A 111,808-nucleotide genomic window follows, 5' to 3' on the forward strand; every position below is an offset into this window, starting at 1 on the left:
CGGGCAGCTTCCACCTGGCGCTCGCGGTCTCCCCGCGGGTGGTCGCCCTGTCGGTCACGGACGAGGGAGGCACCGGCGCGGCCCCGAAGATCGAGCACCAGGACGAGCAGGCCGAGCACGGCCGCGGCCTGGGCATGGTCAGCGCCATCGCTCACCGGGTCGTCGTCCACGACAGCCACGGCGGCCACACCGTCACGGCGGAACTCCTCACCGAGGCCGACGCGACAGGAGGCCGCCCGTGCTGACGTCCACTCCCCCCGAAGCGCCGGCCACGGGCAGCCAGCCCCTCCCCTGCCACTGCGAGGCCGCCGCCTACCCCCTGCACGACATCCGCGCCATCCCCCTGGGATCACACGACGCCGCAAGCCCGCGCCTGGCCCTGCGCTGGTTACGAGAACGCACGCGCCACATCACGGACCAGCTCGACACCGCATACGCCCAGCCGGGCCTGTACTGGCTGACGGACGAGCCCGAGCACGAACGAGCCCTCGCCTACCTGACCGCAGGCACGGGCTACCAACTCACCCTCTACGACGACACCACCCGCTACGTCCTCGCCGCCTACCCCACCGGAGCAACCGCATGAACGGGCCCACCCGCGGCTACTGGTGCGAATGCTGGACCAAGGACACAACCACCACAGCAGGGCCGGCACTCCGGGCATCCTTCGCCGCCCACTCGGCACCCCAGGCAGACCGGTGGGTCTCCATCGCCCTGCGCACGATCTCACCAGCACTCGACTCCGACGCCTCGGACGCAGCGTGGGCATGGCTGTACGAGGAACGCATCGAGACGCGAAGAGCCCTCCTGCGCTCCGAGCCCTGCACCGTGACCATCAAGCACGCCGACGTCCACATCACATGGACGATCCGGCCCGTGATCTTCCTTCCGCTCACACACAGGGAGGGTTCTGAACCCTCTGCATGTGCGCCCGGCTTCGAGCTCTACGCCACAGGCGCCACAGACTGAGTTACAACTTTCTCTACGGGTTCAAGGCGGCTCGCTCCGCTCACCGCGCGCGGCCCGGCCCCCGGCCGGGCCTGCGCTCCTGTCTCCGCCCCGCTCCAGCCCGGCCGGCGTCCGTGCCGCGCGCACAGCAGTCAGCCGTCTGACGTCAGAGAAGGGGTACGTCGTGGCTGGGGCGGTCGGCTCCACGGCTTTAGGCAGCCACTTTGGCGCGAGCCTCGCAGCTCATGGCCCCCACGTCGTGCTTTAGCGGGCAGGTCCACAGACTGCCCGACGCGCCGAAAGCTTACGGGGCCATGATCACTCGCGCCAAAGCAGCTCCAGCCCAAAGCCGCTCCGCCGACCTCTCGCCATCATGCAACTTCCGGTCTTGCCGTAGATCGGAGAGATGTAACCTGACCACACTGTGTGCCAGCGGTATCACGCCATAGGGGGGCTCATGCACAGCTATCACCTCTCTCTCACAGACCACAACGAGGGAGCCGGTCTACGCACCCTGGCTCGATGGCTTCGTGGCGATGAAGAGGTCAGCACCGAGGCCGAGATCAACCTCGTAACAACTCCCCCACGCGAAGGGGAAATGGGGAGCGCCTTTGAGGCCATTCAAGTAGTCGTCGACAACGGGTTCCAAGTTGCCAACCTAGTCGTCGCTATTGCGGCATGGCGCCGCACGACACCGAATAAGCCTGAGGTCATCATCGAGCGCAACGGAACCAGGGTGACCATCCACAGCGACGACGCAGAAGTGATCTCTCAGATCACGCGAACGCTTAGCGAAGAGTCGTGACATTTACATCATCCGACCTGCCGAATCCGACTGAGTCAAGAGCCTTACTTATCGGATTTTCCGCCTATGAGTATGAACCCGACCTGCCGGCAGTAGCGAACAACCTGCATTCTCTCGCAGACTTTCTGACCTCCAGATCCGGATGGGGACTTCCAGCCCAGCACTGCCATGTAATTAGCAGCGCCTCCAAGGCTGCCGACATTATCTCTCCTCTCAGGCAAGCGGCATCAGCGGCAAAGGATACACTTTTTATCTACTACGCCGGGCATGGAATCCTCGATGAAGAATTGGAGTTCTTCCTCTCGCTGCCTGATTCTCGGCTCGATGAACCCTGGACGGGTGTCCCATATCTCTGGCTTCGAAAACTCCTGTCCCGGGCTCGCTCGAAACGTCGAATTGCCATACTGGACAGCTGCTTTAGCGGCAAAGCTCACGGCCTGATGGGAGATACATCAGCAGCGGTGAAAGCGCAGGCCGCGGCAGCGGGGACAGCCGTTATCACTTCAGCTAGAGACGATCGCATGGCCCTTGCTCCTGTGGGTGAGACCTATACTGCCTTCACTGGCGAACTGCTGAAGGTTCTCCGGGAGGGAATTACAGACGGGCCTCGAATAATCACGTTGGACCAGGCTTACGAATCGGTGAAAGACGCCCTGACTCGACAAGGCCGTCCAAGACCCGACAAGACGGGAAGTGACACGTCCGGGCTTACCGGCCTCGCCCTTAACGTGGCATACACAGGCGAGGAAATAGCGGAACAGCGACAAGTGTCCGTGCATAAGCGACTGAAATATTTGGCTTCACGACTCAACCTTCATGCCAGCCAGAGTGAGCGTCCTCGCAAAAATTCTTCCAAACTTTCGCTAGCAGGTGGGCGATATACGGCCGAGGCCATGATCGCCGCTGGCGGAATGGGTGAAATATACGTAGGCCAAGATACTCTCCTCAATCGCATGGTAGCAATAAAGGCCGTTCGTGAGCGCTCAGATGATTCACGGCTGCTTGGATATCTGAGGGATGAAGCGCGGGCAGCTGCGTCACTGAGCCACCCCTCGATTGCCTCAGTTTTCGATTTTGTCGACAGTGGCACTCGCAGCTTCATGGTGATGGAGTTTGTGCCGGGGATGACGATTCACCAAGCTATGGAGGAGATTGAATTTACACCCCACGAGAGTCTGGCTGTTCTGACGGAAACTCTTCAAGCTATCGAGTACTCCCATAGTCGCGGCATTATTCATTGTGACATCAAGCCGGGGAATCTGGTTATTACGCCTGAGGGGCGAATCAAAGTACTAGACTTTGGAATCTCCAGCTACAGTCAATCACTTCACGGTCAATCCGGGACCGCAATCGGCACGCTCAGATACATGCCCCCGGAGAGCTGGGAGGGGGCCGCGCCTCACGAAACGAGAGACATCTTCAGCGCTGGCGCAGTCCTGTACGAACTTCTGACGGGACAATCGGCCCTAGCACCGTCTGGATCTTATACATCTGCGCGATACGCCTCTCTCACAAAGTTGATTGCACCCTCGGAACTCAATCCCTCCCTTCGCCCTGAGATAGACAATGTTGTGTTGAGAGCGTTGGCCTTCAACCCAAGGGATCGATTTCAGGAAGCCGCAGAAATGCGGTCGGCTCTTGAGCGCCTACTTTGACCTAAGCGCTGTCCCGTAAATGATCTACGACGTGCTCGTTGACCTGCCCGCTTCTTCGTTACCCGGCGAGGGTGAGGTTGTGGAGGCGGGCGATGCCGAGCATGGCGTGGTGGACGCCGTCGCCCTTGAGGCGGCAGTCGCGGAGGATCTTCCATGTCTTCATGCGGGCGAAGGCGTGCTCGACGCGGGCGCGGACCTTGCGATGGGAAGTGTTGTGTTCCTCTTTCCAGGCCGGGAGTTCGGCTTGGCCGGGCTGGCGGCGGTGTGGGATGACCAGGCCGGTGCCCCGGTAGCCGCCGTCCGCGATCACCGTGGTCTTGCCGACGGTGGCCTTGGCGCCGGACAGTTCCCACGCCTTGCAGTCGTTTCGGTTGCCGGGCAGTGGCCGGCCGACTGCGACGACGAGCCGGGTGTCGGCGTCGATGACGACCTGGTGGTTGGTGGAGTACCGGTAGTTCTTCGACTGCTCGGCGACGGTGTGGTCGCGGGTGGGGACCAGGGTGCCGTCCACGATCAGCACGGTGTCTTTGCGGTAGCGGCGGCGCTGCTGCAGCGCCAGGCGCGGGCCGAGGTCGTTGATGATCCGGTCGGCGGCGGACTTCGAGACGCCGAACAGCAGGGCGAGCTGCCGCAGGGTCAGGTTGGTGCGCCAGTAGGCGGCGACCAGCAGGGCCCTGTCCTCAAGTGGCAGGCTCCAGGGCCGGCCGCGCCGTGCATCAGCGCCCTCGCGGCGCAGCCCTGTCACCAGCTTCTGGAACAGCCGTGGGCTCAGCCCGGTGAACGGGGCTATCCAGGAAGGCTCCGACGCCGTGATCACACCAGTCACGCCAAGAGCTTCCCACGCAGCGGTGGTTGGCCTCTGGACCGCTCACGGACGTCGATGCGCCTGCCTCCTCGCATGGTGACGGCGCGCCGCTGTCGCCAGTAGGGCGGCACCTGCAAAGCCGACCAGGAGGGTTCCCCACTCAGGCACGTGGGCTGCCCGCAGAAGGCCGGCGACACCGAAGCTTGTATCCCACCCGGCCTCCGTGATGGCGGAGCCGAACCCCTGGATGGCCAGGATGGCACCGAACAGCCAGAGCAGCCCCTCGCCTGAGCTGTTGTCCGACTTCTTGAGCTGCTTCCCCATGACAGGCTTCCTCTCCGCAGTGCGCACATTGTTCCGATGCGATCGCATCACATCGTGCAGTGCAGTCGGATATGATGCAAGTGCATCGGAAAACAGGAGGAGCTGAGCGTGCCCAGGCAGGTCGACTACGAGGACCGACGCCGCCGGATCGCCGAGGCGGTCTGCACTCTGATCGCGCGTTCCGGCATGGAAGCCGTCAGCCTGCGCGACGTCGCCGCTCAGGCGGACGTGTCCATGGGCGCCGTCCAGCGGTGTTTCCGCACCAAGGAGGACATGCTGCTCTTCGCGCTGGAGCACGTCTCCCAACACGTCAGCGAACGCGCCAACCAGCGCATCGTCACAGCCTCTGCCCCTCAGGCCGCATCCACTCTGCTGTCACACACCCTGGCCGAACTCGCCTTGCTGAATGAGGAATCGAAGACGCAGGCGCACGTCTGGCTGGCCTTCGTCGCCCACGCACCGGCCAGCGAGAAACTAGGCGCCGTCCTGCACGACACTTATGCCAAGCTCCATGACCTCATCGCGTGGCTCATCCGCTATGGCCAGGACACCCAGGAAATCCCACAGCGCCTCGACCCCACCCGCGAGGCCCACACCCTCCTCGCTTTGGCTGATGGCCTCACGGTCCACGTCCTTGCAGGCCACCACTCCCCGGAGATGGCGCTGGCCATCCTTCAACGCCACATCGACCACCTGCTGCAAAGAGCATCCAGCCACGGATGACGCGCCCAGCCCCAATGTGTTGCGCACTGCACGCTTCTGACGCCCACAGCCTGCTCGGGGCTGGTCAGCAGATACGGGACAGCCCTTAGCTACCTATATGGGGCACAGAGAAAGGGCCAGCTCAGGAGGGTTTTCCTCCCAGACTGGCCCTTCGACGTTTCAAAGGGTCGTGCCACAGGCGTGCCATTACGGGCCCGCAGCGGTCTCCTCGGAGGGCTCGGACGCCACTCCCCCACCGCCGCAGATCATGGCACCAAGCCGCTCGGCGATGGCGCGGTCCCGGTCGCTGGTCATGTGCTGATAGATCCGGCTCAGACCACCAACGGGCCCACGTTGCGTCGCGGTCTCAGCTACTGTGAGATGGCTCCAGCCTCATGACCAGGACATTAGGCAGCGCTTTTCACCAGCCAGGTGACGACGACCCCGGCGATCGCCGCAAGAGCGGCCAGGGCGCTCCAGATGACTGCAGTGCGGTGCCAGAAGGGTGCTTCCACCGGCGTCTTAGGGTCCTCCAGGGCTGCAGCTTGGCTGGTCGATCCGTGGTCGGCCTGCGCGATCGAGGCCGTCAGGCTGAACCGTGCGTCTCCTCTAACGTTGATGTTGATGACCGGTTCGCGCGAGGGGTCGTTGGCATTAGCGTGAAGGCTCACGTACTTCTCCATGTGAGGATGCGTGGTGCCGAGAGGGCAATCCGGAGAGCCGCCTCGGTAGGTCATGACACGGTGGGGCCGGTAGTTGCTGCTACTGCTCCCCCCCCCCGCGCAGAGGTGGGTCCCGACTTCGTCGGCCATGCCCTGTCACCCGAGCTCCATGCCGAGTTCCCTTGCCAGGCGCCTTCGACCAGCCAGGCGGTAGGCTCGGTACGTGCTCGGGGAGATGCCCATCAACCGGGCCACGTCGTCGGCGCTGTAGCCCAGCACGTAGCGCAACACGATGACAGCGAACTGCCGCTCCGGAAGTCGAGCAATGGCTTGATATAGGCCGATGCTGCCATCCAGATTCGCGATTCTCATCCGGGCTTGACGCATGACCTTGGCAAACGCGGGAGTGCTCGGCCGCACGTGGGGTTGCACCGTCTGTTGGAGGATTTTCCAGGCCCACGCGGACGACAGCCCTGCGCCGAGGAATTCCTGCCAGCGTCTGAGCAGAGTAAGGAAGACTTCGTGCACGACTTCCTCTGCGAGCTTGGGGGACCCAGTGCGTGCCGAGACGTACCGGAGATAGCTGTGCACGTTCTGCTGGTAGAACGCCTCGAAGCCCAAGGGCAGCGTCTGCATGGCGGCAGAGGCGGAGGCCGGCAGGGCATCACCGGTTCCCTCAAAGCGGAGCGGTGGGGACGGTTTAGCAGGTGGTCGCCCGTTCCGCAGGTTCTCCTGCAGTTCACGCACAGCGCTCCTGAGCGCCGCGTTCTCCTGGAAGAGCTTTTCGTGAAGCCGATTTGTCTGGTCAAGCTCGTGTCTAACAGCGTCCAGGACCTTGTTGACCTCGGCGATCTGCTCCCTGAGCTGCTGGTTCTGCCGCTGCAACATCCTGACTCGTTGGTCGGGCGCCATGCTGTCTGTTGGCAGTCCCCGCAAAACGTCGGTCGCCCTGTGCAGCTGGGATAGAGCCGCCGGAGGGGTGGCATACCGCCCGCCCGTGGCATGTCCTGGAAGCAAGGAGGAGGTGTCCTCGCGCAGCATCTCGGTAGCCTGTGCGATGCGTACCGCTCGGGTAGAAACGTCCGGGAAGCAGACGGCCGCCACCGCTTTCACGAAGTCCTGAGTGAGGTAACGGCCGGCCAGGCGATCGCCCACCGTAGTCCGCGAGGGCACGGGGCCACCGGAGAAGTGCTCACGGGTGAACGCCTTGTGCAGGGAGGTGACGGTCAGGCCGCCCGCGTCGTCCATCCAGCGGCGCAGGAGCTGGGCGGTGGCGTTCTGCCCGGGTGTCGCGCCGCGTAGTGGCCCCCATGGCCGAGTCCTGCGCCCCCCTGCCATACTGCACTCCTCTTCCGCTTCGTGGCGCTCAACTGTGCCGAGGCGAAGAGTGTTTGGGAAAGTTGTCCGCCGAAACCCGCGGATATCTCCCACGGAGCCAACGGGGTCGCGCCGTTCACACCAGCTTTGATGGAACGGTGAACCGTTGCCCTCACTGAACGTCTTTCATCCTGAATAGTCGCAGGTCAGCAGGGTGTGGACGGCTTGGACGATCGTTCCGATGCGGCGTGTGGAGCATCTGGCCCTGCGCAGGATCTGCCAGGTCTTGAGGTGGGCGAAGGCTCGTTCTCCGGGGGCCCGGAGTCGGGCGTGGTCGCGGTTGAACTGCTGGTAGTGCTCGGGTTGTTCGCTGTGGTGGTAGTAGGGGGTGCGGAAGGTGGCGCCGGCGCCCTGGTAGGCGCGGTCGGCGAGGACGAGGATCTGCCGGGTGAGGCAGGCTTGGACGATGCCGTGGGCGCGGGCCGCAGTGAGGTCGTGGGTGCGACCTGGAGTCGCGCGGGAGAACCAGAGCGGGGTGCCGTCCGGCCGTGCGATGACCTGGACGTTCATGCCGTGCTTGCGGTGTTTCTGGGAGTAGTACGGCTGGTCCGCGGCGACGCGGTCGATGGGGATCAACGTGCCGTCGACGATGACGAAGTCTCCCTCGCCCAGGCCGACGAGGGCCTCATGCAGGCCGGGCGCCCAGGCGGCCAGAACCTCGAGGGTCTCGTCCACGTACCGCCAGGCGGTCGCTTCGGACACGCCGAACCCGGCTCCGACCCGGGCGAAGGTCTCGTTCTTGCGCAGGTGGGCCAGCGTCAGAAGGGCCTGCTTGAAGCAGCTCAACCGTCGCCAGGGCGAACGCAGTTCACGCCTTCGGGCGTAGATGAGCCACGAGACGTGCTCGACCAGCTCGTGCGGGACGTCAAGCATGGAAGGATACGGAACCAACGAAGCCCCCCGGCGTCGGCGTGATGAGTGAGATCACCACACCAACGACGAGGGGCTTCGCCACGTCACCACCCCACCTGGCCAGGTCGTTCTACTCCTCAAGCGCCAGGATGAAAGACGTTCAGTGAGCAAAGCTTTCGGAGAAATCTACTCACACTCGCGTCGGCGCACCCTGAGATCCGCTGGCAGTTTAAACAGCAGGATGCTATTGCATAGGTAGCAGTCTCGTGCCAGCTCGGCTCATCTACGGCCGATAGAGGACACAGCCAGTAACGTGGCCGGGACCAGTGGGGTGCGGCGAGGCATACGCGTGCCTGGCCGGTCGGCGCACCCGCCGTCGTGGCTGACTGTCGTCGGCTGAGGTTCGTGCCACAACCGTGCCAGATGCAGGGGTTAGCCACGGTCAACACCGGTGCTTCGGGGTCGAGTAGCCACTCGCTACCTCGGCTGGCGAAACCGCAGATCAGCCCGCAGGCCACCCCGCCTCTCTCCTAAAGCGGGTGTCGCAGGTTCGAATCCTGCCGGGGGCACCAGGGGGTCTGTAGCGTGAACGGTGTAACTCCCCAATAAGTGGCAGCAGTTAAGGCTGCTGTGACCGATGGGAGCAGGACCGTGAAGCAGAATACGCGTTCGACCACCGAAGTGGACGAGGAGACGGCTGCGCCGTCTCTGGACAGGTCTCTGGTGGCCCAGCTGATGGCTCAGGCAAAGGCTGACGGTGTGACCCTGACCGGAGAGGGAGGACTCCTCGCCCAGCTGACGAAACTGGTGCTGGAAGGAGCCCTGGAGGGCGAGCTCACCGACCATCTCGGCCGGGAGAACGGCCAGCGGACCGAGGACGGCCGCAGCGGGAACTACCGCAACGGGCACCGGTCGAAGACGGTGACGACGGAGGTCGGGCCGGTGGAGATCGACGTCCCGCGCGACCGGAGCGGATCGTTCGAGCCAAAGTTGGTGAAGAAGCGGCAACGGCGACTGACCGGCGTCGACGAGATGGTGCTGTCGCTGTCGGCGAAGGGCCTCACTCACGGAGAAATCTCCGCGCACCTCGCCGAGGTCTACGGCGCCGAGGTGTCCAAGCAGACGATCTCCACGATCACGGACAGCGTGCTCGAGCGGATGACCGAGTGGCAGAACCGTCCGCTCGACCGCGTCTACCCGGTCGTGTTCATCGACTGCGTGAACGTCAAGATCCGCGACGGCCAGGTCGCCAACCGGCCCGTCTACATGGCGCTCGCCGTGACCGCGGAAGGAACCCGCGACATCCTCGGCCTGTGGGTCGGAGACGGCAGTGAGGGAGCCAAGTACTGGCAGCACGTCCTCACCGAGATCAAGAACCGAGGCGTCGCGGATGTCCTCATGGTCGTCTGCGACGGACTGAAGGAACTTCCCGAGTCCGTGACCCGCGTTTGGCCCCTGACCGTGGTCCAGACCTGCGTGGTTCATCTGCTGCGGAACAGCTTCCGTTACGCGGGCCGGCAGGACTGGGAGAAGCTCGCGAAGGACCTGCGGCCTGTCTACACGGCTCCGACTGAGGCCGCGGCAGCCGAGCGGTTCGGCGAGTTCCAGGAGAAGTGGGGGACGAAGTACCGGGCCGTCGTCCGGCTCTGGGAGAACGCCTGGGCGGAGTTCGTGCCCTTCCTCTCCTTCGATGCGGAGATCCGAAAGATCATCTGCACGACCAACGCGATCGAATCGGTCAACGCCAGGATCCGCAAGGCCGTCCGGGCCCGCGGCCACTTCCCGACCGACCAGGCCGCCCTCAAGTGCGTCTACCTGGCGATCATGAGCCTGGACCCGAAAGGCACCGGCACGAAGGCGTGGACCCGCCGCTGGAAGCCGGCCCTGAACGCCTTCGACATCGCGTTCGACGGCCGACTCACCCTCGGCACCGCTAACAACTGAAATCAACCAACGGAGTTACACCGTTCCGCAGACACTCCCGCACCAGGCGAAAGGCCCCGGGCCGATCATGGTCCGGGGCCTTTGGCATCCACTTCTGACATCAACGGGGGCGGTCACTGACGACCGGGACGCCGCTTCCTGAGCAACCGGTCCATGTGGCTCATGGCTTCGCGCTGCGTGTCCTGCACGACGTGTAAAGCGGTGGTCGGTGGCAGACCCATGAGGTTCGACGTACTGACCGGCGTGCGCCCGGATCGCCTGATGCCAACGGCCATGCGCCCTGCCCTACATGGGCAAGGTGCCCCAGGCTGGATGCCCGAACTCAGGGCGGACCAGTGGGAGGGGGAAGGACCGTGGGTGAGTGGAAGCAGGGCAAGTGCGGTTGGCCGACGGATCGAGGCAGCTGCCGCAACAAGACGATGAAGGGCACGTCACGTTGCTACCTCCACCAAGGTGACTGGACGAAGCGTGGCCAGGCCGAGCTAAAGAAGAGGGCGAGCAAGCGCCGCAGGAAGTGAGTCGGAGTCGCGGGGTGAGTGTCTAACTCATGACAACGCCGACGAACAACGGCGGACGAGCGCGAACGTCTGCGGATCGTCAGTGCAGGTGAGCGCCACACCAGCCCAAGGCCAGGCGCCCGCCCAAGTTGCTTCGGGACGAAGAAGTCGTGGGTTCACATCCCGCCACCCGACGCTGGTCAGAGGGCCTGGTGTGCAAGTTGCACCAGGCCCTCTGTCGTGCGTACAGCAGCGGAACACAGCAACCTCTATGACTCTTGCCGGCCGCCCGTATTCTGTTGATCTTCCTGCTCGCGCTTACTCTTCTGCTTGCTGCCGCCCAGGGCTCTCCTCGGCTTCCGGAGTGCCCGCCGGGTCTCCGATGAGGGCATCCCTACTGGTTCAAGCCCTGGCTGCGCTGACGCGCGCCCACACGTGGATAGGACCGGAGGCCATGAGTCGATCACCGCGTAGAGCAGCCAGCGGTCGAGGCCATGCCTCCGGCGGGGGATCGGTCGGCACCGGGGTGGAGGGGGCACCGTCGCCGACTGCGGGTCCGTAGGGGCGTGCGCGGGGAGCTCCCATCCCGTCCGCCGTCGACCCAGGCAGAGCCGAGCAGACGCGGCCCAGGGCGTCCAGGTCGTTCGTACAGTGGCGCGCTCCACCTGGACGCCAGGAACCACGCCCGCTCCACGGTCTGTGGGTCGGCGGTGGACGGGATGGGAGCTGGGGCGAGTGGTGGGTAAGGAGGGGGTGGTCAGGTAACCGGCTTAGCCACAGCGCCAGGAAGATCGGCCGGTACGCTCCCGGTCATGACGGCATCTCCGACGGGCTCCGAGGCAGTCCGCCCGACCGCATTGTGGGGCGTCTCCTTGGCCTCGCTGGGTGTCTTCCTCGTTACCTGGGCGCTTTGCTGGGTGAACGCGTACGTCGTGAATGACGACCTGCCGAACACCTGTGACGACTTGCGCCGGCAGAGCTTTCCGCCGGAGATGGCATGCGCGTCCGCGGACGGCACGCTCACGGGTGCGAACGCCGGCTGGGTCGAGGCCCTGTTCTTCGCCTCGCTCGTGGTGTTCGTGCTGCTCGCGAGCATGGTGTTGGCGCTCGTGTCCGTCCGCAGGAAGTGACGCGTACGGCCCAGATCCCGTGCCCCAGCCGTGCCCGGTCGAGCGGGAAACACTGGGGAGCGACGGGCACTCACGGATAGCACGCAGCACGACAGCCCCTGGCCGATCTCCCTGGTCAGAGGCCGTTCTCACTGCTCATCGCGCGAAGGCGGTGGGATTGGAACCCACGGTGACATCGCTGCCACGACGGTTTTCAAGACCGTGTACGGATCGACGTTCCCAAAGCGTCGAGTGCTCCCACGGCCGCGTGGATATGAGCCGGACCGTGACGCAACCGTTCCCCCGCGCACCACCAGAACAGTCGCTCCTGTGCATCCTCCATTGGATGCATGCCCAGGCCGTGCTCGGGGCACAGGGGCCACGCCTGCCACAAAAGCTCCATGACAGTCTCCTGTGCAGCATCGGCAACGCTCGCCAGCGCAGAGGCAAGGCTGTCCTGCGAGTTCGGGTCCAGGTGATTGCCGTGCCACTCGCCGTCGGCCATGGCGACGTAGACGTTCTCCGGCTCATCCGCATCGCAGGACGGAAGAGCCAGCAGTTGCAGAGGTTCCAGCTGGGGAAGCGTCACCGCCAAGTCCCGGTTCAGAAGGGCGAGAGCCTGGTCCCACACTGGGTACTCGCCCGGTGAGACGCGGCGAGGCTCAGGGGGGTCGAAAAGAGCGCACATGAGCACCATCCTCCGTCACGCCGGGGACAGCCCCAATCGCTCAACAGCATCGCCACCTGCAAAGACCGCGTGCGGCGGCTGACATCAGCGGCTGACACCAACAAGCGCGAACAGCAGCGCTCGGCGGCGGGCCTCAGCGGAAGATCGGCCGAGGCGCAGGCCGGGCTGACCGATGTCGACGGTCCCTGCGATCGACCTGATAAGGATGAGGCCATGCCCCAAAGCCTAAGACGCCGTTTCTAATGGCGTGATCGTTCGTTGAGCCGTACATGACGGATCTGGTCGAGCGGTTGGTGCCGGACGAGTTGTGGACGCTGTTTCGGCGGGTAGTCCCGCCGACGGAGGTCATACGCCCGCAGGGCGGCGGACGACGACGGGCCGGGGACCGTGAATGTCTGGCGGCGGTCATCTTCGTGGCCACCTCGGGTTGCACCTGGCGGCAGCTGCCGCCGGTGTTCGGGCCGGCCTGGCCCACCGTCCACCGGCGCTTCGCCCAATGGAGCCGGGAGCGGGTGTGGGCCCGGCTGCACCGGGTCATCCTCGACGAACTCGGTGCCCGGGGCGAGCTGGACTGGTCGCGGTGCGCGATCGACTCTGTCAGTCTGAGGGCGGCAAAAGGGGGCCCTTGACCGGACCGAATCCGATCGACCGCGGCAAGCCGGGATCGAAGATTCACCTGATCACCGACCGCAACGGCGTGCCGTTGTCGCTGGGGATCTCCGGCGTCAACCTGCACGACAGCCTCGGCCTGCAGCCACTCGTGCGTGGGATCCCGCCCATCCGCTCCCCCCGCGGACCCCGTCGGCGACGCCCGGCCAAGCTCCACGCCGACAAGGGCTACGACTACGACTACCTGCGGACATGGCTTCGCGAGCGTCGCATCCGCCACCGCATCGCCCGCAAGGGCATCGAGTCCTCCACCCAGCTCGGCCGACACCGCTGGGTCGTCGAGCGAACGGTGTCCTGGCTGGCCGGCTGCCGCCGCCTGCACCGCCGCTAAGAACGCAAGGCCGAGCTCTTCCTGGCCTTCGTCGGCATCGCCGCACCCCTCATCAGCTACCGCCGACTCACCAATTGAAACGACGTCCAAAGCGGGTGCCGCAGGTTCGAATCCTGCCGGGGGCACAGGGAGAAGGGCCAGCTCAGAAGGGTTTTCCTCCCGGGCTGGCCCTTCGTCGTTTCCGGGGTCGTGCCACACGCGTGCCACACGCGTGCCACTGGAGTCCACGCGGAGTCCCCGTCCCCTGGCCGAAGGCCCCTCCCCGCCGGCGCAGATCATGGCCCCGAGCCGATCGGCGGTGGCCGGGTCCCGGTCGCTGGTCATGCGCTCGGACCGTGTCCTCCACGGTTCGAAGACCCGTGGTCCTCCCCGCGGGTCAGCGGCGGGCGGCGCCACGATGTCGCCGAGCCCGCTCCTGCGCCTCAGGCCTGTTCTCAGCGCTCCGCCCCGGCACGAGCGGGCGGTCGGAGCAGGGGATCAGCCAGTCCGACGGAATGATCCGGGGGCTTGTCCCCCGTGCGAGCTACGGCCAGGTGTCCACCGTGAGGTGACGATCCGCGGCGGCCGGATACGTAGCGTCCGGTGCAGTCCGCGGCGCACCGGTCGCGGTCCGGCAGAGGGGTCCTTATGAGGTTTGTGTGGCAGTTCCTGGCCGTCACGGCGATGTACGCCCTGGGTGGCGGTGCCGTCAGCGCGGTGGAGGGGAACGACTGGCTCACGCTCGTCCTCGGCCTCACGGTCGCTGCGCTGGTCGTGCTGGTGTACGGGTGGGTGGTGCGGCGCACCGAGCACCGTCCCGCCCCGGACGTGGCCCGTGAAGGCGCCGCGGCCCGGACCGGTTGGGGCGTCCTGATCGGCGGCGGGATGTTCGCGGCCGTCGTCGTGAACCTCTTCACCGCCGGGTACTACGAAGTCGACGGTCTGGGCTCGGTGGCCGGCGCGCTGGGTCTGCTCGGCCTCATGGCCGCCGTCGCGGCGACCGAGGAGGTGGTCTACCGCGGCGTGCTGTTCCGGTTCGCCGAGGAGCGCGTCGGCACGTACACGGCCATGGCGTTGACGGGGCTCGTGTTCGGCCTCTCGCACTTGCTCAACGAGCATGCGACCCTGTGGGGCGGCCTCGCCATCGCGATCGAGGCCGGTTTCATGCTCGCTGCCGCGTACGCCGCCACCCGCAGCCTGTGGCTGACGATCGGCGTGCACTTCGGCTGGAACTTCGCCGCGGCCGGCGTCTTCAGCACCGAGGTCTCCGGCAACGGCGCCAGCCAGGGGCTCCTGGACGCCTCGACATCGGGCCCGCAGTGGCTCACCGGCGGCGGCTTCGGGCCGGAGGCCAGCGTCTACTCGGTCGGCTTCGGGGCGCTGTTGACCCTGGTGTTCCTGTGGCTCGCCCACCGGCGCGGGAACATCGTGCCCTTCGGTTCCCGGCGAGCCGTGGGCGTCGACTCCGCCGCTACACTGCCCCGGTGATGGATCGCCGACGTGTTCGGGAGCTGTGGCACCGGCTTGACGTCACGGTCCGGGACTTCCCGCTCGGGATGCTGCTCCTCGTGGTGTCGGCCGTACCGGCGTTCCACGGCAACGGCACGGAGGTCGGCGGTCTGCCGACCCGTCCCGTCGACGTGCTGACCGGTGTGGCGGCCGTCCTGCAGTGCCTTCCGCTCGCCGTGCGCCGGCGGTGGCCGCTCATCTGCCTCACCCTGGTGTCGTGCGGCTTCGCCCTCGACCAGCTGCGCGGCTACCACCTCCTGGCCGGTGCCGCGCTGCCCATCGCGCTGCTGAGCGCCGGGTCGTATCTGGAGCGGTACCGCCGCACCACCCTGGTGGCCTCCTCCGTGGCGTTCGCGGCTCTGGCGGTCGCACTCCACCAGCGCGGGCCCGGCAGACCGGTGGCCGAGTTCGTGACCTTCTACCTGGCGCTGGCCCTCGCGTGGGGCATCGGCGGGTGGATGCGCTCCGCCCGGGCCGCGGAGGCCGAACGCCGCGGCCGCGTCGCCGAGGACGCCCGTGCCGCCGAGCGCACCCGGATCGCCCGCGAGCTCCACGACGTCGTGACCCATCATGTGACGGCGATGGTCGTGCAGTCCGAGGCGGCCCGGTACCTGACCGCCTCGCCCGACCGTCTCGATCAGGCCCTGATCGCCGTCAGTGACACCGGTCGGCGGGCCATCACGGATCTGCGGCACCTGCTCGAGCTGCTCAACCCCGATCACGGCACCGGCCACGGCGGCGTGGACAGGACGCCGCCCGTCGGCCGGGTGCTCACGCTCGTCGAGCGGACGCGGCTGGCCGGGCAGCCGGTGGAATTCACCGAGGAGGGCACGCCGCCGGCCTCGACCGGCAGCGCCGACCTCGTGGCCTACCGGGTCGTGCAGGAGGCTCTGACGAACGCGCTCAAATACGACCACGGCAGCCGGACTTCGGTCCTGGTGCGCCATGGGGAAAGAGAGATCACCGTGGAGGTCGGCACGGACGGTTCCGGTTCGCGGGCCTGTTCCCCCGGCGGCAGCGGGCGGGGACTGGAGGGCCTGCGCGAACGGGTCGACGTCCTGGGCGGCGACTTCAGCGCGGGCCACCTGAGCGGCGGCGGCTTCCTCGTCCGGGCGCGGATACCCGCGGGAGGCCCGGCATGAGCGCGCCCGTCCGGGTCCTGGTCTGCGACGACCAGGCACTGATCCGCACCGGGCTGTCGACCATCATCGACGCGCAGCCCGACCTGGCGGTGGTGGGCGAGTGCGGAGACGGGCGGACCGCCGTGGAGCTGGCCGGCCGACTGCGCCCGGACGTCGTGGTGATGGACGTGCGCATGCCGGTTCTCGACGGCATCGAAGCCACCCGGCTGCTGGCCGGCGCCGGAGTCGAGCACCCCGTGAAGGTGCTCGTGGTGACCACGTTCAACCTGGACGAGTACGTCTACGAGGCACTGCGGGCCGGAGCGAGCGGGTTCCTGCTCAAGGACGCGCCACCGGACCGGCTGCTGCACGGGATCCGGACCGTGGCCATGGGCGCGGCGCTGCTGGACCCCGAGGTGACGCGTCAGCTCGTGGGCCGTTACGCCGCCCGGATCCGGCCCGCCGAAGGCGGCGCGCGGGACACCCCGCTGACACCCCGCGAGCTGGAGGTCCTCCGCCTCATCGCGGACGGACTGTCCAACAGCGAGATCGCCGCGGTGCTCGTCATCAGCCAGGAGACCGTCAAGACCTTCGTGTCCCGCATCCTCACCAAGCTCGGCCTGCGCGACCGCGTCCAGGCCGTCGTCTACGCCTACCGGCACGGCCTGGTGGCCTAGCCGGCGCGGAGCCGAGTCCTCCCCGCCGCCGGCGCGGGGCGTTCCGGTCCGGGCCGCTCGCGCAGGGGACTGGCTCCGGCGCTCTTCCCGCTGGCCGGCCTCGGCGCCGGCATCGGACATCCGGCAACGGCCGGCACGCCCTTCGCCCTCGCCCAGAACCTCAGCTCGCCCGCCGAAGTGGACGAGGCCGTGCGGCGAGCCCGCGCGGCGGGAGCGGTCGTCCTCAAAGAGCCCCGGCGGGCGGCCTTCGGCGGTTACCACGGTTACTTCGCCGACCCCGACGGCCACCGCTGGGAGGTGTGCCACAACCCTGGCTGGTCCGTCGCGGATGACGGCACCGTAACGCTGACGGTTGTCGACGCGGCGGACGCGGAGGACGCGGAGGATTGACGCCGCCGCAGCCCTCCGTACTGCCAAGCCGTGCGGGTGGTTGAACGTGTGCGCGCCCGCGGAATCGATGACGCCCGCGCCTCCTGTTCCGCGGGGAGGGCGTCTCCCTTCCACGCGTGAAGACCCGGAAGGCCTCCCGCGGCCCCGGTCACGCGGCCGGGAAGACCCGCGCCGAGCACCTTCACGACATCGTCGGCGCGAGGTCACGTCGGCGGACGGCGAGCCGACACCGTCGCCATCGGGTGTCCCCGGTCGCGTCGTCGATCTTCCCGTACAACGCGGTGGGCAGGGGGCCCGGTTCGCTTGCCGGGGAACGATCTCGGGCGCCTTGTCCGCGCTCCCGCCCGGTCCGCGTGCTCGCCGTCGGGGGCGGCCGGGGCACGAGGGGGAGACGGTCAGTGGAGGATGACCCTCCAGCGCTCGACCCACCGGTGCCGGCCGCCGCCCGGTCCCCGGAGCAGTACGCGGTCGTCCTCCAGGCGCCAGACGGTTCCGTACAGCGTCGCGTCGGGGAGATCCACCCGCACGGTGTCGTGGACCTCCAGGTCCGTTTCGACCGGGCGGGACCAGGCGTGGCCGCAGCGGTCACAGGTGTAGCCGACCGCGAGGGGCCCGGCGGCGCGGGGCGGGGTGCCCAGGCGGACCGCTTCGTCGGCACAGCGGGGGCACGGGTCCGCGGTGTGCGGACCTATCAGGCGGGACACCGAGTGATCCTGCGGTACGACAGCCGAGTACAGCGACCCGCGCGCCCGTCAGTGCCCCGATCGCCGCCCGAGCCCGTTCCGCGGCCTGGTCGACCACGCGGCCGAAAGCCCCGTCTTCTCGCGGCGGGGAGCCCGTGGGAGCGCGCGGTTCCGCAGCTACGTCCGCCATGCCACTCCCCACCGGGCAGCCCCGATCCGGTCACGGTCGTGCGGCATCGGGCGATCGGGCGGTGAGTGTCTGACCGCGTGACGACGCCGGCGGGCGGCGGCGGACGAGCACGGGCGCCCGCGGATCATCACCCCAGGCGAAAGGCGCGCCAACCGCGGGCCGAGCCTCTGCCCGAGCCGCTTCGGGACGAAGAGGCCGTGCATGCGGATCCCGCCGCCCGGGGGGTGGGGTCCCAGGTCGAGGCTCAACGTCCTTGTCCCTCCGGCCATGTGGGTCAGGACCTGGCCTACATGGCCCCTAGCGTTCCCTCTGCCCGGCGGAACACGAACCACGGAAGGCAGCCATCATGAGCGGAACCACGACCGTCGACGAACCGGCCACCCACGACCCGGCCCCCACCGGCGAGCGCGCCGACCTGCTGGAGTCCCTGGCCAAGCATCGGCACTTCCTGCGCTTCACCACCCGTGACCTCACCGACGAGCAGGCCGGGCGCCGGACCACCGCCAGCCGGCTGTGCCTGGGCGGCCTGATCAAACACGTCACTGCTGTCGAGCGGGCCTGGGCGCGGTTCATCCTGGACGGCCCGTCGGCGATGCCCGACTTCACCACCATGACCGAGGCCGACCGGGCCCGGCGGGCCGACGAGTTCCGGATGCTGCCCGGCGAGACGCTGGACGGTGTGCTCCTCGACTACGCCGACACGGCCCGCCGAACCGACGAACTGGTCGCCACCCTCCCCGACCTGAGCGCCACACAACCACTGCCGAAGGCCCCGTGGTCCGAGCCGGGCGCGCGATGGTCGGCCCGCCGGGTGCTGATGCACATCATCGCCGAGACCGCCCAGCACGCCGGCCACGCCGACATCATCCGCGAGTCCCTGGACGGCGCCAGGACCATGGGGTAGCCAGCGGCGCGGCAGGGCGTATCGCTCCCCGCATGAGGGGCGATACGCCCGGTGGCCCCGCACACGCCTTCGCCGCGTGCTTCCGCGTCGGGGGCGCCGGCGAGGCGGCCGGCATCCGGTCCCGACCTCACCGGGCGCGAACGCCGGCGCGTCGGTGCGGCTGGGGCGCACCCACGAACCACGGGACGAAGCCGCTGCGCGGGCCGGGAAGGGCCATCGGATCGGACTCCTGAAACGGGTGTCGCAGGCCCGGGTCCCGCCGGGGGCACGGGTGCGGGGTCCTCACCCATCCAAAGCCGGCGGGTGAGGCCTCCCGGTCACATCGTCTTGGACTCGTCCTCGTCCGTGTCAGGGAACATCAGTCTCGCGCTGAGGCTGACCGCTCCCAGGGATCCCAAGGCGAGACCGTGACGTACCCACCGCATGCCGCCCTCCCAATCCCTGGGGGGACCGAACACCGCCCACGCCGCGACGACGATGCCGACCGCCATGGTCACTATGCCGATGGTGCGCTTTGACCCGGGACTCATGCCCTCATGATCCCCTGTGTCCGTCACGCCCCTCAAGGGCGGCCGGACGGGGAGCGCGGCGAGGCGTGCGCGCGCCTGGCCGGCCGCGGTGGTCATGCCTCCGGCGGGCCGGGCACGGGGCGAGGGGTCTCCAGGCGCAGCACGAGTGCGCGCAGGGCGCGGAGTTCGGCGTCCAGGGCCTGCGCGCCGTCGCGGGTGAGGGCGATCCACGTTCGGGGGCGCCGGCCGGCGTAGCCCTTCTCCAGGGCGATCATTCCCGACTCCTCCAGCACCTTCAGGTGCCGGGACAGGTTTCCGTCGGTGACGGCCAGTTGCCTCTTCAGGAAGCCGAACTCGACCCGGTCGGCCTCGCGGGCGATGGCGAGGATGCCCAGCCGTACGCGCTGGTGGACGGTGTCGTCCAGCGCCTGGGTGGGATGCGGCTCCTCCTGGTCGTCCCGCGCAGCGGTCGAGTCCCCGACGCTCATGGGACGACCGTACCCGTACCGGCGGGACCGGGCGCGCCCCGGCGGCGGGTCACCGCCCACTCGCACAGGCCGGCGAGGAGCAGGAGCGCGGCGAGCAGGAGGGCCTTGGTCTGCGGTCCGTCGGTCCAGTCGGGGTCGGCGGGGTGCTGCCAGGGGAGCCATCCGCTGCCCCAGGAGGCTCCCAGGTACCCGGTGAGCAGCAGGGCGTGGGCGGTGCCGGCCGCTGCGGTGATCCAGCTGCGTTCGGCGATGCCGAGGGCGAGGAGGCCGGTGCCGACCAGGTACCACGGGGAGGCGTAGCTGTTCTCCAGCAGCCTGGCCTCCCACGGCTGGTTCCTGCTGAACAGCAGCGCCGTCAGGGCTGCCGTGATCACTGCGGTGGCCGCGGCGGTCGCCCGGATCCACACGCCGCGCCGGGGGACGACGCCCCGGTCCTCACCGCGCAGGCGGTACCAGCGGGCGACGGCGAACCAGGCGAGGGGAAGGAGCGCGAACCACACGCCCCAGGCCGCGAAGCGCAGGACGGCACCGTCGAACTCGCCCTCGAGACAAGGGGTTCCCGGTTCGTGGACGACGCACAGGCCGGTCAGCTCGGCGTGGGCGAAGAGCGGGTAGGAGGCGACGGAGCGCCCGTGTGCTCCGAAGTTGAAGGCGTACCGGGCGATCGGGACGGCCGCCAGGGCGAGGAGTCCGAAGCCGAGGAGGGGGGCCCACGCGCCGTTCGTCAGTGTGCGGGTCCTGGCCCGCAGGCCCTCCGCCACGGCCAGCAGGGCGGCCGCGTCCTCCCTCGGTTCGGGTTCCGCGCTGCTCGGTGCGGGTGCTCCCATGTGTCCCCCCGTGGTCGGCGCTTCGGCGGCGCGGGTGGGCGGACCTGCGGATGGCCGCCCGTCGAGACCTCAACTTTGCAACGCAAAGTACATGGCGGTCAAGAGTGAACGGTGTACCGGCCGGAGCGGCCGGCGCGTGGGGCGAGGGCACCTTCCGGTTCCTGCCGCCTCCGCCCGCCTCGGCCCCCTCGGCCCGCCTCCGCTCGCCTCCGCCCGCCCCTGCCCGCCTCGGTGCGAGCGTCCGCTCCACCGGGCGGCCGGCTCGTCCCCGCCGTGCGCCGAGCACGTCGGCGGTGCAGGATGGGTCGGGGCCGCTCGACTCGCGGCGGCGGCAGCAGGAGGCGGCGATGCTGCGGACGCGGCTGTGCGACGTACTCGGTATCGAGGTGCCCGTCATCGGCGCACCGTACGGACCGTACGAACAGGTCGACCTCGCCGCGGCCGTCTGCGGCGCGGGAGGCCTCGGCAGCCTGGGCACGGCCCTGCGCCCGGTCGCCGACCTGCGGCGCCAGTGGGCCCGCATGCGCGAGCTCACCGACCGCCCGTTCGCCGTCAACCACACCCTCCGGCCCCTGAACGAGGAGGCCTTCCAGGCCACGCTCGACGAGCGGCCGGCCGCGATCTCCTTCCACCTCGGGGTGCCCGGGGACCTGATCCGGCGCGCCCGCGACGCGGGCATCCTGTGGATCCAGCAGGTCATGGACGTCCGGCAGGCCGAGCAGGCGGCACGCGCGGGTGCGGACGTCATCGTCGCCCAGGGCGGCGAGGCGGGCGGTCAGGGCGGTGAGGTGTCCACCATGGTGCTGGTCCCCCAGGTCGTGGACGTGGCGGGGGACACGCCCGTCGTCGCCGCGGGCGGGATCGCCGACGGCCGGGGGCTGGCGGCGGCGCTCGCCCTGGGCGCCCAGGGAGTGGCCATCGGTACGCGGCTGCTCGCGTCGGTGGAGATGGCCGTCTCCGATGAGTGGAAGAACCGGATCGTCGCCGCCGACGCCCGCGACACGGTCAAACTGGCCCACAGCGACAGGTTCATGCCGCCGTTCTCCCGGCCCGACGCCTACGGCTCCCCCCGGTCCCTGCGCACGCCGTTCCTGGAGGACGCCGAAGCGCACCCCGAGCGGGTACGGCCGGCCGAGGCCGGCCCCCTCCTCGTGGAGGCGGTGCTCACCGGACGGGGGCACGAGTTCCTGCCGTTCACCGGCCAGTCCGCGGCCCTCGTCCACGACATCCTGCCGGCGGCCGAGATCGTACGGCGGATCGTCGACGAGGCGGAGGCGGTCCTGCGCCGGACCGCCGACGCGTGCGCGCGCGGCATGCCGCACTGATCACGCCGCTGACGACGCCGCCCGTCACGCCGCTGCCCGGCCGCGGAGCGGCGGCCCCGGAAAGCCCCTCGCCGGCCGGCGCCCCCGCGCGCACGGCGAACAGCCGGACGACGGGCGGGCGGGGTGCGCGCCGCCCGCCCGTCCGCCGTCCCGGCCGGCGGCAGCGGTCGGAGCGGGCCCGTTCAGATGCCGAGGACGGTCCTGATGGTGCGGATGACGCCGTCGTCGCTGTGGGCGGGGGCGAGGTGGCGTGCGCGGCGGATGACGTCCGGGTGGGCGTTGGCCATGGCGTACGACCAGTCGGCGGCGTCGAGCATGCCGAGGTCGTTGAGGTAGTCCCCGAACGCCATGGTCTGGGCCGGTCCGATGCCCAGGTGCCGCTGGAGGCGGCGCACGGCGGCGCCCTTGTCGGCGGCGGGGTTCATGAGGTCGATCCAGTGCTCGCTGGAGACGACCACCCGGAGGGTGTCGGCGAAGGCGGCCAGGGCCGGTGCCGTGGTGCGTTCGGCCGGGCCGAAGGTGAAGACGGCGACCTTGACGATCTCGTCGTCGACCGCGGTGGCGTCGTCGACGAGGCGGTGCGCGCGGTAGTACTTGTCCACTTCGGTGAGGAAGGCGCGGTCGCCGCGCTCGGTGTACGCCGAGCGCTTGCCGCAGACGACGACGCCCGCGTCCACGCCCCCGTCCACCAGGTCCCGGACGGACTCGACGACGCGGGCGGACACGGCGGGGTCGAGCACGTCGGAGGAGAGTTCCCGCCCGTCGCGGACGACGAAGGCCCCGTTCTCGGCGATGTGGACCATGCCGTCGTCGGCTCCGGCGAAGAGGTGGGCCAGGGTGGCGTACTGCCGGCCGCTGGCCGGGCTGAAGACGACGTCCCGGCGGCGCAGTTCGTCCAGCAGCGGCCACAGGCCCCGCGGTATGCGTCCGTCGGCGTCCAGCAGCGTGCCGTCCATGTCCGTGACGATGAGCCGGATGTCGGGGTGTGCGGGGGCCGGGGGGTTCGGGAGGTGCGGGGGGTGCGAGGGGTACGGGAGGTGCGCGGTGTGACCGGTGCTCATGGTGATCCTGGTGAGTGGGGAAGCGGGCGATCGGGGCGGAAGGGGGTGGTGGTCATCGGTGGGGCGCGGGGTGGGCCGAGCGGACGACGAGGGAGCGGAGTTCGTCGACCGCTCGGGCGCGTGCGCCGGTCAGTTCGGGCAGGGTCAGGACGGCCGCGGCGACCGGGACGGGGCGCGGCGTGCGCCGGAAGTGCTCCTCGATCGCGGCGATCATGCGGGGGTGGGAGCCCCACGCCCCGCCGACGACGACGGTCCGCGGGTCGGCCAGGGAGACGGCGGCCGACAGGACGCCGCCGACGGCGCGCGCCAGCGCCGTGCGGATCCGGTCGGCCCCGGCGCCCGGTGTTTCGAGGATCTCCAGGAGGCGGGGGACGTCGACGGCGGTGGAGGCCGGCCGGCGCAGGCCCAGCGCGGCGAACACCTCGGTGAAGGCCATGGCCCGCCCGTCCGGCCCCGCGGTGCACAGGTGGGCGATCTCCCCGACGAGCCCGCGGTGGCCGCGGCGCACGGTGCCGTCGCTCATCACGGCGCAGCCCAGTCCCTCGCCGAGGTGGAGGTAGACGAAGTCGTCGACGCCCTGCGCGCATCCGTTCTCGTACTCGGCCCGGGCGGCCCAGTTGACGTCGTTGTCCACCAGGACGGGGCCGGTCACCGTGTCCGCCAGGACGGCGGGCGGGTCGAGCGCCCCCACGAGGAAGGGGGCGTCGGGCAGCTGCACCAGCCGGCCCGACGCGCGGTCCACGGGGTCGGCCGCGCTCACCACCGCCAGGCGCAGCGGACCGCCGGTCCGGCCCTTCAGGTCCTCGGCCGCCGCGGTGAGCGCGCGCCCGGCCGCCTCCTGTCCCGCGTCCGCCTCCAGGGCCGTACGGATCCGCCCCCGTGTGCGGCCCCGGGCGTCGACGGCCTCGGCGGTGACGCCGCATGGGGTGATGCTCGCCACCAGGGCCGTGCCGAGGTGCGGGGCGAGCGCGTAATAGGAGCCGATCCGGCCGCGTCCGGTGGTGCGCTCGCCGGTGTCCACCACCAGTCCGGCCCGCTCGAGGCGCTGGACGCTGTCGGAGACGGTGGGCTTGGAGATGCCGGTCGCGGTGGCGATCTCCGCCCGGGTAAGGCGGTCGCGGGTCATGAGGGCGCGCAGCACGTTCTCGTCCGTCAGCCCCCGCAGCAGCTCCAGGGACGGCTTCGGCGGGTTCATGCCGCCATTCTAGTAAGGAGTGTTGCCAAAAGGGCCGGGAGGTGCCTACCGTCGGATTCAGCATCTGGTTAGGAGTCCTTACCAAAGGAGCTGGGATGACTCTCGCCGCCGCACCGCACCCCCTTCCCGACCTGCCGCACTGGGACCGGCCCCCCGAGGACCCCGCCGCCGCCGTCCGCGAGATCAAGTCCGCCCTGCGGGCCCGCATGGAAGCCTCCGGCCGCTCGGTCGAGGAGGTGTTCGCCGCCGTCGAGCGGCGCGTCGAGGCGCGCATCGCCGAGATCGAGGCCGAGCGCGAGCGCGGCGGGGAGGTCTGGCCCGTCCTGGACTTCGAGGCGATCGCGAGCGGAACGGTCACCCCCGCCCAGAAGGCCGAGGTCAGGAAGCGGGGCTGCCTCGTCGTCCGCGGGCACTTCCCGCGCGGGCAGGCGCTGGCGTGGGACGCCGACATCGTCGACTACGTCGAGCGCAACAGGTTCTTCGAGACCTACTCCGGCCCCGGCGACGACTTCTTCGGCAGCGTCGGCTCCAAGCCGGAGATCTACCCGATCTACTGGTCGCAGGCGCAGATGCAGGCCCGGCAGTCGCGGCGGATGGCCACCGTCCAGTCCTTCCTGAACTCGTTCTGGAAGGACACCGACGAGGACGGGACCCGGTGGTTCGACCCCGACCGCCACGCGATGTACCCCGACCGCATCCGGCGCCGCCCCCCGGGCACCGACTCCGCCGGCCTGGGCGCCCACTGCGATTCCGGCACCCTGGACCTGTGGATGACCAGGGAGTACCAGCGGGCGTTCCGCCACCTCTACAGCGGCGACGTCGAGCGGTACGACCCCTGGGACGCCGCGCACCGCACCGCCGGACCCCAGTACCCCGGCTCCACCATGTGCTCCGCCTTCCGCACCTTCCAGGGCTGGACCGCCCTGTCCGACATGGACGCCGACCAGGGCGTCCTGCACACCGTGCCGGTCCCGGAGGCCATGGCCCGCCTGCTGCTGCGGCCGCTGCTGCCGGACGTCCCCGAGGACTCCCTGTGCGGCGTGCGCACCGACCAGGTCTTCCCCGTCACCAAGCGCTGGCACCCCTCCCTCCACCGGGCCCTGACCCCCATCCCCGACATCCGGGCCGGCGACTCCGTCTGGTGGCACTGCGACATGGTCCACAGCGTCGCCCCGGTCCGGAACCAGAAGGGCTGGGGCAACGTCATGTACATCCCCGCCGCGCCCTGGTGCCCCCGCAACGAGGAGTACGCCGTCGGCGTCCGCGAGGCGTTCGCCACGGGCTCGAGCCCCGGCGACTTCCCCGGGGAGCACTACGAGCGCTCCTGGAGCGGCCGCTTCACCGCCGACCGGCTCGACGGGACGGGCCGCCGCGGGCTCGGCCTCGACCTGCGGCACCCGTGAGGCCGGGGCCCCGCGGATCCGGGAGAACCACGCGGGGCGGTCCCCCCCCTCCCCCCCGGGCCGGGTGGCCTCCTGCCGGCGCCCCGCCGCCGGCCTCCGCGTGGGTCACGGCCGGCGTGAGCCGTCGGCGCGCCTTGCCGCACGTTCTCCCCGCCCCGCTTCCGGGTCCGAACGGGCGCGGTGGCGGTGACAGCGGTTCGAGCACGCGCGGCCGCAGCCGGCGCGTCGGCGGGGCCCGGCGGGACTATTGCGCGGCGAGGCCCCGGAGTTAGGGTCGTGACCGGCCACGCGGGGTGGCCCGGGAGGGGGTTTCGAGGATGCGCGGGACAGTGACGGCGGTCAGCAGCAACGACGAGCACTCGTTCACCAAGCCGAACCGGGACAGCGTCACGCTGCTCGCCGGACTCGGCGTGGAGGGCGACGTACACGCCGGCGTGACGGTCAAGCACCGCTCGCGGGTGGCGCAGGACCCCACCCAGCCGAACCTCCGCCAGGTGCACCTCATCCACGAGGAGCTCTTCGCCGAGCTCGACGCGGAGGGGTTCGAGGTGGCGCCGGGCGACCTCGGCGAGAACATCACCACCCGCGGCATCGACCTGCTCGCCCTGCCGGTCGGCACGCTGCTGCGGTGCGGCGACGACGCGGTGCTGGAAGTGACCGGCCTGCGCAACCCGTGCCTGCAGATCGACGCCTTCCAGGCCGGGCTGCTGAAGCAGGTCGTCGGGCGCGACGAGGCCGGGAACATCGTGCGCAAGGCCGGGATCATGAGCATCGTGAAGGAGGGCGGCGTGGTGCGCCCGGGCGACGCGATCACAGTGGAGCTTCCCAGCGGGCCGCACCGGCCCTTGGAGCGGGTCTGACGTCTGCCGCCCCCGGCGGGCCGTGCCCGGACGTCGGCGACAACATGATCGGGAAAACTTTCGAAACATTCGGAACGGCCGGCCCGCCTTTCCCTTGAGGGGATCGCCGCGATCACGCGGACGATGCCGAGCCGTGCCCCGACAGGAAGAATCACTCCAGGGTGCGCACTGTCCGCGTGCACCCCACCCAACCGCATGTTTCGAAATCATTGCCGAAACTGTTGACAGTTGACGGGGTCATACCAAAACTGTTCGCCATCGGCAGGGCCCAGGCGCGTCACCCCGGGCCGCCGCCACATCCCGCTCCCCCGGCCGCCCGGTCCGCGACGGCCGGCCGAACCCCAGGTCCCGGTCGCCGAACCCGACGGCAACGGCAACAACCGGGGCGCCGCCATCCAGCACGACGGCGACCGGACCTGGCCGACGGTCACCCGCAGCACGACCTGTCCCCGCACCCCACCGACGCTGGAGGACCACTCCGCATGAGAACCAGACCGCGCCGCTCGCTGCGCTCCTTGGCCACCGGACTGGCCGCCGTCGCCATGGCAGCCGCGAGCACCCTCACCGTCAACGCCGCCCCGGCGCAGGCCGCGGCCTGCAGCGGGTACGTCGGCCTCACCTTCGACGACGGCCCGTCCGGCACCACGCAGAGCCTGCTCGACGCGCTCAAGCGGAACGGGCTGCGGGCCACGATGTTCAACCAGGGCCAGTACGCCGCCGCCAACCCCGCCCTGGTCCGCGCCCAGGTCGACGCCGGCATGTGGGTCGCCAACCACAGCTACACCCACCCGCACCTGACCCAGCTGAGCCAGTCGCAGATCGACTCGGAGATCTCCCGGACCCAGCAGGCCATCGCCGGCGCGGGCGGCGGCACCCCGAAGCTGTTCCGTCCGCCGTACGGCGAGACCAACGCAACCGTGAAGTCGGTCGCGGCCAAGTACGGCCTGACCGAGATCATCTGGGACGTCGACTCGCAGGACTGGAACGGCGCCAGCACCGACGCGATCGTGCAGGCCGCCGGCCGGCTCACCAACGGCCAGATCTTCCTCATGCACGACTGGTCCGCCAACACCCTCGCCGCGATCCCGCGCATCGCGCAGGTGCTGGCCTCCCGCGGCCTGTGCGCCGGGATGATCTCCCCGCAGACCGGCCGCGCCGTGGCTCCCGACGGCGGCGGTTCGGGCGGCGGCGGCAACGGCGGCTGCACCGCGACCCTCTCCGCCGGCCAGCAGTGGAGCGACCGCTACAACCTCAACGTCTCGGTCACCGGCTCCAGCAACTGGACCGTCACCATGAACGTCCCCTCCCCCGCCAAGGTCCTCTCCACCTGGAACGTCAGCGCCAGCTACCCCAGCTCCCAGGTCCTGGTCGCCAAACCCGGCGGCAGCGGCAACAACTGGGGCGCCACCATCCAGCACAACGGCAACCGGACCTGGCCGACGGTCACCTGCAGCACGACCTGACCCCACCCCGCACCGCAACACCCCGGGGGACGGAACGCCGCAGGCCGGCCGGGGCCGGGCCGGCGGGGCTTCCAGTCCGTGGCCACGCCCCGAGGAGCGGTGCGCGGGATCCCGCCCGGTCCCCCGAAGCGGTCCCTGGAGACGGCACCGGGGGGCACCTCGGCCGGCGCCGGCCAGCAGGTGACGGCGCGTCCGGTCAGGAGACGTCGACGCGGACCGGGTCGCCGAAGAGGCCGTCGGTGAAGGTCACGTACTTGGGGGTGAACGACCCCTTGCCGGTGACGGTGCCGGAGGCGTTCTCGCCGGCCGCCAACTTCACGGTGTCGATCTGGTTCTCGTCGACGGCGAGTTCGGCCGTGTGCTTGGTGCCGCCGGTGTCCGTGATCGTGAAGTACAACGGGTTGACGTCGACCTGCTCGCCGCCGTTGTTCGTGACGGTGACGAGGACGCTGGTGTAGTCGGTGCCGTCGGCGAGGATCGTCTTCGCGAACGCCGTCCTCCTGGCCGTGACCTCGACGGGGCCCTGGGCTTGCGCCCCTTGCGCGGGCCGGGAGTCGCCCCTCTCCCGCGCGGGCTCCTCCCGCGTCCCCTCGCCGGTCTCCTGCCGGCCGTCGGCGACGGCGGTCCCGTCCTTGCCGCCGTCGCCACCGGAGTCACCGCTGCCGGCCACGACGCCGGTGACGACGAGGAGCGCGAGGAGGCCCGCACAGCCGATCCCGACGACCTTCCCGACGCCGCGCTTCTTCGGCGGCTGCGGAGGGAGACCGTAGACGGACTGCTGCGGAGGTCCACCCCATCCGGGCTGCGGCGGATACGACTGCTGCGGGTGCGGTGGCTGCGGGTACTGCGGGTACTGCGGGTTCACGTTGCTCCCCGAGGTCCTTCCGTGCATTGCAGGTGTAGGACTCGGGAAGATGCCGCAGGGTTGCGCAAACTCGAAAAATATCTTCTATGAGCGATACGGCCCGCCATAGAGCAAAACGGTAAATTCCCCTGCGATCAGGGGCTTTCGACCCCTTCGGCATTTCCGCACCCGGCCGCACCATGGTGCTCACCCGTCGCACACACCGCCGGGAATCGCATCCGCGCTCCCTTGACCTCGATCAAACTTGAGGTCCTACCGTCGGCCTCACCGATCCGGGCCCCGCCAGCGGGCGGAGCCCGGTGGCCTACTGCGGAAGGACCAGCCATGCAGTACTCGCACAGTGACGCCGAACTGCTCCGGCAGCCCATCGGATACTGGAGTTGGGCGGCCTACAAGGCCGTCGTCACCCGTACCCGGACCGCCCTCGCCGAGATCGGCATCACCCAGCCGCAGTGGTGGGTCCTCGCCCAGGTCGCGGGCGCCGACACGGTCAAGACGCGCGACGAGGTCTCCCGTCTCCTGCGGAACTACCTGGACACCGGCCCGCAGGCCATGGAGGCGGAGATCGACGCGACCATCGCCCGGGGCTGGATCACCGAGGACGCCGGGGGGCGCCTGGACGTCACCCCCGAGGGCAGGGCGTTCTACGACAGGGCCGCCGCCCTCCAGGACGACCTGTGGGCGGAACGGCACGCGGGCATCTCCGACGAGGAGTACCTGACCACTCTCAAGGTGCTCCAGCGGTTCATCCACAACACGGGCGGGCGGGCCTGGCACCACTGAGCCGCCGCGACCGGGCAGGAGCCGCATCCGCGGGTGCCGCCCGACGCGGGGCCGGAAGGCGGCGGGCGGGCCGGTCGGTGCCGTACTCGCGGACGGCGCCCGGGGAGGCCCTCATGCGGGCGGCGCGAGCGGAGACCGGGCCGGTGGCCGGTACCGGGGACACGGGAGCGCCGAAGCACCGGGATGCCGGAGGCGCCGGAGATTCCGGAGGTTCCGGAGGGGGCGCTCCGAGGGGGTTACCATCCGCCCATGACGACCTCGGACATCACAGACGACTCCCCTCTCACCGTCGGCATCGGCGCCCTCCAGGGCGGTCCCGCCGACCTCGGCCAGTACGCCGGCCAGGTCGTGCTGATCGTGAACGTGGCCTCCAAGTGCGGGCTGACCCCGCAGTACACGGGCCTGGAGCGGCTGCACGAGCGGTACGCGGACCGCGGGTTCACCGTGCTCGGCGTGCCGTGCAACCAGTTCCTCGGGCAGGAGCCGGGCAGCGCCGAGGAGATCGCCGCGTTCTGTTCGGCGACGTACGGCGTGACCTTCCCAATGACCGAGAAGGTGGAGGTCAACGGGGAGAACCGGCATCCGCTGTACGAGCGGCTCGTCGGCTTCGCGGACGCCGAGGGGCACAGCGGCGACGTCCGCTGGAACTTCGAGAAGTTCCTGATCGGGCGGGACGGCCGGGTCGTCGCCCGGTTCGCGCCGCAGACCGATCCGGAGGCGCCCGAGCTGGTGGCCGCGATCGAGGAGCGGCTGGCCGGCTGAGTCCGCACGGGGGGCGGGGTCGGGGGTCCTGGCCGTCGGGGGCGTGCTTCGCCGGGGGCGGGGCGGCGGGAGGCGGGTGCGGGCACGGACCGAGCCCTCTCGGCTAGGACGGCGAACTGGTCGAGAGGGCTCTGGTCGTGCGGTCGGTGCGACCGCGCGGCCGGTATGGCCGGGGGGTCGGCCGCCGCTACGCCTTGACCGAGGCCACGAAGGCGTTCCACGCGTTGGCGGGGAAGGCCAGGGTGGGGCCCTCGGGGACCTTGGAGTCGCGGACGGCCAGTGCTGCCGTGGACGGGGACTTGACCTCGACGCACGCGCCGTTTCCTCCGGAATAGGAGGACTTGGTCCAGGTGTCCGTGGCGCCCTGAAGAATTGCCATGTTTGCTCCGGTGGCGAGTTGCTGAGTGCTGTCGCCGCGCCGCGGGCCCGCTGGGGGCCCGCAGTACGGATCGCGCCAATGACGTGTGATCGTTGGCGTGATCGACGCTACTCGCTGCCCCCTCTGTTCGGCGCAGCCATTCACTCGACCGGATGCCATATTCCATGTGGTTCTTCGGCCCGTCGTGGCGGCGGTGTAGCATCCCCACCCCGCCACGGCGGAGAGCCGGCGGGAGGTCAGCGGGCGTAGTCCTTCGCCATGTCCTCGATGAGCCGGCGGGACTGCTCCACGTTCAGCGCCTGGGCCCGCAGGTGCTCGTACATCACGCTGTACTTCTGCACGTCGTGCGCCTTCTCCAGGTACAGGTCGCTGGTCACGCCCTCGATGTACACGACGCTGGAGTCGGCCGCGTCGGCGAACTCCAGGATCGAGTACTGGCCGTTGATGCCGGGGTGCGCGCCGACGCCGAACGGCAGCACCTGCACGGTGATGTGCGGCAGCTGCGACATCTCGGCGACGTGCTCCAACTGTTCCCGCATGATCTGGCGGCCGCCGACGACCCGGTGCAGGGAGGCCTCGTCGAGGACCACCCACAGCCTCAGCGGGTTGGCGTCGGTGGTCACGCGCTCCTGTCGCCGTATCCGCACCTGGACACGCTTCTCGATGTCGGCGGCCGACGTCTCCGGCAGGGCCCCCTGGATGAGGGCCTCGGCGTACGGCCGGGTCTGCAGCAGACCGGTGATGATCTGGGGTTCGTAGGTCCGCAGCGACTCCGCGTCGGTCTCCAGACCGATGTAGACGCTGTACGGGATGTCGCCGAAGGCGTGCCACCAGCCTTGCTGGCGCGAGTCCTTGGCCATTTGCATCAGCGACTCCACGAGCCGCTGGTCCTCGACCTCGTACACCCCGCACAGGTCGCGGACGTCGCGCTGGCTGATGCTGCGCCGGCCGTTCTCCAGGCGGCTGATCTTCGACTGCGACACCAGCAGCCGCTCCGCCACCTCCTCGGCGGTCATGCCCTTGAGCTCGCGGAGCCGGCGCAGCTCCTGGCCCAGCCGGCGCCGCCTGACGGTGGGATTGACATTGGACGCCACGGGACGTGCACCTCCGGCTGCGTGCCTCGTACTTGCCACTTTGCGTATCTGCTGCTGAGCAGATTGCCACCAAAGGGCTCGTCGGCGCCGGGAAACCGTCGATACGCGTCGCGTACACGCCAGTTCGGGCGACCGTCCGGGAAGCCGCCGGCGGCCGACCGGGCACACCGTTCGGGCCTTCCCGGCACGAAGCCGTGCGGGGCGGTGGACCGTGCCGTCGTCCGGACGTACGGTCCCACCGCCCCGCGCGGACCGGCGGCTCCCGTGCCGGGTCTGTGGGGACGGGCCGGTGCGGCTCCGTCGCACGGCCGTGCGGTCGCGCGGCCGTGCCGCTCCCCGGTCGTGCCGTCACGCGGACCGCGCCGCCGCGCAGCCGTACCGACGCGCCGCCGTGTCAACGTGCCGCCGTGCCGCCGTGTGCCGTACCGCTGCGCCCGGCCCTGCCGATGGTGCGGGCCGGCCGGGCGTGGCCGGTCAGTGCGCCGGGACGCGTGCCATGGGTCCGCGGCGCGGCTGGGACGGGACGCCCCGGGCGTTCTCCGCCACGGGCCCGGTTCCGGCGGCCTGGCGGCCGGCCGGGGCCGGACCGCGGCGCGGCTGGGCCGCCACGCCGTTCTGGACGTCCATCACGGCGTGCGCCACGAGGCCGCCCATCGGGTCGTGCCGGATCAGGTCCCGCAGCCGGGAACGGGACGAGCGGCCCTCGTTGCCCGGGTACAGGTGCTTGCCGAGACCGACCGCGTGGGCGAGCGCGGCGAGCGCCGCCGTCCGCGGGTCCGGCGGTACGCCGGTGCGGATCGCGGTATCCAGCCGGGCCTTGATCTCCCGGCTGATCGCCGTGTCCGTCGCCTGGTAGCGCGTCGTCGGCAGCACCCCGCACATCTGGCCCTCGACGGCATGCACCATGCCGCACCGTTCCAGATGCGAGAGATAGGTCTGGCGGAGCCCGAGACGGGGCCCGCCGATCCAGTGGACGGCCCGTACCGGAGCACCGCGCCTTCGCAGCAACTCCAACGCGCAGTCCAGTGTCGGATCTCCTGTCGGCCGTGGCACCACCACGGCGATACGATCCCCGTCTGGGGCTATCCGTCCGGCCAGCGCCAGCTCCACAAGCTGAGCTCCGGCCAGACCGAGGTCGAGCGACTGCGGCTGCGCAGTGGTACCCGTGGCCGGGTCCAGTGCCAGCAGCAGAAGCTCCTCCGGAAGTGTTCTGCGGCTCCTGCCCATCCATGCCTCCCCGCGTGGATGAATGACAGGGTGACCCCTCTCACATTGGTCTGTCGAGGGTGCGTGCCCGGTTCGTGAGGGAACCGGCAGGTATGTCGTTCTCGTCTACCGCTGGGGTGCGGCCCGCGCACAGGACACTGGTACATGGTTCGGACAGCGCTGCGGAGCGGTGTCCCGGGCGGCGGTTCACGGTTCGTACGCGCACGCTGTATGCGCGGCGCATGGAGGAGGCATCGGTGGCGGGCGAGTCCCCCGACAAGTCGAAGCAGCGCGAGTCGTCGGCACGACCGGCGTCGGGGAGCTCGGGTCCGGTTCCCGAGCCCCGCGCCGAGTCGGGCGACGACCGCGGGGCGCGTGATCCGCGACCGGCGGCCTCGCGGGAGTCCGCGACGCCGTCGGCGGCCGGCCGGGACGCCGACGCGGCGACCGGGGCGGCCGGGGCGCTGCCGGCTTCCGGGCCGGAGTCGGAGGGTGCGGCGGCCGAGGACGAGGGGGCCGGCGCCGAGGACTCCGCCGCCCCCGGCGACCGCGGCGGGAAGGCCGGCGTGCCGAGCGACGCCAGGCTGCGCAAGGCCGTGGCGGCCTGGGCGGCGTCGGCGGACGGGAACGACGAGGGCGAGGACGGCGCGCGAGGCGGGACCGGCGGCCCGTCCGAGGGCCCCGAGAAGGCCGGAAAGGGCGCGGGGGGATCCGGGGAGGCCGGAAAGGCCGGGGAGGGCCTCGGGAGGGCCGAGGGCACCGAGAAGGACCCCAGGAGGGCCGGGAGCGCCGCCAGGACCAGGGAGGGCCTCGGGAAGGCCGGGGGCGCCGAGGAGGACCCCAGGAGGGCCGGGGGCGCCGAGAAGAGCCCTGAGAGGACCGGGAAGGCCGCAGAGGCCGAGGAAGGCCCCGGGAGGACCGGGGGCGCCGCCAAGGCCGGGGAGGGCCTCGGGAAGGCCGGAGAGGCCGGGAAGGGCCGCGCGGTCGGCACCGGTGCGCGAAACGGCGGCGAGGGCACCGGCGCTTCCGGGGCCGGGAACGGCCGGGCCGGCGCGAGCGCCGCGACCGGCGGCAAGGACACCGGCGCCGGCGGCACGGACGCAGGAAAGGCAGGGAAGGCCGGGAAGGCCGTCGGCGGCACGGACGCCGGGAAGACCGGGAAGGCCGTCGGCGGCACGGACGCCGGTGCCTCCGGGGCCGAGGAGGACGCCGGCGCCGGAGGCGGCGGGCGGTCCGCCGAGCCGCCCGTCGACCAGCCCACCACCGTCTTCAAGGCCGTACGGCCCTCCGGACCCGCCGTCGACCAGCCGACGACCATGCTGAGACTGGGCGACGCGGGCATAGGGCAGAGGAAAGCCGAAAAAACCGAGAACGCCGAAAGGGACGAAAAGTCCGGCACGCCCAAGCCTGCCGCGGCCGCCGGGTCCACCAAGGCCGCCAAGGCCGCCGGGTCCGCTCCCGAGTCCGACGCCGAGCGCACCAGCAAGTTCGTCGCGCTCAAGCCCCTGGACGACCCGGCGACCCGCAAGCCGCCGCGGAACGGCCCGGCGGCGCCCGCCGCCGAGGCCACCACCGCGCTGCCCCGGACGCCCGCGGACGCCACCGCGCCCGTCCCGCAGGTCGGGCCGGAGCGGACGACGCAGCAGCCGCTGCCGCCGAAGCCGCCGCTGGACCTGCTGGCGGAGCTGACCAACACCCCGCCGCCGCCCCCGACTCCGCTGCGCACGCTCGCGCGCCGGGTCAAGATCTGGACGCCGCTGGTCCTTCTGCTGGTGGTCGTCTTCGCGGTCGTGCAGGCCATGCGTCCGCTGCCGTCGCCCGAGCTGGAGCTCACGGCGAAGGACAGCTACACCTTCGGGGGCGGCAAGGCCGACATCCCGTGGCCGTCCTCCGGGCAGGCCGCGCTGGACGTCCAGGGCATCGGCACGTTCGGCTCGTCCGGCGAGCAGAAGCCCGTGCCGATCGCGAGCGTCGCCAAGGTGATGACCGCGTACATCATCCTGCGCGACCACCCGCTCGGCAGCGGTGAGGAAGGGCCGAAGATCGAGATCGACCAGGCGGCCCAGGACCAGGGCATCGCGGAGAGCGACGAGTCGAAGGTCAAGGTCTACAAGGGCGACAGGATCTCCCAGCGCGAGGCCCTGGAGGGCGTCCTCATCGCGTCCGCCAACAACGTGGCGCGGCTGCTCGCCCGCTGGGACGCGGGGTCGGAGAAGGCGTTCGTGCAGAAGATGAACGACGCCGCCGAGGACCTCGGCATGACCAACACCACGTACACCGACCCGTCGGGGCTGAACAACACGACGGTGAGCACGGCCGTGGACCAGGTGAAGCTGGCCAAGGAGGCGATGAAGTCGCCCGCGTTCCGCGAGGTCGCGGCGATGATGTCGTACGTCGACTACAAGGGCGCCACGCACCCCAACTGGAACCAGCTGGTCGGCTTCAACAACGTGGTCGGCATCAAGACCGGCACCACGAGCTCGGCGCTCGGCAACCTGGTCTTCGCGGCGAAGAAGGAGGTCGGGGGCGAGATGCGGACGATCGTCGGCGCCGTGGTGCGCCAGCCCCCGGGCGGTGCGGACAACTCGATCCTCGCGGGCGCCCTGTCGGCGGGCGACAAGCTGATCCGGGCCGCGCAGGGCGCGCTGGAGTCGCGGACGATCCTGAAGAAGGGCGAGGTCGTCGGGTACGTCGACGACGGGCTCGGCGGCCGCACGCCGGTCGTCGCGACGCAGGACGTGAAGGCGGTCGGCTGGGCGGGCCTGACGGTGCGGCTGACGTTCGCCGCCGACGACATCCCGCACACCGCGAAGGCCGGCACCGAGGTGGGCACGCTCACCGTGGGCGACGGCGGGGTCAGCGGCGCGGTGAAGGTGCCGGTCGCCCTGGAGAAGGACCTGCTCGAGCCGGGCTTCACGGACAAGCTGACCCGCATCGGCTGACGCCGGCCCGGATCCCCCGGCCCCCGGGGCCCCGGACCGCCGGTTCCCCGAACCCGCTCGCGCACCCCGTCGGCGGCGCCCCACCCGGGCGACCGCCGGCGGGGTGCGTGCTAGCGTCCCGAACCGGGGCAAGGCCGCCGGTCGCGGAGGAGCGGCCGTGAACACCATGGAACGCGAGGGCCATGGGACGGGAACGCGGCCGGGAACAGCACACGGGACACGGGGAGCGCCTTCAGGTGGCCACTGCGGAGCCGACACACGCCGACGACGCCGATCAGGGTCCGGGAACCGGCCCGCGAATACCCGGCCGCCCACCGGAGCGGCAGCCCAGTCACTCGGATCACCCCCGCCATGCGGAGCACCACGGCCCCGCCGCCCCCTCCGCTCCCTCAAGCCAACCGGCCCCCTCAGGCGCTTCCGGCATCTCCGGTTCCTCCGGCCGAGGCGGTGTCCCCGCTCCGCGCGGCGGCCGTCCGGAGTCCCCGTCCCCTCCGAGCGCCGCCGCCCTGCGCGGGCGTCCCGCCCGTCACCCCGTGCTGTTCGTCACCGGCCTCGCCGGGGTCCTCCACGTCCTCTGGTTCTTCACGTTCGCGAACAGTGGTGGTGATCTCGCGGCGCAGGACGCGTGGGCGGAGTTCGTCGGCCGGCACCCCGACTCGGCGTACAACCTCGCCTGGTACGGCGGCATGCACCCGGTGTCGTACAGCGTCGTGTCGCCGTACCTGATGTCGGTGCTCGGCGTGCGGACGACGATGATGATCGCGGGGACGCTCTCCGCCGGGCTGCTGACGCTGATCCTGGTCCGCAGCCGGGTCGTGACCCGGCCCCTGGCGCCCGCGCTGGCGGGCGCCTTCGGTCTGCTCTGCAACGCCGTGTCGGGGCGGGTGACGTTCGGGCTGGGCACGATGTTCGCGCTCGGCGCGGTCGCCGTCGTGTTCTGCTGGCCCCACCGCTGGCGTCGCAAGCGGTGGGCGAAGGCGCTGTGCGCGGCGCCGCTGGCCGCGCTCGCCACCATGGCCTCACCGGTGGCGGGCCTGTTCGTGGGGCTGGTCGCGGTGGCGCTGTTCCTGCAGAAGCGCCGCCCGGGGGCCTGGGCGCTGGGGCTGGCGCCGAGTGCGGTGGTGGCGCTCTCGGCGTGGCTGTTCCCGTTCTCCGGGACGCAGCCGATGTCGTTCGGGTCGGCGTTGCTGCCGCTGGTCTACGCGGTCCTGGTGTGCGCGCTGGTGCCGCGCGCGTGGGTGACGGTGCGGATCACGGCCGGGGTGTACGCCCTGGCCGTGCTGCTGGTGTGGCTGATCAGCTCGCAGATCGGGTCCAACATCACGCGGTTGGCGATGCTGTTCGCGGGCGCGGTGCTGGTGGCGGCGCTGCCGTTCGCGGTGCCGCGCTCGCGCAAGTGGTACGCCCTGGCGGCCGCCGTCGTCGGTTTCGTGGCCTGGATCGGCTTCAAGTCGGTCGACGACGTCGTCCACACCACTCCGGCCGCCTCCTGGGCGCGGGAGCTGGCGCCGCTCGTCAACGAGCTCCAGGAGGTGGGTGCCGAGAAGGGCCGGGTGGAGGTCGTGCCGGCCCGCTCCCACCGGGAGGCGTCGGCGCTGGCGCCGTACGTGAACCTGGCCCGGGGCTGGAACCGCCAGGCCGACATGGAGCGCAACCCGCTCTTCTACGACGGCACCCTCAACTCGGCGAACTACCGCGAGTGGCTCAAGCGGTGGGCCGTGCGCTTCGTCGTGCTGCCCAAGGGCGAGCCGGACGGCGCCGGCGGTGAGCGCGAGCGGGAGCTGGTGCAGCGGGGGCTGCCGTACCTGAGGCAGGTGTGGGGCGATGCCAACTGGCAGTTGTTCGAGGTGCTCGACCCCACCCCGCTGGCCGGGCCGCACGCCGTGGTGGAGCGGGCCGAACAGGGCGAGTGGACAATCCGGGTCGAGCGGGCGGGCCGGGTGCTGGTCCGCATCCCGTACTCGCCGTGGCTGAGCATCGTCGACGCCGAGGGCAGGCGCCTGCAGGCGCCGCAGGAGACGGTGGCGTCGAGGAACCGTCCCGAGGGGACGCCTAAGACGTACGACAACGTCAACGGCTGCCTGATGGAGACGGAGGAGGATCCCGCGGGCGACAAGTGGACGGTGCTGCTCGCGCCGAAGCCGGGGACCTACCGGCTGGCGGCGCCGTACCAGCTGCCGCGCGGGACGCCGTGCCCGCAGGAGCTGCGCTGATTCCGCGGCCGTCCGGCGGCCGTTGCCGCCCCGGCCGTCCGCGGGGCGGCCGTCCGTATGGCGAACACTCACGATCGAGTTCATATAGGTGAACTGAGGTCATTCACTCGAACATTTTACCCCCTCTTGACCTTCCGCTTCCTTGTCGCGCCCGCGCGTCCCCACCCACGATGAGCGGGCACTTCGCGGCCTTCCTCGCCCCTACCCCGTTCAGGCGAAGTGCCAACCAGCTGGGCGGAGTTCACAAGGCGGACCCTGGAAGGGGGGCACATGAACAGTCTCGACTGGGCCGTGCTCATCGGCTACTTCGCCGTGATGGTCGCCATCGGCGTCTGGTCGCACAAACGCGTGGACAACGTCAGCGACTTCTTCACGGCCGGCGGGAAGATGCCCTGGTGGCTCTCCGGCATCTCGCACCACATGTCGGGCTACAGCGCGGTGATGTTCACGGGGTACGCGGGCATCGCCTACACCTACGGCGTCACGTCCTTCGTCACCTGGTCCTTCCCCATCGCCCTCGGCATCGCCATCGGCTCGAAGCTGTTCGCGCCGCGCATCAACCGGTTGCGGTCCCGGCTCCACGTGGCCTCCCCGCTCGAGTACCTCAAGAACCGCTACAACCTGCGCACCCAGCAAGCGCTGGCCTGGTCCGGCATGCTGCTGAAGATCGTGGACGTGGGCGCCAAGTGGGCCGCGATCGCCACGCTGCTGTCGGTGTTCACCGGCATCTCGCTCAACCAGGGCATCCTCATCACCGGCGTGGTCACGGGCGTCTACTGCACGATCGGCGGCCTGTGGGCGGACGCGCTGACCGAGCTCGGCCAGTTCGTCATCCAGCTCCTGGCCGGCGTCGCGATGTTCGTGGCGGTCGTGGTGAAACTCGGCGACTACGGCGGCTTCTTCGGCGTGTGGGACGAGCCCGCCCTGGACGGCCACGAGAAGCCGCTGGTCGGCCCGTACAGCACGGTGTTCCTGCTCGCCTTCCTCTTCATCAAGCTCTTCGAGTACAACGGCGGCATGCTCAACCAGGCGCAGCGCTACATGGCGACGCCGAACGCCCGCCAGGCCGAACGGTCGGCACGGCTGTCGGCGGTGCTGTGGCTGGTGTGGCCGCTGGTGCTGTTCTTCCCGATGTGGATGTCGCCGCTGCTGGTGGAGTCGAAGACGGCGGACGGCTCCGACTCCTACGCCCTGATGACCGAACAGCTCCTCCCGCACGGTCTGCTGGGGCTGGTCATCGTCGGTTTCTTCTCCCACACCATGGCCATGTGCTCCTCCGACGCCAACGCGATCGCGGCCGTCTTCACGCGGGACGTGGCGCCGGTGCTGTCGGTGAAGGCGCGGGCCTGGAGCGAGCGCACCGGCCTGATCGCGGCACGGCTGACGACGGTGGTCTTCCTCGCCCTGTCGATGGCGGTGGCGACGCAGGTCAACTCCCCCGCCTTCAAGGACATCATCACCGTCGTCATCAAGTGGGTGGCCGGCCTGATGGGCCCGATCGCCATCCCGATGATGCTGGGCCTGCTCCGCCCCTTCCGCCGCTCCGGCCCGACGGCCGCGCTCACCAGCTGGGCCGCCGGCCTGTTCGCCTTCTGGCTGGTCAACTACCCGATCCACTGGAACATCGACGGCGGTGTGCCGCTCCAGTACCAGGTGTCGATCCCGCTGGCCGTCTCGCTGGTGCTGTACATCGTGATCGGCTTCGTCAAGCCGGAGGACACCCCGGAACGGCTCGCGATCATCGAGCGCGTGAACACGGACGGGGACGACTCCTCCGGTGCCGCGGCGGCGGTCCCGGCACCGGCGGGCGGGGCGGAGGGTGCGGCGGGCCGGACGTGGGTCAAGGACTAGGTGTTCCGTCCGGGCCGGCCTGTCCGGGGCCCCGGGGAACGGAACCGCCATGGTGCGGAACCCGCGGCGGACGAGCACGTGTCCGCCGCGCCGCGTGCGCGGTCCGTTCCCTCCTCGCGGGAAGCGGGACCGCAGGTGGCGGGGGAACGGCAGTGTTCCCCGGCGCCGTCACCGCGGGCGGCGCCGTCACCGTCGCGGACGGCGGCCGGGGAGCGGTGGCCGCTGCGGGGAGGACGCCGTCGGGGTCAGGCCCGCGGGTAGCGGGCGAGCCAGCCCGGGGACGCCCCGGCCGGGCCGTGCAGCGCCGGGCCCTGGGTCGTCTCCATCGCGAAGTCGTCGGCCAGCTCCAGGATCGTGGGGCGGCCCTCCAGTTCGGCCAGCCAGCCCGGCGGGATGGCCGTCTCGCCGTGCAGTGCGCCGATCAGCCCGCCCGTCAGGGCGCCGGCGGCGGCTGAGGGCCCGTCGTGGTTGACGGCGAGGGACAGCGCGTGCCGGGCGTCCTCGCCGACGGACGCGCAGTACACGGCGGCGGCGACCAGTTCCTCCGCCGTGCCGTCCCCGGCCAGCCCGGCCACCCGCTCGGGCGTCGGCAGCCCCTGCCGTACGGTGTCCAGCGCCTGCCGGAGCGCCTCGGACACCGGTTCGTGCCCCGGCCACGCGGCGAGCAACGCGAGCGACTGGTGCACCGCGGCCTCCGGGGCGGCCCCGCGGGCCAGCCCGTGCACGACCACGGCGTACGCGCCCGCCGCCAGGCGGGCGGCGGGGTGGCCGTGGGTCTGCGCGGCGCACTCCACGGCGAGCCGGGCGACGAGTTGCGGGTCCCACCCGATCAGCAGCCCGAACGGGGCGGAGCGCCCGGCGGCCTCCGGCCCGCGCTCACCGGGGTTCTTGGGGGTGCCCGGCGTCCCCATGACCGTGTCCCCGAGGCCGAGCAGCAGCGCCCGCGTCGGGCCGCGCCGGACGTACAGCCACTCCTGGCGGGCCAGCCAGCCGTCTTCCTCGCGCCGCTCGTCGGGGCCCCAGTCGTGCTGGGTGGCGAGCCAGCGCCGGTACGCCCGGTGCAGGTCGGTCGGCGGGTGCCAGGCGCCGGTGTCCCGGCGCACCTGGGCGCGGATCAGCCCGTCCACGGAGAACAGCGTGAGCTGGGTGAGGTGCGTGACGGCGCCGCGCCGCCCGTAGGCGGGGGCGAGGTCGGTCAGTCCCCCGGCCCCGTACGCCTGCCGTATCCCGGCGAGGTCCAGCCGGTCGACGGGCGCGCCCAGCGCGTCGCCGACGGCCACCCCCAGCAGCGTCCCGCGCACCCGGCTGCGGAAGTCCTGCTGTTCGGCCCGCCCCCAGACGACTCCGGTTGTCGCGTCCACCCAGTCCTCCTGGGGCACCGTCCGTCCCGACGTAAGACGTCGAGCACTGTAATCGAGGGATGGGCGGTGCAGAAGGGAGAACGGGGACGCGTGGGGGACGCAGTGGCCGGTGGTCACTCGCACCGGGTCGCGTCGCCCACGGGGACGCGCGGGTGACGGGTGCGGGCAGGGGCCGGCGGGGTTGCGCCCGGTCTCCCCGGCGGACGGAGCCGGTGGCCGGTTCCTCGTGCGCGGACCCGCGCGGGTCCGCGCACGCCGCCGGGACGGTGCCGGTCGCGTGACCCGCTCCCTGCGTCCCTACGCCGCCCTCTGCCCGGGGGCCGCCGTGCGGCAGTCGCGGCAGCGGCCCGGGTGCGGTGCCCGGAACGCGCGGTCGCAGCCGTCGCAGGTCTGGAGGGGGTCGGGGCGGTGTTCCGGCTCCGACGCGGGGGACGGGGCGGCGGGCGGGTGCGGGGGCAGGTCGGCGGTGAGGCGGTGGTGCAGGAGGGCCGCCGGGTGGCGGATGGGGTCCTGGGGCAGGCCGGTCGTCAGGGTGCGCAGGACGGCGGCGGCGGGCACGCCGCGCTCCAGCCAGGCGGAGACGGCCGGGGCGAGGCGGCGCACGTCGCGTTCGGTGAGGAGCAGGCGGGGGTCGTGCGCGCGCAGGCGGACCAGCAGGTCGGACGCGGTGCGGTCGGCGGGCGGGGCGAGCGGGGCGGGCGCGGCGGCGGGCGGCTCCTCGGCCCGGAGCTCGGGGGCGGCGGCGCGGACGGCGGCGCGGGGGTGGTTGTAGGAGACCGTCCGGGTCACGACCCGGCCGGATCGAAGACGCTCCTTGGTGCGTGCGAGGTACCCGTGCGCCTCCAGCTCCCGCAGGGCGGCGGCGATCCTGATCTCCCCCTCGGGGAACTTCGCGGCCAGCGTCTTGATCCCGACCGTCGTCCCGGCGGGCAGCGACTGGATGTGGACGGCGAGTCCGATCGCCGTCAGGGACAGTTCCGGGTGCTGGAGGAGGTGGTTCCCGACCACGGTGAAGTGCTCGGTGTGGACCACGTTGACGTGCTCGACACCGCCGGTGGAACGGCCGGACGCGGCGCGCGCGGGCGCGCTAGGCTGCTGCTCAGTCATCGGGAAGCCCTTATCTTCCTCGGTGATCAGGCCCTCGCAGTGGGATGGCAGTCCCGGCGGGGGCCGAATCGTGTCTGTGGTTGTCGCGGCTGACGCTGCACCACGAACGGCCCGCCGCGCCAGCCCTGTTGGTGATGTTCACCCCGGAGAGTGATCGCCGGGGACGGCAGGGGTGGGTCTGGTTCTTTCCCCGGTTCTTTGGTCTTTGGCGTCGGGGGCCGCCGGGTCACGCCGTCCCGCGACCCGGTGCCGGTTCGGCCCGGGCGGTCCCGGCGCGGGCGGGGCCTCCGCCACGCCCCGGCGCTCGGCGAACGCCGCCACGATCCGCAGCCCCGGCCCGCCTCCGCGTCCCCGGTCACGGCGTCTCCCGCTTCCGCGTCCCCGGCCACCGGGTCCGGGAGGCGCGGGATCCGGTCGCCCCGGGCGTCGGCGCCCTCGATCCGGAGGTGCCGCCGGCCGGTGGCTCCAGCCGTCTCGTGTCCGTCATTTCGGGGGCCGAATTCCGGGTCGTGTCACCCGGCGTGGTCCTCCCTCCCTACTCTGAGCAGCCACGACCCCGGCACGGAGAGTCACCGTCCGGGTGCGTTCCGGGGGCGTGCGGCTCGTACACCGGGAGGGAGAGGCGTGGAGGACGAGGAGGCCGCGGCCGTGCTCAGGGCGGTCGGACGGCAGATCAAGATGTGGCGCGAGGCCGCCGGGCTGCGGCAGGCGGAGTTCGGGGCCGCGATCGGCTACAGCGAGGAGATGGTCTCGTCGGTGGAGCGGGCGCGGAGGATCCCGAAGCCCGATTTCCTGGACAAGGCGGACGAGGTCCTCGGGGCGGGCGGGAAGCTCGCGGTGATGAAGGAGGACGTGGAGAAGGCCCGCTACCCGAAGCAGGTACGGGACTTGGCGAAGCTGGAGGACGAGGCCGTCGAGCTGGGGGCGTACGCCAACCACAACATGCACGGCCTGCTGCAGACCGAGGGGTACGCGCGGGCGCTGTTCGCGATGCGGAGTCCGTCGTACGCCGAGGACGAGATCGACCGGCACGTCGCCGCCCGCATGGCGCGTCAGCGCGTCTTCGAGCGGGTGCCGTCGCCGCTGCTCACCTTCGTCCTGGAAGAGGTGACGCTGCGGCGGCCCGTCGGCGGCAGAATGGTGCTGCGGCAGCAGCTCGAACGCCTGCTGGAACTGGGCGGGTTGAGGCACGTCGCGATCCAGGTGATGCCCACGGACCGGGAGGACCACGCGGGCATGGGCGGGCCGATGCAACTGCTGAAACTTCGGGACGGCAAGACGCTGGGGCACTCCGAGGGGCAGCTCCACAACCGTGTGATCAGCGACCCTCGGGAAGTCCAGATCCTGGAAATGCGCTATGGAATGATCCGGGCGCAGGCCCTCCCTCCCCGGGAGTCGCTGACCTTCGTCGAGAAAGTGCTGGGAGAAGAGACATGACCTCCGCGCTGGAATGGTTCAGGAGCAGCTACAGCAGCAACGACGGCCCCGAGTGCGTCGAGGTCGCCATATCCCCCGCCGCCCACCCCACCGTCCACGTCCGCGACTCCAAGGACAGGGACGGCGCCCGCCTCACCTTCACCGACGCCACCTGGAACAGGTTCCTGGCGTTCACCACGCGGGGCTGAGCGCAGTGAGGTGAACGCGCCACATCGAGTACCCGGGAGAGACATGACCTCCGCGCTGGAATGGTTCAAGAGCAGCTACAGCAGCAACGACGGCCCCGATTGCGTGGAGGTCGCCATATCCCCCGCCGCCCGCCCCATCGTCCACGTCCGCGACTCCAAGGACAGGGACGGCGCCCGCCTCACCTTCACCGACGCCACCTGGAACAGGTTCCTGGCGTTCACCACGCGGGGCTGAGCCGCCCCGCTAACGGCGCGGGCGCCACCGGCGGTGACCGTCCGGGCGGCCGCCCCTCCGCGGCCCGGGCGCGGCCCGGCGGTCCCGCGGGCGCCGGCGGCCGTCGGCCGGTACCGGCACGTCGTCGGCGGCGTGGCGCTCGCGGCGGCGTCCGCCGCGTTCCCGGCGGACGAGGACCCGACACCCGTACAGACGCCCTCCGTTGACTTCGGAACACGTTACGGGCCGGGCGGTGCCGTGCCGCGCCGCGTGGGGAAGAGTACGGGCATGGCATCCATACCGGCCTCGCGCGCCCTGCCGCTCGCCGCCACCCTGCTCACCGGAACCCTCGCCCTCTACATCACCCTCGTCGCCGTCGGGAACATCACCGACTTCGGGACGAACCAGCAGTTCGTCCGCCATGTGCTGGCCATGGACACCACGTTCAGGGACGAGGACCTGATGTGGCGGGCGATCACCACCGAGTGGATCCAGGACGCCGCCTACGTCCTGATCATCGTGTGGGAGTGCGTCGCCGCGCTCGTCCTGCTGTACGGGACCTGGCTGTGGCTGCGGCGCGACCACCCGCGCGCCCGGCGGGTCAGCACGTACGGGCTGCTCATGCTGATGCTGCTGTTCGGCGCCGGGTTCATCGCGATCGGCGGGGAGTGGTTCGCGATGTGGCAGTCGGAGCAGTGGAACGGACTGGACGCGGCGACGCGCGTCTTCCTGCTCAGCGGGGTCGTGCTGATCGTCGACCAGTTGCCCATGGGGTCCGGCGACGACGTCAGGTGACCACCCTGACCTCCGTGCCGGGGGTGGCGAAGGCCCACACGGCCGCCCCGTCGGCCTTGTGCAGGCGTATGCCGCCCGTCTTCGCCCCGGCGGCGGCCGGCGGGGGCGAGGAGCCGTCGACGGCGTTGGAGAAGCCGACGGTGATGCCGTCCTGGATGGCGAAGTAGACGATGTGCTCGACCTCCACGCCGTCCGACCCGGTCGTGGACTCGGTGCGGCCCCCGATCGTGTAGGTGCCGGGGTCCGGGCTGACCGTGCCCGGCCACACGGTGAAGCTGCGCCGGGTGGCGTCGCTGGCGTCGACCAGCCAGACCCGCTTCTGCCCGACGGAGTAGACGATGCGGCGGCCCGTGCCGGAGTCCTCCGGCACGGCGGGTGTCGCGGGCGCGGTCGGAGTGGGGTGCGCGCGCGCCGCCGGGGCGCTGGGCCGGGCGGCGGCGGCGGGGGCGGGACGCGGTGCCTGGTCCGCCTGCACGGCCAGGACGGTCACCGCCGCGATCGCCCCCACGGTCAGGCCGGTGACCCAGGCCCACGAGGGAAGTCGGGCAGGCACGGGCACGCATCTCCTCAACTACAGCACCATGGTTCGGATCATCGTACTGTGAGCGTCCCGCGTGCCCGCCCGGAGACCGCCGGGGATCAGTCCAGCACGGGCAGCAGCTCCGGCAGGTGGCCGTCCGACGCCTCGGCCGCCCGGCGCCGCTCCTCCGGCACCTCGCCGTAGAGGGTGGTGCGGGGCTTGGCGGGACGGCCGGCGGCCTCCGCGACCGCGACCAGGTCCCTGATCGACTTGTACGAGCCGTAGGAGGAGCCCGCCATGCGGGAGATCGTCTCCTCCATCAGGGTGCCGCCCAGGTCGTTGGCGCCGGAGCGGAGCATCTCGGCGGCCCCCTCCGTGCCCAGCTTCACCCAGCTCGTCTGGATGTTGGGGATGTACGGGTGGAGGAGGAGGCGGGCCATCGCCGTCACCGCGCGGTTGTCGCGGGTGGTCGGGCCGGGGCGGGCGATCCCGGCCAGGTAGACGGGGGCGTTGGTGTGGATGAAGGGGAGGGTCACGAACTCCGTGAAACCACCCGTCCGCTGCTGGATGCGGGCCAGGGTGCGCAGGTGGCCGAGCCAGTGGCGGGGCTGGTCGACGTGGCCGTACATCATCGTCGAGGACGAGCGGATGCCCAGTTCGTGGGCGGTGGTGACGACCTCGATCCAGGTGGACGTGGGCAGCTTGCCCTTGGTGAGGACCCAGCGGACCTCGTCGTCGAGGATCTCCGCCGCGGTGCCGGGGATGGAGTCCAGCCCGGCCTCCTTCGCGGCCGTGAGCCACTCGCGGACGGACAGGCCGGTGCGGGTGGCGCCGTTGACGACCTCCATCGGGGAGAAGGCGTGCACGTGCATGCCGGGGACGCGTTCCTTCACGGCGCGCGCGATGTCGAAGTACGCCGTGCCGGGCAGGTCCGGGTGGATGCCGCCCTGCATGCACACCTCCACCGCGCCGACCTCCCACGCCTGCTGGGCGCGGTCGGCGACCTGCTCCAGGGAGAGGGTGTAGGCGTCGGCGTCGGTGCGGCGCTGGGCGAAGGCGCAGAAGCGGCAGCCGGTGTAGCAGACGTTGGTGAAGTTGATGTTGCGGGTGACGATGTACGTGACGTCGTCGCCGACCGCCGACTTGCGGACGTCGTCGGCCACCTTGCACAGGGCGTCCAGCGCCGGGCCGTCGGCGTGCAGGAGGGCGAGCGCCTCGTCGTCGGTGAGCTTCGTCGGGTCGTCGGCCGCCGTCGCCAGGGCGGCGCGCACGTCGGTGTCGATGCGCTCGGGGGCCATGCCGGGGGCGGCGGCCTCGCGCAGGGCGCCCCAGTCGCCGTACACCTCGTCGAAGTCGTCGCGGCGGTCGCCGGTGCGGCCCTCGGTGTCGATGGCCGTGTGGAGGTCGGTGCGGCCGGTGGCGGTGAACACCTCGTCCGGTTCCTGCCAGGGGCGGCCCTCGACGACGGCGTCCTCGCGGGCCAGGCCCGTGGCCGGGTCGGCCAGCGCCGTCACGTGCGGGAGCAGGCGGGGGTCGAGCCAGGGCTCGCCGCGCTTGACGAACTCCGGGTAGACGCACAGGCGTTCGCGCAGCTCGAATCCGGCCGCCCGGGACCGCTCGGCGAGTTCGTCGATCTGCGGCCAGGGGCGCTCGGGGTTGACGTGGTCGATGGTGAGCGGGGAGACGCCGCCCCAGTCGTCGATGCCGGCGCCGATGAGCCGCTCGTACTCGGCGTCGACGAGGTTGGGCGGGGCCTGGAGGCAGGCGGCGGGACCCATGATGTGCCGGGCGACGGCGACCGTGGCGACCAGCTCGTCCAGTTCGGCGTCCGGCATGCCGCGCATCGCGGTGTCCGGCTTGGCGCGGAAGTTCTGGATGATCAGTTCCTGGATGCCGTGGTAGGCGCGGGAGATCCGGCGCAGCGCGAAGAGGGACTCGGCACGCTCCTCGTAGGTCTCCCCGATGCCGATGAGGAGGCCGGAGGTGAAGGGGACGGAGGAACGGCCGGCGTCCTCCAGGACGCGCAGCCGGACGGCGGGCTCCTTGTCCGGGGAGCCGTGGTGGGGGCCGCCGGGCTCGGACCACAGGCGGGTCGCCGTCGTCTCCAGCATCATGCCCATGGAGGGGGCGACGGGCTTGAGGCGCTGGAAGTCCGTCCAGGTCATGACGCCCGGGTTGAGGTGCGGCAGCAGGCCGGTCTCCTCCAGGATGCGGATGGAGACGGCGCGGACGTAGGCGATGGTGTCGTCGTAGCCGTGCGCGTCGAGCCACTCGCGCGCCTCCGGCCAGCGGTCCTCCGGCTTGTCGCCGAGGGTGATGAGGGCTTCCTTGCAGCCGAGCGCGGCGCCCTTGCGGGCGATGTCGAGGACCTCGTCCGGCGACATGAACATCCCGTGCCCGGCGCGGCGCAGCTTGCCGGGGACGGTGGCGAAGGTGCAGTAGTGGCACTTGTCCCGGCACAGCCGGGTCAGGGGGATGAAGACGCTCTTGGAGTAGGTGATGACGCCGGGGCGGCCCGCCGCGTCCAGGCCCGCGTCCCGCACCCGGGCGGCGGAGGCGGTCAGGTCCTCCAGGTGCTCGCCGCGGGCCTGGAGCAGGACCGCGGCCTCGGCGACGTCGAGGGCGACGCCGTCCCGGGCGCGTTTGAGGGCGCGACGCATGGAGTTCTCGGTGGGGCCGGTTCCGGGGGTCGCGGAAGTCGTCATCCTTCGAGGATACGAGCGGGGTGATCACGTGGGTCGGGAAGGTCCGGATGGCTCCTGGTTCGCGGCTTCCGGCCCGCCGCTTCCGGCCCGCCGCTTCCGGCTCGGAAGGCGAGGTCGTTCCACCACCGGGCGATGCCCGGCGGCCCGGCGCCCCGCTCCCTCCCGGTCCCGGACACCTGCCGGACCCCTTCCCTTGCACGGCGGTTCACGGCTCAATACCAGGGTTGCGCGCACCACCCCTGCACCACCCCTGCCATGTCGCCACGACACCTCGGGAGCAGCAGCATGTGCGAGGACCACGCCGGGATCGGCAGACGCGCCGTGTTCGTGACGGGCGCCGCCGCCGCGCTTACGTTGGGAACCGTGAACTTCGCTTCGGCCGAGGGCCGGGACCGGGAGACGAGGACGGTGCGCGGCACCCTGCCCCCGGGGTCGCCGGACTTCGTGTACGTGCCCGTGGAAGTCCCTCCGGGGGTACGGGAGATCAGGGTCGCCTACACCTACGACCGGCCGTCCGTGCCGGCCGGCACCCCGGGCAACGCGCTCGACATCGGCCTGTTCGACGAGCGCGGCACCGAGCTGGGCGGCCGGGGCTTCCGGGGCTGGTCGGGCGGGGCGCGCACGGAGTTCTTCGTCCGCGCCGACGACGCCACGCCCGGCTACCTGCCCGGACCGGTACGGCCGGGCACCTGGCACATCGTGCTCGGCCCGTACACGGTGGCCCCGCAGGGGCTGTCGTACGAGCTGACGGTCACGCTGGCGTACGGGGAGCCCGGCGAGACCCGCGCACCCGTGTACCCGCCGTCCCGCGCGAAGGGCCGGGGGCGGGCCTGGTACCGGGGCGACTGCCACCTGCACTCGTGGTACTCCGACGGCCGCCGCACCCCGGCCGAGATCGCGGCGCTCGCGCGGGCGGCGGGGCTGGACTTCATCAACTCCTCCGAGCACAACACGAACGCGGCGCACGCCCACTGGGCGGACGCGGCCGGGGACGACCTGCTGGTGATGCTGGGCGAGGAGGTGACGACCCGCAACGGGCACGTGGTGGCCCTCGGCACCGACCCGGGCACCTTCGTCGACTGGCGCTACCGGGCCCGCGACAACCGCTTCGGGCGGTTCGCCCGGCAGATCCGGCGGGCCGGGGGCCTGGTGGTGCCGGCCCACCCGCACGCCACCTGCATCGGCTGCAACTGGAAGTTCGGCTTCGGCGAGGCGGACGCGGTGGAGGTGTGGAACGGGCCGTACACGCCCGACGACGAGGTGGCGCTGGCCGACTGGGACGGCATGCTCGTGGCGTCGGTGCGCGACGGCCGGGACGACTGGATCCCGGCGATGGGCAGCAGCGACGCCCACCGCGACCCGGACGTGGTGGGGCTGCCGCAGACCGTCGTCCTCGCCGACGACCTGAGCCGGGAGGCGATCCAGGAGGGCATCCGGGCCGGGCGGTCCTACGTGGCCGAGTCGGCGAGGGTGTCGCTGTCCTTCACGGCGTCGGGCGCGCGGGGCGAGCACGCCGGGATCGGGGGGCGGCTGCGGGTGGAGCGCGACGCCCCGGTCACCGTCCGGCTGGAGGTGAGCGGCGCCCCGCGCTGCACCGTCCGCCTCGTCACCGACCAGGGCGTCCTGCACACCAGCGCCCCGCTGCCGGTCTCCGGCTCCGGCACCGTCGAGTGGCGGACCACCGCCTCCTACGCGGCCTACGTCCGGGCGGAGCTGCGGCACGAGGCGGCGGCGGGCCCGGTGCCGGGGGCGCTCGCGGCGTTCACCAACCCGATCTTCCTGGGCCGACGGTAACGGTCCGTCAGTCCTCCACGACCAGCGCGGGCGTGCCGGCCGTGAGGACCTCGCCGCGGAAGAAGGCCGGGCTGCTGCGCCGCATCACCAGCATGATCACCAGGCCGAGCAGCAGCAGCCCGACGCCGATGACGAAGACGGAGCCGACGCCGAGGACGGAGGAGCCGCTGCCGTACCCGGGGTCCCACATGTCGTACAGCGTCTTGCCGAAGACGGCGGTCAGGCTCGCGCCGCCGAGGACCGGCAGGACGCCCTTGAAGAGCGCGTCGCGCGGGGAGCGGGTCAGCTCGTCCCGGAAGAACCAGGCGCACGCGAAGGCCGTCAGCGCGTAGTAGAAGCAGATCATCAGGCCGAGCGCGTAGATCGTGTCCACCAGGACGTGCTCGCTGACGAGGGTCATGACCGTGTAGAAGGCGGCCGTGGCGACGCCGGCGGTGACGGTCGCGCGGCCCGGCGTGCGGAACCTCTCGTGCACGCGGGCGTAGGAGGCGGGCAGCGCCTCGTACGCGGCCATGGCGAGGACCGTGCGGGCCACCGGGATGAACGTCGTCTGGAGGCTGGCGGCGGCCGAGGCGAGCACGGCGACGAAGAGCAGGACGCCGAGGCCGTCGCCCATGACGGGGCCGGCGAGGGCGGCGAAGACGTTGTCGGAGGTCTCGGGGTTGGCCAGGCCCAGGCCCTCGGTGCCCGAGCCGACGGCCCTCTGGGCGGCGACGGCGGTGACCAGGTAGGACCCGACCAGCACGATCATGGAGATCAGGGCGGCGCGGCCCGGGGTCTTCTCGCTGCCGACGGTCTCCTCGTTGGCGGTCAGGCAGGCGTCCCAGCCCCAGTACATGAAGATCGACAGGGAGAGCCCGGCGCTGAAGGCGGCGAACGAGCCGACCTCGAAGGGGTTCAGCCAGGACCAGGAGAAGTCCAGGTGGCCCGGGAAGGACCCGGAGCCGGCCTTGCCGAAGGCGAGGGCGACGAAGAGGGCGAGCACCACGAGCTGGAGCGCCACCAGCGCGTACTGCACGCCCTTGGTCGCCGTCATGCCCCGGTAGCTGACCGCCGTGGCGCCGGCGATCAGCGCCAGGCAGGTCACGATGTGGACGGCCTTGTCGCCGTCCAGCTCCGCGACCGCGTCGCTGCCGGTGAGTTCACCGGCCAGCAGCCAGAAGTAGGAGGTGGCGACGCCGGCGAGGTTGGACAGGACGATCACTGTGGCGATCACCAGGCCCCAGCCGCACATCCAGCCGACGCCCGGTCCGAAGGCCTTCACCGTCCAGGTGAAGGAGGTGCCGCAGTCCGGCACCGCCTTGTTCAGCTCCCGGTAGGCGAAGGCGACCAGCAGCATCGGCAGGAAGCCGACCAGGAAGACCGCCGGGAGCCGGACGCCGACCTCGCCGGCGGTGGAGCCGAGGGTGGAGGTGAGGCAGTACACCGGGGCGACCGTGGAGACGCCGATCACCGCGCTGCCGAGGAGGCCGACGGAGTTCCCGCCGAGCCCTTTGCCCCGCACGCCGTCGGCCTCGTCGCCGACCGGGGGCCGCGTTGCCGCCTGAGTCATGGCACAGGACGCTAAATTGTGCGATTTCCATGGAAGGCGGGAGAAGTCAGAAGGCGGAAGCCCGTGAAATTCCTGGGATTCGCAAGTAGATCCGAGAAACTTCCATGGATCATACGACAGGAATTATCCAACGGTTCACACTTGCAAGGCCGCGTGACCTCCACGGGAAATGCGGGAACCGCAGCACCGCCTGGAATGCCCGATTCCATTCTTGTCGTGTGAGCTGCGTCACACCACATCGGGAGCCGTTCCGGAGGCGCGCGCGGACCGCGATCGTGGGGGCCATGCCCGACCTCACCGACCTCCGGTTCCGCGCCGCCACCGCCTTCCAGCGCCGGGTCGCCAATCCGCTGCTGCGCCGCCTCCCCCTCCAGACGGTGCTGGAGACCACCGGCCGCGTCTCCGGGCTGCCCCGCAGGACCCCGGTGGGCGGACGCCGCGTCGGGGACTCCTTCTGGCTGGTGTCGGAGTTCGGGGAGCGGTCGCAGTACGTCCGCAACATCCGCGCCGACCCGCGGGTGCGGGTGCGGATCAAGGGCCGCTGGCACACCGGCACCGCGCACCCGCTCCCCGACGACGACCCGATCGCCCGCCTGCGCGCCCTGCCCCGGTTCAACAGCGCGGCGGTCAGGGCGTTCGGCACGCACCTGATGACGGTCCGCGTGGACCTGGACCGCTGACGGCCGGCCGCGACCCCGCACCCGCCCGCGTCCGTGCGGAGAGGATGTGCAGACCTTGTGACCTCCCCCCGTCCCGCCCGCGACCGGGGGCCCGCAAGGCTGACGGAGTCACCATGAACAAGGCAAACTGACGTAGTGGTTCGGGAGGTCTAGGGAGACGGCATGGACGGTGTACCGCGCGTACCGGAGCAGCGAGGCCCCGGCTCCCCGGAGGAACCGGGGGCGGCCCTGCGCTTCGGCGTGCTCGGTCCGGTGCGCGCCTGGCGCGGCGGCGAACCGGTCGCCACCGGTTCCCCCCAGCAGCGCGCCCTGCTCGCCGCCCTGCTGCTGCGCGAGGGCCGCACGGCCACCGCGGCGGAGCTGATCGACGCCCTGTGGGGCGAGGACCCGCCGTCCCAGGCGCTGGCGGCGGTACGGACGTACGCGTCGCGGCTGCGCAAGGTGCTGGACCCGGGTGTCCTGGTGAGCGAGTCCGGCGGCTACGCCGTACGCGGACTGGACGAGGGCGCCCTGGACCTGACCGTCGCCCAGAACCTGGCCGCCGAGGCGGAGAAGGCCCGCACCGCCGACGACCTGTGCCACGCCCGGGACCTGCTGGGCCGGGCCCTGGAGTTGTGGGACGGGGAGCCGCTGGCGGGCGTGCCGGGCCCCTACGCCCAGGCCCAGCGGGCCCGGCTGGAGGAGTGGCGGCTCCAACTCCTCGAATCCCGCCTGGACATGGACCTGGAGCAGGGCTGCCACGCGGAGGCGGTCTCGGAACTGACCGCGCTCACGGCGGCGCACCCGCTGCGGGAGCGGTTCCGGGAGCTGCTCATGCTGGCGCTGTACCGCAGCGGACGCCAGGCGGAGGCCCTCGCGGTGTACGCCGACACCCGGCGTCTGCTCGCCGACGAGCTCGGCGTCGACCCGCGCCCGGAGCTGCGGGAACTCCAGCAGCGCATCCTCCGGGCGGACCCCGGCCTGGCGGAGCCGTCGGCGCCGGCCGCCGAACCGGCCGCCGAACCGGTACGCCCGGCGCAACTGCCGGCGACGGTCCCGGACTTCACCGGCCGCGCGTGCTTCGTACAGGAACTGAGCGAGGTGCTCGCCCGTGCCGACGGCCGGGTGATGGCGGTGTCCGCGCTGGCCGGCATCGGCGGCGTCGGCAAGACGACCCTCGCCGTCCACGTGGCCCACCAGGCACGGCCGTCCTTCCCCGACGGACAGCTGTACGTCGACCTCCAGGGCGCGGGCCCGAGACCGGCGGAACCGGAGACGGTGCTCGGGTCCTTCCTGCGCGCGCTCGGCACGGCGGACTCGGCGATCCCCGACTCCCTGGAGGAACGCGCCGCCCTGTACCGCTCCGTCCTCGCCGGCCGCCGCGTCCTCGTCCTGCTCGACAACGCCCGCGACGCCGCCCAGGTCCGCCCCCTGCTGCCCGGCACCGACGGCTGCGCCGCCCTCGTCACCTCCCGCGTCCGCATGGTCGGCCTGGCCGGGGCCCACCTGGTCGACCTGGACGTGATGTCCCCCGACGAGGCGCTGGCCCTCTTCACCAGGATCGTGGGCGAGGAGCGGGTGGCGAGCGAGCGCCAGGCCGCGCTGGACGTGGTCGCGGCGTGCGGCTTCCTGCCGCTGGCCATCCGCATCGCCGCCTCCCGCCTGGCGGCCCGCCGCACCTGGACGGTCTCCGTCCTCGCCGCGAAACTCGCCGACGAACGCCGCCGCCTGGACGAACTCCAGGCCGGCGACCTCGCCGTCAAGGCCACCTTCGAACTCGGCTACGGCCAGCTCGAACCGGCCCAGGCACGCGCCTTCCGGCTGCTGGGCCTGGCCGACGGCCCCGACATCTCCCTGGCCGCGGCGGCGGCCGTCCTGGACCTCCCGGAGGAGGAGACCGAGGACCTGCTGGAGTCCCTGGTCGACATGTCCCTGCTCGAATCGGCGGCGCCCGGCCGCTACCGCTACCACGACCTCGTACGGCTCTACGCGCGTGCGTGCGCCGAACGGGACGAGCAGCCGCCGAGCGAGCGCGAGGCGGCGCTGTCGCGGCTGGTGGACTTCCACCTCTCCACGGTCGCCGGGGTCTACCTGATCGAACGCCCCGGGGACCGGCTGGTGGACCACCTGGAGCGCACCGACCACCCGGGGCTGGCGTTCGCGGACCCGCACGCGGCCCGGGACTGGCTGTACGCGGAGGCGGTCTCGCTGCTGGCCTGCGCACGGCAGGCGGCCGCCCGGCCCGCGACCCTGCGGCGCGCCGTCGACGTGCTGTGGGCCGCCGTCGACCTGGCCGAGTCGGGCGCCAACTCCAAGGAGTACGAGGCCGTCGCCACGCTGCTGCGGGACGCCGCGCGCGAGGCGGGGGACCCGCGCGCGGAGGCACGCGCCCTGACGGCGCTGGCCTTCGTCCACCACATCTCCGGCAGCAGCTTCGACGTGGCCCTGCGGGAGGCCGAGCGCGCCGCCGAGCTGGCCCGCACCGCCGCCGACCCGCTCACCGGGTGCTGGGCCGCCAACATCAGCGGCGTGGTCGCGCTCTACCAGAGCCGGCACGAGGAGGGCGAGGCGCACTTCAACCGCGCCATCGAGAACTTCCGCGCCCTGGGCGACCGCCCCGGCGAGGCCAGCGCGCTGTGCAACCTGTCGCGCATCCACCTGGCCACCGGCCGCACCGAGAGCGCGGTCGCCCTGGCCCGGCAGGGCGCGGCGATGTACGACGACATGAACCACGCCCTGAAAGGGGCCAACGGGCGGTACGCGCTGGGCCTGGCGCTCACGCAGAGCGGACGTCTGACCGAGGCGACGGAGTGCCTGGAGCGGGCCCTGAGCGTGTTCCGGAGCAGCCGCCAGCGCCTGTGGGAGGGCATGACGCTGTTCCGGCTCGCCGAGCTGGAGCTGGCCGCCGGGCGCCCGGCGGGGGCCGCGGCCAACGCCGAGGCGGCGCTCGCGCTGCTGCGCGGCATCGGCGGGGACTGGCGCCACGGCAACGTCCTCACCGTCCTCGGGCGCGCCCTCAACGGCATCGGCCAGCGCGACCGGGCCCACGTCTGCTGGCGCGAGGCCCTGGATATCTTCGAATCCCTGGGCGCGCCGGAGACCGACGAGGTCAGGGAGCTGCTGGCACCGACGGTCGTCCCCTGATCCGGCGTCACCCTCCGCCTGGGAGACGGCGTTCATCGTTCGTTTATCGCCGTCCGGCATCCTCAATCGTGTCGAGTCGTCGCCTCGGGGGGCCCTGGGGGGGCAATGGGGGGCGGACGAATCGGCCGACGGCCGGGCCTCTATGGTGAACCGGCCCGACGGGGGTCCGGCCCGGCAGCCGCGGGGGTGCTGCCGGGCGGTCCCCGTCCCTCCGACGCACCGACACACAGGGGAGTGGGACCAGATGAGCGAGAACAGCACCGAGAACGTCCACGCGACGGGCGAGCCGGCCGGCGACGCCACCACCGACACCACCACCGGCAACGTGCACGCCACCGACGAGCCCTTCACGGTCAAGAACGTGCACGCCACCAGCGAGCCGCTCAAGCCCACCGCCGCGAGCACCACCGGCGACGCCACGACCGACAACGTCCACGCCACCGACGAGCCGGTCTGACGGGGACCGGCTCCACAGGGGGAACGGCCGCGGCGGCGCGGAGGGGGAGCCGCCGCGGCCGAGGCGTGCCCGGCCACCGTCCGCCGTCACCGGGTGAGTACGCCCTCGGCGCCCTGACCGAGGAGACGTCTGAACGCACAAGGCGCCCACGACTTCAAGGCTGCGACATCAGGATGAAGAACCGGAATTTTCCGGTGAAGCAGTGAAAGAAGTATTCGGGTGAAGTTCAGGGAGATTTTTTCCCGGTCGGGCTTGAGGTACTGGCTCCTCGGCCCACCAGCCGTCGACCATCACGCCATCGCTCGCGAGGCACGTCTGCGGGCCGAGGCGGCCCTTCCCATAGGGGAACAGCTGAAGGACTCCCACGTCGTGGCGATCGACGAGGGGGTGCCGGCGCCGCCGGGAGACCTGAGAGCGGACGTGTTCCCGGAGGCTGGATCGGCCACCGACCGCTGGCTGGATCGGGCGGCCAAGGCGGAGCGTTTCCTGGACCGCATGAATCCGGTGAACGCGGTGGTGGACGCGTTCGATGATCGCGGCGGAAGAGCAGAGCAGGCGCTGTCCGGGAGCTGGGAGAGCGCTGCGGGGCAGTTGGCTTGTGCACTGCAACCCCGCGCAGGAGGCAATTTCGTGTCGGTCCTCCTTCTCGGGGACCACGGTCTGCACGTGGTCCACGTCCAGAAGTCTCCGGACGGGCGCAAGGTGGGGCCGGGGACGCACTACGGGTGGGGCGCGCCTCTGAGGCGTGTGGCGTGGATCCGGAAACGGGACGGCGCGAAACACGGCACCCACGAGATCGGTTTCGACGACGGCTCCTGGGTGAGGGTTCTCTTTCCCGTTGCGGGCTGGGGGACACTGGTGGAAGCACTCGCCGGCCTCGACGACGGCTCGAGTCCGGTGCGATGAGAGCCGGCGGGCTTTCCCGGGGCCGCCACTGATCGGACGGCGACAGCGGCCTCCACGGCGCATGAGGCTCCGATGCCGTCGAGCGAGGTGCTCGGCTCGCCGGTCGCCTCCCCCGCGCGTCCGGCTCGCCGCGCGCCCCGCGGGGGCCGGTCCCCGCCGCGTCCTGCCCGGCGGCCCGCGGCCGCCGGCACCGTTCAGTTCACCGGGGCCGCCTCCGGTACGACCTCGCAGTGGTCGAGCGCGGCCGTGGAGCCGTCGAAGGGGACCTCGACCGTCCGGGTCTCCGCGGCGGACAGCGTGACGTCCCGGTACGCGGGGTCGAGGACGCGGTGGGTCTCGTCGTCCGTGAAGTCCACGCGCACGCGGAAGGTGCCCCCGCGCGCGTTGGGGTTGGTGACCTCCACGACGGCGTAGGGCTCGGCCGTCGTCGCGCAGCTCACCGGTTCCGCCTCCGCGTCCCGAAGGTGCGACCGGCTGGAGCCGCCGCCGGTGCCGCCGGTCCCGTCGCTGCCGTAGTCGTCGTCATCGTCGTGGTCCCGGTACGAGCCGCCGCCCCCGCCCGACGAGGACGACGAACCGTCGTGGTCCTGGCCGGAGCTGCTGCAGCCGCCCCCTCCCCCGCCGTCGCCCCCGTGGCCGCCGCCGTTCCCGCGCCCCGAGGAGAAGCCGGTCAGGGCGAGGACCGCCAGGGCCGACACCACCGTGAACCTGAATGCCCGCCCGCGCCTGTCCATGCGGTCACGGTATCGGCACTCTGTCACGGGCATGTCATAAAGCCGCCACGAGCCCTCCTCGAACACCGCGCGCGCCCTTCCGCGGCTGTCTGCCGTGAGCGGGGGCGCGGCCCGCGGAAGGAGCGGCATGACCGCGCAGCACACCGGACCCGGCGGACCGCCGGCTTCCCGGCCCGGGCGGCCGCCGGCCCCACGGGTGTGTGCCGGGGCCCGGCACGGTCCCGCCGGTCAGGACGTGCGGGCCGTTCCCGTCCCCTTCTCCGCGTCCAGCGCGTACACGCAGCGGTCCTTGCTGCACGCGTAGACGATGCCGTCCCTCACCACCGGGGAGCCGGTGATCTCGCCGCCCGTCGCCAGCTTCCAGCGCAGGCGGCCGTCGTCGGCCTTCAGGGTGTACAGGAGGTGGTCGGTGGAGCCGAAGTGGATGCGGCCCTCGGCCACCGCGGGCGCGCCCACGATGTCGCCGCCCGCCTGGAAGCGCCACTTGGGCGTGCCGGTGACCGCGTCCAGCGTGTACAGGCCCTTGCCGCTGCCGACGTGGACGTGGCCGGCGGCGACCAGCACCGGTTCGACACAGGCGCGGGACTCGGTGGCGATGCGCCAGCGGTCGCGGCCGTCGGCGGCGTCCAGGGCGTACACCGTGCCGAGGTAGTCGGCCAGGTAGACCCCGCCGCCGGTGACGGCCGGGCCGGGGACGAAGGCGGGCGGGGAGAGGAAGACCGCCGGGGCCTCGAAGTGCCACCTGAGGCGCCCGCTCCCCACGTCCAGGGCGACGACGCGGGTGCCGGCGGAGACGTACACGCAGCCGTCCGGGCCCGGGGCCGGGCGGACCGGCACACCGCCGCAGGAGGCGGCGTCGCCGATCGGGTACGACCAGCGCTCCTCGCCGCTGCGGGCGTCCAGGGCGCGCAGGCGGGCGTCCTGCCAGACGTACACCGTGCCGTCGTGGACGACCGGTCCGGCCTCCGGCGACTCGAAGTCGGTCTGGCAGCCGGTGAGTTCCCACAGCTTCCGGCCGGTCGCGGCCTCCCACGCCTGTACGCCGCCCCCGCGCGTGCCGGTGACGACCGTGCCCCGGTCGGCCTTGAGGGAGTACACCCAGGCGTCGGTGGGCAGGCGCCACAGGTCGGTGCCCTCGCGGGCGTCGAGCGCGAAGAGGGTCGGGCCGTCGGAGGCGTGGATGCGACCGTCCGCCACCGTCATCGACCAGGCCACGTCCCGTGTCTTGAAGCGGCGGCGGCCGGTCGCCACGTCCAGCGCGTGCACCTCGAAGGAGGTGACGTAGACCAGGTCGCCGACGACGGACGGGGTGCCCCAGAGGTCGTTGGACATGCGGAAGCGCCAGGGACGCCAGCCGGTCGCCGCCGGCTCGGGCGCGGGGGGCGCCGCCGGGACGGGCGGGGCGGCGGGTACGGCGGACACGGCGAGGTCGGCGCCGGGGCGGGGCTTGGACCAGGAGGCGGCCAGGGCGGACTCCGGCGCGGGCGCCCGGACGGCGGTGACGCGCATGTCGGCGACGCGCGGGCCGGGTCCGATGGGCACCGCCGCGCCCGCCAGCCGGACCGGCCCGGTGTCGGGCGACCCGACGGGCTGCGGCACGGGCGCGGGCGCGGGCGGCCGCGGGGGCGGGGCGGGCACGGCGGGCGCCGGGACCACCGGGTCGTGGGAGGGCGGGGGCGGCACCGGGGGCCGCGGGACCGCTCCCCCGTTGCCGGCGCCGCCGCCGCGGGTCGTCTGGGTGGCCGGGCGGCCGTTGCGGCGGGCCTCGATCAGGCCGACGGCCCGTTCGGGCAGCCACGCCGACGCCGTACCGCTGTCGTCGGTGCCGGAGCCGAACAGGTGCGGCGCGAGCTGGGCCTGGAGGTCGGCGGGGGTGGGGCGGGCCGCCGGTTCCATCTGCATGCAGGATTCGATCAGCGGGCGCAGTTCCTCGGGGAGCCCGTCCAGGTCGGGGCCCTCGCGCAGCAGCATGAAGACCGTCTCCACCGGGTTGGCGCCGTGGAAGGGGGCGTGCCCGGTGGCGGCGAAGACGAGGGTGGAGCCCAGGGAGAACACGTCGCTGGCGCCGGTGACGCTGCGGGAGTCCTTCGCCTGCTCGGGCGACATGTAGGCGGGGGTGCCGACGGCGACGTTGGTCATCGTCAGACGGGTGTTCGACACACCGGAGGCGATGCCGAAGTCGATCACCCTGGGGCCGTCCTCGACGACGAGGACGTTGGACGGCTTCAGGTCGCGGTGGACGAGTCCGGCGCCGTGGATCGACTGGAGCGCCTCCGCGATGCCCGCCGCCAGCCAGCGCACCGCCGGCGCCGGGAGCGGGCCGCACTCGTTCACTATCTCCTCGAGCGAGGGGGCGGGCACGTACGCGGTGGCCAGCCACGGCACGGCGGCGCGCGGGTCGGCGTCGACCACGGCCGCCGTGTAGAAGCCGGAGACCGCGCGGGCCGCCTCCACCTCGCGGGTGAAGCGGACCCGGAACAGCTGGTCCTCGGCGAGTTCCGTCCGCACCGTCTTGATCGCCACGCGCCGGCCGGACGCCGAGCGCGCCAGATAGACCAGCCCCATGCCGCCGGCCCCCAGCCGTCCCAGCACCTCGAACGGCCCGATCCGCCGCGGATCGTGCTGCGTCAGCTGATCCACCACTTGCCTGCCACCTCCCCGTACGAGCCGCGCACCCACATATGTAACGCGGCCGAAGTGCAGCGTCTCACCACCGCACCGCCGTGGCGGCACGCACCCTGATTCTTCCTGTCCGGACCGCTGGTGGCGAACCAGGGGAGGAAGGGGGTGTCCAGCACCATATGGGGCATACGGCGCGTGGAGCCGCGTGCCGCGGAGGCGGCCCGGAACCGGACCCGGGCCCTCAGCGCTGCAGCAGCGCGAACGACGCCCCCTGGTCGTCGGCGACCACGGCCGCCCGCCCGTACGACGTGCCGAACGGCGGCGCCTGCACCCGGCCGCCGAGCCGGACGACCGCGGCGAGGGCGGCCTCGCAGTCCTCGACCCCGAAGTGGGTGAGGAAGTGGGGCGGCATCTCGGCGGGGAAGACGGCGGAGAGGGGGGCGCGGCCGAAGTCGGGGTCGGCGGCCGGGCCGAAGAGGGCATCGTGGAAGAGGCCGCCGTAGAAGGCGTTGGCGGCCTCCGTGTCGGTCGTGTACAGCTCGGCCCAGGCGAAGGCGCCCGGCTCGTGCCGCCGCCCGAAGCCGGGGTGGGCGGCGGGCTGCCACAGGGCGAAGACGGCGCCCTGCGCGTCGGTGGCCAGGGCGGCCGTGCCCAGCTCGCCGACCGGCCGGGGGGCGCTCACGACCTGTCCGCCGGCCCGGGCGATCCGCGCGGCCAGCGCCTCGGCGTCGGGGGTCGCGAAGTACACCGTCCACACGGTGGGGAGCCGGCCGTCCGGCTTGCGCGCGAGGCCGGCGACGGGCTCGCCGTCCAGCAGGGCCCACACCGAGGAGCCGGGCACCCGGGTGCGGCCGTCCGCCTCCGCGCGGTCCTCGAAGGTCCATCCGAAGAGCTCGCCGTAGAACCGCCTGCCCGCCTCGACGTCGGGGAGCTGCGCGTCCACCCAGCACGGAGCGCCCTCCGGGAAGCCGCCCCCCGCGGCTGGTGAGGCACTGTCGCCGGATGCCCTGTTTTCGGCCATGTCGTCAAAGTAACCGGATGCCGCGCACCGCGCAGACCAGGCACACCAGCCCCTCCGCGCCCGCACACCCCATTTGCAGTCGGCCGAATAGCGCCCCGATGCCCCCTCGGTAAGCTGACGGCATGACAGGACAAGTGCGTACCGTCGACGGCCGCGTGGCCGGCCGGCGAGGGCAGGCGACCCGGCAGAAGCTGCTCGACTGCCTCGGCGAGATGCTCGGCTCCTCCCCCTACCGGGACGTCAAGGTCATCGACGTCGCGCGCAAGGCGGGCACCTCGCCGGCCACCTTCTACCAGTACTTTCCGGACGTCGAGGGCGCCGTCCTGGAGATCGCCGAGCAAATGGCCTCCCGGGGCGCCGCATTGGCGGGCCTGGTGGAGGGCCGTTCCTGGGCCGGCAAGGCGGGCTGGCAGACGGCGCAGGAGCTCGTCGACGGGTTCCTGGACTTCTGGCGCAAGAACGACGCGATCCTGCGCGTGGTCGACCTCGGGGCCGCCGAGGGCGACAAGCGGTTCAGCAAGATCCGCACGAAGATCCTCAGCTCGGTGAACGGCTCCCTCGCGGACGCCGTCGCCGAGCTGCAGTCCAAGGGCCGGGTGGACAAGGACGTGAACCCGGCGGCGATCGCGGGCGCGCTGGTCGCGATGCTCGCCGCCGTGGCCTCGCACCAGAAGGCCGTCTCCTCCTGGGGCGTGAAGCAGACCGAACTGAAGCCCGGCCTGGCGCTGTTGGTCCATCTGGGGGTGACCGGGAAGAAGCCGGCGAAGTAGCGCGGGCGTCCCGGGTCCGGCCGGGCCCTTCCCCGCACCCCGAGTCCTGTCTGGCAGGCGGCGGTCCACCCCGGTGGACCGCCGCCTGTCGCGTTGTGGCGGTGGGTTCCGGCGGCGTCCCGGAGGACGGGACGGAAAGGCGGGAGCGGAGGGAACACCGCGCGGCCCTCCCGGTGTTCCCGTGACATCGGCAAGACACCGATCCGCCGGAGGAGACCGCGATGGCCCTGACCCGCGAAGAGCGTGAACAGTTCCTGGCCGAGCCGCACGTCGCCGCGCTCGCGGTCGACGCGGGAGCGGGCCGCGCCCCGCTGACCGTGCCGATCTGGTACCAGTACGAGCCCGGGGGCGAGGTATGGATCATGACCGGGCTCGACTCCCGCAAGAACGAGCTGATCGGCAGGGCGGGCCGGTTCTCCCTGATGGTCGACCGGCTGGAGCCCACCATCCGGTACGTGTCGGTCGAGGGCCCCGTCGTCCGGACCGTCCCGGCCACCGTCGAGCGGCTCCGGGAGATGGCGGCCCGCTACCTGCCGGCCGAGAAGGTCGACGGGTACGTCGACTTCGCCTGGAAGAACCACGGCGAGCAGGTCGTCGTCCACATGCGGCCCGAGCGGTGGGTCTCGTCCGACCTGGGCTCGGTGTGAGCGCCGCCGCCGGGGCCGCGACAATCGGGGCATGGGAACGGATCTGCACGAACTGCTGAGGTCGCTGCGGGTGTGGGACCCCGAGGTCACCGAGCTGCCGCCGTTCGACCCGGACACCGCCCCCGACGCTCCCCTGCCCCTGTTCACGCGGTGGTTCGCCGAGGCGGTGGCGGCCGGGCAGCGCGAGCCGCACACCGTGTCGCTGGCGACGGCGGACGAGGACGGCCTGCCGGACGTGCGGATCGTGATGCTGCACGGCGCGGACGAGGACGGCTGGTCCTTCGCCACGCACGCCGGCAGCCGCAAGGGCCGCCACCTCGCCGCCCGCCCGTACGCCGCCCTCGCCTTCCACTGGCCGGCGCTCGGCCGCCAGGTGCGCCTGCGCGGCCCGGTCGCCGTCGCGCCGCCCGAGGAGGCGCAGGCCGACCTGCACGCCCGCTCGGCCGGTGCCCTGGCCGCCGCCCTCACCGGCCGGCAGAGCCGGGAGCTGGGATCGCTGGAGGAACTGGCGCGGGCGTCGGAGGCGGCCTGGGAGCGGGCCGTGCGCGCGCCGGACACGCCGGTTCCGTCCTGGACGCTGTACCGGCTCCGCCCCGACGAGGCGGAGTTCTTCCAGGGCGAGCCCCGGCGCCGCCACGTACGCCTCGCCTACCGGCGTGCCGGCCGGGGGTGGTCCCGGCGGCTGCTCTGGCCGTGACCGGCCGGCACGGCGGGCGCTACGGCACCTCCGGTTCGGGGTCCGTGGCCAGGCGGGCGTGCAGGTGGGCGTCGCGGAAGGCGTCGTGGCGTCCCGGCTGGAGGAGCACGCCGCGCATCGTCCCCTCGTAGCGGAACCCGCAGCGCTCGGCGATCCGGCAGGACGCCTCGTGGCCGAGGGCGTGGTCCAGCTCCAGGCGGTGCGTCCCCAGCGCGCCGAACGCCCAGCGGGCCGCGAGCAGCAGTGACCGGGTGGCGACGCCCCGGCCGCGGGCCTCGGGGAGCACCCAGTAGCCGACGCACGCCTGCCTCAGGGCGAGGTCTATCCGGTTGACGCCGATGTGGCCGAGCGTCGTGCCGCTGTCCGCGTCCGTGATCCGGAACGACACCGACCGGCCGTCCGCCGCGTCCAGGGCCCGCGCGCGCAGCGACTCGCGCGCGCCGTCGATGTCCGTGACCTGCCTGAACAGCGTGTTCCAACGCAGGAAGTCGGGATCCCGCACGCCCCGCAGCCATGCCTCGGCGTCGGCGTCGGACTCGGGGTCCCAGGCCCGCAGGCGCAGGCCGTGGCCGTGCGGCTCGGGGACGGCGGGGGACGGGGAGGGTTCACGTGTACGGGCCATCGGCTCATTCAATCCGGGTCGCGCCTGGCGTCAAGGCTGTGAGTCCCCTCCGTCTTTCATCCGAACCGCCTTTGCTCCCCTCCCCTCCCCGCGAATTGTTGGCAATTTCGTCAGCGACGCATCGGCGTCCGGTCGGACGAGCCCGTGCCGGAACGGACCACGGACCCGGGGGGCATCGACGTGAAGCGCGGGGGCAAGGCGGTCGAGCGGAGGACCGTCGTGACGGGACCGGGGCGGTCGCCGGTCCCGCGGCGGCCGGCGGTCCCGCCGCGAGCGCGCGTGCGGCGGGCGGCGGGCGGCGGCGCACGTCTCCCACCCCGTGGGAGGGGAGCGCGCGCGGCGGGTCTCAGGCCGCGACCGCCGGTACGGGCCCGGCCGGCCGCCGGATCACCAGCGCCATCAGCGCCGCCGCCGCGCACAGCGCGCCGGAGGCGTACCAGACCACGTCGTAGGAGCCGAACGTGTCGCGGGCGACGCCGCCGAGGAAGGCGACCAGGGCGGCGCCGATCTGGTGGGAGGCCAGGACCCAGCCGAAGACGATCGCGCTGTCGTCACCGTACTGCTCGCGGCAGAGCGCCAGGGTGGGCGGCACGGTGGCGACCCAGTCGAGGCCGTAGAAGACGATGAAGAGGACCATCGGCGGGTGGACCGTGGGCGCCAGCAGGAGGGGGAGGAAGACCAGGGAGACGCCGCGCAGGGCGTAGTAGACCGCGAGCAGGCGGCGCGACTCGAAGCGGTCGGTGAACCAGCCGGAGGCGATGGTGCCGACCACGTCGAAGACGCCGATGACGGCCAGCAGCGCGGCGGCGTCCGTGACCGGCATGTGGTGGTCGTGGGCGGCGGGCACGAAGTGGGTCTGGACGAGGCCGTTGGTCGAGGCGCCGCAGATCGCGAAGGAGCCGGCCAGCAGCCAGAAGGGACCGGTGCGAGCCGCCGAGGACAGGGCGGTGAGCGTCCGGCGCGCGGCACCGGGGACGGGGGCGGGCTTGGGGACGAACTCCTGGGCGCCGTACGGCTTCTGCCCCACGTCCGCCGGGTGGTCGCGCAGCAGCAGCCAGACGAAGGGGACGACCGCGAGCGCGGCGAGCGCGACGGTGACGGCGGCCGGGCGCCAGTGGTGCGTCTCGACGATCCAGGACAGCAGGGGCAGGAAGACGAGCTGACCGGAGGCGGAGGCGGCGGTGAGGATGCCGCTGACCAGGCCGCGCCGCTCGGTGAACCAGCGGTTCGTCACCGTCGCGGCGAAGGCCAGCGCCATCGAGCCGGACCCGAGCCCGACCAGCAGGCCCCAGCACAGCATCAGCTGCCAGGCGGCGGTCATCCACACCGTCGCGCCCGCGCCGGCCGCGATCACGGTCAGCGCGACGGCGACCACCCGGCGGACGCCGAAGCGGTCCATCAGGGCCGCCGCGAAGGGGGCGGTCAGCCCGTACAGCGCGAGGTTGACGGAGACGGCGGCGCCGATCGTGCCGCGGGACCAGCCGAACTCCTCGTGGAGCGGGTCGATGAGCAGGCCCGGCAGGGAACGGAAGGCGGCGGCACCGACGATCGTCACGAAGGTGACGGCGGCGACGAACCAGGCTCGGTGGACGCGGCGCCGACGGGCCGGGCGAGCGGTTCCGGACGCCGGGACCACGGCTGCGGATTCGGTTGTCTGGGTCACGTCATAGAGCTTCCGGGCGTCGCTCCGCCGCATCGAGTGGCCCGAAGGACAGCATTGGCTAGGATCAGGCCATGACGAATCGAACCGCCCTCGGGGAGCGGGCGTCCCGGACCCGCCCGCACCGCGTCGTCGTCCTCGCCCTCGACGGGCTGCTCCCCTTCGAACTGGGCATTCCGCAGCGCATCTTCGGGCTCGCCCGGGACGACCGCGGGCGCAGGCTGTACGAGGTCGTCACCTGCTCGGTCCGGCCGCCCGGCCCGGTCCGGACCGACGCCGACTTCGCCATCATGGTCGAGAACGGCCCCGAGGCCCTGGCCACCGCCGACACCGTCGTCGTCCCGGCCTCCTACGAGCTCGGCCCGGTCCACGAGGAGGGCGTGCTGACCGAGGAGCTGGCCGCCGCGCTGGCTCGCGTCCGGCCCGGCACCCGGCTCGTCGCGATCTGCACCGGCGGGTACGTCCTCGCCGCCGCCGGCCACCTCGACGGCCGCCCGGCGACCACGCACTGGGCCTCCGCCGAGCACTTCCAGCGACTCTTCCCGAAGGTCCGGGTCGACGCGGACGTGCTGTACGTCGACGACGGCGACGTGCTGACCTCGGCGGGGGTCGCGGCCGGGATCGACCTGTGTGTGCACATCGTGCGCCGGGACCACGGCACCGCCGTCGCCAACGACGTGGCCCGCCGCACGGTGGTGCCGCCCTACCGGGACGGCGGGCAGGCGCAGTACATCGAGCGGCCGGTGCCCGAACCGCGGCAGGCGTCGACGACCGGCGCCCGCGCCTGGGCGCTCGGCCGGCTCCACGAGCCGATCCGGCTGCGGGACATGGCCGCCCAGGAGTCCATGTCGGTACGCACCTTCACCCGCCGGTTCCGCGAGGAGGTCGGTGTCAGCCCGGGGCAGTGGCTCATCCAGCAGCGCGTCGAGCGGGCCCGGTACCTGCTGGAGTCCACCGACCTGTCCGTCGACCAGGTGGCCGGGGAAGCCGGTTTCGGCACGGCGCAGTCGATGCGGCAGCACCTGCAGGCGGCGCTGGGGGTCACACCGACCGCGTACCGGCGGACCTTCCGGGTGCGGGGCGACCACCCGGCGGCGGCCTCGTCCCGGGCGCCGCACGGGCGTTGACGCGGAAGGATCCGCGGCCGAAGGCCGCCCGCCCCGCCGCGTCCCCGCCCGGCCGGCCGACCGGCGACGCGGTGCCGCCCGCCCCGAGCAGGACATCGCGCCGCCATCCGACCCCGGCGTTCCCTCCCCGGTGCCCCCGGAGTCCGGGGGGAACCACGCCGAATCACGACCCGCACTCGCCGAGGGCCTCCGTCACCGCACCCTCGCCGTCCCCTCACGGCGAATCGCTGAACACAAGCGTGAGGAAACGGTGACGAGCCGTCAACGGCGGCGGTGCCGTTCCTCCTGCGCACCGGGTTCACAAGGCCGCGCACGGGAGCAGGGACCCGGCGCATCGCCGCACCCCGCCGCGGCAGGGCGGGGCTCCGCCCGCCCGTGCCGCTACACCGCCTCGAAGGCCAGCCCGGTCGGCGCCGGGACGCCGCCGGCCTCCACGCCGTACGCCGCGCCGTCCCGGAAGGCCGCCGCGGCCTCCGCCTCACGGCCGCAGCGGTCGAGTTCGCACCAGATGCGCTTGCCGTCCCCCTCGCGGCTCCAGCCCCAGCGGTCGGCGAGGCCGTCGACCAGCGCGAGACCGCGTCCGCCGGTCTCGTCGTCGTCCACGCACCGCGGCACGGGGGCCCGGTCGCTGGAGTCGGCCACCTCCAGGCGGACCGTCGCCCCGTCCGTGACCGAGCCCGGCAGGCACAGCCGCAGGACGGCGGGGCAGCCGGTGTGCACCACGGCGTTGGTGACGAGTTCGGAGACGAGCAGGACCAGCGTCTCGGCGAGCGGTTCGTCATCCCGTATCCCGCACCCGGCGAGCCGCGAACGGGCCCACTTCCGGGCCCGCCCCACCTCCGCGGGGTCGGGTCGGATCTCCAGCTGCACTCGAAGCACCTGCACCGCTCACACCATCCGAACCGGCGGACACTTAGGCTCGCGCCTCATGAGGGCCACGATCGTAGCCATCTTCTGCATGGCCAGGACAACGGCCGGGACGACAGGGGTCACGGAACGTGATCCCCCTGTGGGACAGCATGGTTGACGTACAGTCACCCCAACAAGCGCTTCGGGCATATTCCAGCGCGAAGGAGTAGGTGTGAGGCATACTGTGCGACGCTCGTCGCGAGGAGTCGAACAGACGACGCCGCACGGCCGTCCCGCCTTGCGAACAGCGGCACGCACCGCCTGGTCCGGAGCCGCCCCGGGGGCGGCTCCGGCACGGTTCGCGCTCGGGGCCACTCGCATCCCACCCAAGGTACCGGAGGCCGGTGCCGACTCCGGAACGTGACCGGCCGCGCGCAGGACACGATCCGGCATCTACGCTGCGTGACGCCCGAGGTCGTGCAGGGGGGCTTACTCGGGCACGGTGAAGTAGCGTGCGAAGGCCGGCACGACGTCCGGCTCCCCCACCATCCCGTCGCCGTCGGCGTCGAGCGCGGCGGCGGCCGACCGGGCCGCCTCGCGGGGCACACCCAGCGCCACCAGCGCGCGCACGGCGTCCTCGACCGTGATCGCGCCGTCGCCGTCGGTGTCGGCGACGTCCAGGGCCGCGTGCAGGAAGGGGCGGGCGATCTCGGCGAACCGGTCGGGGCTGTCACGCAGGCGCTTGACCGCGTCGCCCACGAACTCACCGCGCGTGATGCGCTGGTCGCCGTCCCGGTCCGCCATGCCCGCCATGCCCTGCCAGAACGCCTCGGCGCCGCCGTACAGCGCCTGCCCCTTGTCGGACCGGGCCGCCGTGCCGAACTCCTGGAGCAGCGCCTTGGCCGCGTCGTTGAAGTCCTCACGGTCGATGTACCCGTTGCCGTCCTGGTCGAAGGTGGCGAACCGGGCGGCGATCCTGCGCTCGTACTCGCTGCTGTCCATCTCTCTTCGGGCCGCCTTACGTCGGAGGGGTGCGTCTTGCTCGGAGCGTACGTCGACGGGGGCCGTCCAGGCGCCGGAAGGTGGGGGTTGTACCGGAACCGGGGGAACTCCGGGACAGGGGTGCGGCGGAGGGCGGGGGTCCGGTGCCGTGGCGGGCGGACGCCGCCCGCCACGGTGTCAGGCGGCCGGCGTGCGCGGCTCGTCGCCGGTCGCGGAGGCGAGGTCGGGGTGGACGTCGAACAGCCGGCGCACGCCCAGCGCGCCGAGGACGCGGTTGACGTGGGACCCGTCGGTCGCGCCCCGGGCCGGCAGGATCAGGCGCAACCGGCCCTGGCAGGAACGGATGAGGCGCCGGGCGGCGACGAGGACGCCGACGCCGCTGGAGTCGCAGAACAGGACCTCGGAGAGGTCGAGGACGAGGCTGTGGCGGCCCTGGGCCACCGCGTCGTGCACCCGCTGACGCAGCACCGGCGACGTCACCAGGTCCAGCTCGCCCGACACTTGGAGCACGGCCCATTCGCCCTGATCGGCCGCGTTTACATTGAACGTCACCACCACGCCTTTCGCTCGCCGGGACGTCCGGTTCGGGCCCGCCGGGCCAAAACGGAAGCAGCGCCTACGCTTCTTGGGCGCGCACCTGCCCACCGGCCGTTCCCGCAAACACCGCGCCGGAAACAAACTCCGATCAGAAAAGCCTTAATTAAGTCACTTTCAATCCCCTTTGATCAAACCTGATCAAAGGGTGGAGACGCGCGGGGAACCCGAGGAGCCCGCGGGATACGCGCATCACCGCCCGCGGGCCGCCCCGGGGCGCGCATCGCCACAAAGGGGCGCGTCCCGTCGGGCGCGCCGACTGCGTTCGAGGTGGCGGCGGGCGCCTGCCGGACGCCGCGGGGCGGTCGTCCGGATCATGCCGCGGAGGCGGGGGCCGGCACGCGCGTCCGCCACGTCGCCGTCACCCGCCGGCGCTCCGCGCCGTCCGTGCCGTCCGCGCCGTCCGTGTCGTCCGCGCCGGCCGCGCCGGCCCGCTCCCGCGCCTGCGGCCGCACGCGCCGGGCCCGCCCGACGGGCGCCGGACGGCGGCGCCGCCTCCGCGCCGTCCGGTCCGGACGGCAGCCCTCAGGCGAACACCACCGTCCGGCGCCCGTTGAGGAGGATCCTCCGCTCGGCGTGCCACTTCACGGCCCGGGCCAGCGCCTGGCACTCCACGTCCCGTCCGATGGCGACGAGCCCCTCGGGGGTGACGTCGTGGCCCACCCGCTCCACCTCCTGCTCGATGATCGGCCCCTCGTCGAGGTCGGCCGTCACGTAGTGGGCGGTGGCGCCGATCAGCTTCACGCCCCGCGCGTGCGCCTGGTGGTAGGGCTTGGCGCCCTTGAAGCTCGGCAGGAAGGAGTGGTGGATGTTGATGATCCGCCCGGCCAGCTGCTTGCACAGGTCGTCGGAGAGGACCTGCATGTAGCGGGCGAGCACGACGAGCTCGACGCCCTCCGCGCGCACGATCTCCAGCAGCCGCGCCTCGGCCTGGGCCTTGGTGTCCTTCGTCACGGGGATGTGGTGGAAGGGGACGTCATAGGAGGCCACCAGCTCGGCGAAGTCGGTGTGGTTGGACACCACACCGGCGATCTCCACCGGCAACGCCCCGATACGGGCCCGGAAGAGCAGGTCGTTCAGGCAGTGGCCGAACTTGCTGACCATCAGCAGGACGCGCATCTTCTCGTCGGCCCGGTGGATCTGCCAGTCCATGTGGAAGGAGTCGCCGATCGCCGCGAAGCTGGCGCGCAGCTTGTCCACCGTCACCGGGGCCTCAGCCGAGAAGTGGACGCGCATGAAGAACAGACCCGTGTCGTGGTCGCCGAACTGCTGGCTGTCCTCGATGTTGCAGCCGGTCATGAACAGGTAGCTCGACACGGCGTGCACGATGCCTTGCTTGTCCGGGCAGGAGAGGGTGAGGACGTACTGGGCGGCCGGGGCCGCGGCTCGGGTGGACTGCTCGTTCATGCAGGACAGGGTCCCATACCCGGCGCCCGCGCCGGCGGCCGTCCCGCTAGGCGGACCGGGTCAGGATCCGCAGCACCTCCAGGCTGCGCGGCGCCGCGTCCGGGTCGTCGCCGTCGGCGGTGGACAGCCGCATGTGCGCGTCGCGTGCCGCGCGCACCGCGTCCGGCCAGGACGGGTGGGCGAGGTAGGTCTGGACCGGGGCGTCCGGCCCGACCTCGTGCATGATCCGCAGCACGCGCAGCACGGCGGTGTCGACGAGCGCCGCCTCCTGCGAGTCGCGGAAGATCGTGCCGACGTACTTCTCCGCGGACCAGTGGTCCAGCCAGGTGTCCTCCACCAGGCGGTACACCGCGTCGGTGACGTCGCCGTAGCCGTCCACCCCGGCCAGCCAGACGTCCCGCTGGAAGTCCGGGTCGGAGAGCATGTGCAGCGCGGAGCGCACATGGCTGCGCCAGCGCCACCACGGCATGTCGTTCAGTGGCATGCCGCCCATGGTGGAGGAGCGGCGGCCGCGACGGGAAGTGTTCTCCGTACCTTGCACGGTCATCGATCGTACGTTCCCCTCCGCGCGTTCCCCACCGGCCCCCGCAATTCACCTCCGCGTCACCACGCATTGACCGGAGGTCGCTTCCAGGTTAGCCGTGTGAGGGAATCGTGCGGGTCCATGACCGGTAGGCGACGCAAGCACAGCATCCTCCTTTTCCGCCTCCTCACCCGGTCCGCCAGAACCGGCGTCCTGACCGCGGGCATCCTGACGGCCTGCACGTCGCTCGTCGCCGGCTGCGGGATCGTCCCCGGTGCCACGGGGGGCTCCGGGGGCGACCCGATCACCGTCATGACCTGGGCCCCGCAGGACACGGGCGCCACCAACAAACCCGGCATGCCGGCCTTCGCCCGCGCCTACGCCCGCTGGATCAACGCCCGGGGCGGCATCAACGGCCATCCGCTCAACGTCCTGACCTGCAACGAACACAACGACAGCATCGCCGCCGCCAGATGCGCCCGGCGCGCGGTCAAGGAGAACGCCGTCGCGGTCGTCGGCTCCTACAGCCAGCACGCCGACTCCTTCTTCCCCGTGCTCGAAGGCGCCGGCATCCCCTACATCGGCGGCTACGGCATCACCAACACCGAGTTCACCAGCCCCTTGTCCTACCCGGTCAACGGCGGCCAGCCCGCCCTGCTGGCCGGTCTCGGCAGCGCGCTCGCCCCCCGCTGCGGCCCCGTCACCCTGGTGCGCCCCGACACCATCGCGGGCGACCACCTGTCCGCGCTGCTCGACTCCGGCCTGGCGGCGGGCGGGCACGCCCCGGCCGACGACCAGCGGGCGCCGGAGGACGCCACCGGGTACGGCGACCAGGCGCAGCGGGCGCTGCGGGAGGCGACCGCCGATCCGCTGGAGGAGGGCTGCGTGGTGCCCGTCCTCGGGGACCGCACCAGCACCTTCATGGACTCCTTCCGGCGCGAGCGCGAGGACTACCCCGAGGTCCGCATCGGCACGGTGCTCGGCAGCGTCGACCAGACGACGATCACCGCGACCGGCGGCCCGTCCGGCCCGTACGAGGGGTCCTACGTCACCGGCTGGTACCCGGCCGCGAGCGATCCGCGCTGGAACGGGATGAAGCAGGTGATCGACCAGGAGGCGTTCGGCGACAACAGCATCGACGCCGCGGACGCCGGGGTGCAGACCACCTGGATCGCGTACACCGTGTTCAAGGAGGTCGTCGAGGCGCTCGGCGACCGCGAGGTGACCGCCGACGCCCTCACGCGGGCCCTCGACGACGGGCTGAAGGTCGGCACGGGCGGGCTCACACCGGAGCTGCGGTGGCGGTTCCAGGACAAACTGGCCTCGGTGGGCTTCCCGCGCCTGGTCAACACCGACGTCACCGTCCAGGTCGTCCGAAACGGGCGCCTGGTGTCGGCCAGGGAGGGTGCCGTCGACACGACGAGGACGCTGCGGGAGGCCGAGGTGGCCTGAGCCGGCCGCCCGGCCGGGCCCCGGTCGGAGCCCGGGGCCCGGCCCCTGGGACTCCAGCCCCCCGGACTCAGAGCTGGGACCCCTGGCGCTGGGTCAGGCCCATCTCCCGCGCGATCTCGTTCCACAGGCGGGCGGCTTCCTTCTTGTGGGTGTTCGCGGTCCCGCTCGCCCGGTTGCCGGCCTGGGCGTGGCCGGTGGTGCGGGCCTGGCCCTTCTTGCAGCCGTTCTTGCCCGCGACCTGGTCGGCCCAGGCCGCGTAGTGGCTGTCGGCCGAGGCCGACGCCTGCCACGCCTTGGTCAGTTCCTCGGTCAGTGTGGCGTGGTTCGGCAGCCGGTCCACGGACAGTTCCCGCAGCCGGGTGACGAGGCCGGTGCGCTGCGCGGCCGCGTCCCGCAGGCTCGTGGCGGCCTGGGCGAGGTTGTCGCAGGACCGCACGTCGGCCACCGCCTCGATGACGGCGGCCCGGCTGCTGCCGCTGTCGGCGAGCAGCTTGTCCAGTTCCACGGCCTGCTCCCGGGCCGGATCGACGGCCGGCGGCGCGGACGACGCGGCGGTCACCGGGGCCGTCGCGGAGACGGGCTGCTTGCCGTCGTCCCCGTCGCCGTCACCGCCGCCCCCGCCGGCGAGCAGCGCCCCGGCCCCGACGCCGACGACGGCGAGGCCCACCCCGACGGCCGCGAGCAGCGGCACCCGCGAACCGGCCCGGCCGCCGCGCCCGCCGCCGTGGCCGCCCGGGCCCCGCGGGGCGTACCCGCCGGGGCCCTGCGGGGCGTAGGCGGCCGGGGCCGCGGCGTACGGGGGCGGCGGCTCCTCGACGAGCGGCAGCTGCTGGGTGGAACCGGCCGAGCCGTCACCGCCCGAGGCGTCGCGGAAGAGGTTGTCGAACTCGGCGGGCGGCTGCCGGTCCGCGCCCCCGCCGGGCGCGGCACCGTACGGCGTGCCGGCGGGCACGGGCGCGATGTACTGCGTGGCCTCGGCGTCCGGCCCGGAGGCGGGCGGCACGGGACCGGCCGCGGCACCCGGCTGGGAGCCGTGCGGCACCGGGCCCAGGAACCGGGTCTCCTCGGACGGCGGGCCGGCCGGTCTCTCGGGCGGCAGCGCCCCCGAGGGGACCGGCGGTATGTACTGGGTCGCCCCGTCGTCCGCGGGCGGCGCGGCGGGCCACGGGTACTGCGGGGCCGCGTCGGCGCTGCGGACCGGCGGCAGGTACTGGGTGGCGCCCTCGTCGACGGGCGGCGGGGGCGCGGACGCCGGCCCGCCGTACACCTCGCCGTTCGCGCCGCTCCCGCCGTACCCGGGAGCGGGGGGACCGTACGGCTGCCCGACGGCGCCCTGCGCCTGCCCGGTGGCCCCGTACGCCGGGCCGGGAGCTCCGTACGCCGGGCCGGGGGCCCCGTACGACGGACCGGGGGCGCCCTGCGCCTGACCCGCGGCACCGTACGCCTGCCCGGGGGCCCCGTACGACGGACCCGCGGCACCGTACGCCGGGCCGGGGGTCCCGTACGCCGGATCGGGGGCCCCGTACGACGGACCGGGGGCGCCCGGCGCCTGACCCGCGGCACCGTACGACGGGCCGGGAGCTCCGTACGACGGACCCGCGGCACCGTACGCCGGGCCGGGCGCGGGGGGCGGCGCCTGGGTGCCGTACGCCGGGGGCTGTGTGCTCCCCGCGGGCAACGGGCCCGGGTGGTCCCAGGGTTGGGCGGGCGGTGCCTGCCAGCCCTGGCCCGGGGCGGCGGGGGCGACCTGGCCCTGCTGCTGCTCCGGGCCCCACGAGCGGTCCCAGGCCGGTCCGCCGGCCGGGCCCGTCCGTCCCGGCGGCAGGGGGCCGCCGCCGTCGGAGGGCAGCACGACGCCCTCGCGCACGGGGCCCGCCGAGGGCTGCTCGCCCTGTCCACTCTGCGTCACCGGGACTCCTACGAATGGGGGACCTTCGAATCGTCGGCTCACGCTACCGGGTCCCCAGAGCCCCGTGCCAAGCAGCGGGGCGTGATCCCGTTCCCCGCGGACTCCGTGAAGGGGCCGCCCCGCGGGCGCTGTTCGTGCCGCCCCCCTCACGTCCCGCGCGCGTTCCCCACGGATTCACCCACGGGCACCTCGGGCGTTCACCGCCCGGGCGCCGGTGCGGTCACGCGGCCACCTGCAGTTCGAGCCGGGCCCCGAACTCCCGTACCACCGGCTCCTCCCGGTAGGGCTCCAGGCGCTGCTGGAAGTCCTCCAGGTACTCGGCGCCGCGGTTGGAACGCAGCGTCTCCAGCAGTTCCACCGCTTTCAGGCCGGTGTCGCAGGCCTGCTCGATCTCGCGCTGCTGCACCTGCGCGGTGGCCAGCAGGACGTAGCCGATCGCCCGCCTGCGCGCCCGCGACTCGGGGTGCCCGGCCAGGGCCTCCCGGGCGCTGCGGGCCGCCGCCTCGGCCTGCCCCAGGTCCCGGTGACAGTGCGCCAGCTCGTCGGCGAGGTAGGCCTCGTCGAAGTGGGCGATCCACGCCGGGTCGTCACCGGAGTCGGCGACGGCCGCCTCCAGCGCGCTCACCGCGCGCCCGGCCGCCGCCTGGGCCGCCCGCGCGTCGCCCATCAGCGCGTGCCCGCGCGCCTCGGCCGCGTGGAACATCGACTCCGCGCGCGGGGTCACCCGCCCCCGCGCGCCCTCCTGCGCCGCGCGTGCCAACTGCGCGATCTCGCGCGGGTTCCCCAGTTGCGCGGCGAGGTGGCTCATGGACGCGGCGAGCACGTACCCGCCGTACCCGCGGTCGCCCGCCGCCTGGGCCAGGCGCAGCGCCTGGATGTAGTACCGCTGGGCGAGCCCGGGCTGCCCGGTGTCCACGGCCATGTACCCGGCGAGCTCGGTCAACCGGGCCACCGTGGCGAACAGTTCGCGCCCCACCGCCTCGCGGTAGGAGCCCGCCAGCAGCCCGGAGACGACGCTGTTGAGGTAGTGCACGACGACCGGGCGCACATGCCCGCTGCCGTACTGGTGGTCCAGCTCCACCAGGGCCTGCGTCATCGCCCGTACCGCCGCCACGTCGGACCGGCCGACCCGCGGCCCGGCCGTCCGCGCCACCTGGGGGTCGGGCGCGGAGATCAGCCAGTCGCGGCTGGGCTCGACCAGCGCGGAGGCGGCGACGGACGACCCGGACAGGAAGTCCCGGCGCCCGACGTCGCTGCGCCACAGCTCGCAGACCTGCTCGATGGCCCCCAGCACCGTCGGCGAGAACTGGAGGCCGACGCCCGAGGCGAGGTTCTTGCCGTTGGCCATGCCGATCTCGTCGATCGTGACCGTGCGGCCCAGCTTGCGGCCGAGCGCCTCGGCGATGATCGCGGGCGCCCGGCCCCGTGGCTGCTGCCCGCGCAACCAGCGGGCGACGGACGTCTTGTCGTAGCGCAGGTCGAGGCCGTGTTCGGCGCCGACCATGTTGACCCGGCGGGCGAGCCCGGCGTTCGAGCAGCCCGCTTCCTGGATGAGCGCCTGCAGCCGTTCGTTCGGCTGCCGCGCGACGAGAGGCCTTGCGGCCATGGCGTACCCCCTGAGGCTGCGGTGCCTGCCCGCGCACCGGGTTGTCGTGTCCTTCGCGGCCGGCCCCCTCGCGTCCCGGCGGGAGGATCCGGTCGTGAAGATCAATGCCCCGTCCATATGCGGAAAATGCGAAGCTTGCGAGGATTGCCGAAGTAACGGCTGATGCCGCCCCAGACGTGGCTACCCAGCCCCGGCCACGGATCCTCACGCGCGCCCCCGCACGTGCAACCATGCGCCCTGGGAACCGGATCGGTGCTCCTCCCCGCGCAGGAGGGCAGGGCGCGGGTCCGGCGGGCCTGTGCCGCGAGGGGGGTGGCGGGAGACGGGCGGGCGCCCGTAACCCGGGATGGGCGCGGGAGTTGAGTTCCACGTGGAAGAGACGATCCCGGGAACCCAAGCCGCTCAGATTCCACGGCAGCGCGGTACGTCGCTGCTGGAGGCCGCCGTCCGCTACGCCGAGGAACGCCACTGGGACGTGTTCCCCGGCACCTGGCTGGAGGCCGCCGACGGGACACAGCGCTGCTCCTGCGGTGACCCGGCGTGCGCCGCCCCCGGCGCACACCCGGCGCGTGCCGACTGGGCGACCCAGGCGACGGGCAGCGCGACCGCGGTCCGCCGCATGTGGCAGAGGCAGCCGGCGGCGTCGATCCTGCTGCCCACCGGGCGTACGTTCGACGTGATCGACGTGCCCGAGACCGCCGGCTTCCTCGCGCTCGCGCGGATGGAGCGGATGGACCTGACGCTCGGCCCGGTCGCGCTGACCCCGGACCGGCGGATGCAGTTCTTCGTGCTGCCGGGGGCCGCGGCGAAGGTGCCGGACCTGGTGCGCAGGCTGGGCTGGTCGCCTTCCTCCCTCGACCTGACCGCGCTCGGCGAGGGCGCGTACGTGGCCGTCCCGCCGACGCGGGTCGGCACGCGCGGGGCGGTGCAGTGGGCGTGCCGTCCCACACCGGCGAACCGGTGGCTGCCGGACGCGGAGGAACTGATCCCGCCGCTCGCCTACGCGTGCGGCAGGGACCGGTAGCCGGCGCCCGCCGTCCCGCCCCGCCGGGGCCCTCGGGCGGACGCGGGGGCACCGCGGCCGGACGCGTCGCGCGGCGGTGCCGTGCACCGGCGCGGTCCCGCGCTTCCTCGGGCGGCGCCCTCCCACCGTAGGGTTTCCCCCAACGGAGGGAGAACGTGGTGAGCGGTAACGCCGTACGTGTGCAAGGGCTTTGGAAGCGATTCGGGCAGCAGGTCGCGGTGGCCGGGGTCGATCTGGAGCTGCCCGCGGGGAGGTTCATCGGGCTGGTCGGACCGAACGGGGCGGGGAAGACCACCACGTTGTCGATGGTGACCGGACTGCTGAGGCCCGACCAGGGCGCCGTGGAGGTCGTCGGGCACGACGTGTGGCGGGACCCGGCCCGGGTGAAGGCGCGGATCGGGGTGCTGCCGGAGGGCCTGCGGCTGTTCGAGCGGCTGTCCGGGCGGGAACTGCTCGCCTACACCGGCCGGTTGCGGGGCCTGCCCGGCGCGGAGGTCGACAAGCGGGCCACCCAGCTGCTCGACGTCCTCGACCTGGCCGGGTCCCAGCACAAGCTGGTCGTGGACTACTCGACCGGCATGCGCAAGAAGATCGGACTGGCGGCGGCGCTGCTGCACAATCCCGAAGTGCTCTTCCTGGACGAGCCGTTCGAGGGCGTCGACCCGGTCTCGGCGCAGACCATCCGGGGCGTCCTGGAGCGCTACACCGCCTCCGGCGCCACCGTCGTCTTCTCCTCCCACGTGATGGAACTGGTGGAGTCGCTGTGCGACTGGGTGGCCGTCATGGCCGCCGGGCGCGTCCGCGCCGCCGGCCCGCTCGCCGAGGTGCGCGGGGAGGCCGCCTCGCTCCAGCAGGCGTTCCTGGAGCTCGTCGGGGCGCGGGGCCGCGACGCCGGATCCGACCTGGACTGGCTGGGCGGTGGGGTCCGATGAGTGCCGCCGGGGCCTCCCTGACCCCCGTCCTGGTCCGGCTGAAACTGTCGCTGCTGCGCAACGGGCTGCGCCAGTCGGGCGGGCGGCGGGCGGCCTACGTCGCCTCCGTCGTCGTCACGCTGCTGTTCGCCGCGCTGCAACTGGCCGGGCTGATCGCGCTGCGCGGGCACGCGCACGCCGAGTCGCTGATCGTGCTGCTGGTGGCGGTGCTCGCCCTGGGCTGGGCCGTGATGCCGCTGTTCTTCCCCAGCGGGGACGAGACCCTCGACCCGACCCGGCTGGTGATGCTGCCGCTGCGCCCCCGGCCGCTGGTGCGGGCCCTGCTCGCGGCCTCCCTGGTCGGGGTCGGGCCGCTGTTCACGCTCTGCGTGCTCGCCGGTTCCGTGATCGCCGTCGCGCACGGCGGGGCGGCGTTCGCCGTCGGCGTGGTCGGCGTCGTGCTGGCGCTGCTGGTGTGCGTGGCACTGGCGCGGGCGGTCGCCGCCGCCAACGTACGGCTGCTGACCAGCCGCAAGGGGCGGGACCTGGCGGTGCTGAGCGGTCTGGTCGTCGCCGTCGGGGCGCAGATGGTCAACTTCGGCGCGCAGCGCATCGGCGCGTCCGGGCTGTCCGAGCTGGCCCCGCTGGGCGACGTGCTGCGGTGGGTGCCGCCCGCGTCGGCGATCGGCGCGGCGGACTCGGCGGGTGACGGGGCCTACGGGGCGGCCGCCGCCCAGCTCGCGCTGAGCGCCGCGGCGCTGGTGGCGCTGGTGTGGGTGTGGGCGCGGCACCTGAACCGGCTGATGACCGCACCCGACGGCTCCACGCTCCCCACCGGGGAGCGGCCCGCCCGCGAGCGCGGCGCCTCGGGGCTCGCCCGGCTGCTGCCCCCGGGCCGCACCGGCACCGTCATGGAGCGCAGCCTGCGGTACGTGTGGCGCGACCCGAAGACCAAGGCGGCGTGGGTGACCTCGCTGGCCATCGGTCTGATCGTGCCGGTCTTCAACGCCTGGCAGGGCACCGGCTCGGTCTACCTCGCCTGCTTCGCCGCCGGGATGCTCGGCCTGCAGATGTACAACCAGTTCGGGCAGGACACCTCCGCGTTCTGGATGGTCGCCATGACCATCTCCTCGCGGCGCGACGCCTACGTCGAGCTGCGCGCCCGCGCGTTCGCCCTGCTGCTGATCACCCTGCCGTACGCCACCCTCGTCACCGTGGCGACGACGGCGATGCTCGGCGACTGGCGGACCCTGCCCGAGGCCCTCGGCCTGTCCTTCGCGCTGCTCGGCGCGATGCTGGCGACCGGCGCGTGGACCTCCGCCCGCTTCCCGTACTCCATCCCGCAGGAGGGCTACAAGAACGTCGCCCCCGGGCAGACCGGGCTCGCCTGGATCTCGATCCTCGGCGGGATGGTCGCCGCGGCCCTGCTGTGCGCGCCCGTCATCGCGCTGGTGGTCTGGCGGAGCGTCGGCGCGGGCGGCGACGCGTGGACCTGGCTGCTGCTGCCGGCGGGCGCGGCGTACGGGGCGGTGCTCACGGCGGCCGGCCTGCGGCTGGCCGCACCGCGGACCGCCGATCGCCTGCCGGAGATCCTGGCGGCGGTCAGCAAGGGGTGACGGCGCCGGCGGGCGCGCGGTGTCAGCCCTCCCGGAGGCCGTCCAGGAACGGTTCGATCGCCGCCCGCCAGGCCTCCGGCTGGTCGTAGTGGACGAGGTGGCCGGCGTCGGCCACCTCGGCGTACCGCCCGCGCGGCAGGACGCGGACCATCTCCTGCGCCTCGGCGCGGCCCAGCGCGCCGTCGAGGCCGCGGACGACCAGGGCCGGGCACCGGACCTGGGCGAGCTCCTCCCAGTGGGCCTCGTAGACCCAGGCCTCGCGGGAGCGGAGCATCTGCTCCGGGTCGAACACGGGCCGCCAGCCGTCCGGGGACTCCGCCATCACCTCGGCGTAGAACTCGCCCCGGGCCGGATTGGGCCGCTCCACCCAGGGGTCGTCCTCGCCGAACCACCTGCGTACGTCGGCGAGCGTGGCGAAGGGGACGGGCCAGGCGCGGAACCACTCGGCCCACTCGTGCTGCGAGGCGGCGCCGAGCGCGGAGGCCCTCATGTCGCAGATGATCAGTCCGTGGACGAGGTCGGGGCGTTTGGCGGCGAGCTGCCAGGCGGTCAGCGCGCCCATGCCGTGGCCGATGACGACGGCCGGGGCGAGGCCGAGCTGTTCGAGGGCGGCCTCGGCGTCCTCGACGTACGCCTCCCGGGTGTACGCCCCCTCCGGGGGCTTGTCGCTGCGTCCGTGGCCGCGCTGGTCGAGCGCGACGGCGCGGTGGCGCCCGGACAGCCAGCGGGCCGTGGGTGCCCAGTGGGAGGCGCGGCCCATCAGGCCGTGGAGCAGCAACACCCCCGGCGCGCCGCCCCCCTCCCCCTGACCGCCCCTCACCGGGTCGGTCTTGGGTGGGTCGCCGAACTCCCAGGCCGCGAGGCGTACGCCGCCCGCCCCGGTCACGTCGATGCGCCGCGCCATAGGTCCTGACACCCCCAAGCTCCGCTCGGACCGCCCGTCCCGCTCGGGCCGGCCGGTCCTGTGAACCGTGCCCTGCCTGCCGTGCTGTCGCCGTGGTCCCGCCCTGTCCGCCGCTCGCGACGACCGCAGCCTATCGAATACACATTCGAAAATGGCATTCCGGTGAGCAACACCCCTCCTTCGAGTGACACCTCTCGGGGATTGGCCGCCGCCACCGGGGGGAGATCTTCATCAGGAGGCGGACCGCTCGGGGAAACAGGTCCGCGGGGGATGACCCTGAGAGCTCGGGGCTCCGGGTCAGCACAGGGGAGGACAGGCCCCGGCGCCGCACGGCGCCGGGGCCTCCACCGTCTCGACGGCCCACCCTCGCCCCCTCCGGCAGACGGCCCTCACGTCGTATGCCTCACGCGACAGCCTCGCACGCGAAGCGCCCCGGCGCCGCGGTTCGGCGCACCGGACCCCGGATGCGGCGGGATCGAAACCGTGCCGCACCATCCCCCGCCGCCCGGTGGCCGACGCCCGCGGAAGGCGGCTCAGCGCTTGGCGACGAACACGTGGGAGGCGACGTCCGCCCCCAGTTCGGCCGCCTCGCCGCCACTGCCCACCAGGACACCGCCGGGCGACTCCGTCACGCTCACCACCGAGCCGGGCTGCACACCCGCCCGGCGCAGCGTGTACATCAGCTGCGCGTCCGTCTGGATCGGCTCGCCGATCCGGCGCACCACGACCGTCTTGCCCTCCACGCCCGGGTCGAGCTCGGCGAGCGAGACCATGCCCTCGTCCAGGAACGGGTGGGCGCCGTCCTTCTCGCCCAACTCCTCCAGGCCCGGGATCGGGTTGCCGTAGGGGGACTCGGTGGGGTGGCGCAGCAGCTCCAGCACACGACGCTCGACGGCCTCGCTCATCACGTGCTCCCAGCGGCACGCCTCGGCGTGCACCTGCTCCCATTCCAGGCCGATCACGTCCACGAGCAGGCACTCCGCGAGCCGGTGCTTGCGCATCACACGCGTGGCGAGCCGACGGCCCTCCTCGGTGAGCTCCAGGTGCCGGTCCGGGGCGACGGACACCAGGCCGTCGCGCTCCATCCGCGCCACGGTCTGGCTGACCGTCGGGCCGCTCTGGTCGAGCCGCTCGGCGATCCGGGCACGCATGGGGACCACGCCTTCTTCCTCCAGCTCGAGGATGGTGCGGAGATACATCTCCGTGGTGTCGATCAGTCCGGACATACGTGCCCCTCGATGAGATCTGCCGGAGACTCGACGGCACTCCGGCACGCGTGCGCTGGCCCTGGAGTCAATTCTGACGCATACCGCCGACAACCGTGCCCCGTCGGTGCGGCGGCGGGGCCGGACGGGATCGGGAGGGGTACGCGGGGGCACGGCGGCGGTGCCGCCCCGCGCGGGCGGTCGCCCGCGCCCCCGCTCCGGCCGTATTGACAGCGCACTGGTCCGGACCGCACCGTGATCCGCGACACAGCCACACCGAAGGGGCTCCGCATGAGCGACCGCAAGCTGGCCGGCCACTTCCTCGACGCGGCGATCGGCCTGCTGGAACGCGTCCGCGACGAGGAGGCCGAGCCGATCGCGGCCGCCGGCACGCTCCTGGCCGACACGGCCGCGGCCGGGGGCCGCCTGTTCGCCTTCGGTGCCGGTCACTCCTCCCTCGCCGCCCAGGACGTCGTCTACCGCGCCGGCGGCCTCGCCCTGATGAACCTGCTCAGCGTCCCGGGCACCACCGGTGTCGACGTGATGCCCGCGACCCTCGGCTCCGCCCTCGAACGCGTCGACGGACTCGCGAGCGCCGTCCTGGACTCCTCCCCCGTCCGCGCGGGCGACGCCCTGGTCATCGTCTCCCTGTCGGGCCGCAACGCGCTGCCCGTGGAGATGGCCGTGAACGCCCGCGCGCTGGGGGTGAAGGTCATCGGCGTGACCTCGGTGGCCTACGCCGGCGAGACCAGGTCCCGGCACGTCTCGGGGACGTTCCTGAAGGACCACTGCGACGTCGTCATCGACTCCAAGATCGCGGTCGGGGACGCGGAGCTCACCCTCGACACCGTCCCCGCCCCCTTCGCCCCCGCCTCCACGGTCGTCGCCACGGCCCTCCTGCAGGCCGTGCTGGCCACGACCGCCGGCGTCCTGGCCGACCGCGGCATCGAACCGCCGCTGCTGCGCTCCGGGAACGTGGACGGCGGCCACGACTGGAACGGGCGGGTGCTGGAGCGGTACCGGGACCGGATCTTCTACCGGCGCTGACCGGCGGCGCCCCCTTCCGCGCCCCGACCCGGACGGCGCCCCTCAGGACCCCGGAGCGCCCCGGCCCGGACGGCGTCCCTCAGGACCCCCGGAGCGCCCCGGCCAGGTCCAGCGCCGCCGCGATCCGCACCGCCACGTCCTCCGCGTACGCCGTGTCGGACCGCTCGAAGGGGCTGCGCCCGGCGCCCCGCAGGAACGTCACCACCCCCAGCGTCCGCCCGCGGCTGCGCAGCACCGCGCACAGCGCGTGCACCGCGTCCGGCGGCCACTGCCGGGCCAGTGCCCAGGCCCGCGCCCGCTCGGCCGGGACCGCGCCGGCGCCGGCCCGCACCGACCCGGCCCGCACCACGCTCTGCACCGCCGGATGCCCCTCGCCGTACCGCAGGGGAAGCCCCGCCATACCGGGCTGCCGGCTCGGGCCGGGCGCGCCGGAGGGGGTGGCCGCCACCCGCACCAGACGCACCGGCTCCGCCTCCTCCGCGTCCGTGTCCGACGGCGCCGGACCCGCCACCCGGTCGATCAGGGCGTGGTCGGCGAACCCGGCGAGCGCGAAGTCCAGGTGGACCGTCGCCGCCTCCACCGGGTCCTCGCACTCGGCCGCCGCCCGGGCCGCCCGGTGGAGCTGGTTGGTGCGGAACCGCAGCAGGGCCGCCTCCTGCTCGGCCTGCCGGGACTCGGTGACGTCCTGGAACAGCCAGCCCACCCCGAGCGGCACCGGCTCCTCCGCCAGCGGTGACGACAGCCGCAGGAAACCGCTGCGCCAGCAGCGCCGCCGCTCCCCCTCCGGGGTGCGCACACCCACCCAGATCTCGGCGGGCGCGGGCGGCGGACCCTCGGCCAGGACGTGCGTCAGCGCGCTCTCCAGCTCCTCCACACCCTGGGAGAGCAGCTCCCCGAGCGGCCGCCCCAGCACGGCCGCGCGCCGCACGCCCAGCGCCCGCGCGGCGTGGGCGTTGACGACCGCGGGCCTCAGGTCGGCGTCGACGAGGACGACACCCCAGCCGGCGTCCTCCAGCAGGGCCTCGCTCAGCGCGATGGAGCGCTCCAGGTCGATCTGCGCGTGCACCTCGCTGAAGGCGCAGTACACCCCCGCGGGCTTGCCGTCCGGGCCGCGCACGGCCGCGGACTGCGTCCGCACCAGCACCCGGCCGCCGTCCTTGGTCACCAGCGCGAACTCGTGCACCTGCCGCCCCGGGGCGCGCATGGCGGACATCAGCCGCTCCTCGACCTCGCCGGCGTCCGCGCTGCGCACGGCCCACCCGGCGAAGCCCCGCCGCCCCACGGCCTCGGCCGCGCTCCAGCCGAGGATCCGCTCCGCCTCCCGGTTCCAGTGCGTGACGACGCCGTCGGCGTCGAAGGCGCACAGGGCCGCGTCCATGCCGTCCAGCAGCGCGGCGAGCAGGTCCGCCCCGTCCCGCTCGGGCTGCTCCGGCTCCTCCGGCCCCAGCTCGTCGGTGGTCCCACTACGCCGGGAAGCACTCACCTGGACCCCCTGCAGGCTGCGTCCGCCGTTCGGCACGTCGGTTCGCTCACTGGTCCTCATTCAACTCGAACGTGACCCAGCGCACACCGGGTTCCCGGAAGATTGCCGGGAATCGCCCGCAGGAGAAGCCGTTCCCCGCGGAAAAAACGGTTGAGCGGCGGCCGGGCCGGTCCCTAGGGTGTGAGGTACACGAGAAGGGAGGTGGTTCGGCAGATGTATGGAAACCGGACGCGTGAGGTGGCTGCGGGCTAGCGGCCCGGCACCCCACCGAGTGCGGTGCCGGACCGGCACGTGACAGACGCGTGCAGCCGGCCCAATCCCGAGCAGTCACCCGACCCGCGAGTCGCCGGTACGTCCGGCCGGCTCCTCCGCTGGAGGAACCCGACTCGCGGGTCGTCTGCGTCCCCGGGCCCGTCAGCGGGCGACGGCCGCGGCCTCGTCGTACCCCTCGATCCCGCGCGGGTCGCGCGGGCCGGGGCCGATGTAGCGGGCGGAGGGGCGGACCAGGCGGCCGGTGCGCTTCTGTTCGAGGATGTGGGCCGACCAGCCGGCCGTGCGGGCGCAGGTGAACATGGACGTGAACATGTGGGCCGGGACCTCGGCGAAGTCCAGGACGATGGCCGCCCAGAACTCGACGTTGGTGGCCAGGACGCGGTCCGGGCGGCGGTTGTGGAGCTCCTCCAGGGCCGCCTTCTCCAGCGCCTCGGCGACCTCGAAGCGGGGGGCGCCCAGTTCGCGGGCGGTGCGGCGCAGGACGCGGGCGCGGGGGTCCTCGGCGCGGTAGACGCGGTGGCCGAAGCCCATCAGGCGCTCGCCCCGGTCGAGGGTCTTCCGCACGTACGCCTCGGCGTCCCCGGTGCGTTCGATCTCCTCGATCATGTGCAGGACCCGGGAGGGGGCGCCGCCGTGGAGGGGGCCGGACATGGCGCCGACGGCTCCGGAGAGGGCGGCGGCGACGTCCGCGCCGGTGGAGGCGATGACGCGGGCGGTGAAGGTGGAGGCGTTCATGCCGTGCTCGGCGGCGGAGGTCCAGTAGGCGTCGACCGCGGCGACGTGCCGGGGGTCGGGCTCGCCCCGCCAGCGGATCATGAATCGCTCGACGACGGACTGCGCCTTGTCTATCTCCCGCTGCGGGACCATGGGCAGGCCCTGGCCGCGGGCGGACTGGGCGACGTAGGAGAGGGCCATGACGGCGGCGCGGGCGAGGTCCTCGCGGGCCTGGGCGGCGTCGATGTCGAGGAGGGGTTTCAGGCCCCACACGGGCGCGAGCATGGCGAGGGCGGACTGCACGTCGACGCGGACGTCACCGGAGTGCACGGGGATCGGGAAGGGCTCGGCGGGCGGCAGGCCGGGGTCGAAGGCGCCGTCGACGAGCAGGCCCCAGACGTTGCCGAACGACACGTGGCCGACCAGGTCCTCGATGTCGACGCCGCGGTAGCGCAGGGCGCCGCCCTCCTTGTCGGGTTCGGCGATCTCCGTCTCGAACGCGACGACTCCTTCGAGCCCGGGTACGAAGTCGGACATCAGGCGGCTCCTCGTGATGTGGCGGTCGGCTGGCGGACGTGGCGGACGTCCGGCGGATCCGCGGTCCTGCGGCGACTCGCGGTCCTGGACGGTTCCCCCTGTGGTGCCCCGCGCGACCGGGGGTCGCCCCCGTCGGCCGGCACCAGCACGATATCCCCGGGTGCCACGCTTGGGGAGGGTTCGCGGCACTCGGTGCCACGCGGTGGCGCGGGCCGCCGGGGACGCGGGACCGGGGCCGGGGGCCGGGGGCCGTCGTCCGGCTCGTGCCGCGGACGCGGGGCCGACCGGTGCCGTCGCTCCGCCGCGGCTCGGTCCGAACGCCCCGCGACCGTGGCCGGCGGGTGTGCTTCGACCATCGGGCCCCCGGGACCGCCGAGGCCGCGGGGGGCGTCCCGGGACTTCTCGGGGGTGTCGCCCCCCGCCGCCCGCGGGAGGTGGGCGGCGGGCCCGGTCCGGGTTCCGCCACCGGGCCGGGGCCCGTCCGCGGCATGAGGCAAGATGACCGCGTGACCGACCGAGACGCCGTTCCCTTCGATCTCGCCTCGATGCGCAAGCAGTACCGGGCCGAGGGGCTTGCCGAGGCCGACCTGGCCGCCACCCCCGTCGAGCAGTTCGCGCGCTGGTTCCGGCAGGCCGCGACGGAGGGCGGGATGTTCGAGCCGAACGCCATGGTCGTCTCCACGGCCGACGCCGGGGGGCGGCCCAGCTCCCGCACGGTGCTGCTGAAGCACTTCGACGAGCGGGGGTTCGTCTTCTACACCAACTACGGCTCCCGCAAGGCGCGCGACCTGGCGGAGAACCCGCACGTCTCGCTGCTGTTCCCGTGGCACCCGATGGCCCGGCAGGTCATCGTCACGGGCGAGGCGCGGCGTACGGGGCGGGACGAGACGGCCGCCTACTTCCGCACCCGGCCGCACGGCTCCCAGCTCGGGGCGTGGGCCAGCACCCAGTCGTCAGTGGTCGCCTCGCGCGCCGAGCTCGACGCCGCGTACGCGGAGCTGGCCGCCCGGTACCCGGAGGGCGAGCAGGTGCCGGTGCCGCCGCACTGGGGCGGGTTCCGGGTGGTGCCCCGGACGGTGGAGTTCTGGCAGGGGCGGGAGAACCGGCTGCACGACCGGTTGCGGTACGTGGCCGGGGCGGACGGGGTCTGGCGGGTGGAGCGGCTCAGCCCGTGACGCCCGGCGGGCCTCCCCGGCGCCCCGGTCGGCGGGGCGGCCGGCGGGGTGGCCGGCGGGGCGGCCGGCGGGGTGGCCGGCGGGGCGGCCGGGCCGCGGCCCGTGCGGTGGCTCCGGTCCGCGCGGTGGCTCCGGTCCGCACGGTGGCTCCGGTCCGCGCGGTGGCTCCGGTCCGCGCCCGGGACGGGGCGAGTGTTCCCGGCGCGAGCGGGCACGCGGTCCACAGCGGACGCGCGGCGCGTGTCCGTGTCCGGCCCCACCGTCGAGACCTCAGGAGTCCCCCGTGATGATCGTCGGCGTGATAGGCGCCTGTGTCCTCCTGGCCGTGCTGGCCTTCCTCCTCCCCCGGTTGTCCCGGCACCCGCAGAACGGTGCCCAGCGCGCCCTCGGGGCCGGTTCGCGCACCGGCTCCAAGGCCCCCGGCCCGCTCGGGCGCCTGCTCAGCAAGCCCTTCCGTTCCAGCTCGCGTGCCATGGGCCGCAGCGGCTCCGCCGGGCGTCGGGCGCGCCGGCGCCTCGGGTTCTGACCACGGGGGACCGAGGAGTGGACGCACCCGAGGACGAGCTTCTCGACGGCCTGACCGTGAACGAGCGGCGGCCGGAGAGGCCGATCCTGCTCAACGCCGACGGCACCCCCATAGAGACCTGGCGGGAGAACCACCCCTACGACCACAAGGTGCGCAGGGCCGAGTACGAGCGGCAGAAGCGGATCCTGCAGATCGAGCTGCTGAAGATGCAGCGCTGGGTGAAGGACACCGGCCAGCGGATCGTCGTGGTCTGCGAGGGCCGGGACGCGGCCGGCAAGGGCGGCACCATCCAGCGGTTCACCGAGCGGCTGAACCCGCGCGGCGCCCGCGTGGTGGCGCTGGAGAAGCCCACCGAGCGGGAGGCGGGCCAGTGGTACTTCCAGCGCTACGTGGCGCACCTGCCCGCCCGCGGGGAGATCGTCTTCTTCGACCGCTCCTGGTACAACCGGGCCGGCGTCGAGCGGGTGATGGGCTTTTGCACGGAGGAGGAGTACCGGCGGTTCCTGCGGCAGGCGCCGATGTTCGAGCGGATGCTGACGGACGACGGCATCCTGCTGGTGAAGTTCTGGTTCTCCGTCTCCCGGGCCGAGCAGCGCACCCGCTTCGCCATCCGCCAGATCGACCCGGTCCGCCGCTGGAAGCTGTCGCCGACGGACCTGGCCTCGCTGGACCGCTGGGACGAGTACACGACCGCCAAGGTCGAGATGTTCCGCGCCACCGACACCCCGCACGCCCCCTGGACGGTGGTGAAGAACAACGACAAGCGGCGGGGCCGGCTGGAGGCCATGCGCAGCCTGCTCGACCGCTGCGACTACCCGGCCAAGGACCACGACGCCGTGGGCAAACCGGATCCGCTGATCGTCGGTGCCGCCGACACCCTGCTGGAGCCCGGCGAGGAACCCGCCGACCTCTCCCCCACCCCGCTGACCGGTGACCACGACGGCCCGGGGGTCCACCCCGGCCGGGAGGACGAACGAGCGGGAGGAACCGCATGAGCACGCAGGACCGCGGCGGCGCGGGACACGAGCCGGGGCCCGGTGGGCCGGCGGCCGACGCGCATCTGGAGATGCTGCTGCGGCTGGTGGAGGCCCAGCCCGGCGCCGCCGTCGCCGTGACCCTGACGACCGTGGGCGGCATCGTCAGCGGCGACCTCGTCGCGAGCCGGGCCTGGGCCGAGCGGTGGGAGGGGGTCGTCGCGCGGGCCGTCGGCGACCAGGACCACGCCGAGCAGGTCGTCCTGCTGCCCCGCGCCCTGCAGAACGCCCTCGACCCCACCGGCCCCGACGGGCTGCACGACTTCGCGCACCTGATCGACGTCACGTTCCTGTCCGCGCCGGGGACGCCCACGGCGCCGCTGTGGCGCGGCCGGGTGAGCGACGTCTCCGGCTGGTCCCTGGGCGCCCCGGCGTAGGGGACTGTCGAGGGGTGGGTCAGAGGAAGCGCCGCAGGGGCGTCACGGCCAGCTCCGCCGCCCGCTGGAGGGCGGCGCGGCGCTTCCAGCGGCCCAGGTCGATGGTGACGCTGCGGGCGACGTCCTCGTCGTAGTGGCCGTCCAGGGTGGCGGTGAAGGCCTCGTCGAGCACGGCGAGCATGACCTCCTCGTCGTGGTCCATGGAGCGGCGGTTGAAGTTGGTGGAGCCGATCAGGGACGCCACCCCGTCCACCGTGATGATCTTGGCGTGCATCATCGTGGGCTGGAACTGCCGGACCTTCACGCCCGCGTCGAGCAGGTCGGCGTAGTGGGCCTGCCCGGCGAGCCGGCAGGCGCGCTGGTCGGTGTGGGGGCCGGGCAGCAGGATCTCCACCTCGACGCCCCGGCGGGCGGTGGCGCACAGCAGGTCGACGAAGTACCGGTCGGGCGCGAAGTAGGCGGTGGCCAGGCGGAATCGCTCCTCGGCACTGGTCAGCACCAGGCGGATGAGCGTCTGCATGTCCTGCCAGCCGATACTGGCCGAGCCGCGCACGACCTGGACGATCGCGTCGCCGTGCCGGTCGTGGCCGGCGAAGCGGTCCCGGTGGTCGTACAGCTCGTCGTGGCACTCGGCCCAGTTCTGCGCGAAGGCGGCGGCTATGCCGTCCACGGCCGGCCCCCGCACCTCGACGTGGGTGTCGCGCCACTCACCGGGGTGGCGGGCGTCGCCGCACCACTCCTCGGCGATGCCGACGCCGCCGGTGAACGCGGTGTGCTCGTCGACGATCAGTGCCTTGCGGTGGCAGCGGTGGTTCTGCTTGAACGGCGAGACCCAGGCCGGCTTGCGGAACCAGGCGACCTGCACCCCCGCCGCGTCCATCTCGTCCAGAAGCCGCCGCTCTATCTGGCGGGCGCCGAAGCCGTCCAGCAGCAGCCGCACCCGTACGCCGGCCCGGGCCCGCTCGGCGAGCGCCTCGGCGAACCGGCGGGCGATGTCGCCGCGCCAGTAGACGAAGGTCATCATGTCGATGGTGTGCCGGGCCGCCCGGACGGCGCCGAGCATGGCGGGGAAGATCTCGTCGCCGTTGCGCAGCGGCGTCAGCAGGTTGCCCTCGGTGGCGGCGATGCCGATCAGCCGCTCCATGCGGCGCCGCAGCCGCTGCTTGCGCCGCTCGGCGGCCGTCTGCTCCACGGGGCGCGCCGCAGCTGGCTCTGGCACCGGTCCTCCACTCTCCCGCCACATCGCGCACACGGCGACGCCACACCTTAAGACACCGCCTCCGATGGTGACAGCCGCCCGGCCGGCCGGTGACGCCGGGTTCCGGTGGCGTGCGGCGGCCCCGGCCACGGGCCCGGGCAAGGCGCCCGGGCGGGCCCGGTCCGGGTCAGTCCCGCGCCGCCCCGCGCCGCCGCCCCACCTGTGTGCGCACCGCGCCCATGCTGGCCGCGACGACCAGGGCGATGGCCGCCGCCTGCGGGGCGGACAGGGCCTGGTCCAGGACGAGGAACCCGGCCAGGGCGGCGAGGGCCGGTTCCAGGCTCATCAGGACGGCGAAGGTGGAGGCGGGCAGGCGGCGCAGGGCGAGGAGTTCCAGGGTGTAGGGCAGTACGGAGGAGAGCAGGGCCACCGCGGCGCCCAGCGCGAGCGTCACCGGGTCGAACAGCTTCGTTCCCGACTCGGCGAGGCCCAGCGGCAGGAACAGCACCGCGCCGACCGCCATGGCCAGCGCGAGCCCGTCGGCCTGCGGGAAGCGGCGGCCCGTGCGCGCGCTGAAGACGATGTACGCCGCCCACATCGCGCCCGCGCCCAGCGCGAAGGCGACGCCGGCCGCGTCGAGGCCGTCGAAGTCGCCGCCGCCGAGGAGGAAGACGCCGGCGAGGGCGAGGGCGGCCCAGACGACGTTGACCGCGCGGCGGGAGGCCAGCACGGACAGGGCGAGCGGGCCGAGCACCTCCAGGGTGACCGCCGGGCCCATCGGGATGCGGTCGACGGCCTGGTAGAAGAGGCCGTTCATCCCGGCCATGGTGACGCCGAAGGCGGCCACCGTGGCCCAGTCGGCGCGGGAGTGGCCGCGCAGCCGGGGGCGGCAGACGAGCAGCAGCACGACGGCGGCGACCAGCAGGCGGAGGGTCACGACGCCGAGCGCTCCGGCCCGCGGCATCAGGGTCACCGCGAGCGCGCCGCCGAACTGCACCGAGACGCCGCCGGCGAGGACCAGGCCGACCGGCCCCAGGGCGCCCAGGCGGCCGGGGGGACCGCCCGGCGCGGGCGCCGCCCGGCCGGCGGCGCCCGCTGCCGCGAGCTCCGGGGAGGGGACGGCCGGGGGCGGGGTGCCGGGGGTGGCGCTGGGCGTGCTCACGGGACCTTCCGGGGCTGGTGGCTGTTCTTCCGAGGACCGTCGTGCGGGCGTACCCGCACCCGCGTACATTCCACCGTACCGCTTGGTACATGCGAATGAACTCGGTCAGGGGTGTACCTCTCCCACGCCACTGTCATGGCACGGTCGCGCCCCTGTCAATGGAAGCCCTCGCGCGCTTCGGAACCAGCCGCCCCGGTGCCGTCACCGGCGGTGTCCGCGTCCTCCCCGAGGACCTCGGCCCCGTCCCCGCCGGAGCCGCGGAACCGGGCCCGGAAGGCGGCTCCCGCCGGGTGCCCCGCCCGTCCCTCACCCGGCCCGCCCCTCCCCCGGCGCCGCCCGGCTCCCCCGCTCCAGCGCCTCCGCCAGCACCTCCGCCAGGTGCCGCCCCCGCACCCCGGCCAGCTGCTCCAGCTGCGTCCGGCAGGAGTAGCCGTCGGCGAGGACCACCGCCCCGTCCGGCGCGTTGCGCACCGCGGGCAGCACCTGCTCCTCCGCGCAGGCGACCGACACCCCGAAGTGGCCCCGCTCGAAGCCGAAGTTGCCGGCGAGGCCGCAGCAGCCGCCGCTCAGCTCCCCGGTCAGGCCCGCGGCGGCGCGCAGGCGGCGGTCGGCCGCGTCGCCGAGCACCGCGTGCTGGTGGCAGTGGGTCTGTCCGACGACGGGACGGTCCACGGGCGGCGGTGCCCAGCCGGGGGCATGGCGCTCCAGCGCTTGGGCGAAGGTCAGGACGCGGGCGGCGAGGCGGGCGGCGCGCGGGTCGCCCGGCAGCAGTTCCGGCAGGTCGGTGCGGAGGGCGGCGGCGCAGCTCGGCTCCAGGACGACGACGGGGGCGCCGGTGTCCAGCACCGGCTCCATCAGGTCCAGGGTGCGCCGCATGACCGCGCGGGCCCGGTCGAGCCGGCCCGTGGAGACGTACGTCAGCCCGCAGCAGACCCGGCCCCGACGGGCCGTGAGCAGACCGGCCGCCGACCGGGAGGCGCCGTCCCCGACGCGCCGGCCGCGCGGCCGCAGCGTCGGCGGCGGCACCACCCGCAGCCCCGCCGCCTCCAGCACCCGTACGGCGGCCCGGCCCACGGACGGTGACAGGTGCTCGGTGAACGTGTCGGGCCACAGCACGATCAAGTCACCCGCGCCCCCGCTCCCGGCGGCCCCGCCCCCGGCGCGCCCGCGCCACCACCGGCTGAACGTCTTCCCCGCCAGCCGCGGGATCTCCCGTTCGGCCGCGAGGCCGCCGAGCCGCTTCGCCGCCGCCGCGAGCGGACGCACGCGGGCCAGGGCGTCGACCACCGCCGCCGTGCGCGTACGGTCCGCCCACCGCAGCCACACCGGTAGCCCCCCGAGCGCGTAGTGGGCGGCGGGGCGGAGCCGACCGGCGTAGTGGTGGTGCAGGAACTCCGCCTTGTAGGTGGCCATGTCGACCCCGGCCGGGCAGTCCGACCGGCAGCCCTTGCAGGCCAGGCACAGGTCCAGCGCGTCCCGGACCCGCGCCGACCGCCAGCCGTCCGTCACCAGCTCCCCGGCGAGCATCTCGTGCAGCAGCCGGGCCCGTCCGCGCGTGGAGTGCGCCTCCTCGCCCGTCACCCGGAAGGACGGGCACATGACGGCGGGGCCGGACACCGACGCCGTACGGCACTTGGCGACGCCGACGCAGCGGCGGACCGCCGCGGAGAAGTCGCCGCCGTCGGACGGGTAGCCGAAGGCGACGTCCACCGGCTCGCGCGGCAGGACGGCGAAGCGCAGGTTGGCGTCCAGGAGCGCCGGGCGGACCAGCGTCCCCGGGTTGAGCAGATCGTCCGGGTCCCAGACGGCCTTGGCCCGCTCGAACAGGGCGACCGTCTCCTCGCCGTACATCCTCGGCAGCAGCTCGGCCCGCGCCTGCCCGTCCCCGTGCTCCCCGGACAGCGACCCGCCGTGCGCCACCACCAGGTCGGCGAGCTCCTCCGAGAAGCGGCGGAAGCGGCCGACCCCCGCCTCCGTCAGCAGGTCGAAGTCGATGCGCACGTGGACGCAGCCGTCCCCGAAGTGCCCGTACGGCGTGCCGCGCAGCCCGTGGGCGGCGAGCAGTCCCCGGAACTCGCGCAGGTAGGCGCCGAGCCGGGCGGGCGGCACCGCGCAGTCCTCCCAGCCGGGCCAGGCCTCTGAACCGTCCGGCATCCGCGTCGCCGTGCCGGCGGCGTCCTCCCTCATCCGCCACAGCGCCCGCCGCCCGGCCGGATCGGTCACCACCAGCGAGTCGGCGACGCCGGCCGCCCGCACCACGGCCCGGGCCCGCGCGCGTGCCTCCCCGGCCGTCTCCCCGCCCGTCTCCACGAACAGCCAGGCCCCGCCGCGCGGCAGCCCGGCCGCCGACGGCACCAGGTCGGCCGCCATGCCCTCCACCGTCAGCGGCTCCAGCGGCAGCAGGCCGACCGCCGCCTCGGCCGCCGCGCTCTCGTCGCCGTACCCCAGCACGGCCAGTGCCCGCGCGCGGGGGGCCTCCACCAGCCGTACCACCGCCTCCGTCAGCACCCCGAGCGTCCCCTCGGAGCCGCAGAAGGAACGGGCGACGTCCGCGCCCCGCTCCGGCAGCAGCGCGTCCAGCGCGTACCCGGAGATGCGGCGGGGCAGCTGCGGGAAACCGGTGCGCAGCCGCGCCAGGTCACCGTCCACCAGCTCCCGCAGCCCCTCCGGCGCCCCGGCCCAGCCCCGCCCCAGCCGCAACGGCCGTCCGCGCGCGGTGAGCACCGTCAGCTCCCGCACGTTGTCCGCCGTCGTGCCCCAGGCCACCGAGTGGGAGCCGCAGGAGTTGTTCCCGATCATGCCGCCGAGCGTGCACCGGCTGTGGGTGGAGGGGTCGGGTCCGAAGCGCAGCCCGTGCGGGGCGGCGGCCTCCTGGAGCCGGTCCAGGACCAGCCCCGGCTGGACGACGGCGGTGCGCGCCTCCGGGTCCAGCGACACGATCCGGTTCATGTGCCGGGTGAAGTCCAGGACCACCCCCGTGCCCGTGGCCTGCCCCGCGATCGACGTGCCCCCGCCCCGCGCCACCACCGGAACCCCGCGCTCCCGGCACACCCGGAGCACCGCCGCCACGTCGTCGGCGTCGCGCGGCGCCACCACCCCCAGCGGGACCCGCCGGTAGTTGGACGCGTCCATCGTCGCCAGCGCCCGGGAGGCGGCGTCGAAGGCGACCTCGCCCCTCACCGCCCCGCGCAGCGCCGCCTCCAGTTCGGTCATGCGTCCAGGATGCATCCGGCCGCCGGCGGTGACGACGGCCGGCCGGGCGCCGCGGACCGCCCGGGCGCGGCGGACCACCCGGGCCCGGCGGACCACCCGGGCACGGCGGGCCGTCCGGGCGCGGCGGGATCGATCAGGAATCGAGAAGCGCGGGCCGCGGCGCCCTCCCTAGCCTGATCGACATGGACATCACCATTCACACGAGCTTCCTCCCCCACGTCGACCCGGAGGCGTCGCTGGCCTTCTACCGCGACGTCCTCGGCTTCGAGGTCCGCAACGACGTCGGGCAGGGCACGATGCGCTGGATCACCGTCGGCCCCGCCGGCCAGCCCGGCACCTCCCTCCTCCTGGCGCCGCCGGCCTCCGACCCCGGGGTCACCGAGGACGAGCGCCGCACCATCACCGAGATGATGGCCAAGGGCACCTACGGCTGGATCCTGCTGGCCACCCCGAACCTCGACGAGACGTTCGAGAAGGTGCAGGCGGCCGACGCCGAGGTCGTCCAGGAGCCGACCGAGCAGCCGTACGGCATCCGCGACTGCGCCTTCCGCGACCCCGCGGGCAACCTGGTCCGCATCCAGGAACTCCGCTGAACCGCCGCCCGTCGCCGTCGGCGAAAGGGGAGTGACTCGTCATGTGCCACCCCGGCTGGAGGCGCGCGCTCATCGAGGCGCAGCGCCCGAGCGGCCCCGCACGGCCGCGCGACACCCGTGACCGGACCGACCGGGAGGACGCGCAGGACTCCCCGGCCCTTTCCCACACCGCCCCCGCAGGAGAGGAAACCGTCATGAAGCACATGCAGCCGTCCACCGGGAGCACCGGCACGGTCACCGAGGCCGCCGAGCGGTACGACGGATTCACGGCCGAGGAGCGGGACGCGATGAAGGAGCGCGCCAAGGAGCTGAAGGCCTCTCGCCGCAGCCCGCGCGGGGCCAAGGCGGACACCGAGGGCGAGGTGCTGGCGAAGATCGCCGAGATGCCGGAGGCGGACCGGGTCCTCGCCGAGAAGATCCACGCCCTCGTCAAGGCCGTCGCCCCGGAGCTCACGCCGAAGCTCTGGTACGGGATGCCCGCGTACGCCCGCAACGGCAAGGTCCTCTGCCACTTCCAGAGCGCGCAGAAGTTCAGGACGAGGTACGCCACGCTCGGGTTCAGCGACCAGGCGGCGCTCGACGACGGCGCCGCGTGGCCGGTCGCCTACGCCCTGAGGGAGCTGACCGCCGCCGACGAGGAGCGCATCGGCGCACTCGTGGCGAAGGCGGTGGGCCGGGGCTGAGGCCCGCCCGGCCCCTTGCATCTGGTGGATCTCACAAGTCCAGGGGGCGGAGGACTCGTCTCATCGAACGGACACGATTCCGTCCGGTTTCTCCGAACCGATACCCTCCGCCTCGTGGCTGAGATCCAGATTCCTGCTGACATCAAGCCCGCGGACGGTCGGTTCGGCGCGGGTCCCTCCAAGGTGCGGACGGAAGCGCTGCAGGCGCTGGCCGCCACCGGCACGTCCCTGATGGGCACCTCCCACCGCCAGGCCCCGGTCAAGAACCTGGTCGGCAAGGTGCGCGAGGGCATCCGCGAGCTGTTCCGGCTCCCCGACGGCTACGAGGTGGTCCTCGGCAACGGCGGCTCCACCGCGTTCTGGGACATCGCGACCCACGGCCTGATCGAGAACAAGTCGCAGCACCTCAGCTTCGGCGAGTTCTCCTCCAAGTTCGCCAAGGCCGCCAAGCTGGCGCCGTGGCTGGCCGAGCCCACCGTCGTCTCCTCCGACCCGGGCACGCACCCCGAGGCGCGGGCCGAGGCGGGTGTCGACGTCTACGCCTTCACCCACAACGAGACCTCCACCGGCGTCGCCATGCCCATCAAGCGCGTGGCCGGCGCCGACGAGGGCGCCCTCGTCCTGGTCGACGCCACCTCCGGCGCGGGCGGCCTGCCGGTCGACATCGCCGAGACGGACGTCTACTACTTCGCCCCGCAGAAGTCCTTCGCCTCCGACGGCGGGCTGTGGATCGGCGTGTTCTCCCCGGCCGCGATCGAGCGCGCCGAGCGGATCCACGCCTCCGGCCGCCACGTCCCGGAGTTCTTCTCGCTCCCGACGGCGATCGACAACTCCCGCAAGAACCAGACGTACAACACCCCGGCCCTCGCCACCCTCTTCCTCCTGGGCGAGCAGTTGGAGTGGCTCAACGGCCAGGGCGGCCTGGACTGGGCCGTGCGCCGCACCGCGACCTCCGCGCGCACCCTGTACGGCTGGGCCGAGGACGTGAAGTTCGCCAGCCCCTTCGTCGCCGACCCGGCCAAGCGCTCGGCCGTCATCGGCACGATCGACTTCACCGACGAGGTCGACGCCGCCGCCGTCGCCAAGGTGCTGCGCGCCAACGGCATCGTCGACACCGAGCCGTACCGCAAGCTGGGCCGCAACCAGCTGCGCGTCGCGATGTTCCCGGCGGTCGACCCGGCCGACGTCGAGGCGCTCACCAAGTGCGTCGACTACGTCGTCGAGAAGCTGTAGTCCCCCGGCGTACGACGACGAAGGGCGCCCGGCGGACGATCGGCCGGGCGCCCTTCGCGTGTGCTGCGACGCCTGTGCGAACCGCTCGACGACCGCCTCCGCGGCTCGACGGGTTCTCCCACGAAGGAGGGGTGACCGTGGAGGCGATCGCGGACCCGGCCGCAGCGGCGGGCTTTCGCACCGTGCTGCCCCTCTTCCCGCAGGGCAGCCGGTCCAGCTCGGCCACGAGGCGGCGGCACTGCGGTTCGTCGGACACCGTGTCGCCGATCACCCGCACGCCCCGTCGGCTTCTTCCCCGAACGCCCCCTTCCCCCTTCCGGCCCTGGTGGCCTGCCCCCCGAATCGGGGGCGGCCGGGGGCTCGCGTCCCCCAGCCGCCACAGAGCCCCCTCAGCGGCTCAGCCGCCGGAACCTCCGGGCCGCCAGCGGCAGGAAGACCGCCGTCAGTACCAGCGGCCACACCCCGGCCATCAGCAGCGCGTGCTGCTCGACCCACGAGTCGCCGCCGCCGGCCGGTGTGCCGAACAGGTCGCGGGTGGCCGCGGCCGTGGAGGACAGGGGGTTCCAGGCCGCCAGCCAGCCGAGCCAGTCGGGCATGAGCTGCGGCGCGACGAAGATGCTGGAGATCATCGTCAGCGGGAACGCGACCGCGAACAGGCCGCCCGCCGCCTCCGGGTTGGGCACGAGCAGCCCGAGCCACACCCCGATCCAGATGAGGGCGAACCGCAGCCACAGCAGCAGCCCGAACGCGGCCAGGAAGCCCCAGCCGCCGTCCGGACGCCAGCCCATGGCCAGCGCGGTCAGCATCATGATCGCCAACTCGGCGGCGGCGACCAGCAGATCGGTCACCCCGCGTCCGGCGACCACCGCGGAGGAGGCCATCGGCATGGAGCGGAACCGGTCGATGACGCCCTTGGTGGAGTCGTACACCACGAGCGTCGCGGTGTTGACGAAGCCGAAGGCCATCGTCATCGCGAACATGCCCGGCATCAGGAAGTCCTTGTAGTCCCCGCCGCCGGGCACCTTCATCGCGCTGCCGAAGACATAGCCGTACAGCAGCACGGACAGGATGGGGAAGCCGAGCTGCCAGACGATGTTGACGGGCTGGCGCCGGTAGTGGGTCAGACCGCGGCGGACGATGTTCCAGCAGTCGGCGAGCAGCCAGTACAGCCGGCCCCGGCTGTCCGGCACGGTCAGGTCGAGGGCGCTCATGCCGCCGTCTCCTTCCCCTGAGAGGTCTGCGAGGTCTCCTGCGAGTCCTCCGTGCGGTGTCCGGTCAGGCGCAGGAACACGTCGTCGAGGCTGGGCCTGCGCAGCCCGATGTCCTCGACCCGGACGCCCTCGTCCTGGAGGGTGCGGGCCACCTCGGTCAGGGCGGCGACCCGGTCGGTGACCGGGGCGTGCACCCGCAGCTCCGCCTCGTCCGTCTCGGGTTCGCCCTCGCACACCCGGGCGACCACCTTCACCGCGCGCGGGATGTCGGCGCGTTCGGCGAGGACGACCTCGACGCGGTCGCCGCCGATCAGGTCCTTCAGCCCGTCGGGGGTGTCGTCGGCGATGGCCCGCCCCCGGTCGATGACGGTGATGCGGGAGGCGAGCTTGTCGGCCTCCTCCAGGTACTGCGTGGTCAGCAGCACCGTCGTGCCGCTCGCGACCAGTGCCCGCACCGACTCCCAGACCTCGCCGCGGCTGCGGGGGTCCAGGCCGGTCGTCGGCTCGTCCAGGAACAGCACGGCCGGCGCGAGGATCATCGAGGCGGCGAGGTCGAGGCGGCGCCGCATGCCGCCGCTGTACTTGCCGACGCCCCGGTCGGCGGCGTCGGCCAGGTCGAACCGCTCCAGCAGCTCGGCGGCCCGCAGCCGCGCCCGCTTCCCGCCCAGGTGGAACAGCCGCCCGAACATCTCCAGGTTCTGCCGCCCGGTGAGCACCTCGTCCACGGCCGCGTACTGCCCGGTGAGCCCGATCCGGGCGCGCACCTCGCGCGGCTGCCGGGCCACGTCCAGGCCGGCCACCGTCGCCCGTCCCCCGTCCAGCTTGATCAGCGTGGACAGGATGCGCACGGCGGTGGTCTTCCCGGCGCCGTTCGGGCCGAGCAGCCCGTGCACGGTGCCCTCGCGGACGGCGAGGTCGAAGCCGTCCAGGGCCCGCTTCTCGCCGTACCGCTTCTCCAGGGCCTCGGCCCACACCGCGTAACCGCCGCCTCCGCCATCTCCGCCGTATCCGCTGTGACCGCCATGCCCGTCCATACGCCCCTCCCGGTCCCTCTCGGTCGAACTGGGTACACCGTACCCGATTCACGCGTACGGTGTACCCAGTTTTTACCGGCGGACCGGCCCGCGGGACTTAAGCTGAGCCCATGACCAGCGGCAAGACCGGCGGCAGCGGCGGCACGGAGACCAGCGGCAGCGGCGACATCGCCCGCACGCTCGAACTGCTGTGGGACGTCGGTCCGCGCCCCAGCCGGGGCCCCAAGCCGGGCCTGACCCTGGACCGGATCGTGGAGGCGGCCGTCCGGGTCGCGGACGCCGAGGGGCTGGAGGCGGTCTCGATGCGCCGCGTCGCCACCGAGCTCGGCACCGGCGCGATGTCCCTGTACCGCTACGTCCCCGGCAAGGCCGAACTGCTCGACCTGATGCTGGACCGCGTCCAGCGCCCCGCCGACGATCCGGACGGCCCCGGCGACGGCTCCTGGCGCGCGGCCCTGGAGGCCATGGCCCGCGGCACCCTCGCCCTGTACCGCCGCCACCCCTGGCTGCTCCACGTCAACCAGTCCCGCCCGATCCTCGGCCCCGGCGCGCTCGACGGCATGGAGAAGGTGCTGGCCCGCATCAAGCCGATGGGCCTGAGCGACCCGGAACTGGTCTCCGCGATCATCATGATCGACGGGTACGTCGCCGGGGCGGCGCGCACGCAGGTCTACCAGGAGGAGGCCGAGCGCAGGTCCGGCCTGACGACGACCGAGTTCTACCAGGCGCAGGTCCCGGTCCTGGAGAAGGTCATGAGGACCGGCCGCTACCCGGTCGTGTCCTCCCTCGCCGAGGACACCTGGAGCCCCACCTTCGACCACTTCGAGTTCGGCCTCCAGCGCATCCTGGACGGCCTGGAGGTCCTGGTGGCGGCACGCCGCGCGGAGCGGGAGCGGCCCGCCTCAGCCCCGCCGGAACAACCGGCGTAGCCCGTACAGCGCGCCCAGCGCCACCACCACGGCGAGGGCCGCGCCGCCGACGCCGCCCGCGCCGCCGCCCTCCTCGTCCGCTCCCGAACCGGAACCGGAGCCGTCCGTCCCCTCCCCGGCCGGCGGCTCCCCGGACCCCCCGCCCCCGCCCGGCGCGTCCTCGGCGCGCACCTCGCTGCCCTCGCCCTCGCTGCCGTACAGCAGCCTCGTCCCGTCGGCGGAGTAGGTGACGGACTCCCCCTGCCGCTGGAGCGGCACGTCGAGCCGCCCCTTGCGCTCGATCCGCCCGCCGTTCCAGGCGTACCAGATCCCGCCGAAGTACCCGCGCACGGCGAGCCGCTCGCCGTCGGGGGAGAGCGCGGCGTCGGTCGCCCACAGGTCGACGGGGGCGACCGGCCGGAAGACGTTGGTGCCCGAGGCGGACAGCTCGGCCGGCCCCTCGTACAGGTGCCCGCCGTCCTCCTTCTTGTCGACGATGTAGACGCGCCCGGTCTTCGGGTGCACGACGAGCGACTCGGCGTCCCGGGGCCCGTCCGCGTACGTGACGACGTACTGCGTGGCCCGGACCGCCTGGTCCCGCAGCTCCCTCGGCTCGGGCAGCTCGTAGATCCACACGTGCGGCCACCGCCCGCCGAGGTTGTCCCCGATGTCACCGACGAGGATCCGGCCGCCGGGCCCGACGGAGACCGCCTCGACGTCGCGCGGCGTGCCGATGCCGGTGAGGGTGATCCGGGCGGCGGTCCTCCCCGTCCGGCCGTCCACGGCGTACAGGTACGGCCCGTCGTCGCTGTCGTTGTGCGTCCAGAAGATCCCGGGGTGGAGGCGGGAGGCGGCCAGCCCGCTGGACTCGGTGATGCGCGGGTCCTTGATCGTGAAGCCGTCGTTCCCGGCCTTCGTGCCGTCGGCGGCGGAGGCGGGCGCGGCGGGAGCGCCCGCGAGCAGGGCGGCGGCGAGGAGGGCGAAGGGTCGGCGCATGGCCCAAGCCTGCCATCGGGGGCGGGTGTTCACGGAGGTGTCCGGGCTCACATCGCGTTCGGCACGCCCGATCGTCCATGATGATCCGATGCTCAGGTTCATGCCCGTCGGCGACTCCATGACGATCGGGAGCGCGGGGGAGCACACCTGGCGCTACCGCCTGTGGCGGCACCTGTGCGCGACGTACGGCGGCCCGTTCACGCTCGTCGGCCCGCGCGAGGCGCTGTACGACAAGGAGGCCGACGCCCCCGTCTCGTACGCGTACGCCGACCCGGACTTCCCCCGGGGCCACCTGGCCGGCTGGGGCGAGGGCTGGCTCCACATGGCCCCGCTGATCGGCGAGGCGGTCCGCGCCCACCGGGCGGACGTCCTGCTGGTCTCCCTCGGCCTGATCGACCTCGGCTTCTACACCGACGCGGAACAGACGACGGACAGCGTGCGGGACTTCGTCGCCGCCGCCCGCGCGGCCAGGCCGCGCGTCCGCATGGTCCTGCTCCCCGTCACCCCCAACATCCGGGCCGGGCACGACGCCCCCTTCGCCGCCCAGGTCGCCCACTTCAACGAACTGCTGGCGAAGACGGCCGCCGACCTGGACGAGACGTCCTCCCCCCTGGTCATGGCCTCGCCCCCGCCGTCGTACGACATCCACACCGACACCTACGACGGCACCCACCCGAACGAGAGCGGCGAGCACAAGATCGCGGCGGCGTTCGCGGAGGCGATGCACGACGCGTGGGGGCTGGGCGCGCCGTACGGCGGCTAGCCGGGGCCGACGACCACGGCCCCGGGAGGACCGCCCACGCCCTCGCCGAGGCCCCCCGCACCTCGCCGCCGGCCCCTGCCAGGGCAGGTGCCGTACACCCGGACGGAGAACGTCGCGGGGAGCGCTCTTGCCTAGAGCCCACTCCAAGCCGTTGGCTTGTGGACCATGAAGTACACGCAGCTCGGACGCACAGGACTCAAGGTCAGCCGGCTCGTCCTCGGCACGATGAACTTCGGTCCGCAGACCGACGAGGCCGACAGCCACGCGATCATGGACGCGGCGCTGGACGCCGGCATCAACTTCTTCGACACCGCCAACGTCTACGGCTGGGGCGAGAACAAGGGCCGCACCGAGAGCATCATCGGGAACTGGTTCGCACAGGGCGGCGGACGGCGGGACAAGGTCGTCCTGGCCACCAAGGTGTACGGGAACATGAGTCCGGACGACGCCTCCGTCTGGCCCAACCACGACAAGCTGTCCGCCCTCAACATCCGGCGGGCCGTCGACGCCAGCCTCAAGCGGCTGCGGACCGACTACATCGACCTCTACCAGTTCCACCACATCGACCGGGACACGCCGTTCGAGGAGATCTGGCAGGCGATCGACGTCCTGGTCCAGCAGGGCAAGATCCTGTACGTCGGGTCCAGCAACTTCCCCGGCTACAAGATCGCGCAGGCGAACGAGATCGCCGCCCGGCGCGGCGGGACCATCGGCCTGGTCAGCGAGCAGTGCCTGTACAACCTCGCCGAGCGCCGCGCCGAGATGGAGGTCATCCCGGCCGCGCGGGACTACGGCCTCGGCGTCATCCCGTGGTCGCCGCTCCACGGCGGCCTGCTGGGCGGCGTCATCAAGAAGGAGGCCCAGGGCGGGCGCCGGACCACCGGCCGGGCCGCCGACTCCCTCAACGACCCCGCCGTGCGGGCGCAGGTGCAGGCGTACGAGGACCTGCTCGACAAGCACGGGATGGAACCGGGCGAGGTGGCGCTGGCCTGGCTGCTGTCCCGGCCCGGCGTGACGGGCCCGATCGTCGGTCCGCGCACCGCCGAGCAGCTCGCCTCGGCGCTGCGGGCCGTCGAGCTGGAGCTGCCGGCCGAGCTGCTGACCGGGCTCGACGAGATCTTCCCCGGACCGGGGCCCTCGCCCGAGGCGTTCGCCTGGTAGTACCGGACGCGGCGGTGCGGCGGCCCGCGCGGGCCGTGCGCAGGACCTGCGCACGGCCCGCGGCGACGCTAGTTTCCTACGGCCGCCGCCACCGCCACCACCACGAGCATCAGCACGAGCACACCGGCCATGATCCGGTTCCGGGTCTTCGGGTCCACGCCCCCGAGCCTAACCGGAGGCGCCCAGCGGCCAGCGGCCGACCGGCTCGTAGCGGGGCCGCTCGCCCGCCGTGCCGGACCTCGGCAGGTTGCTGCGGACCAGCACCAGCTCCGCCACGGTCCAGGAGGGGCTGGTGAAGGGGGCGAGCGCGTCGACGTACGGGCGGGTGTCGGTCGCGTCCCGGCTGCGCGCCACCGTCAGGTGGGCCTTGTAGCGGCGGTGCTCCCCCATCTCCACGCCCGCCTTGCGGCCGGCCGCCTCGGCGCGGTCGGCCAGCAGGGCCAGGGTGGGCAGGTCGCCCTCGGCCCCGGTCCACAGGGCGCGGCCCCGGCCGAACTGGCCGCCGCCGCTCAGGGCCAGCGGGAAGGGTTCGGTGCGGTGGGCGGCCCGCGCCAGGCGGTCCGACAGGTCCGGGACGAGGGCCTCGTCGACCTCGCCGTAGAACGCGAGCGTGAGGTGCCACCCCGGGCGGCCGGTCCAGCGCAGCCCGTCCGCGCCGGGCAGCCGCTTCAGCCGGTCGATCTCGGCGGCCAGCGCCCGGATCACCTCGTCGGGGGGCAGCACGGCGGCGAAGAGTCTCATGGGGCCAGTGTGCCCGCCCCGGCCTCCCCGCCGACGGCCCCGCCCGCGCCCGGCCGGTCACGCCGCCGGTGCGAGGTCCTCGCGCCGCTCGACCCGCACCCGCGGGTGCCCGGCGTGCCAGCCGACCGACAGGCGCAGGTTGCCGACGCGGGCCAGGACCAGGGCGATCACCACGGCGGAGACCGCCGCGACGGTGCCGCCGGCGGCGAAGCCGACCCGGGCGCCGTAGGTGTCGGTGACCCAGCCGACGATCGGGGCGCCGATGGGGGCGCCGCCGAGGAAGACCATCATGTAGAGGGACATCACCCGGCCCCGCATGGCCGGGTCGGTGGCCATCTGGACGCTGGTGTTCGCGGTGACGTTGACCGTCATGCTGAAGATCCCTATGGGGACCATCAGCAGGGCGAACAGCCACAGCGACGGGGAGAGCGCGGCCGCGGCCTCCAGCACGCCGAAGGCGACGGCCGACGCGATCAGCACCCGCAGCCGGGCGTTGCCGCGCCGGGCGGCCAGCAGGGCGCCGGCGAGCGAGCCGACGGCCATGAGGGTGTTGAAGAGGCTGTACTCGCCCGCGCCGGCGTGGAAGACGTCGTCGGCGAAGGCGGAGAGGAAGACGGGGAAGTTGAAGCCGAAGGTGCCGATGAAGCCGACCAGGGCGATGGTCCAGGTCAGCTCGGGGCGCCCGGCGACGTAGCGCAGGCCCTCGCGCAGCTGCCCCTTGCCGCGCGGGGCGCGCTCGACGACGTGCAGCTCGCGGGCGCGCATCAGCAGCAGACCGGTCAGGGGCGCGGCGAAGGACAGGCCGTTGAAGAGGAACGCCCAGCCGGTGCCGACGCCGGTGATCATCAGGCCGGCGACGGCGGGGCCGACCAGGCGGGCCGACTGGAAGTTGGCCGAGTTCAGGCTGACCGCGTTCTGGAGCTGGTCGCGGCCGACCAGCTCGGAGACGAAGGACTGGCGGGCCGGGTTGTCGACGACGGTGGCCAGGCCCATCGCGAAGGCGGCGACGTAGACGTGCCAGACCTGGACGTGGCCGGTGAGGGTGAGGACGGCGAGGAAGAGCGCGGTGAGCGCCATCGACGTCTGGGTGACCAGCAGCGTGGGGCGCTTGCGGAGCCGGTCGACGAGGACGCCGCCGTACAGGCCGAACAGGAGCATCGGCAGGAACTGCAGGGCGGTGGTGATGCCGACGGCGGCGGAGGAGCCGGTGAGGGAGAGCACCAGCCAGTCCTGTGCGATGCGCTGCATCCAGGTGCCGATGTTGGAGACGACCTGGCCCATGAAGAACAGGCGGTAGTTCCTGACCTTCAGGGAGGCGAACATCGACGTCTTGCGGGGGGTGTCGTGGGTGTCGGGTGCGGGGACGGAAGCTGCTCCGGGTCCCGTACTCAAATGGGTCGCCTCCTCGGGGTCGCGCTGCTTACAAGTGCGCCAGCTTCTCGAGCACCGGTGCGGCGGCGCGCAGTGCCGCCCACTCGTCCTCGTCGAGTTCCTCGACCAGCGAGGCCAGGAACGCGTTCCGCTTGCGGCGGCTCTCCTCGAGCATCGCCTCGGCCTGTTCGGTCTGGGTCACGACCTTCTGGCGCCGGTCCTCGGGGTGCGGTTCCAGGCGGACCAGCCCCTTGGCCTCCAGCAGCGCGACGATGCGGGTCATCGACGGCGGCTGGACGTGTTCCTTGCGGGCGAGTTCGCCCGGGGTGGCCCGGCCGCAGCGGGCCAGGGTGCCGAGCACCGACATCTCGGTGGGGCTGAGCGATTCGTCGACGCGCTGGTGCTTGAGCCGACGGGACAGCCGCATCACGGCGGATCGCAGGGAGTTCACGGCGGCGGCGTCGTCGCCATGGGTGAGGTCCGGCATGTCTTTAGCGTAACTCATTAGTCTGACGAAATACCACTGGGGCGGGGCTTTCCGCCCGTGAGCCGGGACACGTGGCCCCACCTCGCACGGGCGGGCCGCTCCCGGAAGGCCGCGCACCGCCCGGTCGCGCGAGACGGCCCCCGTGTCCACGGGGATCACGGGGATCACGGGGATCACGGGGACGGGTGCGCCGGCCCGCGGAGGGGCGGGGAGCCGTTCGAGCGGCTCCGGCGCCATGCGGCCGGGAAAGGAACGAGCGTCCGGACCATGTCGTCCGGACGCTCGTCCACAGCGGCCTCGACCAGCGGCTCCAGGCCGCCGAGGAGGCGGAACGCCCCACGGGACCACCCGGTCCCCGCAGCCCGGACCGGCGCCCGGGCCGGTGCTCAGGTCAGGCCCAGGGCCGGCATCAGCCAGTAGAAGGCGAAGACCGCCGACACCACGTACATCGCCGCCGGGACCTCCCGGCCCCGCCCGGCCGCCAGGCGCAGCACCGAGAAGGTGATGAAGCCCATGCCGATGCCGTTGGTGATCGAGTAGGTGAACGGCATCATCAGCATCGTCACGAAGGCCGGGACGGCAATTGTGTAGTCGGCCCAGTCGATCTCCTTGATGGAGTTCGACAGGATCAGGAAGCCGACCGCGAGCAGGGCCGGGGTGGCCGCCTGCGACGGGACCATGGTGGCGATCGGCGTCAGGAACAGGGCCACGGCGAACAGCGCGCCGGTGACGACGTTCGCCAGGCCCGTGCGGGCGCCCTCGCCCACCCCCGCCGTGGACTCCACGAAGCAGGTGGTGGCCGAGGCCGAGCTGGCACCGCCCGCGGCGACCGCGACACCGTCGATGAGCAGCACCTTGTTGATGCCGGGCATCTGGCCCTGGGCGTCGGTCAGCTTCGCCTCGTCGCTGACGCCCATGATCGTGCCCATGGCGTCGAAGAAGCAGGAGAGCAGGACGGTGAAGACGAACAGGACGCCGGTGAGCACACCGACCTTCTCGAAGCCGCCGAACAGGCTGACCTGGCCGACCAGGCCGAAGTCGGGGGCGGAGACCGGGTTGCCGGGCCACTTCGGGGTGGTCAGGCCCCAGGAGGGCACCTCGGCGACCAGGTTGATGATCATCGCGACGACCGTCATGACGACGATCGAGACGAGGATGGCGCCGGGCACCTTGCGCACGATCAGCGCCAGCGTGAGCAGCGCGCCGAGGACGAAGACCAGCACCGGCCAGCCGTTGAGGTGGCCGTCCGCGCCGAGCTGGAGCGGGACGGTGGTGTTGGCGGCGTCCGGCATGCGGGAGACGAAGCCGGAGTCGACCAGGCCGATCAGCATGATGAAGAGGCCGATGCCGATGGAGATGGCCTTGCGCAGGCCGTAGGGCACGGCGTTCATGACGCGCTCGCGCAGGCCGGTGGCGACCAGCAGCATCACCACGAAACCGGCCAGCACGACCATGCCCATGGCGTCCGGCCAGGACATCCGCGGGGCGAGCTGGAGCGCGACGACGGAGTTCACGCCGAGCCCGGCGGCGAGCGCGATCGGCACGTTGCCGATGACGCCCATCAGGAGCGTGGTGAACGCCGCCGTCAGGGCGGTCGCGGTGACCAGCTGGCCGTTGTCCAGCTGGTGGCCGTACATGTCCTTCGCGCTGCCGAGGATGATCGGGTTCAGCACGATGATGTAGGCCATCGCGAAGAAGGTGGCGAGACCGCCGCGGACCTCACGGGCGACCGTGCTGCCGCGCTCGGAGATCTTGAAGTGGCGGTCGAGCGCGCCATGGGGGGGCCGGCCCTCCGGCTGGTCGGGCGCGGGGACCTTGGCGGTGGCCGAGGTGGACATGCGGGACCTCATCGCCAGGAGACTCCCCCACGGACTCTTGGCGTTTTCTACGAACGGAAGTGGACAAAGACAAACGGTTTCAGTATGAACGTACGACTTCAATATCGCCATCTCCGCGCGTAGACCCATGCGGGAGCTGCTCCGATCCGCTCCGCTCCGGCCCGGAGCGACCCGCCTCGTAAGCTGTGCGCATGGCGAAGTGGACCCCGAAGCACGAGGCGCCGGAGCCCCTGGAGGGGCCCGTGGTCGCCACCATCACCGGCGGCACCCTCGTGTGGTTCGTCCTCTTCCTGGTGCAGCTGCCCTTCTACGGCTGGTTCGCCGACCACGGGCGCACCTGGTGGCTGTGGACCTGCCTGGCGGGCGGCGGACTCGGGCTCATCGGCATCTGGTACGTCCGCAGGCGGGACGCGGCGATCAAGCGGGCGGCGGCCGCCCGGGAGAAGCCCGAGGACCTCCCGCGGTAGCCCCGCGGTTCCCTCCCGCGGCAACCCCGCGGTTCCCTCCTGCGGCGGCCACGGCCTCTCCCGGTGCTGCGCGGTCGGCACCACGGCACCACCCGCGTCCCCCGCTCGGACATTCCGGCGCCCAGGGGTGGGCGCACACCCGCACGTACCGCCGAACGCGCGACGCGCACCGGTACGAGAGCCGGACTCGGCCCGGTACACCCTGTTCCACCGCCGTCGCGGACGGTCGGATCAACGCCGTTCCGGTGCGCAGCAGCCACTTCACCGTCGACACCGTCCGCGCCGACGCCTTCCCCCGCTTCAACGCGGTCATCGGGGTGGCGATGGGATCGGGTTCCGAGGGCATCCGGGCGGTTGCCCGGATCGTGCTCCTGAACAACAGCTCCGCCCCCTGTCCTCGGTGTCGCGGGGGGCGGGGTGGTCATCGGCGACGTCACCCGGGTCGTGCCCCTGTTCCTGGTCAAGACGGTGTGCTCGGTGCTGCTGGTGATCCTGGTGGTGTTGGTGGCCTCCTGGTTGCAGGACCTCTTCACGCTGAAGTCGGCGAGGGCGGCGATGCCGTCGATCACGGTCGGCATCTCGGCGGGGGCGACTACGGCCCTGGAGGTGCTGTGGAGAGGGGTCGGCCGCCGCGTTCCGGCGTGAGGGGCCGTACACCAGAGCGGCAGCGCATTCGCCAGGCCCCGACGGGCGACCGCACTCTCGCAGTTTCTGGTCAGTCGTGTATTCCCGGGGGCGACCGGCGCAAAGGGCTCTCATCTCCTCTTACTGACACTTCGTTAGCATCGGCACCTGGTCGTTGACGAACCGATGGGCCGGGGGTGTGCAGTGGGCGTCGTCCTGCCTGACGAACTTGCCTGGGTATTGGACCTGATAGGCATCGAGTGGCCGAACGTCGATGAAGACGAGTTCCGGGAGATGGCGGACGACCTGCGGGCCTTCGCCGAGGAAGTGGACGACGGCCGCGCCGGCACGCACCAGGCGGTGCAGCGCCTCCTGAGCGAGAACTCCGGGATCGCCATCGAGGCATTCGAAGCCCACTGGAACAAGGTCAACACCGAGCACCTGGCCAATCTCGGGGAGGGCGCCCGGCTACTGGCCAACGGGCTCGACGGTGCGGCGACACTCATCGCGGGCGCCAAGGGGGCCGCCATCGTCCAACTCGGCATACTTGCCGCTGAAGTCGCTGCCGCTCAGGCCGCCGCTCCGGTCACTTTGGGCCTGTCCGAACTGGGCGCGCTGGGGGCTACCCAGGCCACGCGCGTCACGGTGCGCAAAATACTGCGCGAAGTGGAGCGGGCCGCGGCTGAGGAGATCATGTCGCTGGCCACCGGCCCGGTGTTCGCAGCACTGGGCAACATGGCGGGAAACCTGACAGTGCAGTTGACAGCCGGTGCTCTCGATCTACAAGACGACGTGAAGTGGGACCAGGTCGGCCAGGCAGGGAAGGAAGGTTTCTCCAACGAGGTCGACGATGTCCAGGCTCGGCTGGGGCACTTCGCAGGCACAGATGGTGACACCAACGGCGGCCCACCGCCGCCCAGCCCACCGCTTCCACCCAGCCCACCGCTTCCACCCAACGTCGCCGGCGTCGGCTCCCCCTTCGGGTGATGTCCATGAGCGACGGATTCCACCACAACATCGAAGAGACGTCCGCCCTTGCCCACCGCGTGAGCCGACACGCCGACGATCTCGAGGCCACGGCAGGGGAACGCACCCGTAACGTCGGCCGCAGGTTGCAGCAAGCCCGCGGGAAGGGTGCACTGGCCAACACGGTGGCCGAGGCCTCGACTCAGGTGCTGTCAGCCATAAAGCAGGCTGAGCGACAATTGCGTCAACACCTTCGGGACGTTCAGAAGGGTCTCGACCTGATGTCCCGAAACCACGAACGGAACGACAAGGCCCTGGCGGAAATGATCCGCCGGATTCACCGGAACTCCGAAGATCAGGATCATAAGCGAAATTCCTGGACAGGGCGAGCGAAGGGACCGGACGGCAACCTGGCCCCGGCGAAGGTGACGGTGCAATGGAAACCCTTCATGCCCAAGTCCCAGTTCGCCCGAAAAGCTCAGCAACTTCAATCCTTGGGGCGCCGCGGAAAACTTTACAAGGCGACCAATCCCGTCGAGCGGAACTCGCGAATAACGGACGATTACAAAGGCGCCCTCATGCGGATCATCAGCAACAACCATAAGGACGATCCAGAACTTGCCGAAACAGCCAGGCGCGTAGCGAGATCCATGCATCCTGACCACATCCAGGAGCTACAGGTGGGCGGACGAGACCATTGGGAGAACATCAGGATGCTGGACGGAAATACCAATACCGACATAGGAAACCATCAAGTATGGCCAAAAATCAGAGACCTGCCCGACGGGACACCCATACAAATAAAGGTGAAATGGAAATGACCCTTTCTGGACCCGCCGCACTGGTGGCAAAGCTCCGAAATGCGCTTGCCCAGCACAGGGAGCAGTTCGAGCTTTGGACGCCGGAAATTCCGGCCGGGGTCGATCCGGCCAAAATCACGGAAGACATTCCCGCAAGTGTGGCTGCAATGCTCACCATGTGCGATGGCCTGTACATGGACCACTCGACCCAGCTCTACAGCAGGGACGACCTTCCGTACCGGCAGATTTCGGAGAACCTGGTCGGAGCCGTGCTGCCGGACGGTGCCAAGCTCACTGACGCGTCACACTTCTTCTGCTTCGGACAGGCAGCCGGAAACCCACTTCTCGTGGACTCACACGACGGAAGTGTGTGGCGCGTGCCGGACGACGGCGTTGTCTGGTACACCGGCTGCCGACTGGAGAAGATCGCAGCCGATGTCGGCGAGTTCTTCACCAATTGGATAACATCGCCCCGCTTCCAGGATCTTGCCGGTCTGCCCTCTGCGGAACTGGAAACCAGCGATTGGTACCGTCTACTGAGGTTGAGCGGCCTTACCACCTGAATTCAGCTCGTGCGCTGCCCGACCAGTCGCGATCACCCTGCTCCCGGGAGGAACCACGTGGTCACCTACGCCGAACTGGCAGAGCTGTTCAGCGCTGAGGGCGTCGTCAGGCTGTCCAAGGAGGACGCCTTGGCCAACAAGGTCCCGGAGCATGACGCCCAGACGTTGGCCGACGTAGGGCTGCCCGCCCAACTGGATGTCATCTTCAGCCTCTATGTACCGGGCGAGCCGGCAGCATTCACCCTGGTACCGGTCGACACAGGTGAAGGCGTCGTTCACGTCCTGTCCCTCGGCGGGCCGACCGGCAGCACGGACATGCGGTACTGCTTGGACCTGGACGACGGCTACGTGATCCTGCTGTCGCTGGGGGAAGAACCCGGAGCCGAGATCGTCAACACCTCGCTGCCCGACTTCATCGAGTTTCTTTACCGCTTCGGGCTGCGGCTGAAGGACATCGCAGGAGCCACCGACGAACAGGCGGACCAGTACACCGTCCAATTGCGCGCCTACCTCGAGGCCAGGGACCCTCGGGCGTTCGCCGAGAGCGATTCCTGGTGGAGCATGGTGTTCACCCGGTTGATGGGTGAGGAATTCTGAGTCGGGGCGTTCGGCACCGGCCGGTGGACATGGCGGGGACGGCGGCCGCCTTGGTGGTGCTGTGGAGGCGGGTCGGCCGCCGAGTGCCAGCGTGAGGGCGGCTCAGGGCGTGGCCATCCGGTAGCGGGGTCGTCCTTGGCGGGGCGCCCGCCGGCGGTGTTCCGGCGGGTTCGCCGGGTCCCGGCGTCGTGGGCCTGTCCGCGGGTGCGGGGGCCGCCCTCGCCGGACGGGCCGCCGACACCAAG

The 111,808-nt window shown here is 72.5% G+C and carries 101 protein-coding genes, 1 tRNA gene and 4 pseudogenes (1 of these 106 cut by a window edge); 57 read left to right on the top strand and 49 right to left on the bottom strand.

Annotation, left to right across the window (positions count from 1 at the left end; translation table 11 throughout):
* From ACSU6Z_RS12425 to ACSU6Z_RS12445, 5 genes are all read left to right on the top strand, one after another.
* Positions 1-245, top strand: partial view of an ATP-binding protein gene (locus ACSU6Z_RS12425; RefSeq protein WP_437045259.1) — the 3' portion only. Its footprint begins 187 nt before the window's first position; 245 of the gene's 432 nt are visible here — the last part of the coding sequence; its start codon lies beyond the left edge, outside the window; the stop codon is at positions 243-245.
* On the top strand, positions 239-586 hold the full coding sequence (locus ACSU6Z_RS12430) for a hypothetical protein (RefSeq protein ID WP_437045261.1): 348 nt from the start codon (positions 239-241) through the stop codon (positions 584-586). Before ACSU6Z_RS12425 ends, ACSU6Z_RS12430 begins: the two co-directional genes overlap by 7 nt.
* Positions 583-969 (top strand): hypothetical protein, encoded by a 387-nt coding sequence (locus ACSU6Z_RS12435; RefSeq protein WP_437045263.1) that lies wholly within the window; start codon positions 583-585, stop codon positions 967-969. The genes ACSU6Z_RS12430 and ACSU6Z_RS12435 overlap by 4 nt, the downstream gene beginning before the upstream one ends.
* A gap of 436 nt (positions 970-1,405) precedes the next feature.
* Positions 1,406-1,753 carry an effector-associated constant component EACC1 gene (locus tag ACSU6Z_RS12440; protein ID WP_437045265.1) on the top strand — a complete coding sequence of 116 codons (348 nt, stop codon included), beginning with the start codon at positions 1,406-1,408 and terminating at the stop codon, positions 1,751-1,753.
* Positions 1,750-3,408 (top strand): caspase, EACC1-associated type, encoded by a 1,659-nt coding sequence (locus ACSU6Z_RS12445; RefSeq protein WP_437045267.1) that lies wholly within the window; start codon positions 1,750-1,752, stop codon positions 3,406-3,408. The genes ACSU6Z_RS12440 and ACSU6Z_RS12445 overlap by 4 nt, the downstream gene beginning before the upstream one ends.
* Positions 3,409-3,466: 58 nt before the next feature.
* On the opposite strand, the gene ACSU6Z_RS12450 is transcribed toward ACSU6Z_RS12445, so the two are convergent.
* Positions 3,467-4,234: a transposase gene (locus tag ACSU6Z_RS12450; RefSeq protein ID WP_437045269.1), complete on the bottom strand. Its 768-nt coding sequence runs from the start codon at positions 4,232-4,234 to the stop codon at positions 3,467-3,469.
* A gap of 42 nt (positions 4,235-4,276) precedes the next feature.
* Entirely contained in the window at positions 4,277-4,537 is a 261-nt protein-coding gene (locus tag ACSU6Z_RS12455; RefSeq protein ID WP_361748701.1) for a hypothetical protein, read from the bottom strand.
* A gap of 108 nt (positions 4,538-4,645) precedes the next feature.
* On the opposite strand from ACSU6Z_RS12455, the gene ACSU6Z_RS12460 reads away from it, so the two are divergent.
* Positions 4,646-5,260, top strand: a complete 615-nt coding sequence (locus ACSU6Z_RS12460) for a TetR/AcrR family transcriptional regulator (RefSeq protein WP_437045271.1) — start codon at positions 4,646-4,648, stop codon at positions 5,258-5,260.
* Between the two features lie 386 nt (positions 5,261-5,646).
* Here ACSU6Z_RS12460 and ACSU6Z_RS12465 read toward each other — a convergent pair whose 3' ends face one another.
* From ACSU6Z_RS12465 to ACSU6Z_RS12475, 3 genes and pseudogenes are all read right to left on the bottom strand, one after another.
* A complete protein-coding gene (locus tag ACSU6Z_RS12465; protein ID WP_437045273.1) occupies positions 5,647-5,922 on the bottom strand; it encodes a hypothetical protein in 276 nt (91 codons plus the stop codon).
* 135 nt (positions 5,923-6,057) lie between these two features.
* On the bottom strand, positions 6,058-7,149 hold the full coding sequence (locus tag ACSU6Z_RS12470; protein ID WP_437045275.1) for a sigma-70 family RNA polymerase sigma factor: 1,092 nt from the start codon (positions 7,147-7,149) through the stop codon (positions 6,058-6,060).
* 255 nt (positions 7,150-7,404) lie between these two features.
* A pseudogene (locus ACSU6Z_RS12475) lies at positions 7,405-8,209 on the bottom strand (transposase family protein).
* Between the two features lie 656 nt (positions 8,210-8,865).
* Here ACSU6Z_RS12475 and ACSU6Z_RS12480 point away from each other — a divergent pair.
* Positions 8,866-10,074: an IS256 family transposase gene (locus ACSU6Z_RS12480; protein WP_437050278.1), complete on the top strand. Its 1,209-nt coding sequence runs from the start codon at positions 8,866-8,868 to the stop codon at positions 10,072-10,074.
* A 113-nt stretch (positions 10,075-10,187) separates the two neighbouring features.
* On the opposite strand, the pseudogene ACSU6Z_RS12485 reads toward ACSU6Z_RS12480, so the two are convergent.
* Positions 10,188-10,268: pseudogene (locus ACSU6Z_RS12485) on the bottom strand (tyrosine-type recombinase/integrase); the annotation flags it as partial.
* Positions 10,269-11,383: 1,115 nt separating this feature from the next.
* On the opposite strand from ACSU6Z_RS12485, the gene ACSU6Z_RS12490 reads away from it, so the two are divergent.
* On the top strand, positions 11,384-11,701 hold the full coding sequence (locus ACSU6Z_RS12490) for a hypothetical protein (protein WP_437045277.1): 318 nt from the start codon (positions 11,384-11,386) through the stop codon (positions 11,699-11,701).
* 143 nt (positions 11,702-11,844) lie between these two features.
* Here ACSU6Z_RS12490 and ACSU6Z_RS12495 read toward each other — a convergent pair.
* Positions 11,845-11,922, bottom strand: a tRNA-OTHER gene (locus ACSU6Z_RS12495).
* Complete coding sequence (locus tag ACSU6Z_RS12500) at positions 11,895-12,269, bottom strand: hypothetical protein (RefSeq protein WP_437045279.1); 375 nt, start codon at positions 12,267-12,269, stop codon at positions 11,895-11,897. Before ACSU6Z_RS12500 ends, ACSU6Z_RS12495 begins: the two co-directional genes overlap by 28 nt.
* A 368-nt stretch (positions 12,270-12,637) precedes the next feature.
* Between ACSU6Z_RS12500 and ACSU6Z_RS12505 the strand changes: the two are divergent.
* From ACSU6Z_RS12505 to ACSU6Z_RS12525, 5 genes and pseudogenes are all read left to right on the top strand, one after another.
* Positions 12,638-13,446 (top strand): annotated as a pseudogene (locus tag ACSU6Z_RS12505) (IS5 family transposase).
* Positions 13,447-13,995: 549 nt separating this feature from the next.
* A complete protein-coding gene (locus ACSU6Z_RS12510) occupies positions 13,996-14,835 on the top strand; it encodes a CPBP family intramembrane glutamic endopeptidase (protein WP_437045281.1) in 840 nt (279 codons plus the stop codon).
* Positions 14,835-15,998, top strand: coding sequence for a sensor histidine kinase (locus ACSU6Z_RS12515; protein WP_437045283.1), 1,164 nt, complete (start codon positions 14,835-14,837; stop codon positions 15,996-15,998). The genes ACSU6Z_RS12510 and ACSU6Z_RS12515 overlap by 1 nt, the downstream gene beginning before the upstream one ends.
* Positions 15,995-16,654 (top strand): response regulator, encoded by a 660-nt coding sequence (locus ACSU6Z_RS12520; protein WP_437045285.1) that lies wholly within the window; start codon positions 15,995-15,997, stop codon positions 16,652-16,654. The genes ACSU6Z_RS12515 and ACSU6Z_RS12520 overlap by 4 nt, the downstream gene beginning before the upstream one ends.
* A gap of 111 nt (positions 16,655-16,765) precedes the next feature.
* On the top strand, positions 16,766-17,044 hold the full coding sequence (locus ACSU6Z_RS12525; protein ID WP_437050280.1) for a VOC family protein: 279 nt from the start codon (positions 16,766-16,768) through the stop codon (positions 17,042-17,044).
* Positions 17,045-17,439: 395 nt separating this feature from the next.
* Here ACSU6Z_RS12525 and ACSU6Z_RS12530 read toward each other — a convergent pair whose 3' ends face one another.
* Positions 17,440-17,748: a hypothetical protein gene (locus ACSU6Z_RS12530; protein WP_437045286.1), complete on the bottom strand. Its 309-nt coding sequence runs from the start codon at positions 17,746-17,748 to the stop codon at positions 17,440-17,442.
* Between the two features lie 515 nt (positions 17,749-18,263).
* Here ACSU6Z_RS12530 and ACSU6Z_RS12535 point away from each other — a divergent pair.
* Positions 18,264-18,821: a DinB family protein gene (locus ACSU6Z_RS12535; RefSeq protein WP_437045288.1), complete on the top strand. Its 558-nt coding sequence runs from the start codon at positions 18,264-18,266 to the stop codon at positions 18,819-18,821.
* Between the two features lie 317 nt (positions 18,822-19,138).
* Here the strand turns inward: ACSU6Z_RS12535 and ACSU6Z_RS12540 are convergent, their stop codons facing one another.
* The 3 genes from ACSU6Z_RS12540 to ACSU6Z_RS12550 all read right to left on the bottom strand — a co-directional run bounded on the left by ACSU6Z_RS12540 (position 19,139) and on the right by ACSU6Z_RS12550 (position 20,645).
* Positions 19,139-19,351 (bottom strand): hypothetical protein, encoded by a 213-nt coding sequence (locus ACSU6Z_RS12540; RefSeq protein WP_437045290.1) that lies wholly within the window; start codon positions 19,349-19,351, stop codon positions 19,139-19,141.
* A 92-nt stretch (positions 19,352-19,443) separates the two neighbouring features.
* Entirely contained in the window at positions 19,444-19,818 is a 375-nt protein-coding gene (locus ACSU6Z_RS12545; RefSeq protein ID WP_437045292.1) for a transcriptional regulator, read from the bottom strand.
* Positions 19,815-20,645 carry a hypothetical protein gene (locus ACSU6Z_RS12550; RefSeq protein WP_437045293.1) on the bottom strand — a complete coding sequence of 277 codons (831 nt, stop codon included), beginning with the start codon at positions 20,643-20,645 and terminating at the stop codon, positions 19,815-19,817. Before ACSU6Z_RS12550 ends, ACSU6Z_RS12545 begins: the two co-directional genes overlap by 4 nt.
* Positions 20,646-20,992: 347 nt before the next feature.
* Between ACSU6Z_RS12550 and ACSU6Z_RS12555 the strand changes: the two genes are divergently transcribed.
* The gene (locus tag ACSU6Z_RS12555) at positions 20,993-21,970 is read left to right on the top strand and encodes an NAD(P)H-dependent flavin oxidoreductase (protein WP_437045294.1); all 978 of its coding nucleotides are present in this window, start codon (positions 20,993-20,995) and stop codon (positions 21,968-21,970) included.
* A gap of 182 nt (positions 21,971-22,152) precedes the next feature.
* Here ACSU6Z_RS12555 and ACSU6Z_RS12560 read toward each other — a convergent pair whose 3' ends face one another.
* Both ACSU6Z_RS12560 and ACSU6Z_RS12565 read right to left on the bottom strand, forming a co-directional pair.
* The gene (locus ACSU6Z_RS12560) at positions 22,153-23,031 is read right to left on the bottom strand and encodes a Cof-type HAD-IIB family hydrolase (protein ID WP_437045296.1); all 879 of its coding nucleotides are present in this window, start codon (positions 23,029-23,031) and stop codon (positions 22,153-22,155) included.
* Positions 23,032-23,083: 52 nt separating this feature from the next.
* Entirely contained in the window at positions 23,084-24,226 is a 1,143-nt protein-coding gene (locus ACSU6Z_RS12565) for an ROK family protein (protein WP_437045298.1), read from the bottom strand.
* A gap of 95 nt (positions 24,227-24,321) precedes the next feature.
* Here ACSU6Z_RS12565 and ACSU6Z_RS12570 point away from each other — a divergent pair, with 95 nt between their 5' ends.
* From ACSU6Z_RS12570 to ACSU6Z_RS12580, 3 genes are all read left to right on the top strand, one after another.
* Positions 24,322-25,629 (top strand): YbiU family protein, encoded by a 1,308-nt coding sequence (locus ACSU6Z_RS12570; RefSeq protein ID WP_437045300.1) that lies wholly within the window; start codon positions 24,322-24,324, stop codon positions 25,627-25,629.
* Between the two features lie 317 nt (positions 25,630-25,946).
* Positions 25,947-26,489: an MOSC domain-containing protein gene (locus tag ACSU6Z_RS12575; protein WP_437045302.1), complete on the top strand. Its 543-nt coding sequence runs from the start codon at positions 25,947-25,949 to the stop codon at positions 26,487-26,489.
* A 482-nt stretch (positions 26,490-26,971) separates the two neighbouring features.
* Positions 26,972-27,952 (top strand): polysaccharide deacetylase family protein, encoded by a 981-nt coding sequence (locus tag ACSU6Z_RS12580; RefSeq protein WP_437045304.1) that lies wholly within the window; start codon positions 26,972-26,974, stop codon positions 27,950-27,952.
* Between the two features lie 196 nt (positions 27,953-28,148).
* On the opposite strand, the gene ACSU6Z_RS12585 is transcribed toward ACSU6Z_RS12580, so the two are convergent.
* Complete coding sequence (locus ACSU6Z_RS12585) at positions 28,149-28,817, bottom strand: DUF4352 domain-containing protein (RefSeq protein WP_437045306.1); 669 nt, start codon at positions 28,815-28,817, stop codon at positions 28,149-28,151.
* A 324-nt stretch (positions 28,818-29,141) separates the two neighbouring features.
* Between ACSU6Z_RS12585 and ACSU6Z_RS12590 the strand changes: the two genes are divergently transcribed.
* Together ACSU6Z_RS12590 and ACSU6Z_RS12595 are read left to right on the top strand one after the other, a co-directional pair.
* Complete coding sequence (locus tag ACSU6Z_RS12590; RefSeq protein WP_437045308.1) at positions 29,142-29,600, top strand: MarR family winged helix-turn-helix transcriptional regulator; 459 nt, start codon at positions 29,142-29,144, stop codon at positions 29,598-29,600.
* A 249-nt stretch (positions 29,601-29,849) separates the two neighbouring features.
* Positions 29,850-30,362 (top strand): glutathione peroxidase, encoded by a 513-nt coding sequence (locus tag ACSU6Z_RS12595; RefSeq protein ID WP_437045310.1) that lies wholly within the window; start codon positions 29,850-29,852, stop codon positions 30,360-30,362.
* A 187-nt stretch (positions 30,363-30,549) separates the two neighbouring features.
* On the opposite strand, the gene ACSU6Z_RS12600 is transcribed toward ACSU6Z_RS12595, so the two are convergent.
* The 3 genes from ACSU6Z_RS12600 to ACSU6Z_RS12610 all read right to left on the bottom strand — a co-directional run bounded on the left by ACSU6Z_RS12600 (position 30,550) and on the right by ACSU6Z_RS12610 (position 33,062).
* The gene (locus tag ACSU6Z_RS12600; RefSeq protein WP_358780693.1) at positions 30,550-30,741 is read right to left on the bottom strand and encodes a DUF397 domain-containing protein; all 192 of its coding nucleotides are present in this window, start codon (positions 30,739-30,741) and stop codon (positions 30,550-30,552) included.
* A 236-nt stretch (positions 30,742-30,977) separates the two neighbouring features.
* The gene (locus tag ACSU6Z_RS12605) at positions 30,978-31,835 is read right to left on the bottom strand and encodes a helix-turn-helix domain-containing protein (RefSeq protein WP_437045312.1); all 858 of its coding nucleotides are present in this window, start codon (positions 31,833-31,835) and stop codon (positions 30,978-30,980) included.
* Positions 31,836-32,309: 474 nt separating this feature from the next.
* Positions 32,310-33,062, bottom strand: coding sequence for a GOLPH3/VPS74 family protein (locus tag ACSU6Z_RS12610; RefSeq protein WP_437045314.1), 753 nt, complete (start codon positions 33,060-33,062; stop codon positions 32,310-32,312).
* A gap of 221 nt (positions 33,063-33,283) precedes the next feature.
* On the opposite strand from ACSU6Z_RS12610, the gene ACSU6Z_RS12615 reads away from it, so the two are divergent.
* The 3 genes from ACSU6Z_RS12615 (at position 33,284) to ACSU6Z_RS12625 (ending at position 40,047) form a co-directional block, all read left to right on the top strand.
* Positions 33,284-35,983: a D-alanyl-D-alanine carboxypeptidase gene (locus tag ACSU6Z_RS12615; RefSeq protein WP_437045316.1), complete on the top strand. Its 2,700-nt coding sequence runs from the start codon at positions 33,284-33,286 to the stop codon at positions 35,981-35,983.
* 182 nt (positions 35,984-36,165) lie between these two features.
* Entirely contained in the window at positions 36,166-38,196 is a 2,031-nt protein-coding gene (locus ACSU6Z_RS12620) for an MFS transporter (RefSeq protein ID WP_437045318.1), read from the top strand.
* Between the two features lie 270 nt (positions 38,197-38,466).
* Complete coding sequence (locus ACSU6Z_RS12625) at positions 38,467-40,047, top strand: sodium:solute symporter family protein (protein WP_437045320.1); 1,581 nt, start codon at positions 38,467-38,469, stop codon at positions 40,045-40,047.
* 245 nt (positions 40,048-40,292) lie between these two features.
* Here the strand turns inward: ACSU6Z_RS12625 and ACSU6Z_RS12630 are convergent, their stop codons facing one another.
* Together ACSU6Z_RS12630 and ACSU6Z_RS12635 are read right to left on the bottom strand one after the other, a co-directional pair.
* Positions 40,293-41,408 carry an ADP-ribosylglycohydrolase family protein gene (locus tag ACSU6Z_RS12630; protein ID WP_437045322.1) on the bottom strand — a complete coding sequence of 372 codons (1,116 nt, stop codon included), beginning with the start codon at positions 41,406-41,408 and terminating at the stop codon, positions 40,293-40,295.
* A gap of 297 nt (positions 41,409-41,705) precedes the next feature.
* Positions 41,706-42,515, bottom strand: coding sequence for a helix-turn-helix domain-containing protein (locus tag ACSU6Z_RS12635; protein ID WP_437045324.1), 810 nt, complete (start codon positions 42,513-42,515; stop codon positions 41,706-41,708).
* 624 nt (positions 42,516-43,139) lie between these two features.
* On the opposite strand from ACSU6Z_RS12635, the gene ACSU6Z_RS12640 reads away from it, so the two are divergent.
* The 4 genes from ACSU6Z_RS12640 (at position 43,140) to ACSU6Z_RS12655 (ending at position 45,149) form a co-directional block, all read left to right on the top strand.
* On the top strand, positions 43,140-43,952 hold the full coding sequence (locus tag ACSU6Z_RS12640) for a helix-turn-helix domain-containing protein (RefSeq protein WP_437045326.1): 813 nt from the start codon (positions 43,140-43,142) through the stop codon (positions 43,950-43,952).
* Positions 43,949-44,140 (top strand): DUF397 domain-containing protein, encoded by a 192-nt coding sequence (locus tag ACSU6Z_RS12645; protein ID WP_437045328.1) that lies wholly within the window; start codon positions 43,949-43,951, stop codon positions 44,138-44,140. Before ACSU6Z_RS12640 ends, ACSU6Z_RS12645 begins: the two co-directional genes overlap by 4 nt.
* Before the next feature lie 43 nt (positions 44,141-44,183).
* The gene (locus ACSU6Z_RS12650; protein ID WP_437045330.1) at positions 44,184-44,375 is read left to right on the top strand and encodes a DUF397 domain-containing protein; all 192 of its coding nucleotides are present in this window, start codon (positions 44,184-44,186) and stop codon (positions 44,373-44,375) included.
* Between the two features lie 267 nt (positions 44,376-44,642).
* Complete coding sequence (locus ACSU6Z_RS12655; RefSeq protein WP_437045331.1) at positions 44,643-45,149, top strand: DUF2165 domain-containing protein; 507 nt, start codon at positions 44,643-44,645, stop codon at positions 45,147-45,149.
* On the opposite strand, the gene ACSU6Z_RS12660 is transcribed toward ACSU6Z_RS12655, so the two are convergent.
* Positions 45,142-45,708 (bottom strand): hypothetical protein, encoded by a 567-nt coding sequence (locus ACSU6Z_RS12660; RefSeq protein WP_437045333.1) that lies wholly within the window; start codon positions 45,706-45,708, stop codon positions 45,142-45,144. The genes ACSU6Z_RS12655 and ACSU6Z_RS12660 overlap by 8 nt on opposite strands.
* Positions 45,709-45,788: 80 nt before the next feature.
* Complete coding sequence (locus ACSU6Z_RS12665; RefSeq protein ID WP_437045335.1) at positions 45,789-48,374, bottom strand: bifunctional FO biosynthesis protein CofGH; 2,586 nt, start codon at positions 48,372-48,374, stop codon at positions 45,789-45,791.
* A 285-nt stretch (positions 48,375-48,659) separates the two neighbouring features.
* Between ACSU6Z_RS12665 and ACSU6Z_RS12670 the strand changes: the two genes are divergently transcribed.
* Positions 48,660-50,168: a CehA/McbA family metallohydrolase gene (locus tag ACSU6Z_RS12670; RefSeq protein ID WP_437045337.1), complete on the top strand. Its 1,509-nt coding sequence runs from the start codon at positions 48,660-48,662 to the stop codon at positions 50,166-50,168.
* A 7-nt stretch (positions 50,169-50,175) separates the two neighbouring features.
* Here ACSU6Z_RS12670 and ACSU6Z_RS12675 read toward each other — a convergent pair whose 3' ends face one another.
* The gene (locus ACSU6Z_RS12675) at positions 50,176-51,720 is read right to left on the bottom strand and encodes an APC family permease (protein WP_437045339.1); all 1,545 of its coding nucleotides are present in this window, start codon (positions 51,718-51,720) and stop codon (positions 50,176-50,178) included.
* Positions 51,721-52,004: 284 nt separating this feature from the next.
* Here ACSU6Z_RS12675 and ACSU6Z_RS12680 point away from each other — a divergent pair, with 284 nt between their 5' ends.
* From ACSU6Z_RS12680 to ACSU6Z_RS12695, 4 genes are all read left to right on the top strand, one after another.
* On the top strand, positions 52,005-52,400 hold the full coding sequence (locus ACSU6Z_RS12680; protein ID WP_437045341.1) for a nitroreductase/quinone reductase family protein: 396 nt from the start codon (positions 52,005-52,007) through the stop codon (positions 52,398-52,400).
* A 162-nt stretch (positions 52,401-52,562) separates the two neighbouring features.
* A complete protein-coding gene (locus ACSU6Z_RS12685) occupies positions 52,563-55,523 on the top strand; it encodes a BTAD domain-containing putative transcriptional regulator (protein WP_437045342.1) in 2,961 nt (986 codons plus the stop codon).
* Between the two features lie 244 nt (positions 55,524-55,767).
* Positions 55,768-55,980, top strand: a complete 213-nt coding sequence (locus tag ACSU6Z_RS12690) for a hypothetical protein (protein WP_437045344.1) — start codon at positions 55,768-55,770, stop codon at positions 55,978-55,980.
* Positions 55,981-56,199: 219 nt separating this feature from the next.
* Positions 56,200-56,886: a hypothetical protein gene (locus tag ACSU6Z_RS12695; protein WP_437045346.1), complete on the top strand. Its 687-nt coding sequence runs from the start codon at positions 56,200-56,202 to the stop codon at positions 56,884-56,886.
* A 194-nt stretch (positions 56,887-57,080) separates the two neighbouring features.
* On the opposite strand, the gene ACSU6Z_RS12700 is transcribed toward ACSU6Z_RS12695, so the two are convergent.
* The 3 genes from ACSU6Z_RS12700 to ACSU6Z_RS12710 form a co-directional block, all read right to left on the bottom strand.
* Positions 57,081-57,620 (bottom strand): hypothetical protein, encoded by a 540-nt coding sequence (locus ACSU6Z_RS12700; protein ID WP_437045348.1) that lies wholly within the window; start codon positions 57,618-57,620, stop codon positions 57,081-57,083.
* Positions 57,621-57,848: 228 nt separating this feature from the next.
* The gene (locus tag ACSU6Z_RS12705) at positions 57,849-60,263 is read right to left on the bottom strand and encodes an outer membrane protein assembly factor BamB family protein (protein WP_437045350.1); all 2,415 of its coding nucleotides are present in this window, start codon (positions 60,261-60,263) and stop codon (positions 57,849-57,851) included.
* 220 nt (positions 60,264-60,483) lie between these two features.
* Positions 60,484-61,263, bottom strand: a complete 780-nt coding sequence (locus ACSU6Z_RS12710) for a VOC family protein (protein WP_437045352.1) — start codon at positions 61,261-61,263, stop codon at positions 60,484-60,486.
* Between the two features lie 134 nt (positions 61,264-61,397).
* Here ACSU6Z_RS12710 and ACSU6Z_RS12715 point away from each other — a divergent pair, with 134 nt between their 5' ends.
* The 3 genes from ACSU6Z_RS12715 to ACSU6Z_RS12725 all read left to right on the top strand — a co-directional run bounded on the left by ACSU6Z_RS12715 (position 61,398) and on the right by ACSU6Z_RS12725 (position 63,377).
* Positions 61,398-62,033 carry a TetR family transcriptional regulator gene (locus tag ACSU6Z_RS12715; RefSeq protein WP_437050282.1) on the top strand — a complete coding sequence of 212 codons (636 nt, stop codon included), beginning with the start codon at positions 61,398-61,400 and terminating at the stop codon, positions 62,031-62,033.
* Between the two features lie 221 nt (positions 62,034-62,254).
* Complete coding sequence (locus ACSU6Z_RS12720; protein ID WP_437045354.1) at positions 62,255-62,680, top strand: pyridoxamine 5'-phosphate oxidase family protein; 426 nt, start codon at positions 62,255-62,257, stop codon at positions 62,678-62,680.
* Between the two features lie 31 nt (positions 62,681-62,711).
* Positions 62,712-63,377 carry a pyridoxine/pyridoxamine 5'-phosphate oxidase gene (locus tag ACSU6Z_RS12725; RefSeq protein ID WP_437045356.1) on the top strand — a complete coding sequence of 222 codons (666 nt, stop codon included), beginning with the start codon at positions 62,712-62,714 and terminating at the stop codon, positions 63,375-63,377.
* A gap of 19 nt (positions 63,378-63,396) precedes the next feature.
* On the opposite strand, the gene ACSU6Z_RS12730 is transcribed toward ACSU6Z_RS12725, so the two are convergent.
* Together ACSU6Z_RS12730 and ACSU6Z_RS12735 are read right to left on the bottom strand one after the other, a co-directional pair.
* The gene (locus ACSU6Z_RS12730) at positions 63,397-63,999 is read right to left on the bottom strand and encodes a GNAT family N-acetyltransferase (protein ID WP_437045358.1); all 603 of its coding nucleotides are present in this window, start codon (positions 63,997-63,999) and stop codon (positions 63,397-63,399) included.
* Positions 64,000-64,345: 346 nt separating this feature from the next.
* Positions 64,346-65,662 (bottom strand): MFS transporter, encoded by a 1,317-nt coding sequence (locus tag ACSU6Z_RS12735; RefSeq protein WP_437045360.1) that lies wholly within the window; start codon positions 65,660-65,662, stop codon positions 64,346-64,348.
* A gap of 71 nt (positions 65,663-65,733) precedes the next feature.
* On the opposite strand from ACSU6Z_RS12735, the gene ACSU6Z_RS12740 reads away from it, so the two are divergent.
* Positions 65,734-66,786 carry a GlxA family transcriptional regulator gene (locus tag ACSU6Z_RS12740; protein WP_437045362.1) on the top strand — a complete coding sequence of 351 codons (1,053 nt, stop codon included), beginning with the start codon at positions 65,734-65,736 and terminating at the stop codon, positions 66,784-66,786.
* 381 nt (positions 66,787-67,167) lie between these two features.
* Here ACSU6Z_RS12740 and ACSU6Z_RS12745 read toward each other — a convergent pair whose 3' ends face one another.
* The 5 genes from ACSU6Z_RS12745 to ACSU6Z_RS12765 form a co-directional block, all read right to left on the bottom strand.
* A complete protein-coding gene (locus tag ACSU6Z_RS12745) occupies positions 67,168-67,656 on the bottom strand; it encodes an ATP-binding protein (RefSeq protein WP_437050283.1) in 489 nt (162 codons plus the stop codon).
* Positions 67,657-68,124: 468 nt separating this feature from the next.
* Positions 68,125-68,637, bottom strand: coding sequence for an EF-hand domain-containing protein (locus tag ACSU6Z_RS12750; RefSeq protein WP_437045364.1), 513 nt, complete (start codon positions 68,635-68,637; stop codon positions 68,125-68,127).
* Positions 68,638-68,814: 177 nt separating this feature from the next.
* Positions 68,815-69,195, bottom strand: a complete 381-nt coding sequence (locus tag ACSU6Z_RS12755) for an STAS domain-containing protein (protein WP_437045366.1) — start codon at positions 69,193-69,195, stop codon at positions 68,815-68,817.
* A 561-nt stretch (positions 69,196-69,756) separates the two neighbouring features.
* Positions 69,757-70,638: a formyltetrahydrofolate deformylase gene (purU, locus tag ACSU6Z_RS12760; protein ID WP_437045368.1), complete on the bottom strand. Its 882-nt coding sequence runs from the start codon at positions 70,636-70,638 to the stop codon at positions 69,757-69,759.
* Between the two features lie 46 nt (positions 70,639-70,684).
* Complete coding sequence (locus ACSU6Z_RS12765) at positions 70,685-71,185, bottom strand: SCO4402 family protein (protein ID WP_437045370.1); 501 nt, start codon at positions 71,183-71,185, stop codon at positions 70,685-70,687.
* A 117-nt stretch (positions 71,186-71,302) separates the two neighbouring features.
* On the opposite strand from ACSU6Z_RS12765, the gene ACSU6Z_RS12770 reads away from it, so the two are divergent.
* Positions 71,303-72,613, top strand: coding sequence for an ABC transporter substrate-binding protein (locus ACSU6Z_RS12770; protein WP_437045372.1), 1,311 nt, complete (start codon positions 71,303-71,305; stop codon positions 72,611-72,613).
* A gap of 67 nt (positions 72,614-72,680) precedes the next feature.
* Here ACSU6Z_RS12770 and ACSU6Z_RS12775 read toward each other — a convergent pair whose 3' ends face one another.
* Together ACSU6Z_RS12775 and ACSU6Z_RS12780 are read right to left on the bottom strand one after the other, a co-directional pair.
* Positions 72,681-74,522, bottom strand: coding sequence for a hypothetical protein (locus tag ACSU6Z_RS12775; RefSeq protein ID WP_437045374.1), 1,842 nt, complete (start codon positions 74,520-74,522; stop codon positions 72,681-72,683).
* Positions 74,523-74,742: 220 nt separating this feature from the next.
* Positions 74,743-76,128 (bottom strand): transcriptional regulator, encoded by a 1,386-nt coding sequence (locus tag ACSU6Z_RS12780; protein WP_437045376.1) that lies wholly within the window; start codon positions 76,126-76,128, stop codon positions 74,743-74,745.
* A 370-nt stretch (positions 76,129-76,498) separates the two neighbouring features.
* Here ACSU6Z_RS12780 and ACSU6Z_RS12785 point away from each other — a divergent pair, with 370 nt between their 5' ends.
* The 3 genes from ACSU6Z_RS12785 to ACSU6Z_RS12795 all read left to right on the top strand — a co-directional run bounded on the left by ACSU6Z_RS12785 (position 76,499) and on the right by ACSU6Z_RS12795 (position 79,679).
* A complete protein-coding gene (locus ACSU6Z_RS12785) occupies positions 76,499-77,152 on the top strand; it encodes a bifunctional DNA primase/polymerase (protein WP_437045378.1) in 654 nt (217 codons plus the stop codon).
* 155 nt (positions 77,153-77,307) lie between these two features.
* Entirely contained in the window at positions 77,308-78,084 is a 777-nt protein-coding gene (locus ACSU6Z_RS12790) for an ABC transporter ATP-binding protein (protein ID WP_437045380.1), read from the top strand.
* The gene (locus ACSU6Z_RS12795) at positions 78,081-79,679 is read left to right on the top strand and encodes a transporter (RefSeq protein ID WP_437045382.1); all 1,599 of its coding nucleotides are present in this window, start codon (positions 78,081-78,083) and stop codon (positions 79,677-79,679) included. The genes ACSU6Z_RS12790 and ACSU6Z_RS12795 overlap by 4 nt, the downstream gene beginning before the upstream one ends.
* A gap of 22 nt (positions 79,680-79,701) precedes the next feature.
* Here ACSU6Z_RS12795 and ACSU6Z_RS12800 read toward each other — a convergent pair whose 3' ends face one another.
* Positions 79,702-80,583, bottom strand: a complete 882-nt coding sequence (locus tag ACSU6Z_RS12800) for an alpha/beta fold hydrolase (protein WP_437050285.1) — start codon at positions 80,581-80,583, stop codon at positions 79,702-79,704.
* Between the two features lie 533 nt (positions 80,584-81,116).
* Positions 81,117-81,809 carry a metal-dependent transcriptional regulator gene (locus ACSU6Z_RS12805; protein ID WP_437045384.1) on the bottom strand — a complete coding sequence of 231 codons (693 nt, stop codon included), beginning with the start codon at positions 81,807-81,809 and terminating at the stop codon, positions 81,117-81,119.
* A gap of 270 nt (positions 81,810-82,079) precedes the next feature.
* Between ACSU6Z_RS12805 and ACSU6Z_RS12810 the strand changes: the two genes are divergently transcribed.
* Entirely contained in the window at positions 82,080-82,835 is a 756-nt protein-coding gene (locus ACSU6Z_RS12810; RefSeq protein ID WP_437045386.1) for an SIS domain-containing protein, read from the top strand.
* Positions 82,836-82,914: 79 nt separating this feature from the next.
* Here the strand turns inward: ACSU6Z_RS12810 and ACSU6Z_RS12815 are convergent, their stop codons facing one another.
* Positions 82,915-84,318 carry a PAS domain-containing protein gene (locus tag ACSU6Z_RS12815; protein ID WP_437045388.1) on the bottom strand — a complete coding sequence of 468 codons (1,404 nt, stop codon included), beginning with the start codon at positions 84,316-84,318 and terminating at the stop codon, positions 82,915-82,917.
* Positions 84,319-84,732: 414 nt separating this feature from the next.
* The gene (locus ACSU6Z_RS12820) at positions 84,733-85,842 is read right to left on the bottom strand and encodes a citrate synthase 2 (protein ID WP_437045390.1); all 1,110 of its coding nucleotides are present in this window, start codon (positions 85,840-85,842) and stop codon (positions 84,733-84,735) included.
* Between the two features lie 488 nt (positions 85,843-86,330).
* Between ACSU6Z_RS12820 and pdxH the strand changes: the two genes are divergently transcribed.
* The 4 genes from pdxH (at position 86,331) to ACSU6Z_RS12840 (ending at position 88,954) form a co-directional block, all read left to right on the top strand.
* Positions 86,331-87,017, top strand: a complete 687-nt coding sequence (pdxH, locus tag ACSU6Z_RS12825; protein WP_437045392.1) for a pyridoxamine 5'-phosphate oxidase — start codon at positions 86,331-86,333, stop codon at positions 87,015-87,017.
* A gap of 286 nt (positions 87,018-87,303) precedes the next feature.
* On the top strand, positions 87,304-87,543 hold the full coding sequence (locus ACSU6Z_RS12830) for a DUF6411 family protein (RefSeq protein WP_437045394.1): 240 nt from the start codon (positions 87,304-87,306) through the stop codon (positions 87,541-87,543).
* A 17-nt stretch (positions 87,544-87,560) separates the two neighbouring features.
* The gene (ppk2, locus tag ACSU6Z_RS12835) at positions 87,561-88,538 is read left to right on the top strand and encodes a polyphosphate kinase 2 (protein ID WP_437045396.1); all 978 of its coding nucleotides are present in this window, start codon (positions 87,561-87,563) and stop codon (positions 88,536-88,538) included.
* Entirely contained in the window at positions 88,535-88,954 is a 420-nt protein-coding gene (locus tag ACSU6Z_RS12840) for a hypothetical protein (RefSeq protein ID WP_437045398.1), read from the top strand. Before ppk2 ends, ACSU6Z_RS12840 begins: the two co-directional genes overlap by 4 nt.
* Positions 88,955-88,973: 19 nt before the next feature.
* Here ACSU6Z_RS12840 and ACSU6Z_RS12845 read toward each other — a convergent pair whose 3' ends face one another.
* The 3 genes from ACSU6Z_RS12845 to ACSU6Z_RS12855 form a co-directional block, all read right to left on the bottom strand.
* Entirely contained in the window at positions 88,974-90,197 is a 1,224-nt protein-coding gene (locus tag ACSU6Z_RS12845; RefSeq protein ID WP_437050287.1) for a phospholipase D-like domain-containing protein, read from the bottom strand.
* Between the two features lie 142 nt (positions 90,198-90,339).
* Positions 90,340-91,314, bottom strand: a complete 975-nt coding sequence (locus ACSU6Z_RS12850; protein ID WP_437045400.1) for an EamA family transporter — start codon at positions 91,312-91,314, stop codon at positions 90,340-90,342.
* Positions 91,315-91,620: 306 nt separating this feature from the next.
* Positions 91,621-94,527, bottom strand: coding sequence for an FAD-binding and (Fe-S)-binding domain-containing protein (locus ACSU6Z_RS12855; protein ID WP_437045402.1), 2,907 nt, complete (start codon positions 94,525-94,527; stop codon positions 91,621-91,623).
* Positions 94,528-94,709: 182 nt separating this feature from the next.
* Between ACSU6Z_RS12855 and ACSU6Z_RS12860 the strand changes: the two genes are divergently transcribed.
* The 3 genes from ACSU6Z_RS12860 (at position 94,710) to serC (ending at position 97,036) form a co-directional block, all read left to right on the top strand.
* Positions 94,710-95,120: a VOC family protein gene (locus ACSU6Z_RS12860; protein ID WP_437045404.1), complete on the top strand. Its 411-nt coding sequence runs from the start codon at positions 94,710-94,712 to the stop codon at positions 95,118-95,120.
* 203 nt (positions 95,121-95,323) lie between these two features.
* Positions 95,324-95,803, top strand: a complete 480-nt coding sequence (locus ACSU6Z_RS12865; RefSeq protein WP_437050289.1) for an iron chaperone — start codon at positions 95,324-95,326, stop codon at positions 95,801-95,803.
* 114 nt (positions 95,804-95,917) lie between these two features.
* Positions 95,918-97,036: a phosphoserine transaminase gene (gene serC / locus ACSU6Z_RS12870; protein ID WP_437045406.1), complete on the top strand. Its 1,119-nt coding sequence runs from the start codon at positions 95,918-95,920 to the stop codon at positions 97,034-97,036.
* A 389-nt stretch (positions 97,037-97,425) separates the two neighbouring features.
* On the opposite strand, the gene ACSU6Z_RS12875 is transcribed toward serC, so the two are convergent.
* On the bottom strand, positions 97,426-98,247 hold the full coding sequence (locus tag ACSU6Z_RS12875; RefSeq protein WP_437045408.1) for an ABC transporter permease: 822 nt from the start codon (positions 98,245-98,247) through the stop codon (positions 97,426-97,428).
* Complete coding sequence (locus tag ACSU6Z_RS12880) at positions 98,244-99,281, bottom strand: ATP-binding cassette domain-containing protein (RefSeq protein WP_437045410.1); 1,038 nt, start codon at positions 99,279-99,281, stop codon at positions 98,244-98,246. The genes ACSU6Z_RS12875 and ACSU6Z_RS12880 overlap by 4 nt, the downstream gene beginning before the upstream one ends.
* 110 nt (positions 99,282-99,391) lie before the next feature.
* On the opposite strand from ACSU6Z_RS12880, the gene ACSU6Z_RS12885 reads away from it, so the two are divergent.
* Entirely contained in the window at positions 99,392-100,210 is an 819-nt protein-coding gene (locus tag ACSU6Z_RS12885; protein ID WP_437045412.1) for a TetR/AcrR family transcriptional regulator, read from the top strand.
* Here ACSU6Z_RS12885 and ACSU6Z_RS12890 read toward each other — a convergent pair.
* Complete coding sequence (locus tag ACSU6Z_RS12890) at positions 100,184-101,185, bottom strand: WD40 repeat domain-containing protein (protein WP_437045414.1); 1,002 nt, start codon at positions 101,183-101,185, stop codon at positions 100,184-100,186. The two genes, ACSU6Z_RS12885 and ACSU6Z_RS12890, sit on opposite strands and share 27 nt — an antisense overlap.
* 88 nt (positions 101,186-101,273) lie before the next feature.
* Between ACSU6Z_RS12890 and ACSU6Z_RS12895 the strand changes: the two genes are divergently transcribed.
* Positions 101,274-101,948, top strand: a complete 675-nt coding sequence (locus ACSU6Z_RS12895) for a GDSL-type esterase/lipase family protein (protein ID WP_437045416.1) — start codon at positions 101,274-101,276, stop codon at positions 101,946-101,948.
* Positions 101,949-102,113: 165 nt separating this feature from the next.
* Positions 102,114-103,109: an aldo/keto reductase gene (locus ACSU6Z_RS12900; RefSeq protein WP_437045418.1), complete on the top strand. Its 996-nt coding sequence runs from the start codon at positions 102,114-102,116 to the stop codon at positions 103,107-103,109.
* A gap of 168 nt (positions 103,110-103,277) precedes the next feature.
* Here ACSU6Z_RS12900 and thpR read toward each other — a convergent pair whose 3' ends face one another.
* From thpR to ACSU6Z_RS12920, 4 genes are all read right to left on the bottom strand, one after another.
* Complete coding sequence (thpR, locus tag ACSU6Z_RS12905) at positions 103,278-103,850, bottom strand: RNA 2',3'-cyclic phosphodiesterase (protein WP_437045420.1); 573 nt, start codon at positions 103,848-103,850, stop codon at positions 103,278-103,280.
* 57 nt (positions 103,851-103,907) lie between these two features.
* The gene (locus ACSU6Z_RS12910; protein ID WP_437045422.1) at positions 103,908-105,242 is read right to left on the bottom strand and encodes an MFS transporter; all 1,335 of its coding nucleotides are present in this window, start codon (positions 105,240-105,242) and stop codon (positions 103,908-103,910) included.
* A gap of 28 nt (positions 105,243-105,270) precedes the next feature.
* Positions 105,271-105,708: a MarR family winged helix-turn-helix transcriptional regulator gene (locus tag ACSU6Z_RS12915; protein ID WP_358779814.1), complete on the bottom strand. Its 438-nt coding sequence runs from the start codon at positions 105,706-105,708 to the stop codon at positions 105,271-105,273.
* 386 nt (positions 105,709-106,094) lie between these two features.
* A complete protein-coding gene (locus ACSU6Z_RS12920) occupies positions 106,095-107,546 on the bottom strand; it encodes an NCS2 family permease (protein ID WP_437045424.1) in 1,452 nt (483 codons plus the stop codon).
* A 191-nt stretch (positions 107,547-107,737) separates the two neighbouring features.
* Here ACSU6Z_RS12920 and ACSU6Z_RS12925 point away from each other — a divergent pair, with 191 nt between their 5' ends.
* The 6 genes and pseudogenes from ACSU6Z_RS12925 to ACSU6Z_RS12950 all read left to right on the top strand — a co-directional run bounded on the left by ACSU6Z_RS12925 (position 107,738) and on the right by ACSU6Z_RS12950 (position 111,563).
* Positions 107,738-108,013, top strand: a complete 276-nt coding sequence (locus tag ACSU6Z_RS12925) for a DUF2530 domain-containing protein (protein WP_437045426.1) — start codon at positions 107,738-107,740, stop codon at positions 108,011-108,013.
* Between the two features lie 302 nt (positions 108,014-108,315).
* Positions 108,316-108,514 (top strand): annotated as a pseudogene (locus ACSU6Z_RS12930) (hypothetical protein); the annotation flags it as partial.
* Positions 108,515-108,841: 327 nt separating this feature from the next.
* Positions 108,842-109,624 (top strand): hypothetical protein, encoded by a 783-nt coding sequence (locus ACSU6Z_RS12935; protein WP_437045428.1) that lies wholly within the window; start codon positions 108,842-108,844, stop codon positions 109,622-109,624.
* Between the two features lie 5 nt (positions 109,625-109,629).
* The gene (locus ACSU6Z_RS12940; protein WP_437045430.1) at positions 109,630-110,424 is read left to right on the top strand and encodes a hypothetical protein; all 795 of its coding nucleotides are present in this window, start codon (positions 109,630-109,632) and stop codon (positions 110,422-110,424) included.
* Positions 110,421-110,966, top strand: a complete 546-nt coding sequence (locus ACSU6Z_RS12945; protein ID WP_437045432.1) for a hypothetical protein — start codon at positions 110,421-110,423, stop codon at positions 110,964-110,966. The genes ACSU6Z_RS12940 and ACSU6Z_RS12945 overlap by 4 nt, the downstream gene beginning before the upstream one ends.
* A 57-nt stretch (positions 110,967-111,023) precedes the next feature.
* Positions 111,024-111,563, top strand: coding sequence for an SUKH-4 family immunity protein (locus ACSU6Z_RS12950; RefSeq protein WP_437045434.1), 540 nt, complete (start codon positions 111,024-111,026; stop codon positions 111,561-111,563).
* Positions 111,564-111,808: the final 245 nt, after the last annotated feature.

This window comes from Streptomyces sp. enrichment culture (assembly GCF_964273145.1).
Lineage (GTDB): Bacteria > Actinomycetota > Actinomycetes > Streptomycetales > Streptomycetaceae > Streptomyces.

What these genes read in the sequence shown, in the direction of transcription:
- ACSU6Z_RS12515 (WP_437045283.1), top strand. Translation starts at nt 14,835, where the DNA reads ATGGATCGCCGACGTGTTCGGGAGCTGTGGCACCGGCTTGACGTCACG.
- ACSU6Z_RS12795 (WP_437045382.1), top strand. Translation starts at nt 78,081, where the DNA reads ATGAGTGCCGCCGGGGCCTCCCTGACCCCCGTCCTGGTCCGGCTGAAA.
- purU (WP_437045368.1), bottom strand. Translation starts at nt 70,638, where the DNA reads ATGAACGAGCAGTCCACCCGAGCCGCGGCCCCGGCCGCCCAGTACGTC.
- ACSU6Z_RS12675 (WP_437045339.1), bottom strand. Translation starts at nt 51,720, where the DNA reads ATGACTCAGGCGGCAACGCGGCCCCCGGTCGGCGACGAGGCCGACGGC.
- ACSU6Z_RS12575 (WP_437045302.1), top strand. Translation starts at nt 25,947, where the DNA reads ATGCGCGGGACAGTGACGGCGGTCAGCAGCAACGACGAGCACTCGTTC.
- ACSU6Z_RS12610 (WP_437045314.1), bottom strand. Translation starts at nt 33,062, where the DNA reads ATGGGCAGGAGCCGCAGAACACTTCCGGAGGAGCTTCTGCTGCTGGCA.
- ACSU6Z_RS12555 (WP_437045294.1), top strand. Translation starts at nt 20,993, where the DNA reads ATGCTGCGGACGCGGCTGTGCGACGTACTCGGTATCGAGGTGCCCGTC.
- ACSU6Z_RS12880 (WP_437045410.1), bottom strand. Translation starts at nt 99,281, where the DNA reads ATGGACGGGCATGGCGGTCACAGCGGATACGGCGGAGATGGCGGAGGC.
- ACSU6Z_RS12750 (WP_437045364.1), bottom strand. Translation starts at nt 68,637, where the DNA reads ATGGACAGCAGCGAGTACGAGCGCAGGATCGCCGCCCGGTTCGCCACC.
- ACSU6Z_RS12830 (WP_437045394.1), top strand. Translation starts at nt 87,304, where the DNA reads ATGATCGTCGGCGTGATAGGCGCCTGTGTCCTCCTGGCCGTGCTGGCC.
- ACSU6Z_RS12770 (WP_437045372.1), top strand. Translation starts at nt 71,303, where the DNA reads ATGACCGGTAGGCGACGCAAGCACAGCATCCTCCTTTTCCGCCTCCTC.
- ACSU6Z_RS12740 (WP_437045362.1), top strand. Translation starts at nt 65,734, where the DNA reads ATGACGAATCGAACCGCCCTCGGGGAGCGGGCGTCCCGGACCCGCCCG.
- ACSU6Z_RS12860 (WP_437045404.1), top strand. Translation starts at nt 94,710, where the DNA reads ATGGACATCACCATTCACACGAGCTTCCTCCCCCACGTCGACCCGGAG.
- ACSU6Z_RS12535 (WP_437045288.1), top strand. Translation starts at nt 18,264, where the DNA reads ATGAGCGGAACCACGACCGTCGACGAACCGGCCACCCACGACCCGGCC.
- ACSU6Z_RS12900 (WP_437045418.1), top strand. Translation starts at nt 102,114, where the DNA reads ATGAAGTACACGCAGCTCGGACGCACAGGACTCAAGGTCAGCCGGCTC.
- ACSU6Z_RS12685 (WP_437045342.1), top strand. Translation starts at nt 52,563, where the DNA reads ATGGACGGTGTACCGCGCGTACCGGAGCAGCGAGGCCCCGGCTCCCCG.
- ACSU6Z_RS12940 (WP_437045430.1), top strand. Translation starts at nt 109,630, where the DNA reads ATGAGCGACGGATTCCACCACAACATCGAAGAGACGTCCGCCCTTGCC.
- ACSU6Z_RS12655 (WP_437045331.1), top strand. Translation starts at nt 44,643, where the DNA reads ATGGCATCCATACCGGCCTCGCGCGCCCTGCCGCTCGCCGCCACCCTG.
- ACSU6Z_RS12875 (WP_437045408.1), bottom strand. Translation starts at nt 98,247, where the DNA reads ATGAGCGCCCTCGACCTGACCGTGCCGGACAGCCGGGGCCGGCTGTAC.
- ACSU6Z_RS12550 (WP_437045293.1), bottom strand. Translation starts at nt 20,645, where the DNA reads ATGGGAGCACCCGCACCGAGCAGCGCGGAACCCGAACCGAGGGAGGAC.
- ACSU6Z_RS12915 (WP_358779814.1), bottom strand. Translation starts at nt 105,708, where the DNA reads ATGCCGGACCTCACCCATGGCGACGACGCCGCCGCCGTGAACTCCCTG.
- ACSU6Z_RS12595 (WP_437045310.1), top strand. Translation starts at nt 29,850, where the DNA reads ATGACGACCTCGGACATCACAGACGACTCCCCTCTCACCGTCGGCATC.
- ACSU6Z_RS12945 (WP_437045432.1), top strand. Translation starts at nt 110,421, where the DNA reads ATGACCCTTTCTGGACCCGCCGCACTGGTGGCAAAGCTCCGAAATGCG.
- ACSU6Z_RS12465 (WP_437045273.1), bottom strand. Translation starts at nt 5,922, where the DNA reads ATGGAGAAGTACGTGAGCCTTCACGCTAATGCCAACGACCCCTCGCGC.
- ACSU6Z_RS12545 (WP_437045292.1), bottom strand. Translation starts at nt 19,818, where the DNA reads ATGAGCGTCGGGGACTCGACCGCTGCGCGGGACGACCAGGAGGAGCCG.
- ACSU6Z_RS12565 (WP_437045298.1), bottom strand. Translation starts at nt 24,226, where the DNA reads ATGAACCCGCCGAAGCCGTCCCTGGAGCTGCTGCGGGGGCTGACGGAC.
- ACSU6Z_RS12780 (WP_437045376.1), bottom strand. Translation starts at nt 76,128, where the DNA reads ATGGCCGCAAGGCCTCTCGTCGCGCGGCAGCCGAACGAACGGCTGCAG.
- ACSU6Z_RS12580 (WP_437045304.1), top strand. Translation starts at nt 26,972, where the DNA reads ATGAGAACCAGACCGCGCCGCTCGCTGCGCTCCTTGGCCACCGGACTG.
- ACSU6Z_RS12570 (WP_437045300.1), top strand. Translation starts at nt 24,322, where the DNA reads ATGACTCTCGCCGCCGCACCGCACCCCCTTCCCGACCTGCCGCACTGG.
- ACSU6Z_RS12890 (WP_437045414.1), bottom strand. Translation starts at nt 101,185, where the DNA reads ATGCGCCGACCCTTCGCCCTCCTCGCCGCCGCCCTGCTCGCGGGCGCT.
- ACSU6Z_RS12855 (WP_437045402.1), bottom strand. Translation starts at nt 94,527, where the DNA reads ATGACCGAACTGGAGGCGGCGCTGCGCGGGGCGGTGAGGGGCGAGGTC.
- ACSU6Z_RS12635 (WP_437045324.1), bottom strand. Translation starts at nt 42,515, where the DNA reads ATGACTGAGCAGCAGCCTAGCGCGCCCGCGCGCGCCGCGTCCGGCCGT.
- ACSU6Z_RS12625 (WP_437045320.1), top strand. Translation starts at nt 38,467, where the DNA reads ATGAACAGTCTCGACTGGGCCGTGCTCATCGGCTACTTCGCCGTGATG.
- ACSU6Z_RS12700 (WP_437045348.1), bottom strand. Translation starts at nt 57,620, where the DNA reads ATGGACAGGCGCGGGCGGGCATTCAGGTTCACGGTGGTGTCGGCCCTG.
- ACSU6Z_RS12490 (WP_437045277.1), top strand. Translation starts at nt 11,384, where the DNA reads ATGACGGCATCTCCGACGGGCTCCGAGGCAGTCCGCCCGACCGCATTG.
- ACSU6Z_RS12885 (WP_437045412.1), top strand. Translation starts at nt 99,392, where the DNA reads ATGACCAGCGGCAAGACCGGCGGCAGCGGCGGCACGGAGACCAGCGGC.
- ACSU6Z_RS12510 (WP_437045281.1), top strand. Translation starts at nt 13,996, where the DNA reads ATGAGGTTTGTGTGGCAGTTCCTGGCCGTCACGGCGATGTACGCCCTG.
- ACSU6Z_RS12650 (WP_437045330.1), top strand. Translation starts at nt 44,184, where the DNA reads ATGACCTCCGCGCTGGAATGGTTCAAGAGCAGCTACAGCAGCAACGAC.
- thpR (WP_437045420.1), bottom strand. Translation starts at nt 103,850, where the DNA reads ATGAGACTCTTCGCCGCCGTGCTGCCCCCCGACGAGGTGATCCGGGCG.
- ACSU6Z_RS12810 (WP_437045386.1), top strand. Translation starts at nt 82,080, where the DNA reads ATGAGCGACCGCAAGCTGGCCGGCCACTTCCTCGACGCGGCGATCGGC.
- ACSU6Z_RS12520 (WP_437045285.1), top strand. Translation starts at nt 15,995, where the DNA reads ATGAGCGCGCCCGTCCGGGTCCTGGTCTGCGACGACCAGGCACTGATC.
- ACSU6Z_RS12670 (WP_437045337.1), top strand. Translation starts at nt 48,660, where the DNA reads ATGTGCGAGGACCACGCCGGGATCGGCAGACGCGCCGTGTTCGTGACG.
- ACSU6Z_RS12895 (WP_437045416.1), top strand. Translation starts at nt 101,274, where the DNA reads ATGCTCAGGTTCATGCCCGTCGGCGACTCCATGACGATCGGGAGCGCG.
- ACSU6Z_RS12845 (WP_437050287.1), bottom strand. Translation starts at nt 90,197, where the DNA reads ATGTGGCGGGAGAGTGGAGGACCGGTGCCAGAGCCAGCTGCGGCGCGC.
- ACSU6Z_RS12920 (WP_437045424.1), bottom strand. Translation starts at nt 107,546, where the DNA reads ATGTCCACCTCGGCCACCGCCAAGGTCCCCGCGCCCGACCAGCCGGAG.
- ACSU6Z_RS12725 (WP_437045356.1), top strand. Translation starts at nt 62,712, where the DNA reads ATGGGAACGGATCTGCACGAACTGCTGAGGTCGCTGCGGGTGTGGGAC.
- ACSU6Z_RS12800 (WP_437050285.1), bottom strand. Translation starts at nt 80,583, where the DNA reads ATGGCGCGGCGCATCGACGTGACCGGGGCGGGCGGCGTACGCCTCGCG.
- ACSU6Z_RS12480 (WP_437050278.1), top strand. Translation starts at nt 8,866, where the DNA reads ATGGCTCAGGCAAAGGCTGACGGTGTGACCCTGACCGGAGAGGGAGGA.
- ACSU6Z_RS12645 (WP_437045328.1), top strand. Translation starts at nt 43,949, where the DNA reads ATGACCTCCGCGCTGGAATGGTTCAGGAGCAGCTACAGCAGCAACGAC.
- ACSU6Z_RS12600 (WP_358780693.1), bottom strand. Translation starts at nt 30,741, where the DNA reads ATGGCAATTCTTCAGGGCGCCACGGACACCTGGACCAAGTCCTCCTAT.
- ACSU6Z_RS12615 (WP_437045316.1), top strand. Translation starts at nt 33,284, where the DNA reads ATGGAGGAGGCATCGGTGGCGGGCGAGTCCCCCGACAAGTCGAAGCAG.
- ACSU6Z_RS12720 (WP_437045354.1), top strand. Translation starts at nt 62,255, where the DNA reads ATGGCCCTGACCCGCGAAGAGCGTGAACAGTTCCTGGCCGAGCCGCAC.
- ACSU6Z_RS12440 (WP_437045265.1), top strand. Translation starts at nt 1,406, where the DNA reads ATGCACAGCTATCACCTCTCTCTCACAGACCACAACGAGGGAGCCGGT.
- ACSU6Z_RS12560 (WP_437045296.1), bottom strand. Translation starts at nt 23,031, where the DNA reads ATGAGCACCGGTCACACCGCGCACCTCCCGTACCCCTCGCACCCCCCG.
- ACSU6Z_RS12435 (WP_437045263.1), top strand. Translation starts at nt 583, where the DNA reads ATGAACGGGCCCACCCGCGGCTACTGGTGCGAATGCTGGACCAAGGAC.
- ACSU6Z_RS12455 (WP_361748701.1), bottom strand. Translation starts at nt 4,537, where the DNA reads ATGGGGAAGCAGCTCAAGAAGTCGGACAACAGCTCAGGCGAGGGGCTG.
- ACSU6Z_RS12840 (WP_437045398.1), top strand. Translation starts at nt 88,535, where the DNA reads ATGAGCACGCAGGACCGCGGCGGCGCGGGACACGAGCCGGGGCCCGGT.
- ACSU6Z_RS12730 (WP_437045358.1), bottom strand. Translation starts at nt 63,999, where the DNA reads ATGGCCCGTACACGTGAACCCTCCCCGTCCCCCGCCGTCCCCGAGCCG.
- ACSU6Z_RS12710 (WP_437045352.1), bottom strand. Translation starts at nt 61,263, where the DNA reads ATGGCCGAAAACAGGGCATCCGGCGACAGTGCCTCACCAGCCGCGGGG.
- ACSU6Z_RS12590 (WP_437045308.1), top strand. Translation starts at nt 29,142, where the DNA reads ATGCAGTACTCGCACAGTGACGCCGAACTGCTCCGGCAGCCCATCGGA.
- ACSU6Z_RS12690 (WP_437045344.1), top strand. Translation starts at nt 55,768, where the DNA reads ATGAGCGAGAACAGCACCGAGAACGTCCACGCGACGGGCGAGCCGGCC.
- ACSU6Z_RS12470 (WP_437045275.1), bottom strand. Translation starts at nt 7,149, where the DNA reads ATGGACGACGCGGGCGGCCTGACCGTCACCTCCCTGCACAAGGCGTTC.
- ACSU6Z_RS12540 (WP_437045290.1), bottom strand. Translation starts at nt 19,351, where the DNA reads ATGAGTCCCGGGTCAAAGCGCACCATCGGCATAGTGACCATGGCGGTC.
- ACSU6Z_RS12820 (WP_437045390.1), bottom strand. Translation starts at nt 85,842, where the DNA reads ATGTCCGACTTCGTACCCGGGCTCGAAGGAGTCGTCGCGTTCGAGACG.
- ACSU6Z_RS12665 (WP_437045335.1), bottom strand. Translation starts at nt 48,374, where the DNA reads ATGACGACTTCCGCGACCCCCGGAACCGGCCCCACCGAGAACTCCATG.
- ACSU6Z_RS12865 (WP_437050289.1), top strand. Translation starts at nt 95,324, where the DNA reads ATGCAGCCGTCCACCGGGAGCACCGGCACGGTCACCGAGGCCGCCGAG.
- ACSU6Z_RS12925 (WP_437045426.1), top strand. Translation starts at nt 107,738, where the DNA reads ATGGCGAAGTGGACCCCGAAGCACGAGGCGCCGGAGCCCCTGGAGGGG.
- ACSU6Z_RS12680 (WP_437045341.1), top strand. Translation starts at nt 52,005, where the DNA reads ATGCCCGACCTCACCGACCTCCGGTTCCGCGCCGCCACCGCCTTCCAG.
- ACSU6Z_RS12765 (WP_437045370.1), bottom strand. Translation starts at nt 71,185, where the DNA reads ATGACCGTGCAAGGTACGGAGAACACTTCCCGTCGCGGCCGCCGCTCC.
- ACSU6Z_RS12805 (WP_437045384.1), bottom strand. Translation starts at nt 81,809, where the DNA reads ATGTCCGGACTGATCGACACCACGGAGATGTATCTCCGCACCATCCTC.
- pdxH (WP_437045392.1), top strand. Translation starts at nt 86,331, where the DNA reads ATGAGGCAAGATGACCGCGTGACCGACCGAGACGCCGTTCCCTTCGAT.
- ACSU6Z_RS12620 (WP_437045318.1), top strand. Translation starts at nt 36,166, where the DNA reads ATGGGACGGGAACGCGGCCGGGAACAGCACACGGGACACGGGGAGCGC.